Raw genomic sequence first — 115,343 nt, 5'->3', positions numbered from 1 at the left:
TTCATACCATGGAAAATCCCTTTTGTTCCAAGTGCCATTGTCGCTGCTGTTTGCTGGGTATTGACACCTTTACCGGCAGCCTCAATACCTATTAATTCAACTTCTGAATCGTCAATAAATTTAGCAAATGCACCAATCGCATTAGATCCTCCTCCAACTGCGGCGAGAACTGCATCTGGCAATCTTCCTGTCATCTCTAAGAATTGGCTTCTGGCTTCTTCACTAATAATTGATTGGAAATATTTAACCATTTCTGGAAATGGATATGGTCCAACCGCTGAACCAAGTACATAAAATGTATCATCAATTCTTTTAGTCCAATCTTGAAATGTAGCATTAACAGCATCTTTTAGAACTTGAGTTCCTGTTGTAACTGCGTGCACCTTGGCACCAAGTAATTCCATACGATAAACATTTAACGCTTGCCGTTCGGTATCTTCCTTTCCCATAAATATTTCAGCTTCCATACCAAACAAAGCGGCAGCTGTGGCTGTTGCCACACCATGTTGTCCAGCACCTGTTTCAGCAATTAATCGCGTTTTACCCATGCGTTTAGCAATTAAAGCCTGACCTAATACATTGTTAATTTTATGTGCCCCTGTATGATTCAAATCTTCTCTTTTTAAATAAATTTGCGCTCCGCCCAAATCTTTAGACATATTTTTCGCATAATATAACATTGATGGTCGATTTGCATAATTATCAAATAAATCTTTCAATTCCCTTTTAAAGGTTAAATCATCTTTATATTTATCAAATGCTTCTGTAACCTCATTAATTGCCGGCATTAACAATTCTGGAACAAATTGTCCGCCGTACTCACCATAGTATCCTTTTTTTGTCATTCTTTTTCCCCTTTTCTTTTTTAAGCAAATAAAAAACCGTCCTGAAAAATTTGCTTTTGCAAAAATTTCAGGACGGTTTCCCGCGGTGCCACCTGATTTCGTCCAAGTCAAATGGTAGCTAAAAAAAACCACTCGAATTAAAACGCGTCTCAACAGTTATCTAACAATAACCTGATCACTTACGTAGATCTCACGTTTGGCAGTACTGAAGATTTCTCTCGTTCAACCAACCCTCAACGGTCCATTTGCCATGTTGCGTTCGGCCCTACTTCCAGTAACAAGGACTCCCTGTACGTGCACACATGGTTTGATCTCCGTCTCAACGGTTTATGACGTTTTTATGTTAAACCCAGTTTAAAACATTATGATAGAAAAAGCAACATAAAATTCATAATTCTAATAAAAAAACATTGGTATTAAAATATCAATGTTTTTTATCGATTAAAAGAATCGCAAACTATACGTGCCATTGAATGTATCGCCAGCAGCCAAAACATTCGAACCAAACTTTTCTTTAAAGTTGCCTGTTGCGTCTACTGTGTCAGCCAATCCCCACCATGGTTCAAGAGCTATAAATGGTGCCTGCTTACCTGCCGGTGTCCAAACACCAATAAATTGTGCATTATCTAATGTCATACGCAATCCATGTTGGTTAGCCAAACGAGCCAATAAAAATGATGTTTTTTGTCGATCAAGCTTCAAAATAATCGCATCATCATGATAATCTTCTTGGCGTAAACGTAATGGAATGCTAGCATTAAATGGTGTCGGATGGTTAGGATTGGAGTATGGCCCAACTAAACGTACACGATCATATACCTTTTCTGGCTCAATTGATAAGTAATAATCTGAGAATTTTCCACCGTCTAATGGCAAATTAAAAGCAGGATGCCCACCAACACTGAAGAATAATGTTTCTTCTTTATCTGGATTATGAACGATATATGCAATATGCAGTGTATCGTCATCCTCTAATTCATAACTAATATCAAATTGAAATTTAAATGGATACACACGATGTGTTGATTCCGTGTCGACAATTCGAAAAACGGCTTTATTTTCACTTTGTTCCACAACATCAAATAGCATGTTACGTGCAAAACCATGCTGATTCATATAATATGTTTCGCCTGCCACTCTAAACTGATCGCCACGTAGACGTCCAACAATAGGGAACAAATTAGAAGCATGACGACCCCAATATTTAGGATCGCCTGTCCAAATATATTCTATTTCAGCTTCTTTATGCCAAACACTTGTTAGTTCAGCACCTTCTGGATTAATTTTTACGATGAGATGTTCATTTTCTAGGGTTATCATAGTCTTTATTTTACTATCTTTTTGTGGATTTGTGAAGCGCTTGATAAACTAATTTTGTAACCGGTTACTCAGTAGCACGTGGAAAAAAATTCCGATAATTTTCCTGCAAACTTTCACGAGTGACGTGTGTGTACATTTGCGTTGTAGAAAGATTAACATGGCCTAATAATTCCTGCACAGTCCGCATATCTGCGCCTCGGTTCATTAAGTGGGTAGCAAAAGTATGGCGCAACATATGAGGATAAATCTTTCCTGTTAATGTCGAACGTTTCATTAATTGATTGAGAATGTATGTAATGCCCGCAGTGGTAATTTTTTCTCCACGATGATTGACAAAAACAAATTCGTGATTCTGCTTCATAGTTAGTGAAGCCCGCAAATCATTTATATATTTTTTCATGATATCTTCAGCAAAATGTCCAAAAGGTACATAACGATCTTTATTCCCCTTACCATGAATCAAGACCAACCGCTGAGAGAAATCTAATTGGGATAATTCTAATCCCGCAATTTCAGACACTCGTGCCCCCGTTGCATACAAAAATTCTAATAAAGCTGCATTTCGTTCCCAGAAACGATCTTCTTGATTGTAAGCTACATCAAACAATTCACGTATCTCATCCTCATAAAAAAACTCTGGTAACTGATTTTGATGCTTTTTAAGCGACACATTATCAAAAGGATTATCAGCAGCAAATTTATTTGTAATTAAAAATTGATAAAACATCCGCATACTACTAATTTTCCTAGAAATAGTTGTACGAGCTAATTTCTGCTCATACAAATCACTTAAATAAACACGAACATCTAAAATTTGCACCTCACTAAATGTTGTAAACCCACCATTACTCATTAAGTAATTTTTAAATTCAGCAATGTCGGTCAAATAGGCTTTCAAAGTTTGTACCGAATATTGTCGCTCGGATTGTAAATAATCATGATAAAGTTGTTCTTCTTGTATTGCCATACTTTAATTATACTATGCATTGAAAAGATTAAGAAGAATTAAATTTGTTTGCAATCATATAAACTCACCCAATTTCGATGATAAATGTCGTATAGTAAAGCTAGTACCTAACAATTAACGTTGAAGATATGGAGATTAAATATGAAAGTACCCGTATATAGCCCAATAGAGCAATTACGTGAAAGCGTAACAAAACTACAAAACAAGGCACTACTAAGTATTGCTAATTTCCGAACAAATGTCTTAAAAAATCGCGATAATAGAAGTCATCAAATTGCTAAACCAGCAAAAACTCGTGAAATTTCTATTGTACCGTATGAGGCAACACCAAAAGCAGTTGATATGGATAGTTTTGCTTATGCTCTTGAAGCCGCCATTACGGAAAGTGACGCACCAAAAAAATCTCATTTTAGTATTTCAAATCATATCAAAAATTTTTTCTACCATCCACTCCGAATTTTAGTTGCTGTAATTATTTTAATTTTATTGACATATATAGCAATTATGTTTTCAAAGGCTATCTCGACAAATCAAACCCCAATTACTGAAACTCACGTACACCATTCTCAAAAAACACAATAAAGAAGCCGTGATAATAATCATCACGGCTTTTTTTACTAATTTTTGAATGAATGAATTGGTGCAGGAATGTGCCCTCCTCGATTGATAAAGTCGGCACTGGACTTTTCAACAACTGGCATAACAGGAGCAGTTCCTAACAAACCACCATAATCAACCATATCACCAACTTTTGTACCTAATGTTGGTAAAATACGAACAGCAGTAGTTTTGTTATTTTGAACGCCAATAGCTGCTTCATCTGCAATCATTGCGCTAATTGTTGTGGCGCTAGTGTCGCCAGGAATTGCAATCATATCAAGTCCAACAGAACATACGGCAGTCATAGCTTCTAGCTTCGATAATGTTAGCGTACCAGCTTTTGCAGCATCAATCATTCCCGCATCTTCTGATACTGGAATAAATGCACCAGATAGACCACCGACACGCTGAGAAGCCATAACACCACCTTTTTTAACAGCATCATTCAATAACATCAATGCTGCTGTTGTACCATGTGTACCGACTTGTTCAAGACCTATTTCTTCTAATACTTCAGCTACTGAGTCACCTCGAGCAGGTGTAGGAGCCAAGCTCAGATCAACTATTCCAAACTCTACACCTAGTCTCTCTGCAGCCAATGCACCAACCATTTGACCAACACGTGTAATTTTAAAAGCTGTCTTTTTAACTGTATCAGCAACAACTTGAATTGATTCACCTTTTACTTTTTCCAAAGCACGTTTCACAACGCCGGGACCTGAAACACCAACATTAATCACAACATCAGCTTCGCTAACACCATGAAAGGCACCAGCCATAAAAGGATTATCCTCAACAGCATTTGCAAAAATAACTAATTTAGCATTCGCTGTGTCTGACTTTTCAGAAATTCCTTTAACAGTTTCACCCATTAACTTAATAGCATCCAAGTTAATACCTGCTTTAGTTGATCCGATATTGACACTCGACATTACCAAATCCGTTTCTGTCAAAGCACGCGGTAATGATTTAATTAATGCAAGATCACCATTAGCAAAACCTTTTTGCACTAATGCTGAGTAACCACCAATAAAGTCCACGCCAACCGCCTTGGCTGCATCATCTAAGGCATGGGCATAGTACAGCATATCATCCGGTGTTGCATGTCCAGCAATAAGTGCAATCGGTGTCACACTAATACGCTTATTTGTAATTGGAATACCATATTCACGTTCAATTTGTTCAGCAACTTTAATCAAATTTTTAGCATAAGTTGTAACTTTATTATAAATATTTTTTGCAGTCTGCTGTGGATCCCCTGCGACTGTGTCAAGCAACGAGATACCCATCGTGATTGTACGAATATCTAAATGCTCCTCTTCGACCATATTAATTGTTTCTTGTATTTGCTTAGTTTCCATGACTTCTCCAGCTGGTTCAATAAAAGTTTTTTTACACTTTACTCATTGCATCAAAAATTTCTTCACGTTGCGTATGTATCGTAACACCGAGACTTTCCCCTAGTGTATTTAAATCATCTTGCAATGCATTAAATTGACCTTCTAGTTCTTCTAAACTAACCAGCATACTCATTGTAAAAATATCGCCCATTATTGTTTGTGAAACATCCAAGATATTGATGTTATGTTCAGCTAACGTTTTAGAAACTCCTGCAATAATGCCTGGCTTATCTTTACCAACAACTGTTACAACCGCTTTACTCATTGTCATACAATCTCTCCATTAAATTTACTGTTAACATTATACCAAATTATTGTACGAAATATTCAAAAAAACGAATAATTATCGAACAACAATGGTATTTATTCGTCCTATGAAATAATTATCACTACTCAAAACTGATTAATAAGCAAAAGCACGTCATTATTTTAGTCACTTAATTAGTTAAAATAATAACCATGCTCTTCATTTTTAAAAAATTTCACCACTAAATTCGATTCTAGGGGTATTGTCAAAATCATATGTTTCTAAGTCAGAAATTTCTGTAATATAGGCTGTTAAAGGCATTCCCATCATCAAATTCACAGGACCAGTCTTCTCTTTTACAACAATAACTGGTATATTTTTGGCTGCAGCATAACCAAATTCCCAAGCCGTCCCAGGATCAACTTCTTGCCCAACATAATCGATCACAGCAACCATGACGTCAGCCTCGTTAATTGCTTCAACATCGCCATTATATGTTGCAACACGCCATTCTGGACCAAACATTTCAAACTCTTCATGCTGATGTTTACGTGGTGAAAATACAGCGCCTAAGGTTTTATTAGCTTCTAAGGCTTTTTCAACACGCTCAACACGGTCAATTTGTTCTTCATCGAAAAATGGACTCGCAAGGTAAACTTTTTTTGTCATTTTTAACTCCAATAATATTTAATAATTTCAGTATAACATATCTTTATATAGACATAATCAGTCATCATCAAACAAAAAAGCATGTTTAACAATATAGCTCCACTAGTTATATTATTATTTATCTCTTACTTTTTTACTTGAAACGCGACTACATTTTAGATATAATATTCTTGCAAGCGCTTAACTATTATGGTGATGTGTGCCGAGACACGCTTCATCGGTTAAGTGCTTTTTCATTTATATAAATAGCGGGGGATTAAGATAATGATATTTATCTTTATAATTTTATTTCTATTGAGTATATTGCTAGTCGGATTTACTATACAAAATAAGCAACGATATGGCACTTTCATCGTACCGTTAATATTTACACTGCTATGTGTTAGTGGCACTATTATTTCTGGCCTACAATTACCAGCAGCAATACAAAAAATTCAGAAAAAAAATGTTGCAAATTCTAGTTTACAAAACAATACGAACTCAAAAAATCAATCATCCTCAAATTTAAAAAATAACAATACAACTGAAATATCAGATATTACAACCAAACAACAACAAGCCAAACTTAGTTTACAGGAAAAAGAGCTTACTCAAAAACTTGATACAGCCTATAATAAGATCGGTGATGTAAGTTTCATTTCTGATACCAAAACTTTCCAACTCAAAATATATAGTGGTTCCGAATTAGCTCAATCAATTTCTCAAATAGAAAATGACCCTAGCCTTGCCGAAGAAGCACATTGGTCTGATTTTACCAACTCGCTGATTGAAACATCAAAAAATATTAACAAATCATTTAAATCTGGCTACACTTTTGAACTTATGGGAGTTAATGACAGTAATAAAGTACTATTTTCCGCTAAGGATGGTCAAGAAATTAGTTCTATCACAAAATGAAGAGATGCCTAGGCATCTCTTCATTTTTTAGTTATATTGTCTCTCACCATTTTTCCAACCTAAAAACTCAAAATATTCTTTGTTTTTAAAATCAGAAGTAACGTTTCTATGAGAATCATAAAGTTGATCACTAAATATTTTTTCATACTCATCAACTGATACTTTGATGCGTTTAGCTAATTTTTTTTCAATAACATTTCCCAGCACATACTCATGAAAATTTTCTTGTAAAGTTATTGAATACAGCTCAGCTTCTGCACCAGATCCATAACTAAAAATCGCAAGTCGGTCGCCGCCTGCTAATTCCTGACCATAAGTTAATAGCGATAGCAAACTCAAATACACTGATCCAGTGTACAAATTACCTACATCACGACTGAATTTTTGGCTTGCTATCAAATTTTCCGACAATAATTCTTGGCGTGATTCGTTAGCCTCATTTATGATTTGGCTAAATGCTTTTTTACCCATTTTTGTATATGGCAAGTGAAAGGCAAATCCCAAAAAGTCGTCAAGCACATAACCCGTCTGTTGCTGATAACGTTTCCATAATGTCAAAAACATCTCTTTGTAAATGTCTGTCGATAGATGTCCATCGACAATAGCCTCAGAACGATCAATTGGTCGCCAAAAATCAGCAACATCTTGACTCATATACACAGAATCAGGATTGATAGCTGCTATTTTAGGATTCTTTGCAATAATCATGGCAATAGCACCACCACCTTGAGTAACTTCTCCCGGTGTTCCTAAACCATATCTTGCAATATCTGATGCGATAACTAATACACGTTTATCCGGGTGTGTTGCGACATAGTCTCTCGCCTGCATTACCCCGTAGGTTCCTGCATAACACGCCTGCTTAATTTCAATTGTTCTTGAAAATTCAGATAGTTTCAGTAATTTTTGAACATATAATGCACTAGATTTAGAATTATCTATACCAGATTCAGTTGCAAAAATAATCATGTCGATATTTTTGCGATCATCTTCTTCAACAATTTGAACGGCAGCGTTGGCACCCATGGTAACAACATCTTCATAATTCGGAATAACTGCTTGTTTATCTTGTCCAATACCAATAGTATATTTATCAGGATCATCACCACGCTTTTGCGCTAGATCAACTAAATCTAATACATATTCGGATGTATAAAATGATAATTTATCAATTCCAATAGTCATTACAATTCCTCCAACACAATATTTCAAACAGAAAAATCGAGTTAGTAAACAGCCAGTTCAAAATTCACACTATATCAGCGCGCGCTTTTGTAATAGCTCACTAAATCGATTTTTATTTTAATTGATGCTTAGTAAAGTTCATCAACTTTATTTTGAATGCTTTCATTATTAATAAATTCATCATATGTTGTGTCAACGCGATCCACAACACCTTTTGAAGAAACTTCAACAATATGGTTAGCTGTTGTTGCCAAAAACTCATGATCGTGTGATGTCATAATTATTGAACCCTTAAATGCAATAACAGCATCGTTCAATGATTGAATTGACTCAAGATCGAGATGATTTGTTGGATCATCCATCAATAGTACATTTGCTTTTAATAGCATCATCTTTGCTAATACAATACGAACCTTTTCACCACCAGACAACACATTGATTTGCTTTAATGAATCATCACCACGGAATAACATTTGCCCAAGCATACCTCGAAGACTAGTGTTGTCTTTTTGATCTTCTTCTGCAAAGTCACGTAGCCAGTCTAAAATGGTTAGATCTTGATTTTCAAAATTGTCATTCAAATCTTTCGCAATATACGATTGGGACGTTGTTACACCCCAAGTCACAGTACCTTCATCTGGTTCTAGCGTGCCAGCTATAATTTGCATCAAAGTTGTTGTTGCCAGATCTGAACGCGACAAAATAGCAATCTTATCGTTTGGACGTCCAATAAAAGATATATTGTCTAGTACTTTCTCGCCATCAATGGTTTTTGAAATATTTTCAACACGAACCATATCGTTTCCAAGCTCTCGATTAATAGGAAAACTAATAAAAGGATACTTACGTGAAGAAGGCTTAATATCATCTAATGTTATTTTATCCAACTGCTTTTTTCGAGCAGTAGCTTGTTTTGATTTAGACGCATTTGCCGAAAAACGTGCAACGAACTCTTGTAATTGCTTAATTTGTTCTTCTTTTTTAGAATTTTGCTGAGAAGCCAAACGTTGTGCTAACTCAGAAGATTCACGCCAAAAATCATAGTTACCAACAAATTGTGTGATTTTACCAAAATCGACGTCCAAAATATGTGTTGAAACAGCATTCAAGAAATGGCGATCATGTGACACAACAATTACTAAGTTTTGAAAATCAGCCAAGAAATCCTCTAACCAGTTAATTGTTTGAACGTCTAATCCGTTCGTCGGCTCATCTAAAATCAAGATATCGGGGTTACCAAACAACACCTGAGCCAATAACACCTTTACTTTGTCATTTTCAGTTAATTCGCCCATTAACGTATCATAAACATCATCATTGATACCTAATTTACTTAACAGTTGTCCCGCTTCTACTTCAGCATTCCAACCATCTAATTCTTCGAATTCGGCACCCAAATCAGCGACACGAACACCATCCTCATCATTAAAATCAGGCTTGGCATAAATTGCATCCATTTCAGTCTTAACTTCATATAGACGCTTATGACCTTGAATAACAGTGTCCAACACCGTGAATTTGTCAAAAGCAAAGTGGTCTTGTTGCAAAGACGACATTCGTTCGCCATCACCAATGGAAATTATACCTTCCGATGGCTGTAACTCTCCTTGCAATAACTTTAAAAACGTTGATTTTCCAGCACCGTTAGCGCCAATAATCCCATATGTATTACCAGGTGTTAATTTCAAGTTAACTTCCTGATAAATTTTAGGTCCAGAGAAACTAAAACCCATGTCTGAAACTGTAATCAATGTAAAATCCTCCAATTAAAAAATGTAAAATAGTATCACCATACATCAACAATTATGAAGATAAAACAGCTACTATCCAACAAATATGTAAAATACCTTATACCAGTGTAACAGAAAAAGTGCGATAAATCGCACTTTTTCTAGATAATCTCGACAATAAACACAAGTCACAGCGTCAAACTACTGTCCTGTGTTTATTTTATTAAACATTACTATTCAAATCACGAAAACCATTTTCCACAGGAATTTGATTTTCATCAGGGTCATCACGTGTATCACCAAAAAAGGTAAACAAACTCAATACAATATACATTAGTCCGAAATAAAAACCATATTGACGAGATACTAGATGCAGTGCTAATGTTGAAATACCAGAAAAAATGACAGGTAAAGCAAGCATGATAAATGGTGATAGACCACGTCTTCGTATACTATATCCTAAATACAATGTATACAACCCGTTAATCACTAAGTAAAACCATATCACTTTATGCAAACCACTCATTCCTAGTAGTCTACCAATAAATGGTAATAGTAGGCCACATATAATCGCTCCTAGCCACTGATACCCGTAGTATTTTTTGAATATCTTTAGCATCACTTCACCACCTACAATTATCTCATTTACTTATTATATTATAGCTAATTATCGCAATTCACGCAATACACTGATAGCTGACATAGTATATAGTGGGGCTGTCTCTGCACGTAATATTCGAGGCCCTAGCCCAGCTAGTGAAAAACCGTGTATTTGTAATTTATCAACCTCAGTCTCAGTCAGTCCACCTTCAGGGCCAAAGACAACCATGAATATTTCATCTGACGGCACCTCTGAAACAGCTTTAATGAGCATAGATGTTTCGCCATCGCGAGCCGATTCTTCCCAAGCAACAATGCCCGTATGTTTTGGACTTAGTAACATTTCTTGCCAAGTTAAAAATTCGATGCTTGGAATAATTAAGCGATGTGCCTGCTCAGCAGCAGCTTGGGCAATCTTTTTAAACCTTTTTAACTTTTTATCTTGTTGTTTTTGCCAATCGACCACAGTCCGTTTCATTGACGTAAAAATAATTTTGTTTACACCTAGTTCGGTCGCTTTTTGAATAAACCAATCTGAGCGATCATTTTTTAATGGTGACACTACTAAGGTTACTTGAACCGGTAATTCGACATCTGAGTGATACTGATTAATAACATTAATATTAATAGTTTCTGAATCTACAGAAACCACTTCACCGACAAAAATTTCTAACGAATCACTAACAAATTCAGCTTTGGAACCAACTTTAGCTCTCAAGACCTTACCAAAATGATTGAAAATATCATTACCAGCTTTTAATTTAATCGTATCAATTATGGGCTTATTTAAAAAATAACGTTGCATTAGTCACATTCCTTTTTTGCAATGAATGCATGCCAATCGCCCATTATAGTATGTTGAAATATTGTATAACCAGCCTGCTTTAATTGTTGTTCAATGGGTTTAGCAATCGCATCATAAATTCCTGAAACTAAAAAATAACCATTTGGTTTTAAAAGAGTCCAAGTTTGTGGAATAAGTCTCTCAATCACATCTGCCAAAATATTTGCAACAATCAAATCTACAGGTTGTTCAATAGAAACTTTGGCTAACAAATCACTGACCACAACTGAAACATCGTTGGCAATTGGATTTAAGGCCAAATTTTCTTTAGCAACACTAACTGCCATCTCGTCTATATCTGTCGCTAAAATATCAGCGACACCAAGCTGTTTTGCCGCCACTGATAGAACTCCTGACCCTGTTCCAACATCTATCATGCTTTCATTACCACGAGTAACCACTTCTAATGCTTGAATCATCAAACGAGTTGTTTCGTGAATTCCTGTACCAAATGATAATTTAGGATCCATAATAATCGGATATTCGTCTTTCTGACATGGTACAAAATTCTCCCACGAAGGTACTATTGTGAAATGCCTAGTAATTCGCGTCGTATGATAGTATGATTTCCAATTATTTTCCCAATCTGACTGTGAAACACCATTTAAGTCAATAGTAGCTGGTTGTGCATCAATATTGAACTTTGCCAACTGCTTAACTGAATTTTGAATATTTTTAACAGTTTCAGGCAACTTTGAATTATCCTCATAATAGGCTGTAACCTTTGCTGGGAAACTATCATCAATTATTGCCACACCATCAGCGCCCACTGTCATTAAGATATCTGCAACTGCTTCAATTGCTTCAACATTCGTCGAGACAGTAACAGCTTGCCAATTATTATTCGTCATACTTCACCACAACTTTTCCGATCATCCGATTCGTTTCAACATCTTTTGTAGCCGCTCGGATATTATCAACAGTCAATCCATAATATGTTTTGGTTAATGTTGTCTTTATTTTGTTATTGTCAAGAAGAAAAGCCACCTGATCTAATGCATTACCTTGAATCTGCATGTTCACACCATAGTTTCCTTTTGCAAACATGAATACCCAATTAAACTGAGCCCCTATATTTTTTAATGGCCCCATGTCAATAGGTTTAGTTGTTTCAACAATTGATGCTATTCTACCAAAAGGCTTAATAGCTGCTAACACAAGCGACCAATAATAGTTCGTATCCTGTAAAATAGCAATATTATCTACCTTTGGATGTTGAATCTTACGTAGTTGTTCACCCAAATCTTGATGATAATCTAATATAAAATCAGCACCTAGTGATTTCACCCAAGTTACAGATTCGGTACGAGAGGCAGTAGTAATAACTGTCATACCGACGTACTTCGCAAGCTGTATTAACACAGATCCAACACCACCTGCACCATTCAGAATTAAAATAGTATGCCCTACTGCGCTATTTTCTTTAAGTTCATATCCTAAGGCTTCGTTTAGAATTTCATATGCCGTAATTGATGTTAAAGGCATTGCAGCAATTTCTTCATTTTTCAGTAATGAAGGCGCATGACCTACTAACTCTTCATGGACCACCTGAAATTCTGCATCAGAACCAGCTTCTAGTTGAGAACCAGCATAATAAACTTTATCTCCTACACTAAAGCGAGATACATTTTGGCCAACCTCAATGACTACACCTACTGCATCAAATCCTAAAATACGAAACTCTCCATCATTAGCATAGTTAGCTCTCATCTTAGTGTCGACAGGATTGACTGAACTGGCTAAAACTTTAACCAATAATTCATTTTTACTCGGTTGTGGTCGTAAAATTTCTTTCTCAATAAAGACATTAGGTGTGTCAATTGTTAATGAATGTTCAAATCCAATGGCACGCATTTTATGATTTTGGCCAAAAGGCCAAATATTTTTAATTTTATCTAATAAGTTCATTCTGATAACCCACTATTCAAAATATTATTTAGCGTTTGCTTCGATACTTTATAACTTGGTCGGAAATTTTTGTGTTCATACAGCATGGGCATTGTCATTACTTTAGCAGTTGCGGTTGGTATCTTATTTTTTAAAACATTATCCCAATTATTAGCAATCATGGCATACTCTACTAAACGCAGTTGATCAGAAGATAACTTAGCAGCCTGCTCCGACTTCGTTTGTAATTGCTTTTCAACTTGTCGTTGCACCTTCTTTTGGGCAGCTGGCAAATTGACAGGTACAACACGATACCTAACTTTTGCATTATGGTATCGATCATAAGTTACCTCTAAAATTTTATAGTTACGATCATATTTTATAGTACGAAGATACCTTTGTGACAACTGGTTAATCACTGCTTTCTTTTCATACTTATGACCATCAAATGTAACTGAATCAGCAATCTGACCACCACTTTCCCAAGCTTTTTCAACGCTAGTAGCGATTTCATTTTGCCATTCATTGTTTGTCAGACTAACGATAGTTTGAGTACTTTTATAGTTTGAATGTCCAGTTAATCCAAATTGTAAGGCAACCGGAGCATCTCGATGCAAAGCCTTTACACGAGATTTTTGAGAAATACCATCAAAATTAAAAACAATTCTAGCCACAGTTATACTGATAACTATCACCATAATCAAGACTGATAAAAGCGCAAAAAAAACTATTTTATAATCTGTTTTTTTTGCTTGTGTTGACAAATTACGTGCCAATCTAGATTGCTTTTTCTTTTTATTAGTTTCCTCGAGCATATTGCGCATCGTCCTCTGTTTTAAGCACAGCCATAAAGGCTGCTTGTGGCACATCAACGGAACCGACAGATTTCATACGTGCTTTCCCTCGCTTTTGCTTATCAAGTAGCTTTGCACGTCTGTCTGGATCACCTGTATGAATTTTTGCAGTGACATCTTTTCGATAAGCTTTGATATTGGTACGAGCTAATATTTTCGAACCAATAGCCGCCTGGACAGGTATCTCAAAATTCTGACGAGGAATAATTTCCTTTAATTTAGAAGTAATTACTCGGCCACGTTCAGCCGCAAAATCACGGTGAACAATGAAACTTAAAGCATCAACTTTTTCGCTATTCAATAGAATATCAATCTTAACCAAGTCAGATTGACGATATGTAGATAGTTCATAGTCTAGTGACGCATAGCCACGCGTGCTTGATTTTAATTTATCAAAGAAATTAAATATAATTTCTGACAGTGGCATATAGTATTTAACATTAACACGTGTTTCATCCAAATATTCCATCGTATCAAACTCACCACGCTTACGTTGCGCGAGTTCCATTACCGCACCAACATAGTCATTTGGAACCATAATTTGCGCATAAACATAGGGTTCTTCAATATACTTCACTTTTGATGCTTCAGGCATTTCAGAAGGATTTTCTATTTCAACTGTTTCATCATCATTCGTCACAACACGATAAGTAACAGAAGGTGCTGTCGTTACCAAATCTAAGTCAAACTCACGTTCTAATCGTTCCTGAATAACATCCATATGAAGTAATCCAAGAAAGCCAACGCGATATCCAAATCCCAGTGCTTGAGAGGTTTCTGGCTCAAAAGTTAGCGCGGCATCATTTAACTGTAGCTTCTCCAGTGCTTCACGAAGATCCGTATATTTGGCATTGTCGGACGGATACAAACCAGAATAGACCATCGGTGTCATTGGCTTATAGCCCGGTAACGGCTCACTTGCTGGATTATTAACTAGTGTAATTGTATCTCCTGAGTGAGTAGTATGAATATCTTTAATGGCTGCAGTAAGATACCCAACATCTCCAGCCATTAAATAATCACGTTTTTGTGCATCAGGTGACATCACCCCAACTTCTGTCACCTCATATTCAGCACCAGTATTCATCATACGAACTTTATCACCAGGTTTTACAATACCTTCCCGCACACGCATATTAACAACCACACCGCGATAAGCATCATAAGCTGAATCAAAAATTAAGGCTCTTAAAGGTGCATCAATATCACCTTCTGGTGCCGGTAAATCGGTCACTATTTTCTCTAGTAGTTCAGGAATCCCTATACCTTTTTTTGCGGATGCTAATACTGCATCAGATGCATCAATTCCAATGACATCTTCAATTTCTGTCCGCACTTTTTCAGCATCAGCAGCTGGTAAATCGATTTTATTGATTACTGGTAAAATCTCTAAATCATTATCCAGCGCTAAGTACACGTTGGCTAAAGTTTGTGCTTCAACTCCTTGTGACGCATCTACAACAAGTATTGCTCCTTCAGCAGCAGCTAAAGCACGGGAAACTTCGTAAGAAAAATCAACGTGTCCAGGCGTATCAATCAAATGAAAAATATACGTTTCACCATCATGCGCATCGTAGTGTACTTCAACAGCATTCAACTTAATTGTAATACCACGCTCACGTTCCAAATCCATTGTATCGAGCAATTGATTTTGCATATCACGTTCAGCGACAGTATGTGTCTGTTCCAAAATACGGTCCGCTATAGTTGATTTCCCATGATCGATGTGTGCAACAATTGAAAAATTACGTATATGCTTTTGTCTGTTTTTTAGTTCATTTAAATCTAATTCTGTCATAAGTTGGCATTTTTTCTTTCAATTTTATCTCTATTCAATTCTACCATAAAGCCTGTGATTACTTATCATAAATGATATTTCAGTAGAAAAAATTCTGGGATATTTTACTCATTGAAAAAGGAACTCAGCTATCACTAAGTTCCTTTTTTTCTAAAATTTAATCACATGTGGTCCGTTTTCTTTCACACCAGCCGAAAGAATTTTCATAACAGAAAGCATCTGCTCATCTGATACCAGTTTAGGTGTCCCCTTAACTAGCGTATTGTAAACTGAATCATATACTCGCCCATAATCTCCCTGAATACTAGGAATAAATTTCTCAATACGATCACCACTTTGATTGTAATAAACTAAGTGTCCATAATGTTGCGGTGTGTCAACACCAAATCGCGCCTCTCCTGGCATAATACCAGTTTTCAAATCATTTTCTTGCTCATCAACTTCATATTTAACAAATGTACCATGGGTACCACGTAACTGCCATTTTGGGTACTGAATAGCAGCTAACTCTGTCGTTTGCAATGTCGCCTTAAATGCTTTCGGATAAAAAAGATTAATTTCCATTTGATCATCAACGGGACTGTTCAATATTCTCGTGGCTCGCAAGTCGTAGGTTGCAATGTTGGGCATGCCAAACAGACTAATGATTTGATCAACAAGATGCACACCATGATCAAAAAGTGAGCCTTCAACGGATGTCCCGAGTTCTTTTCCATCATTAGGCCTGTAATGATCCATATGAACCTCAAGATCAACTAATCGGCCCAGATAGCCATTTTTAATCACACGTTGCACAGTCAAAAAATCACTGTCAAAACGGCGACTTTGAAACGGCATCAAGAATAGTCCTTTATCATAAGCTAAGTTCACCAAGTCACGAGCCTCAATCTCACTAGTGGCCATTGGCTTATCAACCATAACATTTTTTCCTGCCAATAAGAGTTGTTTAGTTATCTGATAATGTTTATCAGATGGTGTAACAACCACCACCAAATCAATAGTTTGGTCTTGTATGATATCGTCAATTTCAGTTGAAAATATTGTGCCTTCAGCTTCCAAAGCTGCTTGTTCCTCGGCTCTCTTACCAAGAGTAGGTGTAACAACACGAGCTATATTGAACTTGTCTTGCCTTAATTTTAAATAAGGTAAATGGTACCGATTAGTACTCTTTCCAAAACCAATATAAGCAATATTCAACATAGTTATTTTCCTACTTTCTATTAACATTTTTCAAATTATTTAATAACAATTTGCTCCAAGTCACCTAATTTATTAATTAAACGATGAATGACGTTTAATTGTGCATAACGATTATTTTTAACATCATCATTTTCAGAGTTAACCATTGTTTCTTCAAAATATCTCGCAATTGGTTTTTGTAATTTGGCTAAGGCTTGATAAAGCTCTTCTGATCGGCCTACTAGATAGTCTACTTTAAATAAATCTGTTGCTTGATACAGTTCCGTTTCAGCGTTGTTTTCAAATAGCGCCGGATTAACCTTATCATTAGTTACTTGCTTAACTGCCAAACGATCTACACGAGTTAATGCCTCTACCACATCACGGAAATTATCATCTTCACTATGTGTTGCTAATGTTTTAATGCGGTCCACAATATAAACAATATCAACACTTCCTGCACGATTAATCCCAGCCATTACTAAGTCTTGACGGATACCAACATCTAGTGTCAACTTTCTTACACGATCTAATATAAAGTCTAGTACTACTGCAACTTCGACCTTAGCAACTGTGCCTTGTAGTTCAATAAACTGCCTTAACAAGGGTTCCAACGCAATGTGCCATTGTTTATCTTGCAATGTTCTAACAATACCTGTAGCCGCGCGACGTAAACCATAAGGATCATTTGACCCACTTGGAATTAGACCAGCAGCAAAGAAAGTGACAATAGCATCTAATTTATCAGCAATAGCTAGAACAGCACCAATATCAGATTGCGCAATCTCACCAGTTGCTGAAGTTGGCATATAATGTTCTTTGATCGCAGTAGCCACAGCATCATTTTCACCGAAAAGTTTTGCGTATTGTTCACCCATAACACCTTGTAATTCATCAAACTCACCAACCATGCCCGTCATCAAATCAAATTTATAAATATCTGACACACGTGTTACATCGGCTATCTGCTTGTCATTAAATTGCAGTAATTGAGCTAATGATTTGGCTAAAGCACCTGTTCTTTGCATGTGTTCGTAAACTGTACCAATTTTTTCATGAAAAACAAGCTTTTTAACCTTCTCCATATAATCATTAATTGATTTAGTTTGATCTTCTTTATAGAAAAATTCAGCATCCTCAAGACGAGCAACTAATACTTTTTCATTACCAGCAATAACGTTGTCCAAATGTTCTTGATTACCATTACGAACCGACAAGAAGTAGGGTAATAAATCACCCTCGTTATTTTTAACAAAGAAAAAGCGTTGATGTTCACGCATCGAAGTGATTAGTACTTCGTCAGGAATTTCCAAATATTTTTCATCAAAGCCACCTGAAAATGCAGTTGGCCATTCCACAATATTGTTAACTTCCTCTAATAAATCTTGTGCAGCGTCAGAATCTAGCGCCAACACCCAATCATGTTCTTTGGCGATAGTTGTTAATTGCGAACTAATTTCATGCTTACGCTCATCAGCATCAACAATCACGTTGGCTGACTTTAGTGTTTGTACATACTCAATTGCAGCAGGAATTTCAACATGTTCATTAGATAAGAAACGATGGCCCCGCGTAAACCGCCCTGTTTGGACATCTAACACATTAAAGTCAACGACTTCTTTGTCGAGCAAAGCAACTAACCAACGAATTGGCCTTACATATTGAAAAGAATTGTTAGCCCATTTCATGTAAGTTGAAAATTTCATTTCTGAAACAACTTCATCGCCAATCTTAGCTAAAATATCTTTGGCAGGAACGCCTTCAGTATGTTTTGTTAGCCAAACATAACCATCTCTTGTTTCAAAATCTTCTGGTGTGGCGCCTTGACCACGAGCAAAACCTAAAGCCGCTTTAGTCCATTGCCCCGCATCATCTTTTGCTCGATCAATCGAAGGTCCTCGCTTTTCTTCACTTAAACTTTTTGATTCTGCAGCAACATCCGTCAATTGAATTGCTAACCGACGAGGTGTTGAATAAGGCTTTACAGCGCCTACTGTTAGTCTGTGTTCAGTTAAAAACTTTTTAGTCCGTTCAATCAATTGACCTTCTGAACTAGTTACTAAGTGTGCAGGTACTTCTTCAAGACCAATTTCTAATAAAAATGTTGACATTATTTATTCTCCAGTAGTGATTTTAGATAGTTGTTATTAGGCATTTTCTTTGGTATATTTACCATTTTCACCCAAATACTTCTTGCGTAAATCATGGTCTTTCAGTAATGGGAATCCCAATTTTGCACGCTCTTCGATAAATACCTTGGATACTTTGCGCGCCATAGTACGAATACGATGCAGATACCCAGCACGTTCCGTCACAGAAACCGTACCACGAGCATCTAATAAGTTAAAGGTATGTGAAGACTTCAAAATATAATCATAGGCAGGATGAACTAGTCCTAAATCTAACAAACGTGTGGCTTCTGCTTCAAACTCGTCAAAATGACGTAATAGCATATGTTGATCTGACTTTTCAAAAGCATATGTTGAATGTTCATATTCTGGTTCTTTGAAAATATCACCATACAGCACGCCGTTACCCCACTCCAAATCATAAACCGTGGGAACATCTTGAATATATGAAGCCAGACGTTCAAGACCATAGGTTACTTCAGCTGTAACTGAATCAACTTCTATTCCACCTACTTGTTGGAAATAGGTAAATTGTGTCACTTCCATGCCATCAAGCCAGACTTCCCAGCCAATACCAGCAGCACCCATAGAAGGATTTTCCCAGTTATCTTCAACAAAGCGAATATCATGTTCTAATGGCTTGATTCCAAGAGCTTCTAATGAACCTAAATAAAGTTCTTGAATATTCTCCGGGGAAGGCTTCATCACAACTTGAAATTGGTGATGTTGAAATAAGCGATTGGGATTATCACCATATCGACCATCAGCTGGTCGACGTGAAGGCTGCACATAGGCGGCATTCCAAGGTTCTGGGCCATTTGCGCGCAAGAAAGTATAAGGCGATTGCGTGCCCGCACCGACCTCGTTGTCATAGGCTTGCATTAAATTGGCACCTTGCTTAGCCCAGTATTGTTGTAGCGTCAAGATGATATCTTGTAGAGACAATTTTTTATCCGTCATCGTTGTTTTTCCTTTATTTTTTCAGTAGAGATTTATATCGACACAAAAACGCATAAACGTCTCAATGCCAAAACGATTGACATCAGGACGCTTACGCGCGGTTCCACCTGATTTCCGAGTTACAAAACTCGACACTCGATTGTTTGTCCATTCCACCAACGCCACTTGGTTTCATCACGAACAAAACTCAATAATGATATTATGCACTCTCCCCAGCAAATCGTCAAGTAAAATATCACATTAGATTATTTGAAATGTTTCCGAAAAAGTTTTAATAATCAAGTTTAATAGTGCTCGCGAGGGTGAAATTAAATACATCAATCGAATATGGCCATCTGGCATGTGCCATTCTAAATAGGCCATTGATTTCATATTGTCTGATGCAACATCTCGATAAGAACCATCTATACGTGTGACTTGTATGTTCCCTAGTTGATTTAACGAAAAATGGCTTTGTCCTTCGATTTTTTTAAAATTAAAACTTGGAAAATCAACACCCCAACCCTGTCCAACCGTACTTGTCGAAATCATAACATTTTGTTGAGATTGCCACCACTGCAAAGAAGTAGTATCTTGTTTCCAAACACCACGAACTTTGAAATAACCAAAATCAGAATCACCGAGTGTATTTTCTGATAAACCTCGATACGCCGTAGTAGACGAATCATCAGAAACATTTGCGACATCTTTTTCAGGTATTGATTCTGGCTTATTTTCAGCCGAAGCAGTTGCTATATCGCTACTGGAATAACTAGATTTATTTTTTGTAATATCATATTCTGATAATTTTGCATTCTTTTGATTACTAGTATGCCGTTCATGTAACAATTGACCTATATAATTTTGAGTTGTCTGCGCAGTGTGTTTCATTGTTATAGCATAAAAACAACTCGACACAGAAAGAATAATGAAAAATCCAGCTACAAAATATAATTTTTGCATTTTATTTAAACTAGGTGTCCAATAGGCAGAGCGCCTTGAAAGTAAGAAAATAATCCACCCGATATATATTAAAGGCGCAACCGGCAGTAACACAATTAAATGAAACATGGCTATGAGACCCACACTAACGCCTAAAAGTGTAGGACTCAGGAGCACAAACATTACAGTTTGTGGTGGGAAACCTGTATCACGCAAACGCCTAACAAACAAAGACAAGTTCGGTATAGCTACTAATAGGCTAAATGTTTTTGTTAACTTACTTGCTAGTGTCCAAGAATTCAAACATACGATAGATACAAACAAAATACTTGCTAAAATAAGCGTATTGATCGCACTTACCCACCAATAATCTAATCGATATGCACCACTGTGAAAATCAAATGCTTCTCGCCAATATCTCAAGTATCTCCTCGCCAAGTTCCCTCTCCTAATTAAAAAAGACCTGGTAATTTAAACCCAAGCCCAAAAATTAATATCAACATAACATAAAAATCAAATTGTCAACAACTCTTTTTCTTTCTCAGCCGCTATTTCGTCAATTGCTTTGATATTTTCATCTGTTAACTTCTGCGTCTGATCTTCCGCCTTACGAGCATCATCTTCAGGCATTTCTTTATCTTTTTTGATGTCATCCATAATATCACGACGAACATTACGAACTGAAACTTTGGCTTTTTCAGCCTCAGCCTTCACTTCTTTAGCTAACTCTTTACGACGTTCTTCCGTCATTTGCGGAATGGCTAAGCGGACGATATTACCATCGGAAGCAGGATTTAAGCCTAAATCTGAAACATTAATAGCATGTACAATAGCTTCTAATGCACTTTTATCGAATGGTGTTATCAGCAAAATTCGTGCTTCTGGCACAGATATAGAAGCCACTTGATTAAGTGGTGTCATGGCTCCATAATACTCCACCTCTACTCGATTCAAAATATTTGGGTTTGCACGCCCTGTTCTAATGTTAGCTAATTCACGTTGAAGCGCTTCTTGCGCACCTTTCATACGATCTTTAGCATTTGTCAAATCAAAAGTCATTATTTTTCTCCTGTTACTGTTGTTCCAATTTCTTCTCCAAGAACAACACGCTTTAAATTACCTGGTGTATTAAGATTAAAGACTACCAGTGGCATATTGTTATCCATAGAAAGTGAACTAGCTGTGGAATCCATTACTTTCAAACCCTTTTTCAAAATTTCAAGGTGTGTCAATTCAGTAAATTTAACTGCATTAGCATTTTTGTTTGGATCTGAATCATAGATACCATCGACACCATTTTTACCCATCAAAATCGCGTCAGCATTAATTTCATTAGCGCGTAGCGCAGCTGTTGTATCTGTTGAGAAATATGGTGATCCTGTTCCTGCTGCAAAAATAACAATTCGTCCCTTTTCCAAATGACGAATAGCACGACCACGTATGTAAGGTTCAGCAATTTGTTGCATTGTGATAGCTGTTTGCACACGTGTTTGCACACCAGCACGTTCTAGCGAATCTTGCAATACCAATGCATTCATCGTTGTTCCAAGCATACCAGTATAATCAGCGCGAGAGCGCTCCATACCAATTTTTGAAGCAGGTTCCCCACGCCACAAATTACCGCCGCCCACAACAATAGCGATTTGTGTCCCCAAGTCGTGAACTTCTTTTAATTCCTCGGCAATGGCAGAAACTGTTTCGAGATCAATACCTTGACCCTTTTCTCCCGCCAATGCTTCACCAGAGAGCTTCATCAAAACGCGTTTATACTTAATATCAGTCATGTTTAACCTCTTTTATTTGCTTATACAAGTATATCAAAGATTTGCAAAAAATTCCGAAAAAAAAGTGCACCATGTCATGATAGTGCGCTTTAATAACTAACTGAATTTCTGATAAAATTATGATAATAATTTTATCACTCAACAAGCAACTTTAATTTTTATCCTAATTGCTTTGCAACTTCTTCTGCTAAATCAGTTACTTGCTTTTCAATACCATCACCTACTTGGTAACGAACAAATGACTTAACTGATCCATTCTGTGAAGTAATAAATTGCGCAACAGTTTGATCACCATTTTTAACGAAGGCTTGATCTAATAATGAGATCTCGGCTAAGAACTTCTTGATACGTCCTTCAACCATACGTTCCTTAATATTATCAGGCTTACCATTCAAATCTTCAGAAGCTAATTGAACTTCCTTTTCTTTGGCAATAACATCAGCAGGCACTTGATCATCAGAAACATACTGTGGTGCAATAGCAGCAACATGCATAGCAATATCTTTAGCAGCTTCTTCTGAAGCACCGTCAACCACAACCAAAGCTGAAATTGAACCTGCCAAGTGAGAATATGAACCAAAGTTTTCAGCATCTGACTTTTCAACAACAGAGAAACGACGTAAAGTAATTTTTTCACCAGTAATTTGAGTTGTACCAATGATCTTTTCGTTCAAAGTTTGACCTTCTTGAACTTCAAGCGCCAAAGCTGCTTCAACATCTACAGGAGCAAACTCAACGATTGTGTTTGCAACCGCATGAAGCAATTCATTAAATTCAGCATTGCCAGCAACGAAATCAGTTTCTGAGTTCAATTCGATAATTGCTGCACGGTTTCCTTTAATAGCAACTGCAGTCATACCTTCAGCAGCAACACGATCACCCTTCTTGGCAGCTTTTGCCATACCTTTTTCACGCAATAAATCAATCGCTTTATCTAAATCACCTTCAGCTTCGACCAAAGCTTTCTTTGCATCCATCATACCAACAGATGTCTTGTCACGTAATTCCTTTACTTGTGCAGCAGTAATTGCCATTATATTGCTCCTCTAAAATAGTTTTTAGTATTTTTATTATAACATATTAAAATACCATTCCGCGTCCCGAACAGGTCCGCTAGGAACGGTATTTATAGAATAAAATTAATTAGTTATTGCCTTCTTCAACAATGTTGGCAATTTCTTCAATTGATTCTGTGTTTTCGTCACCTTCAACGAAAGCATCTTCAGGTGCTGAATCTTGACCTTGACGGCCTTCGATAACAGCATCAGCAATCTTTGAAGTAATTAAACGCACAGCACGAATAGCATCATCATTAGCAGGGATCTTAACATCAACTACATCTGGGTTAGCATTAGTATCAATCATAGCAACAACTGGGATGTTCAACATGTTTGCTTCCTTGACGGCAATTTCTTCCTTCTTAGGATCAACAACAAATAATACGTCTGGCAAACCTGGCATATCTTGAATACCACCTAAGAACTTTTCCAACTTTTCACGTTGCTTGTTTAACAAAACAACTTCTTTCTTAGGCAATTGCTCAAATGTACCGTCTTCGGCCATTGCTTGCAAGTCCTTCAAACGTTGGATACGTGTCTTGATAGTATTCCAGTTTGTCAACGTACCACCCAACCAACGGTGGTTGATGTAATATTGACCAGCACGCGCTGCTTCTTCAGCAATAGCATCTGAAGCTTGCTTTTTTGTGCCAACAAACAATACGTTAGCACCGTCTGTAGAAGCATTACGAATGAAGTTATACGCTTCATCAACCAGCTTAACTGTTTTTTGTAAATCGATGATATGGATACCATTACGTTCTGTAAAGATATATTCATCCATCTTTGGGTCCCAACGACGTGTTTGGTGACCGAAGTGTACTCCTGCTTCGAGGAGTTCTTTCATTGAAATAACTGCCATAATATGGCCTCCTAGGTTTTTCCGCCGATAAATTCGTGGTTCACGCTGACATTTCTGCACCTACGTGTTCTCATTTATCGTGTGTATTTGCTGTTTTCACAACATATAATACTATACTACATTTATTTCTCAATGACAAGCGCTTTACCAAATTTTAGGAACGTTATGATCTAATAGATAACGCTCCTTATATGCTCGTTTTAACTTTTTAAAACTTGCTTCGGCTTTTAATGCTTCACTTTTTGTTGTAAATTTTTCCGAATAAATTAATTTTAAAGGGTGTCGAGACTTTACTCGAGTAAATTTTGCACCTTTGCCAGCTTCATGGGTTTTCAAACGCCGCTGTACATCATCAGTAAAGCCACCATAAAAATAACCATCAGCTGTGAATAACACATAAAAATAATACAGTTTCATTTTTCCCACGCTTTACCGTAAAGAATTTCCTGAACTTCTGGGGTATATTCATTAGATTCAGTATAAGCAGTAAGTGGAGGCATGATACGTACACCACCTGATTTACCACTTTTAATTGCTTCTATTAAAACCATATTGGCCTCACGGTTTGGTTTCCCATATACAAACTGTACTCTCTTAATCATCAATTTTCGCATAGCAAAAGCAGAAAAAATATCAGCCAATCTTTCTGGGCGGTGTACCATGTATACTTTGCCATTATTTTTCAGCAATTTATTTGTGATCTGTGCTAACTCTGGTAAATTAATCATCAATTCATGTCGAGCAATCTCATAATGCTCATCAATATTCGTCTTCGTGGATTCATTAATAGGAAAGTAAGGTGGATTGGTTAAAACCGTTTCAACAGAACCAGGTTTTATTTCGTCAAAAATGGCTTTCATGTCTGATTGAATCACTGTAACTCTATCAGCTAAGTCATTTAAGTTAATGCTTCTTTTTGCCATTTCAGCCAATTCGGGTTGTATTTCAACTAACTTTACTTGTCCACTAACTTTTGGTGTATAAAATAATCCCACTGCACCAGTCCCGGAACCAAGGTCAACGGTCAATCCATGTCCTTTACCTTTTACTCCAGCAAAATGTGCTAACAGAATAGCATCTAATGAATAAGAAAACATGTCTGGATTTTGGATAATATTAATATTTTGTGATGGCAAGCCATCAATACGTTCATTTGGTTTGAGAATAGGTTTTGTCATTTGCGTTTCTTTCTTTTTATCTGTAAAATTGAAATGATTTTATTTATGAGGTAAATACAGATGAAATTTTATGATTTTCTACGAAGCATTGCTGTATCAATTATTTGGGTCGTAACAGGCCGTATTAAATATATGCATCGCAGCAGATTACCACAAGAAGATAACTATGTCCTAGTGGGCCCACACCGTACATGGTGGGATCCAGTTTGGTATGCAGTAGCTGCCTATCCAAAGCATTTTATTTTCATGGCAAAAATTGAATTATTTAAATTCAAACCTTTGGCTTGGTTAATTAAGTCAGCCGGTGCTTTCCCTGTTGACCGCGAAAATGTTGGTCCTAGTGTTATAAAAATACCAGTTCGTGAGCTGAAAGAAGGTAATCGCTCACTGATTATGTTCCCTTCAGGATCTAGACACAGTGATGACTTAAAATCAGGTTCGATTTTAATTGCTCGTATGGCTGGGAAAACAATTGTTCCAGCTGTATATCAAGGACCAGTTAAGTTTAGTCAACTTTTTAAACGTAATAATACCACGGTTAACTTTGGAACTCCTATTATAATTAATCGTAAGGATCGATTAAATAAGGAAAATATTACAAAATATACAGAACAAATGCAACGTGCGTTTGAAGAATTAGATGCCGAGATTGATCCCACTTGGCAATATATAGACCCTAAGCGTTTAGAAAAAAAATAAGCCAACTGGCTTATTTTTTTTGCGAATTGGCGCTTTGTTGCTTCATTTGAGCCATCATTTGGTTCAACTTCTTTTGAGATGGCTTTTGTCCCATTGACATCATCATTGATTTCATCATTTCTTCTGAAATTGGTGGATTTTTTGCAAGATAATTCTTCATTGAATTACGTGCTAAGAAAAAGCCGCCGACCAAACCAATAACCAAAGCTAATACTGCAATTAAAATTGCTAGCCATGTGCTAATCATGCATATTCTCCTTAATAAAATGTCTGATAGTTATTATATCACAGGCAGCAACCCCCCGCTATAATAACTTGAATAGTTAACATTTTAATTCAATCAATTCAATTATTTTTGAAAAATAGATGATCAAAATTTTTATTTTTTACCTAAATTAAAATAAACATTAAAATAAATGACGAACAAACGTTTGATTTGTTCGTGTTTTTTCGTTATACTAGTGATAGTAAATTTAACACATAGGAAACCCATCATGGCAATTACACAAGAAAGCAAACAAATACAGGTGCTAAGATTTATTCACGAAGCACAATCGGCTAATGGTTATCCACCCACTGTTCGTGAAATCGGTGAAGCAGTAGGTTTGTCTTCGTCTTCAACTATTCATGGACATATTGAACGACTAGTTAAAAAAGGGTATCTCTTAAAAGATGCTTCAAAACCCAGAGCGCGTGCTATAGAAGTTACTGACGTTGGTCTTGAAATACTTGGTATATCAACAACTCCTGGAAAAATACCAGTTCTTGGTGTTGTAACAGCAGGAGCCCCAATTTTAGCTGTTGAGGAAGAAGCAACAGAGTTCTTCCCTATTCCTGATAACTTAATGCAGTTTGACGGAGATTTATTCATGCTAAATGTTCACGGCGACTCAATGATTAATATCGGTATCTTAGATGGTGACAAAGTTATTGTTCGCAAACAAGATAACGCTGATAACGGCGACGTAGTTGTGGCAATGAATGATAGTGACGAAGCCACTGTAAAACGTTTCTTCCGTGAAGCTGATCACTATAGACTACAACCAGAAAACAACAGTATGTCACCAATTATTTTGAAAAATGTATCAATTTTGGGAAAAGTTATTGGTTTGTACCGTGACGCTATTTATTAAACAAAAAACCTTATCAAATTATTGATAAGGTTTTTTGTTTATGCATGCCAAGAAGCAGGATCTTGCTTCCAATTTTGCAATGTTTCAATTTGTGATTTATCTAGATCTCCCCGTAAAACAGCGGTTTCAATTAATTGTGAATAGGTTGTCAAGGATCTGAAAGTCAAACCAGCTTTCTTAAAATTATTAACACCATCCGGTAGCTCATAGGAAAATATAGATACTACACCAACAACTTCGCCGCCTTCTTTACGTATAGCTTCAACAGCACCTAATACAGACCCACCAGTTGAAATTAGGTCATCAATCAAAACAACTTTACGATTTTTTACAAACGCACCTTCGGTTTGACGACCTGCTCCGTGATCCTTTGGTTTTGATCTAACATAAATCATCGGCTTATTTAATGCTTCAGCTACCCATGCTGCATGAGGAATTCCTGCCGTAGCAACACCACCAATGATTTCGACATCACCATATGTTTCCGTTATTAAATTAGATAATCCCTTGTAAATATTTTGACGAACATCTGGAAAACCAATTGTCATTCGATTATCAGTGTATATCGGACTTTGAATACCAGAAGCCCAAGTGAATGGGGCTGTTGGTGAAAATTTTACAGCACCAATTTCAAGTAAATCATTAGCAACTTGCTGCTTATAATCAATCATTTAATCTCTCCATTCTTTCATGACCTGTTGGTAGGCTGCCAACGGATTTTCAGCTTGAGTAATAGACCTACCTACTACTAACCCTGTAGCACCAATTATTTTAGCTTTTTGGGGCGTCGTCACACGTGTTTGGTCGCCAACTCCATCACCAGACAAACGAATGCCAGGAGTAATACGTAAAAATTGATCAGATGTATGTTTTCTAATTAAATCAGCTTCCAAAGCAGAACTTATTGTACCATCTACGCCTATTTCATAAGCTATTTTGGCCAAATGTGTGACACTTTCTGCAATTGTAGCTGATGTAAGCTGTGTTTCACGTATTTCATTTTCAGAAAGTGACGTAAGTTGGGTGACTGCTAACAATTTTAGTGATTCTCCTTTGTTAGCCACTGCCGCTGCTAGCATCTTTTCCCCACCGATTGCGTGAATTGTTAAATAGTCGACATTTAATCTTGCAATCCTAGCAACAGTGTGACCAACGGTATTTGGAATATCATAAAGTTTCAAATCTAAAAAGATGGTATAGCCAGCTCTTTTAAGCTCTAGCACAAAGTCTGGTCCCTCACTATAAAACAGCTCCATACCAACCTTTAGCGCCGGACGTTCAGTTAACTTTGAAAATGGTTTCAAAAATCCCCTTGTACTCTCTGCATCTGGAAAATCTAAAGCAATAAATACTGGCTTTTCAGTCATTATACACTCCTATGTACATAAGCCGAAGCTCATTTAAATTAATTATCTCATTTCTTTTACAGTGAAACTTCGTGATTCCAATACTTCTAAGAAGGCATTAACTGTATCTAATGCCGTAAACAAAGGTACAGCGTTCTCAATAGCTGCATTTCGTATAAGACGTCCATCACTTTCTGCACGATCATCAGCCTGAGTTGTGTTAATTAGCACTTGTACTCTTTGTTGACGTAACGCAGCGACTGCGTTGTTTTCCGATTCTGAAATTTTATCTAGTATTTCAACAGGTAAGTTATTTTCAGCTAAATAGGCTCCTGTTCCTGCTGTTGCAAATAAAGCAAATCCTAAATCGTTAAATCTTTTGGCTAACTCAAGTGCTTCATCTTTGTCATCATCAGCAACTGTAAACAATACATTACCATAGCGTGGTACTTTAATATTAGAAGCAATAAACGCTTTATACAACGCCTTTGATAGAGTGCTATCTGATCCCATGACTTCACCAGTAGATTTCATTTCTGGTCCAAGCAATGAATCAACATCAGGTAATTTTGTGAAGGAGAAAATTGGTGCTTTGACATGAACCATGTCATCATTAGGAATAAGCCCTGTTTCCAGTCCCATATCAGATAATTTCTCTCCTAGCATCACACGTGTTGCTAATTGTGCTAATGGTAAATGCGTTACCTTTGATATGAAAGGTACCGTACGGGAAGCACGTGGATTGACTTCAATAACGTATGCCGTATTTTCATGAATAACAAATTGAACGTTCATTAAACCAACAGTGTTCATAGATTTTGCTAAATTAATGGAAGCCTGCACCATCTCATCCTGTACTTTTTGAGACAAATATTGTGGTGGGTAAACAGACATGGAATCCCCTGAATGGACCCCGGCACGTTCAATATGCTCCATAATACCAGGAATCACAGCTGTTTCACCGTCAGACAGAACGTCAACTTCTGCTTCTTGACCAACCAAGTATGAATCTATCAAAACAGGATGATCATTAGAAACTTTCACAGCTCTTTGCATGTAATCTTGCAGTTCATTATCTGAAGACACGATTTCCATTGCTCGACCACCTAAAACATACGATGGCCGTATTAAGACTGGGTAACCAATTTCTTGTGCAGCAGCTAACGCACCATCAACTGTTGTGGCAGTTTTTCCTACTGGTTGTGGCAAATTAAGCTCTTTAATGACTTGATCAAACGCCTCGCGATCCTCAGCACGATTCAAATCATCAACAGTTGTGCCCAAAATTTCTACACCGTTATCAGATAGTGGTTTAGCTAAGTTAATAGCTGTCTGACCACCAAACTGAACAACCACACCAACTGGATTTTCTAAATCAACAACATTCAAAACATCTTCTAGGGTTAATGGCTCAAAATATAATTTATCAGAGATTGAAAAATCAGTAGATACAGTTTCTGGATTTGAATTCATAATAATGGCTTCATATCCAGCTCTTTGAATAGCCTTAACTGCATGGACAGTTGCATAATCAAATTCGACTCCCTGTCCAATACGGATTGGTCCAGAGCCAAGGACTAATACAGACTTTTTAGTGCTAATAACTGATTCATTTTCTTGTTCATACGTTGCGTAGTAGTATGGGGTTGATGATTTGAATTCTGCCGCAACAGTATCTACCATTTTATAAACGGGTGTAATTTGTTCATTTTGACGTATTGAACGAATTTTTTCAGCCGTTGTACCCCAAATTTTGGCAATTGTTTCGTCAGCAAAACCATTCTTTTTAGCATAAGTTAGATGTTCAATGTCATTGATATATTTTGCAAGGTCTTGTTCAATTTCAATGACATGAAGCACTTTATCTAAGAAAAATTCATCAATTAAAGTCTTTGCGTGAATTGTTTCAATTGATACTCCTCGACGTAACAGATCAGCAATCATAAACAAGCGATCATCACGAGCTGGCATCAATTCATTTAGTAGTTCCTCGTCAGAAAATTCGGCATAAGTAATATCATCTAGCCCAACAGCCCCAATTTCCAATGAGCGCACTGCCTTTAGCATTGCCTCTTCCATATTACGGCCAATAGCCATTACTTCACCAGTGGCCTTCATTTGTGTACCTAATCGGCGATCCGCAGTTGCAAACTTATCAAATGGCCAACGTGGAATTTTGAATACGACATAGTCTAAAGCTGGTTCAAATTCTGCTTTAGTTGTTCCAGTAACTGGATTAATGATTTCATCAAGTGTTAAACCAACAGCTATTTTAGCTGCCATTTTAGCAATTGGATAACCAGTAGCTTTTGAAGCCAGTGCAGAGGAACGACTTACTCTAGGGTTCACCTCAATAATGTAATACTTGTATGAACTTGGATCAAGCGCCATTTGAATATTAACGCCACCTTCAATTTTAAGTGCACGAATAATTTTCAGAGCTGCATCGCGCATCATTTGTAATTCACGATCAGAAAGGGTCTGTACTGGTGCCGTAACAATAGAATCACCGGTATGGATACCAACTGGATCAAAGTTTTCCATAGAAGCCACAACCAATGCATTATCGTTAGCATCACGCATGACTTCAAATTCAATTTCTTTATAGCCAGCAATTGAACGCTCAATAAGTACCTGTGTCACAGGAGACAGCTCTAGACCATTAGCAGTAATTTCTGAAAGTTCTTCATGTGTATTTGCAATTCCACCACCAGTTCCACCCAGTGTATAAGCAGGACGTACAATAACAGGATAACCGTGTGTATCCGCAAAATTAAGCGATTCTTCTAGCGTTGTTGCAATAATAGATTCAGGAATTGGCTCATTCAAACGTTCCATTAGTGCCTTGAATTCTTCACGATCTTCTGCCTCTTCAATTGCAGAAAGCTTTGTGCCAAGCAATTCAATATCTAATTCATCCAAAATACCGGCTTCTGAAAGATCTTTAGCCATATTTAATCCAGTTTGACCACCCAATGTTGGTAAAATTGCATCTGGACGTTCTTTACGCAATATGCGCTCAATAAAATCAATTGATAAAGGTTCAATATAAACTTTATCAGCAATCTCAGCATCCGTCATTATAGTAGCCGGATTTGAATTGACTAGAATAACATGGTATCCTTCCTCTTTTAAAGACAGCGCTGCTTGCGTACCCGAATAATCGAATTCAGCCGCTTGACCAATAACAATTGGTCCAGAACCAATCACCAATATTTTACTAATGTCTTGACGTTTAGGCATTTGTAATCTCCTTCTTTGAATCAGTAATCATGTCCAAAAATTCATCAAATAAATATTCTGCGTCATGAGGACCCGGTGCAGCATCTGGATGGAACTGAACAGAAAATGCATGATATCCCTTCAATCGTAAACCTTCAATAGTTAGATCATTAATTTCTTCATGTGTTATAACTAAATCAGTATTTGCTAAACTTTCACGACTTACTGCATAACCATGATTTTGTGACGTGAAGTCTAACCTTGACTTTGCTAACGTACGCACAGCATGATTAAAACCACGATGTCCGAACTTCATTTTGTATGTTTCAGCACCATTAGCGATAGCAAATAATTGATGTCCAAAACAAATTCCCATCAACGGTAAATGGTTTTGTAATTCTTTAATAGTTGGAATTGCGTACATAGCATCCTTCGGATCACCAGGTCCATTTGACAATAAAATTCCATCTGGATTAGCAGCAAGAACTGTTTGAGCATCCACGTCAGCTGGAAAAACCATTACATTAACGCCTCGTTTGGCTAGCGAACGCAAAATGGAGTTTTTTAACCCAAAATCAATGAGAGCAATTGACACACCATCGGTCGGATTTTGATACTGTGTTTTTGTTGTGGCGTCTTTAACCAGCGTTTTTGATGGTTCAAAATGCTGTAATGCATTCCGAACTTCATCTGTGATTTCATCAACGAGGGCCGCTTTCATTGTACCTTGCTGACGTAATTCCTTTGTTAACGCACGAGTATCTACACCTGTGATACCTGGCATACCAGTTTTTTCTGCCCATTCCGGTAAGCTCATCATTTTACGCCAATTACTTGGACGCCGTGCAATTTCATGTACAACAATTGCCGATGCAGCTGGTCGCAAACTTTCAAAGTCATCACGATTAATTCCATAATTTCCAATCAAGGGATAAGTGAAAACAATGATTTCACCTCGATAAGATAAATCTGTAATTGATTCTTGATAGCCTGACATGCCCGTGTTAAAAACTAATTCGGCCATCATATCAATGTTTGCCCCAAATGCCTCACCTTCGTATACTGAGCCATTTTCTAATAATAAGTAGCGTTTTTTCATTTTACGTTGTCCTTATATACAATTTTTCCGTCAACCCAAGTTGCTATTGTTTTACCATAAACTTTCCAACCAACAAACGGCGAATTTTTACCTTTGGAAGCAAACTCATTTGTTTCTATTTCATACTCGTTCTCTAAGTCAAACAAAGCTAAATCTGCCCTTGCGCCTTCGACAACTGCAGTTGGTGCTTCTAGTTGAAATGCTGTTGCTGGTGCATCAATCATTCTTTCAAGCAGTGTTTTAAGGGTCATAATGCCCGTCTTTACAAAATGCGTATACAGCAATTGAAAGCTTGTTTCAATACCTGTAATCCCAAATGGTGCTTCAAGAAATGATTGCTGCTTTTCTTCTTCTCCATGAGGTGCATGATCTGTTGCTACCATGTCAATCGTACCATCCAGCAGCGCAGCAACTACAGCTTCACGATCTTGTTGTGACCGTAATGGCGGATTCATTTTAAACATGGCATTATCCAACAGAATGCTTTCTTCCGACAATAGCAAGTGGTGCGGTGACACCTCTGCAGTAACATGAACACCCTCTTTTTTAGCCATACGAACTAAACTAACGGATTCTTTAGTAGAAATATGCGCCACATGATAGTGAACACCTGTCGCACGTGCTAATACTAAATCACGAGCCAACTGTGTACTTTCTGCTAATCCTGTAATGCCAGGTAATGCTAGCCTTTCAGCAATTTGGCCAGCATTCATTACACCACTATGAATTAATGTATTATCTTCTAAATGGGCGGCAAGAGGTTTATTAACATGCTTGGCAGCAATCATAGCTTGAAGCATTGTATCTGCTGTTTGTACACCCTTCCCATCATTTGTAAAAGCCTTAGCACCAGCATTTGACATGCCTTCGATATTTGTGACATGTGTAGATGTTAATCCATTTGAAAGCGCACCGTATTGTTCAATATGCACTAAACCATTTGCTTTATTCAATAAAATTTGGGCATTAATTTTTTCTTCACTATCAGGAACTGGATTTAAATTAGGCATTGCAATTACAGTAGTAAATCCACCTCTTGCTGCTGCTTGTGAACCGCTTCTAATCGTTTCCTTATATTCATACCCTGGCTCACGAAAGTGAACATGAACATCAATTAAACCAGCTGACAAAAACAAACCATTTGCTTCAAATACTTCAGCATTTGCATAATCAATATGGTCAGAAACCTTATTGATTTTTCCTTGATCAATTAATACATCTTTTGTAATTAATTGATTTTCTAATAAAATTTGGGCATTTTTAATAAGTTGCATTTGTTTACTCCGTTACGTACTCTAGAATGGCCATTCGTGCATATACACCATTGGTCATCTGCTCAAAAATTCGTGATTTTGGCGCTTCGACCAAGTGATCAGCTATTTCAACATCACGATTAACTGGCGCAGGGTGCATAATAATTGCTTGCTGCTTAAGATTTGCGTATCTCTTATCCGTTAATCCATAGCATTCATGATATTTTTTTGACGAAAAATTTTGATTTTCTGTTTGCGTAATTCTTTCATGCTGAACTCTAAGAAACATAACCACATCTTGCTCTGACCAATTTTCATCAACCTCAACATGTTCGCCAAATGTATAAAAATTACTTGGTTGCCAGTCAATTGGTCCGCTAAACGTTAATGTTGCGCCTAAACTTTTTAAAATTTCGGCATTTGACCGTGCAACTCTTGAATGTGCTAAGTCACCGATTATCCTAACTTTCAATCCTTCAAAGTGACCAAATTCTTGATATATTGTTACAAGATCTAGCAAACTCTGGGAAGGATGCTGTCCACTGCCATCACCTGCATTAACAAGCTGTGGAATGGCGTGACCTTGATGTTTCAAAACATTTTCATACCATGCATTTTGAGAGTGCCTGATTACTGCTACATCCACACCTATTGCTTTTAATGTTTTTAATGTATCAGTTAAACTTTCACCTTTAGTCATTGAACTTGTTAATGGATTAATTTGGATTTGTTTCCAATTGAGATAATTTTCCGCCATTTGAAAACTACTATGCGTTCGTGTTGAATTTTCAAAAAATAAATTTATTGCTGTTAGCGATTTTGTTTTAGGCTGATCACCTGATTTTAACGCTATTGCACGTTTTATTAAGTGTAGCACATCGTTTTTACTAATTGCATTTATATTCAAATAATTACGCATATTACCCTTCTTTATACAAAAAACCAAGCGGACAGAGTTGACCGCTTGGTTCTAGAAAATGAGGGCAAAAGTATACACTTTACCTAAAGTATCTAAATCCTTGCAGGTCTCTCTGGACCTGATTAAAGGTTTTATTTTATTGATAATCATCATAGCATTTTTTTAAAACTAATGCAACAATTTACTTGCTAAAAAAATTGTTGCTACCTTGGTTAACATTTTTCTTTGCAGTGCTATCACTGTTCCAAAACGGCACAACTACCTTACCGATGACATGATTCTTGTCAATAAATCCAAAATAACGTCCGTCATTCGATACAGATCGATGATCTCCCATTACAAAATATGTTCCTTTTGGAACCGTTGTATGATTACGATCTTTTTTTTGCCATAAAGTGCCGGAAGATAATGTTTTCAATGTCCAGGTGTTTCCAAAGGACATTTCAGTTCCTTGACTGCGTTCACTTAAACTAATGAAGCTTTGATTAACTTTTTTACCATTGACATATAGATTGGAGGATTTATACTCAACTGTGTCTCCAGGAAGACCAATGATACGTTTTACATATTTATCGTCACCGGCTCTATAGCGAGGGTCTTCATTTTTTGCATTAAAAACAATAACATCTCCACGTCTATAGGTGGCAATTTTATTCAAAATAACTTTTTCTTTGTCTTGTAAGTTCGGTTGCATCGAAGGTCCACTAACAGTCACGAAAGTAAACAAAAATGAGCGAATAAGTACGACAATAATCATTGTACTTGCAATTGGCACAACCCATTCCTTAAAAAATTTCATAAAGCACTGCCTTCCTTTACACAAAATCACCAACAGAATGTCTGTCGGTGATATTTTTTTTAGCTTTGTAACTTTGAGTAAGCTGTAGCGACAGGTTTCGTAACAATGTCATTTAATTCCGTCAACAGCGTATTCAAAGATTGTTCAGCTTCCATCAAACTAGTAATTTTAGCATTTTGTTGCACTTTCTTAGCAACGTCATCCCACGCTTTTTCTTGTTCTGGCTTTGGCTGTTGCTGATTTTGCATCATTTGTTGCACTGCCATCTGAATTTTTTGGAATGAACTAAATAATTCTTTGGATTCCGCATCATCTTGAACTTCATTAAAGGCATTTTGCCATACAGTATATTGTTGTGTTTCGGTCAACACATTTGCCATTTCATTCGCGTTATCATAAATATTTACTGTCATTTTATTTTTCCTTTTTATAATCTAAATCAACTTTTGAAGCCATCAAATTTCACAAAACATTTACTACTGAATCATATCATACATAAGTGATGAAATAAAATAAGGTTAATTACCAAATAAGCCTTTAACACTATTCCAAAGCTGTCCAGCACCATCAACTGCTTTATCAACACCAGTATTAAAGTCATCTTGAATAGTACTCCACAAGTCATTACTTTGACTATTAGTTGATGTAGTGTTGGGATTTGTCACTGTAAATTTAGTTTGATCGGTATTGGGTAAAATTTGTTCCAACGATGTCTTAACTAATGGACCCATTGTAGAAGTTAATCCCAGCGGCAAAGATCCTGTATTATTTCCTTCGAGTCCCATCCAAGTAGCTTGTACTATATCCTTTGTATAGGCCATCGCCCAAGAATCTTTTGATGATGTAGCATTATCTGTACTATTAGGATTTTCAGTTGTACCTGTTTTACCAGCTATTGTATAACCCGATGGTGCAGAGCCTACTCCTGTCCCATCTGTATAAGTACCAAGCATCATACGTGTCATATTGTTAGCAACCTTACTACTAATAACTTGTGTCTGTTTAGCTTTAGGAGTGCTAACAATTACTTTGCCGCTGGCATCGACAATCTTTGTAATATAGTGTGCGTCGCTCATCACACCGCCATTCGCAAAAGCCGTGTATGCTTGTGCCATTTGTTGCGGTGAAACCCCTTTTGTCAAACCACCTAATGCAAGAGACAAATTTTTATCCTTGGTTGACAATGGCAACCCAAACTTAATGCCACTCTTGTAGCCAACTTCAACACCCATTTTATTAAGCAAATAAACTGCCGGAATGTTATATGAATGTTCTAAAGCTGAATACATTGGCACATCTGCCGTTTCAACGTTCATTGCATTATTAGGCGTGTAATTATTAGTTCCAAAACTAGTAGACTGATTAGGTAGTTTGGAATTAATACTATACCCACGCTGTAAAGCTGGTGCATATACTACCATAGGCTTAATGGCCGATCCTGGTTGTAATTGTGATTGGTTAGCACGGTTAAACCCACGGAATGTATGCGTTGATTCACGGCCACCTACAACAGCTAAAACACCACCAGTTTTTGCATTTAAAACAATTGAGGCGGCCTGGGCGTCATTGACATAATTAAATAACGCAGAATTATTAAAGTCTGTTTGTAGGTTTGACTGGTCTTCCTGATTTAACGTAGTATAAATCTTGTATCCACGATTCATGACATCATTTTCAGTTAGACCATAGGTATTAATCGCTTCATTAATAACTGAATCAAAATACCATGGATATTTATAATTACCAGAATCATCATAAGTATCATTTAAAGTATCAGTAGTTGCTTTAGCGGTTGCTCCCTGAGCAGATGTTATTTTTTTGTTTTCAACCATCGTTGTTAAAACAAGATTGCGTCGTGCCGTGGAAGCAGCTGGATGATCAATTGGATTAAACTTAGCAGGACTTGTTAACATACCAGCTAATGTTGCCGCTTGAGAAGTTGTTAACTCACTAGCATGAACGCCAAAATACTTTTGCGATGCATCTTCAACACCCCACACACCATGACCAAACCAAGCATTATTCAAATACATTGTAAAGATTTCATTTTTTGTATAATCTTGTTCAACTTGCATAGCCAAAAATATTTCTTTGGCTTTTCTAGTAAATGTTTGTTCCTGTGATAGGTAAGCATTTTTAACTAACTGTTGCGTTAAGGTTGAACCACCACCAGAAATCGTATTGGATCCTGTTAATTTATTTTTAACTAATAATACAGCAGCTCGAGCAATTCCTTTTACTGAGAATCCATATTCATGATAAAAGTTACGATCTTCTATTGATAAAACCGCATCACGCATATTTTGCGATATCTTATTATACGAAACATAAGTCCCTTTTTGTGAATATAATTCACCAGCTTTTTCACCTTGATCATCATACACAGTTGTTGTTTGTGACAAAGTTGCCTCTAGATTTTTAACATTTGATGTTTTAGCCAAAATTACTAAATAAGCGCTTGTTACCAAAAATATCGTTAAAAATAAAATAATTAAGAGTCGCCCAAATTGCCAACGATGCCAAATTGGCCCTAATTTACTCCATATGTTTTGACTTATTGCTTTTAACCACTTCATTCATTAACCTATCAGTTCCGCCCAATGATTAGCTAGTTTTGCTGCATCAGATTCATTTTTACTGGTAACATAAATTGTATTAAAACCTGCTAAAGTGGTAATTACTTCAGGTAAATTAGCATCATCAATAATACCAGCAACTGAATTACCACTACCATCTGTTGTTTGAATAATTGTTAAAAACTCTACATGCGTCACAAATGAGGCATATTCTTTTATGGCCTCATCAACAGCATTTGTTGTTACCGTACTTTGCACAGGTTCCACTATGTTGTTTAATTGTTGGTATCTTAGTTGACCGTTATCACTTTTTTGGCGAATAATATTCATGGCTCGAATATCGCGTGAAATAGTCGTTTGAGTTGTTTCCACACCACGATTAACAAGTTGCGCAAGCAACTCTTCCTGACTAGCAATATCATTATTTTGAATAATTTCCAAAATAAGTTTTTGCCTCTCTTGTTTTGAAATCATTGATTTCTCCTTTGTGTCATGGTGCACTGACAATTTAAAAGCAGTATTCAAAATGTCATAGTTCTATGCACCATTTTAACAGTCTAGTCGTTTGTACACCACACACTACATTTCTTCGGGTGCTTTCACACCTAATAAGCGTAAACATTCTGTTAAGACAATAGATACTGATTTAACCAAAACCAGACGAGCATTCAACTGATTGTCTTCAACTAATATTTTTGAGTTAGCATAATATTTGTTAAAAGCACGCGATAAATTCAACGAATACTTAGCAATAATACTTGCTTCACGTTGTTGCCAAGCACGCTGAATAGTTGATGGAAAGTTATTTAGAATTGTAATAATATCCCAAGTTTGTGCATCACTCAAGTTCAGTTGCTCACTTGTTAATTGGATTGATGACTTACGTAATATTGATTTGGCACGAGCATTTGTATATTGCACGTATGGACCAGTGTCACCTTCAAAACGAACAACTTCTTCTAAATTGAAATCAAAATTGTTTGTACGATCATTCATCAAATCGTGAAAAACAACAGCACCAGCACCGACTTGCTCAGCCACCAAATCCTTGTTGTCCAATGACGGATTCTTTTCTTGAATTTGTTTCAAAGCTAACTCATGTGCATCATCCAAGACATCTTTGAGTAGGACAACATCACCTTTACGTGTTGACATCTTTTTGCCATTAAATGTAATTAATCCAAAGGCAATATGCTCGATATCATTGGCCCATTCAAATCCCATAAGCGACAATACGGCTTTCATCTGAACAAAATGTTCACGCTGTTCACCACCAACAACATATAGCGACTTTGCAAAATTATACTTTTCTTTTCGATAAATAGCTGCTGCCAAGTCACGAGTCATATATAGAGTAGCACCATCAGAACGTTTAATCATCGCGGGCGTTAGATTTTGATTGATATCGCTCAAATCAACAATTTGAGCACCTTGAGATGCAACTAAAAGGTTTTTCTCTTCGAGAATATCAATAACTTTCTCCATTTTATCATTATAAAAAGCTTCTCCATTAAATGAATCGAAGTCAATGTCTAAACGATCATAAATTTCTGAAAATTCTTTAAGAGATTCAGCTCGAAACCATTGCCACAATTCATGTGCTTCTCGATCACCATCTTCAAGTTTCTTAAACCAAGCTCGACCTTCATCGTTTAACGACTCATCTTCTTTGGCTTTTTCATGAAATTCAACATAGTACTTCAACAAAGTGGCTATAGGATCGGATTTAACTTCTTGTTCTGAACCCCAGGTTTTGTATGCATAAATTAACTTACCAAACTGCGTACCCCAATCTCCTAAATGATTAATTTTTACTGGCTCATAACCATTTTTAGCGGTAATATTGGCTAAAGCATTACCAATAACTGTTGAACGTAAGTGCCCCATCGACATTGGCTTGGCAATATTTGGGCTTGACATATCAATGGTAATTTTCGTTCCTTGTCCATCAAGATTATCTCCATAGGCACTCTCAAGATCAAAAACTGTCTTTAATACTTTATTTGATGTTGCTTCTTTATCTAAGAAAAAGTTAATATATGGACCCGTTGCAACTACTTTTTCAAAGCCACTTTGATCAATAGTTGCAACAATATCAGCCGCAATTTGTTGCGGTGCTTTATGCATTATTTTTGCTAACGTAAATGTTGGAAAGGCCACATCACCAAGATCTGATGATTTTGGTGCCTCTAATTTTTCAGAAATTTGTTCTACTGTTAAATCAGTCAGCACTGCTTTCAGTGCATCAACTATTTGTATATTATCTACCATCTTTTTTCCTTTTGATGTTTATATCAATTTTTAATTTTAAAATACAATAAAAATTCGATATTCTTATTATACCGTATTCGTGAAATAATATTCACTCAAAATAAATAAGCTCGCCTCTTGTTAGATAACAACAAAGAGACGAGCTATGCCCGCGGTACCACTCTAATAGCTTTCGCCACTCAAATCTATTTACTTAGGACTCAAAGTATGCGCCGTTTCAACTATGGCTTGACTTCCATCAACTCAAGCTTGCTTAATCATAGTTTAGAAACATCTTTACTTATCTTCGTCACTTATTTTTTTCTCAGGTGCTGGACCGTGTTTAATCACTTCCACTTCGTCCATACGAACTACCGCTCGGTGATTCATTTCATTCACTGCTGGTTGATCTGCTGGATCATTTTCTGTAATCTCAACTAACAATGAATTTTCATAGATTTTTTCAACTTGTCCCGTGAAAGGTTTTTCTAAATTACCATAAGCTGGTGCTAATAAAACATCTCCAAGATTAAATCCAGAGGTATTTTCTTCTACTTCTTCTGCCATGTTTGCCTCCATTTTAAGGTTAATTAACAGTTAATTCTAGCATAAAAAAAAAACTTATGCGAGTTTTTTGGCTATCTTATCCATAATACTTCTAGCAATAGCTATTTTAGGAGATAAGGAAATTATTTCAGGGTCCTCATCTCGAGATAAAATAGTTACACGATTGTTCTCGGAATCAAATCCACTATTTGTAGTACTCACATCATTAGCGACTAACATATCCGCATTTTTTTGAATTAATTTTTTACGAGCATATTCAAGAACATTTTGTGTTTCGGCAGCAAATCCTACGACTAGTTGTTTCATTGTTTTATGACGACCAACTTCAGCTAAAATATCAGGATTTTGCATCAATTTAATGGTCAAATTCTCACCAGATTTTTTCTTAATTTTATCTTTTGCCGCTTCTACAGGACGATAGTCGGAAACGGCTGCTGCACCGATAAAGACATCAGCATTATCAAATTCATGCAAAACTGCTGCATGCATATCACGTGTTGATGAAACTAAAACTTCACGCACACCATAAATTTTGTAACGGCTATTTGTTGTCACAAGAACAACGTCGGCACCTAATTCTACAGCAGCTTGGGCTAAAGCAAAGCCCATTTTACCCGATGAACGATTCGTCAAATATCTTACTGGATCAAGTGCTTCACGTGTTCCCCCAGCAGTTATGACAATCTTTCGACCAGCCAATCTACCAATACGCGCCTGCAATCGAATAGCCGCTTGGTTTATGATTTCTAAGGGTTCAGGTAAACGTCCTTGTGCATCATAACCTTCAGCTAAAAAACCTATATCCGGTTCAATAACAAGCCAGTCATCACTTTTTAACGTGTGAAGGTTACGAATCATTGCAGGGGCATTGAGCATGACATCATTCATCGCTGGGGCAATAACTTTTTCAGCAGAAGAGGCAATAATTGTTGAAGTTACAGCATCATCAATAATACCCTGAGCAAGTTTCCCTACCATGTTAGCTGTTGCTGGGACAACAAAAATAATATCAGCCCATTTAGCCCATTCAATATGCATCACCTCTGCTTCATTTGCTTGAAAAAGATCAGTTAAGACTTCATGGTGAGACAAAACAGCAAACGTTCGTGATGTAATAAATTCTTGGGCGGTTACAGTCATACCCACACGAACACGTGCCTCATTTTTAATCAATTCACGAACTAATGTTGCAGCCTTATAGGCAGCAATGCCACCAGTTACAATGACAAGTATATTTTTATTTTTATAGAAATCATTCATGTTACTAATTATATCATGTACTGTTTTTAAATCATTAAAAAAAAACGATATCGCTACCGCTTCTTACTTAATTTGTTGCACTAACATGAGTATGCCTTTGTGCTTTGATATAATCAATAGCCACAACTAAAGACACGACCACAGTTTCTAAGGACTCATCTTCAATACTAATGTCATAAGTGCTTGACATGGCTAGCCAACGTTGATTAACATACCCAATCTTACGATTATTTTTAATGATTGTAAAATTCATATCCCATACGTCACCGTCAATACGCAGTCCAAGACCTTCAATATCAAATTTCGGCCTTAAAAAAGTAAATCTTTGCACCAATTCCACTTCTTCAGAAAAATCGCTGATTGCCAAAGTGAATTTTGGTAAAAAAGAGAACACCGCATGTGATAAGTGCGCTACAACAACACCATGTGTGTTGAATATATCAAAGTATTTTGGGATGCTAAACATACTACCAGAAACATTATAAAGAACATTCTCATTATCATCAGTAATATCAAATTTTTCACTAAACGAAAATAAGTGTTGCTTCATTAATAGCTTCTTCATTTAATACCTTTTCCTAACAACTTACCAGCGACAGGTAACTGACCTAATTTATCCAATTCTTTGCCATCTACAACAACTAAGTTTGCTGGTGATTCTGCTAATGTCGAAAATGCATTAATCGATTGGTTCTGGAAATACTTGTCATCTGCACCGGCCAAACCAGATTGAACAGTATCAATTCGATATTTTTCGGCTTCTGCTCTTGTTTTTGTGGCATCGGCTTCTGCTTTAGCAGTAGCCATTAATGCATCATTTTTAGCCTTCGTTGTTAATTCAATTGAACGCGCCTCACCTTCAGCCTTAGCAATAGTAGCCACGCGCTCACGATCAGCCGTTAATTGTTTATCCATCGCTTCTTGAATTGAAACAGATGGACGCAACTCGTCAATATTAATGCGATCCACATTGATACCGTACGTATTTGTTAAATCACCAATAGCATCAGCCAATTGAACGTTTATCTTGGTAGTTGAACCCAAAGCCTCATTAAGTTCCATACGACCAATGATATCTCTTAAATGTCCCCGTACTAATTGTGCCATAGATTCAACTGAATCAGTATTTTCATACATATATTTCACAGCATTAGTTACATGATAGTTCAAAGTAACACTAGCTTTGATATCAGCATTGTCAGCCGTAATCACCGAATAATCTGGTAAGCGCAGTGGACGCATAGCCAGACTTACTTTTCGAATTCTTTGAATGAGCGGCACATAAAAATGTAACCCTGCCTCACGCCTGGCACGATATTTTCCTAAAGTCTCCACGAGACCCGCACTATTTTGTGGAACAATTGCAAAAAACAACATATTTCTCTCCCTCTAATCTTTCATGATCTGTCGTAATGTCAAAATATTCCCGTTTGCCTCAAGAATAACATAATTTCCATCACTTTTAGCAACAGCACTATTATCAATAAGATAGCGATAATAGATACCAGAAACATTAACCAGACCACTTTTAATGTCTATGTCTTTTCCCGAAATCACTTGCCCAACAAATTGACGATCCTCAAAATTACGCGGTTGATAATCAGCCATCAGTAGTTTTGTAATGTAATTGTTCAACGATCGTCCCTCCTGAGCTGCTCGTTCGGCCAAAAACTCATGTAACTCTGGATCAATCCTCAATGGTATGTTGCCTGACTTCATGTTTTTCTTTTTAACCATATCTTTATGATATCACATTTAAATCATTGTGCAATAACCAATCCCAATTGAATACAAAAAAAGAACCACATGACATAAGCAGCACGCGGTTCAAAGATTAGAGTTTTGGTTTTCATGGCAAATGAGAAATTGAAAACCATATGTACATTTTAGTTTCATTAATTTGAGAATACAATGGCAATCACTAGGCAATCGTTAGTTTTTTGTTTAATAATTGATTGAAGATACTTTATTTGCTTATATGTTTCAAAAATATTCACACTAACAGATGTATATGTTCAAACAACATAAACAGGAGGAAAACACATTAGTTTTTTACTCTAAAGTCCTAGATGGCTCTAAAAATAAAAACAACGCCTAAATCAGACGTTGTTTTTTGTTTATATAATACTCTGTAAACCTTGTCGCTCTAAAAGTGAGCTTTAATCTTATAAATTGGTTGACCCTTAGCCATAAACTTCTGTTCATACTCAGTTTCAACGCCCTTTAAATTTTTTTCAATGCTTATAAACCGTTATAACGGTATCTTAATGAATTTAATACCTTATAAAAGTCTACAAAGTTCATGGGAAGTCCCCAAATTTTCCCCAAATAAAAAAGCCAACCAGAGTTTAATCCAGTTGGCTTTTTATGACATCACTTGTGCGAGTTTAGGGCAAATAAAAAACCGGCAAAAACCGGCAGTGCTATTAAAGCACATCATTCGGAGCACAGCTCCGTCGTTCGGAAAACCGAACCAGATTCTCGCATACACGAGATAATATAAACATAATAGCATACAATTATAATAAATGCAATTTCAACTAAAAAAATCAGTGATTTTATTTTTAATCTTTGATAAAGTAATTTCGTCTAGAACACCGATAGGATGATTCGAGTCTATTCTTCTATTAGCCACAGATCTAATTTGATCAATCTTAAGTGTTGAATCGTATGTTAAAAAAGTAAAAATCTCTTTTTTGAGAATAAAATGATGGCCGAACACTGGAATTCCATCGTCCTTAATCTGAACATTCTTTGTCAATGGAACAACTACTGCCATCCCATTAGGTATTTCATTATAAGTTTCATTTGAAACAACCAAAGCTGGTCTTTGTTTGTCAATTTCATATCCTAAATTTGATCCAAAATTTACATTATAGATTGTCCCTTGATGAACCCGCTTATGATCTTGACTATATCTATGGAATTCATAATCTTTTTGTTTATTAATTTTAGTTCTGTTCCACGCTCGTATTGACTTTACTTTATCACTCTCGTTCATCAATCTATTCTCCAATTTTTATAACAGCTTTTAGGAAATATTTTATAGTTATGCCCTCTGATTGGGTGACCACCTATATACTTATTTCTGAAAGATTGAAACAGTTTTGTGCTAATATCATTTCTCAAATACCTGTGTAAAGTATATGATGATAGGTCGGCAATTTCAAGCATGAAATGCGATTTTTTCTTATCTGATGTCAATTTAGAATTAAAATAGACATGATCAATTTGATGTATTTGATCACTTATGTACGGTTCACCTTCATCTAAAAACGGTTTAATCAAATTATATAGTTTGTTATCTTCTGTTTTTCCTCTCGATTCATTGAGCACACTACTGTGTTCTTTTGGTTTCAAGGTCATACAAAATCGTTCTAAAAGAAATTGATATGCCAAAACATACGGATTATTTGGCGTAAAATATTTATCATAGTGTTTATGTTTATCTATACAAATGCTAGCTACTTCAAACTGTAATTCCGATATCACTACGCTTAAGTCGTCTATAAATGCATCTCTATCAATTACTCTTTTTGAAAACGCGCCGATCCCCTTCTTTATTTCTCTGCCATGAAAAACAACTCTTTCTCCGCGAAACATTCCATTATCCCAATATTTATTTTTTAGATTTATTATTTTCTCAATATTATATTCATTGTCAGACTGACTAAAAATAGCACCACTAATAACAATCCATCTGTTTTCTTCTGTCCGTTCGTCTTCGTTATCATATAATCTTGAGGTTCCTGATTCATCAACAGCCATCAATCTTGGAGTTTCCGACGTCCACCTTGTCATTCTCTTCATAAACTTTTTCCTAATAATTATTTTACTAATCATTATAGCGCAATAAATAAAAACCCGCCCAACCAGAAATAATCCAGTCGGGCGGGTTTTTATTATATTTAATTTTGCAACGCATTAACCTTCGCTTGTGCATCAGCTAATGCTTGTTGTGCTTTGGCTAACTCATCAGCCTTAGCTAATTCACTTTGCTGTTGAGCGGCTTGTTCTTGCGCCTTAACTTGTTCCTCTGTAATTTGAGGGTAAGTATGATCTAACTCATTAATCAATAGCGCGTATTCTTTTTCAACTGCGTTCTTGATTAAGTTGTTATCTGCGTTAGAGAAACCTAAAGCAGTTAATGATTGAGTAACAATTTTAACTGCTCCTGATTTCTTAGCTTCACCTTCTAGATAATTAGTAACACCTAATTTCTGCATAGCCACTACGGCATCTTTTGCTAACGGAGATAACACTTGAATCAGGTTAACAACCTGTTTGTTTCCTAAAATCACCTTGATGAAATATGCACCAATAATTGGAATAGCTGCAATAGCGATTGTTGTAATTAATTTAGTAATTGTATTTGTGTCCATGTGTTCTCCTTATTTGATTGTGGCAAAAGCCTTCATCATGCTAACGGGTTCACCGCCAATTTCAACATTGACTGTTGTGGCAGTTTGACTAATTACCTTGTACTTACCGTTCAAAGTGAAGTATTCCATACGTCCATTGTTACCTTGGATATATTGGTTACGCAACTTGTTGCCATATTTATCAGTCAATGTCATAGCTGAAATAGGAATATAGTTGTTGTAATCGATAGGCTTGATACTCATATCAATGTTGACACCGTACATTTTGTTATTGTACTTAGTCCAGTAATCAGCGACATATACACCACTGAATGTTGCATACTTTGTCGTTGAAGTTGTTGTTGATGTATCAGCAGTTGATTGTGTCGCCTTTGAAGCTACCTTTTCAGCTGGCGTATTGTTATCCAATGAACCAACAACCATCACGTTGCCGTCAACGCCAAAGTGGTTATCGCCATACTGCCACATCTTCACATTGCTCATATTAGGGAAGTATTGCATAGGTGGTGTTGATTGATGAGCTGTAGTTAGATACCAAGCCACCCACAAAGCATTAGGATAACGTGCATTCACTCTTGATAAGTCCACATTCGTGTTCATGTAGTAGTAACCAGAATAAAACATTGGCTTGTATCCAGAGGCGTAAATTTGATCCATGAAAGCTAGAATAGCCGTTGTATTGTTGGCTTTGTTTGCACCTGCACCCGCTTCATAATCCATTGCGATGTATGAACCTTTAGCCAGACCTGCATTTTGTGCATCCTGAACGGCTAATTGAGCTGAATAAGTAGCTTCACTGACTGAGTCACCTACTTGTGCCCAGAAGTAGCCACCCGTTTGCATGCCAACAGCATCAGCATTATGGATTTGTGCGTAAGCACTAGGGTTACTATAATGAGTACCCTCACCACCTCCTCGTCCACCTAACTTAACCATTGTAAAGTTATCGCCAACTTGCTTGAATGAGTTGAAGTAACTTGTAGTTGTGCCCTGGTAACTAGACACATCAATACCTAATGTATTAGCTGACACACCCGTAGCCATGGCAACTAAAAAGGCAACCGCTCCAATAGAAGCAATCACCCATCGTTTTAATTTATTCAATTTTAAACCTCCCATTTATCGTGTTTCCACGTTTCCAATTTAGTGAGCCGTATCTCATGATTATCTGTGATGCTATTAGATATTTTCAACTCGTTTTTTAAGCCAGCTATATCAGTTCTCAACCCATTGATTGAGTTCACAATGGTATTCTTCAATACCCACCACAAACCACCCAGAAGAATAGACCCAACTGTTAGCCAACTCAACAAATCATGTGGCATTTGCATTTATTCACCTCCTTTATAAATTAGTTACTATACTCTCGCTCACTGAAGATTTGGATTCATTCGTTACTATAGATTCTGAACTAGAAACAGAAGTCGTTTCGCTCATACTAATTGATTCAGATTCTGAAACACTCGACGAATGAAAATCACTGTCATTAATAACCGGATCAATATCTTTTTTTATGCTAGTAATGAAGTTGTTCAATGCTTCATCAAATCCATCTTTGTTAGTCAAATATTTATCAATAGTATTAAAAGATACTGCAATGTTACTAACAGTACCGTTATATTGAGCTGAAAAACTAGCTACTTGTATACCATTTTCGTCATTAAATGACTCATGATAATACGTTGTGGTACTTTTATTCATCAGTTCTCCTTATCCAATCGGGTATTGAATTGTGCCAGTAGCACCAGTCAAATTTGCGACTTCACTGTAATTCCACATACCGTAAACCACTGCACCGTGTCCTTTTGACTGAACTGTAGCCATGACAGGATATGCGTATCCCGTATTAGCATTGTAATTATGAATTGAAAAATATCTCAGATTATCACCTACTGGTTGCAATGATTCTGGAATAACTACTATCTGATTATGATTAACGTTATTAACACAATTTATATTGTAAAAACTAATCATCATCATGTTATTTTTAACACGATATTGCGCCCACCCTGAACCGCCATTAGTCCCTGTTCCAGATGGCAAACTAAGTGGTAACCAGCCTGTATCGCTAAACAAACTCTGAATATTAGTAGTTGTCGCTGTTGTTGCTGTTGAAACAAACGAAGCAATAGGTAGTTGATATATATACCCACCGTTATTCAAATCATCTTGTGTAATTGTTCCTGATGTTATTACAGATATATATGCTTGATTAACAGTAACGCTATAGCTAGAATCGCCTGCATTCCCTGACACATCATTTTGTTTTGTTAAATCAACGGTAACTACTATCTTCCCGCTCGTGTTAGAAGGTAATGTAATTGATTCTGCAGAAAGTATTTCGACTAATCGTCCTTGTATAAGCGCTTGCCCTGTATCCACTGTTGCAGTTAATCCATTTACAGTAACATTAAGCTTTTTCCCCCTATTTAAAGTACCATTCGTATCATTGACCATTGCTGAATAGAGACTTGCATCATTAGCTGGGCTAACAAAGTTTCTATCCGATTGGTACATTGTCATTGTCATATGTTGTTTCCTTTCTTAAGTTGTGCTGAATAAATCAGACTTTCCAAAGCGCAGATTTCCAAATGTTAAGTTGATTAAGTCACTACTGCTGCTCAAACTATAAGCACTCAAGACTGATTTATATTGTTTGCCGTTGTAGTAAATATTTGATTGCAACCCTAACTTTATTTTTGATAATGGTAAAAAATTATTATCAAAAGATGTCGAGAATTGAATACTATGGCTATAAGTATTTCCTGACAAATTACTTGATGCAATAGAATCATAAGTTGGATTATCAGTAGCTGTTTTATCAAATAAATATAGTTGCACCTGAGTAGGTTTTATAACATTATCATTCAATTTATTAGTAATAGTGCCATCTGCTTGTAACCAATATGTAGATAGTACAGAAGGATTTTCCATATTAGTCCCGTCCTTATCGACTATTTTTAACTCATTGTTATATCCTCTAAGATAGCGACTATCACTAACATTCCAATTGATAAAGTCATAAATATCATTTTTGATATTCCAAACATCAGTTACCTGATGAACGGTAACTTTTGGATAATAAAAAGGAATGCCATTTAACATTCCTTGTCCAATCTCTGTTACGTCAAAAATAACATTATGTAATTTAAATCCTCTGATCATATAATCAATAAAATTACTGGTCGTAATATCCGAACTAGTAACCGCAAACGGTGTGCTAGTTGTGCTAAATAGCGAGTAACTCAAAACGTTTGTAGAGGCAGTAGAAGTGAAATAGTTCTTCATCAAATTAACCAGATGACTTTCATAACTATCACCACTCTTATTTCCCACTAAAATGTCACCATTAAGAACATTCCATATATAATTAGCTGTCAACGTCATAATATCAGTAGCATCATCTGTATCAACAGTAGTTAGCTGACCATAATACATAATTGTTGCTGTATTAGGCTTTTTTACTGCAACATAGTCACCTGTTTCAATTGCAGAATTTTTGACAACTGTAAAAGTCGAAGTTGCGTTTGACAAGGCATCCATCTGTATCTCATATGATAAAAGCGGGTAAGTACCTCTAATAGTAAGGTAATCACCATTAAATACAGTTATTTGTAATGATAGGCTCATACTAATAACCTTTCTTCTTTAAAAGTAATATTAACGTCAGCTGTTTTATCTAAATAAAATAATGCAACCGACTCACCTACTGGTATACGTACAAAATTAGTTTTACTAAAATCTTGTAATTGAGAAACATCTACATATGTTCCATCTTGATTGTAAAGACGTGAGTATTGTGATTCTGGATGAGAACTAACAATTAACTTTTGCGTACTAGCTATTGTTAACAAAAACTTGTCAGTACCTACTACGTTTCCATTTTGAAATATTGTCCAACTTGGTTGTACAGAACATGGACCATTAATTGTGATAATGGAAGGACTACCATCTTGTACACCAAAATATTCCGAATTATTAATTAGTCTCATAGCCTTTTCGGTACTATTTATATTAGATTCTTTATAAACATAATAGCAAGATTGATTAGCCATTAGTCCCTCCTTTCATTGACAATCTGATAGTATTCGTAATCAAATTTAATATCAGTTGAAGATGTAATTGCTATTCTCTCTCGACTTCGCCCACGTGGATATTTAGCCATAGTATATACTTGCCTATCTGCTGTTAAGTGCTCTATCGTTGTTCGATCAACATAAAATTCAAGCCATACATCAGTCATATTCGACATAAATATCGGAAATACTCTGTCTTTACTAAAAGCGGCATTCTTCGTGAAATCACTGCAATAACGATGGACTGTACAAGTCATAGCACTAAAGTCAAAGGTAAACTCAGTGTCATACCCGTTTCCATAAAATTCCACTCCTGCCTTACCCTTATAATTGCTCATGTCTTTCAATCTTAACTTGAAATAAAAAGCATCGCCTTTAAACATCGGCAATGCTATATTAGAAGCTAGATTGTTACCTATAATGGGATTATCTAAATAATCCTGCACAATTCCTAAAATGTCATTACTAAACCAATAATTATTATCAGTTTTGTGTAACTTAATTGAACGTGTTAATGAGCCGTTTCCCATTCTTCCATCATTAGGAATCATTGTTGAGTAACCCCAGTTGCCTACCCAACCTACTGAAAGCACATGGTCATTAACATCTGATACTGAAGTATCTGCAAATACTTTAGAACCATAGAAGTCCGGTCCTCTATCAATACGTATATTTTCTTGTTCGGGTACAAATACATAGTTAGTATCTAAATGACCCACAGATGCAAATGTGCCTGTTGACGTCTCATCTCCACCGTTTCCGCCATAGAATAGTACCCATTTTTGATTATTTTTGTCTCCATCAATATTCATTACAAACAAATTAGGGCATTCAAGTAAGCTGTTTGGTGCATTATATGAACCTTTATAAGCATAACCACTAGTTGGATTGTCAGAAACATATACGCCAAACTTAGCTCCTTCAGCCATATACATGACCCATTTATTATCTATATGGAACAAAAATGGATCTCTAAAATCTGGATATGCTCCATCTGGTTGCCCGTTTTTTAATATAGGGTCAGCTTGTAAAGCTGTAAAATTATATCCGTTATCTGTCGAATAATAAGCCATGGTATTTTGACCTTTATCACCACCATAACCCGTTGCTAATGCAATTAAGGTGTTTTGACCTTTACCAAAGTAGTTCCCAACATCTTCAAATATAGTTCCGGTAGCTACATCTCCCCAATTTGTTTTGTATTTATGAATGGCTACCCCTTCGTAATTCCATTTAACCCAATCTGTAGTTGTAACATGATACCATTCTGTGCCGTTACCGCCCGTCTGATTGCCATTTGAATCTAAGCGAGAATCAGCATTGTACAAAAAATATAAATGCCACAAGCCATCCCTATAAAAAGCCGACTGAATGTCATTCATAAAACCAACATCTGGCATTTGAAAATGAAAATTGTTTGAATACTTATCAAACAAAGTATTGATAGAAGGAGCATGGATCTCTAAATTACTCGATCCATCAAAATTAGTACCGTTGATAACAATAGGTACTTCTAACTTTGTCGCTGTATCTGCGTTTCCTATAAGATCCCCTTTAGCACCTTTTGAAAAAGTTTGTTGTTCTGTAAAAGTATTAGCTTCAGTGGCAGAAATACCATTATTTGCTTCAGCAATTCCTTTTTCTATTCTGTTCAAATTTTCTGATGTAACTTCATCGCGTGGCACCCAAGTTTTTGGTATAAAAGCCATATCTACCTCCTTAATTTTCAATGTATGTTATGTCTGCTTTTGCAAAATCAGCGTATGGTTCGTTTTTATATCCAGACGAGTCACCATTCCCAAAATATCCATAATTCCATGTTGCTTTACTTTCCGAAACTGCAGGAGTCCAATCTGTGGGAACATTACCACTCTCTATCTTCCATAGTTTTAAATAAACATCTAATGGTTGGCTATCTGTGTTGAAATATAAAAGAATTGTTGAATTATCTTTTGTAACCGTTCCTGATATAGACATTCTAGACCAATCAGCGCTGATTGAACCTTTTTGTACTCTATCACTGGAATAATCACCCCAACCAAAAAAGTTAGATGGTATACCCGTTCCCTTAATATCAAAACTAAAGGAATAGATATTATTAGCTTTTAATAACTCATTCCCCATAAATATCCCCGCATAGGCGCCTGAACCTTGAGGAGCTATTATATGTAACATTTTAGTGTTTGAGTCATAGTTTTCTATAGATGGTGTTGCAGCATTAGGACCAATGTTTCCTGAAAAAGAAAATTTCTGAGAGCCTAATAGTAAATTTGGTGAAGATGTAGCTGGATTAATGTAATTAAAGTAGCCTTTACCATATGTAATAAGATTAGGGTCTGCATCATAGCTCTTGTATTCAGCAGTTTTATTGTTATACCAAGGATTGATGAAATCGATAGTGAATTGTTCAACTAATCTATCAACTTGTATAACAGTAGTTCCGCCTATTTCTGTTTTTGTTAAGCTAGATAATACTGCATCACGATACCAACCTCCCGATTTTGTCGTGTAAATCAGTGTTAACGGTTGATATGCTAGAAACCTAGAAAAATCAGAAAACGTTTGATAAGACTGGCTTTCAACCGAACCAAATAAAATATTTAACGACATTTGCCCCTGTTGAATTGTTGTTTTAGTCGGATTGAAGTAACTGTCATATTGACTATAGGAATTAGAAAAAACAGCACCTAAACCCGTAGGTGTATATCCGAATAAGTCGTCTGAATCTAAATCAACTACTTCTCCTCTTGAATTTTGTAATGTAAACATACTTACGCCGTTATTTAAATTACTATTCACTATATGTACTCCTTTCTAAAACCCGCCCCGAAGTATTGTGTATTTATTGGCGAGTTTTTGGTTTAATTAGCCGATCTAACCGCTCTAGCAATCACGGCTTTAGAAAACTTATTCATAGCAATATCATCTACTGACTGATTAGCCTCTGTAGTTTGACCTAAGATGCCTGACAATAACTCAACAACACTATTTAAAGTTTTATTAGTAGCCTCAATCATACTTGATAGGTTGCTATCTGAATTCTCAGTAACAGTTGTACTAGAACTAGTGTTTTGTGCAAAATGAGTAACTGTTTCACCTAACAATTCCATTGCTCGAGACTTTTTAGACAAATCCCAAGGGATTACCGCTTCAGTCATTCCACCCTCGGCAATATTTGCTAGATGTGGTGTGTTGGTGATAGTACCGTTTGCGTAGCCATGTCCTTGACCTAAGAATGACAAATCGTTACCGTAGGTATGCTTGGCATAGTTAAGACCCGCAAGTAATGAATCATATCCGTTGAATGGATTATTGTGACCTGGGAACTTGTAGGCATTAAATGTAGCACTAATAACCTGCATAAGCCCTTTAGCTAGGTCACCTGATGCATTGTTAACGTCACCTATGTTACCCTGTACAGCCTTTTCGTTTCCACCTGATTCAGTTTGAATCTGACGTAACACCTTATTCACCATAGATTCAGATGTGCTCAATCCGTTAGCTTTTAAGGCATCTACAACTTGTGAACGCCATCTTGTAACACCGCTACCGGATGGTGATTCTTTACTTCCACCTGCGTTACCACTTGATTCAAATCCAGATTTAAGCTTAGACAGCATCTTACCGAAACCATCTTCAATACTTGTTTTAACCATTCCACTAGATGAATTGTGGCCTGTATCACCGACTTCTAGTTTATTAACATCGAATATCTTAGATGCCATATCGGTTAATGTTTTAACTGGATTGGTTAATTTTTCAATTGCTTCACTTGTTGCATCAGAAACATCATCCCAAATATCAGAAGCACCCTTTGTCATAGAAGATAAAAATGATTCAATTGATGATGTACCCTTAGCGTATCCTGGCAATGTTTTACCTAAACCGCCTTGGAATAGCTTAGCTGTATCACTGGCATTCAAAATCTTGTCACCAGGGTTAAGGTTAACAATTTGAGCACCATTGGTACCTAGAAAATCAACTTTACCCGAGTAAGGGGAATATCTTGCTTCTATACCAGCTTCACCGACAAGTGCTTTCCCACCTGATACACCTCGAGAACCGGTAGCGAAAGCTTGCATTGTGGCAGGTTTATATCCAAAATCTCCACCGCTTTTAACATCAACACTTTTAATACCAAATCCTTTGACCAAGCCATTAAAGAAATCGCCTAATCCCTTCCAAATGCTGTGCGTTCCTTTGGCTTGCTTTGAAGCAGCTTCCATAGAACCATTGGCTTGGAGAACGGCTTTATTAACTACGCCATTTCCTTGTTTACCAGCAGCATCAAGAACGCTATCTTTTTGTTTATATGCTTTATCAACAACTTCATTCCGCTGTTGTGTTGCAGCATTGGATGTTTTATTTCTCTGACTTGTTGCCTTACCAACAATATCATCGTGTTGCTTATTCGCTGCATCAACCGTTTTATTTTTCTGATCTTTTGCAGCATTAACAACTTCATCATGTTGTTTGTTAGCAGAATCTCTAACATTTTTACGTTGGTCTTTAGCCCATTGACTATTCCCTTTAAACTGATTTTCGGATGCTTTTATCGTGTCATCGCGTTGCTTATCAGCGGCTTTTTTAGCGTCTTTATATTGATTTTTAGCAGCATTAACAACGTTATCGCGTTGCTTATCAGCAGCTTTAGTAACTTTTTTGAGTTGCTCATCAGCAGCCTTTTGTGCAGCATCTAGCTTTTTGTCAGCGTACTTTTTGACGTTGTTGTATTCTTCTCGTGACTTAGAAGTAATATCCTGTAACTGTTTATTAGTTAACCGTCCTTTATCCTTGGTTAATTTATCCATCAACTTTACTTGCTCATTGTTAGATAACTTAATTTTTCCAGTTAAAGTTGTGTGTAGTTTAGCTTCTTCAACAGTTGTTTCAGTTGCGTTTTTGACAGTTAGTTTATTAACAGCCTTTTTCTTGGCCTGATCGTCCTTAGCAAGTGCTTGCTCTTTCTTTTTATAGTCCTTTTGAACTTGTAAAGAGTTTTCTCCATACTTAGCAGCATCTTTAGCAATTAAGCTATCCCATTTATTGCTATCCTTTTGTTTTGCTTTATTGTATGAAGTTTCAAGCTTTTGACGTTGCTGTGCATAATATTTTGTTAATGCCGTTCGATCAGATTGGCTTAGCTTTTCAACAATATTAGCCTTTTTACCCTCTTCTTTGATAGTTTTTAATCTATCTTGATATTCTTGTTCAGTAAGATAACCGTTTTTCTTTAGCAGCTTAATATCTTGTAAGTCTTGCTTTTGCTTTTCAGCATAATATTTTTTAGAAGCGTTATTCAACTCTGAATAAGCGTCTTTCGCATCAACTTTCGGTGCTTTGATAGTTATTTTATTATCCGAAAAAGCTTTTTTAAGACCTTTGTTAAATTTAGCGGTAATTGACTGAGCAGTTTTTGTACTTCCAAGAGAATCACCGATACCTGCGCCGATTGCAGCACCGGCCATTGTGCCCGCACCAGGGATAACACTTCCTAGTATTGCTCCAATACCACCGCCTATTACGGCACCAGCACCCTTAGATGCAGCACTGATTTTATCACTAGACTTTTTAGAACTGATAGCAGTAGCGATGCTTCCGCCTACATCAGCAGCAGTTAGCGCTATACCTAATCCTGAAACAACTTTGCTGGCAACACTAGCGACTTTAGCTCCAGTAGATAGTGTTGCTAATCCGCCTCCTGCTCCAGCTGCTCTTGTGGTTGCTGCAGTTTCAACCATCGTAGTCGTAGCGCCAGCTTTACCACCTACTGAGCCAGTAGCGTTAGCAGCTGTATTTAATGCTGCGGTTGTTTTTAAGACACCGTTCAATTCCTTATAAGTACCAATGGCTGTTTTAATCCAACCTATTGTGTCGCTTATCTTTTTGAAAGCCCATATACCAGCAAACACTTCTGCAAATGCTTTAATTTGGCCAGTATGTTTGCCAATATACTCAACTAAGCCAACTAACTTATCACCTACCCAAGCTACGCCATCTGCTATTTTCTTTAATCCATCTTGACCTTCTTTTGAATTAAAGGCTTTAGCCATTTTAACTGCTGCCTCTGATATAACTGGTAACATTTGTTTACCAATCATGATCATAACAGCCTGTCCAGCCTGGCTAAACTGTTGCAATTCAGCTTTAACAGTAGTCATGTTCTTTTTAGCTAAGTTAGCTACATAACCCTGACCATCTGCTGATTTTTCAACTTTTTTATTTAACTCATCCAACTCTTGGTTGTTTTGAGCTAAAATAATACCCGCTTGCTGGCCAGTAGTACCAAACAAACTATTAAATACTGAGTTCTTTTGAGCGGTACCCATATTCTTAGTTTTTTCGTTAATAACTTCCATGATAGTTGTCATATCACGCAAGTTACCATTTGAATCAACTAATTGACTGCGACTAATACCCAATTTACTGAGCATGTCACCAGTTCCACCTGACTTGATGGCTTGTATTTTACCGTTCAATTTTTCAATCGCTTCTTGTTGCGTTTTAATAGCAGATGAAGCAGCTTTTGAACTCTTTGTACCAGCCTTTTCAGCAGCTTGATAATCAGCTATTTTCTTCTGATGGTCTGCAATCTTTTCATTTAACGAATCAATTGAAGCTACAGAACCTTTTTGAGCAGCATCTTGATCAGATAATGCACCGGTAATAGAGTTAATAACCTTACGTAAACCAGTACCAGCTTTATCAGCTTCAAGACCGTGGTTAGAAAGAATACCCATGGCTGCAGATGTTTCAGACAACTTAAATCCTGCTGAATGAGCAGAATCACCAACATATTCCATTCCTTTACCAAGAGATTGAAAGTCAGTAGCTGTCATATCAGCAGCATAAGCCAACTGGTTAACAACTTCTTTGGTATTTTTAGTCATCTTAGCAGCGTTATCAGTACGCATACCATACGCATCAACAACCTGAGATGTAACACTCAAAACATCGTTAAAATCATCACCAGATGCAACCGAAGCCTGCAATTCAGATTTCATAGCACCCAATGCTTCGGCAGAAGTATAGCCACGTTTGATTAGTTCTTGGTACCCATCGGCTATGGCTTGTTGTGACTTACCATATTCAACAGAATACTTGGCACCATCTTTTTGCATCTGATTAACATTTTTTTGTGCTTCGGCAGCTTTTTCACCACCAGTTGTAGCCAAGTTAAATGTTTTAACATAAGATTCTTGCAGATTAGTAGCAGCTTCAGCGCCTTTAATTGAAATAGCACCAATACCAACAATGGCAATGCTACTGCTATAAGCCATGTCTTTTATTTTTTGACCAGCTGTTTTGAATCCGTTTCCCATTTTTTCAGCAGCCCGATATGCGCCATTAGCACCACTGGCATACTTACTTAATCCATATGGGTTAGCACGGTTAACTTCAGCTTGAGTTAGTTTCAACTCGTTTTTCATGTTAGCAACATTTGTTGCCGTTTCATTCACTCGAACAGCTTGCCTTTTGTATGCATCGCTAGCCGAACCACTCGCCTGCTCAATTCTTTTCAGCTCTTCTGATTGCTTAACGTACTGTTGGGAGAGGTTTGATAGCGAAGACTTCATCGAATTAGCACTTGATATATTTGCTAATCTTTCTTTCCCTTCCGCTTTCAAACGGTTGACATACGAATCAGAAACTTGATTCATCTGCTTATATTCTTGTTGCAATTTTGCTAAACCACTGGTTTGATACTCCATTGATGACTTAGCACGTTGTTGCTGAGACTCTAAGCTAGCTAATTTTTGATTAGCCTGTTGGATGTTTCTTTCGTATTTTAAAAAGGACTCGGCACCTTCTTTTGTAGAGGTGTCTAAGCCCTTTTGACGTTGTTGTAATTCAGTTATTTTGTTTTTCTGAGCTTCCATTTCTCGGCTCAGACCATTGTATCGCTCCTGTGAAGCTTTTAAATAATCGCCTGAGGATTTAGCCGCCGCCTCTTGAGCTTTCCAAGCGTTTTTAACAGAAGTAACAGCATCGTTCAAACCACGTAAACTATTAGTCGCTTTTAAAGTATCTAAAGCAATAGACGTGGCCATCTCCGCCTGAATTCGTTCAACCATTTACTCTCCTTCCCCCGGTATGTTCAATCCCATTTGTTTAGCAATAGCTAATGGATCACCAGCACGTTTATCAGGCTCTTTTGCATTAAGCATATTCATAAACGAAAAATATTCCTGATTATCTAAATCACTTGGCAAAATACCGTATTCTTTAAAAAGTTGTTTTTTAAAGTATCGCAATTCCTCCAGTTGGTTTTTCTTGTCGAATACTAGCCTTCTTATTCGACCAAATATTCTTTTGGGTCTGTATCCTCAGCTTCGAGTTCTTTTTGTTCGCGCTTAGCTTCAGCAACTAACACATTGTAGTTCTCATCAGTAACACCGCGCATACGCAAAGTAACATATTCAAATGCTTCACCAAATTGTTCTGGATCAACATTATTCTTAATTGTTTCAACTTCTTCATCTTTCAATTCGAATGCAGATTGCACAAAAGCCATCTTTAAACGTGCTGACTTCAAACCGTTCTTACGAACATCGATATAATCCATACCTTCTGTGTCTTGCAATTCCAACAAGGTCACATCCAATTCATCTAATTTCTCTAATAGACCAAAGGTGGCGCGAATATTCACCGTCTTACGAATTCCGAACTTGTTCAACTTAATTTTTTCTGTATTAACTGCCATGATTTTGGCTCCTTTTATTTTGATATGTACGGGTAAAATCACCCTAAATTTAGTTACAAAACGACGTATTTTTTTAGTGACAAAGTTACATTTTTTTAAATTAAAAAATGTGTAAGCACAAAAAAGTTACAAAAATTGTGTAACTTTACGAAAAAAATGTAACTTCTGTATCCCTTGATAGGCATAGCCTGAATAGGAAAAAGTTACAAAGTTACATAAAATACTATATAAATATATATATATATTATTACAAGGTTTAAAGGTAACTATGAGTAACTAAAAATGTAACCCGCCCATTTTCATGTACTGTTTATTTCCAAAGCGAGTTAAAAATCAAATTATTGACCGGTTGTGCTACCTGTTGTTCCACTTGTTGTTTTTGAATAGCCAGGGAAAGTTTCTGCCATTAACGCATCAAGTGTAAATCCATCTACCAAATCAGATGATACAGAATATGGTTTACCACCAAATTGTGTAGCAACAACTGGATCCATTGTTGTTAATGTCATAACATCATTCGAATCTGTTTCGTTATTGGTATTTGTTCCCAGTGTTTTATTTCCTTCTACCATTGTTCCGTTAGCAAATGCATAATAAATTTTATGTTGCTTATCTAATGTTCTAGTAACGGCAATAGCAGCTATGTGTGATTCCTCTTCTCCATCGACAAACGCCTTGCTTGCTGTTTGAATTTTTCCGAGAATTTTTTGTTTTACCTCAAATCCTAAGTCAAGCATTGTAAATTCAGCTGTTGGATAAGAATGAGGCTTAGTTGTACGCTTAGCCTTATCATTTGAATATTGTAAAGTAGGTGCTGTTCCCAACCCTTGAATTTGAATTTGAGTAGCACCTTCAGCAGTGGCATTTTCGTGTCCGTCTGCCTCATAAACCCCTGTATCGCTTAAGCCATCAGGCCCCTTTAGTAGCTGACCTGTAGCATTGCTAATTTTTCCTAGATAAAGAGTAACAATACCTTGTGTTGCCATGAATTAATCCTCCAAAATATAATTTTTTTCAAAATAAAAGACCTTAGTGACTTGATTAGTCTTCGGGTCGTTTGTGTGTGATTTAGATTGGGTTGTTTGCCAATCATTTTTTTCTAATAGTCGTGCTAATGCTATTTCTGTATCAAGAATAGGCTTGCTGAAGTTGATTCCGTAAAATATCTGTACTTCAACACCATAATTCATGTTTCTAAAACGGTTGTTGGCTCTCCTGTCCAAGTCATTAACCGTTTCAATCACTAGAACTACTGTTGAAGTAACATTTTTAAGATATTCTTCATCAATGATCGTTACAAAAACAACATCAGCAAAACTCATTGATTCTATAATTTCTTGAACTTCAAAAATAGGTAATATCATTAATTACCACCTTTCAAAAGTCGCTGATATTCGGCATATTGAGCTGCTAACACAGCTTGTCGAGAACTACGCCTAGCGTCTTCAACGAAGTGATCACCTGGTATAAATTTAGTGCCGTCATTTAAAAAACGAGCAACACGCGCGTGATTAATACCTTTTTTGGTAAAACCAACTAATGAGGTACCATCTCGAATGTAATCGATGTTTGTTCCAGAAACTTCAATTGAATCAGCTAAATGAGTTACTTGACTAGTGTCTTTATGATTTTCATCATAATGTTTGGCTTTAGTAATATCATGGAGCCTTGTTTTGTATACTTCCGCTCCAACTAACGTAATCTTTTGTCTCTGCTTAACGTTAGGAACTAATTTGTTCACATTGCGTAGCCATTGATCTAAAGCATCATCAAGTTCCATCAAATGCCCCCAGTGGTTCTTTAGTAATGGTGATGTAGTCAAACGAAACCGGTGTATTACTTTCATCGGATGAAATATATTTGATGTCGTGAACCTTACCCGTTTTTACAAAGCGAACTTTTAAATTCTCTGTAAGGACCTCATTGTGCCGTACAGCGATTATTTTAGTTTCTTGTATACTTGTTCCAAAAATAGAATCAGATTGCGTAATCGAACGACTACGGGGCGCATATCGCATTTTGTTAGTAGAAACTACAAAAGTAGGTACTTTTTGTCCTGTGTTTTTGTTTAAAACAGATTTAACAGTTCCAAACTCAACTTTCCCAATAAAATTGCTTGGTTTTAATTTTCCACTAACCATTTGACTGCCCTGCCTTCCATCTGATTTTGTTCAGCATGTACTGATAAGACTTAGGATAAGCAATTTGCTGACCAGATAAAGCACCACGATTGTAATAATTGAAATCAACTAAAGTTCTAACAGCTTGATTGAATATTGGTAATTTGCGATATATTTCAATATCGATAGTACTGTCTATCGACCCTCGAGCATCTTCTTCAGCATATTCAATCAAACTCTTAAGAACATTATCATCGCCATCTATTGCTAAATAGTCTTGCATATCACCAACTGTGACACCTGCTGATGTTGAAGGCGCACGAGGTGAATTTGTTTCATCTGCCATAAATTACTCCTTATTTACCATCTGTAGATGCAGGTGTAGTTGTGTTAGTAATAAAGTAACCAGCTTTGTCATCAGCTTGCTTAACACCAAATCGGAAAGCAGCACCTAGGTAACGGCCATAAATTTTGCTGTCTTCCCAAGCCAAAGTAATTTCTTGACGGTTAGGCATTAGCACGCCACGCTTTATGTCGCCGATAAATGCTTTTTGGTCACCAGCATTACCAAACAATTCATCACCAATTACATAAACAGGCACACCTAACAACGTCTTTCCAGAAGTTTGTGCCAGTGATGCAGTTGATTCTTGGAGTAAGTAACGTCCGTTCTTATCTTTCAATGTGTCAACGGCATTGTAGAATGATTGGCTAGCAATAATAACACGTCCATAAGCTGGATCTAAATCAACATTTAAAATGTGCTTTACTTGGTCAGCTAATGTATCACTCGTAGTTGCCTTAGCAGTAAATGCTTGCAAAACTGGTGCAATCAAGGCGTTGTATGTGTTAACCTTCTTTTCACCAATTGATTGGCCAACCAATGCCGTCAAATCAACTTGTGTGTCAGCGATTGATTCTTCTGAAAGAGGAATTGCACCGCGATAAGTATCGACAGACCAGTCCACTTCCTTGAAAGTAGGCTCCGCCAAAGCTGGGTTTTCTGCTAATTCCTTAACAGAATTGAAACGATCAGTTGCACGTTGCAAAATAGGATACTTACCACTTGGAGTGGTAACTGGTGTCTTGTTAACCAAAGTTGATAAGTCAACAACTGAGTTAACTTCAGCAGATGGATCATAAATAATTTCCTCTGGGATTAATACACCAACTTCTGACGATGTTACCTGTGAAGCAACTGCATCAGAAATTTTTGCACCGCGAGAATGAATGAAGTCGTTGATACCTTGCTTTTTTGCGGCAAGCTCAGCGGCCTTATTGTCCAAAATATTAGTCTTTTTACCATCATTTTTAGGCTCTGGTTCAACGTCTTCAAAGCTCTTTAGTTGAGAGTTCAAAATGTCACGGCGTGTCTTAGCATCCGTTAAGTCATCTTGAGCCTTCTTGATATCCTCTACTGAAGCAGAATCATCTTGAACCATGTTATTCAATTTAGCATTCAAATCAGATGCTTTAGTGCTAGCGTCACGGAATGCCGCTTGTAGTTGTTCTTTAGTCATATTTTTCTCCTTATTTACGTAAAATAGCCAACTTAGCTTGCACGAGTTTGTCGTGTTCACTTGGTTGACTATCGGTTGCGTTAGTTTTCAATTTTTGATTTTCACCAACCAAATCTTTGATACGATTGATGATTTTGCGAGGTAGTACATCGCTAACCGAATTAATGACTGGCTCTTTTTCAAAAGTCATTACTTCGTCAACTAATCCAAGTTCTAATGCATCGTCAGCATTAATCCACGTCTCTTTATCCATCAAGGCAAGGAACTCATCAACTGGACGCTCTGTTTTTACAGAATACGCCTTAGCTATGGCCTTGTCGGTGGATTTTAGTGCGTTAGATGTTTTATCCAAGTCATTGTGGTTACCACCTGCATAAGTTGACGCATTATGTATCATTAGCTGAGCAACTGGTGAAATTTGAACTGTATCACCAGCCATGGCAATAATTGAAGCAGCACTGTAAGCAGAGCTTTCAATTTGTGTAATGACTTTACCGGGATAGTTTCGTAATGCTGTGTAAATTTCATTTGCAGCATCAACTTCTCCGCCTCCTGAATTAATTCCAACTTCTAAATCAGAACCATCAGTAGGTAAGTTACCTAAAATATCAGTTGGTGAGGTAACAGTCATTCCTAACCAATCACGATATATTTCTGCATCATCATCATTAGTGATCATGCCTTTAATATCTAACTTCATTCACTTTCTCCTTCCCCCTGCGTCGATGGAACATAGACAGGTAAATTATTAGGTAACACACCATATTGCTTTAGCATAAATTCAGCCTGTGCTTGACCCAAAGTGCCAACTTTAACCATGTCATTGATTTGACTGACACGAGTAGCGTCGTCAAGATATTGCATATCAAGCGTCAGATCTGATGCATTCATTTTCAAAGCAATCTCATCAATTTCTGGGGCTACATAACTAATTAAGTTCTCGTAGTACAAGTTCTTGATTTGTGTGCTGTTACTGTGCTGGCTTTCTGTACTATTACCACCCCCTAACATATCGACAGGTACGCCAAACGCCTTACTAATCTGATTAGCAGAATACTCTGCGTTATTGTTTAATGCTTTGAACACATCAGCTTTCATCTCAAATTGACTGAACGTAGAGTTGGAATCCAAAACCATTAACCGACCATTGTTTGAGCCATTGTTAGCTTTTTCAAACGCCTCACGCGCCGCATCAGTATCGCCCTGTTCCAATAAAGCGTTACTAATCTGTAAAACAGAAGTAGGCGTGATACGGTTTTTAATCAAGTTCAAGCTTTGGTCTGTACTTGCTGTTGAAACAGTCAGCTCTTTGGTCAAACTTTCTAACGGTGACATTCCCACAAGATATTGATAAGTTGCGTCAGGCATTAGCCTAAAGTGAAGTATCTGGTCTTGCATTAATTTGCGTTCAGGGTGGTTGTTGTACTCAGCTAATGTATAAACAGCGCCTTGATTAGCATTGTCAATATCAATACTAATAATCGAAGATGGCGGTATTTGTTCTAAGTAATCCAAATCCAACGGTACATAAGCGTTACCACTCAATAACAATTGAATAATGACACCCTGCCAAAATGAAAAACGACCAATCAACTTTGAGGGTTGATTAAGTCGCTCACTTACATATGTGTTTTCAGTTTTAAACTTGGCACTAGCAATATCGCTGGCTATTCGATTAACTACACTAAATATGTCACTGTTTTTTAGTGCGTTTGCACCACTTATATATCCAACAGGAAGACCTGCTATTTGTGAAATAACTGGATCATATCCATGCGTACTAGGATAAGTTGTGTTACTGATTTTATGTTGTCGATTTCTCGAAGTCATTAAACCCATTCATTTATTCCCTCCTTTCCATATTAAGAATTATCGCCATGGCTATAAACAGAAGTCCTGAAACGATAAAACCAATAATTGCATTAAAATAAAAAGCACCGATATCAATCAGCGCTATTCCTATAATAAATAGAATTGCCGCTAGCCAGTTATCAAAAAAATTAGATATACTTTTCATAATTTTTACTATCATCCAAACATCCTCTTAAAGTAATCTTTCTTCTCATCGCGGCTCAAATCATTAAACGGATTATAATCATCCCCTTTAAAATCTTCAAAATAGAACTGTGCTCCAGTATGTGCGTTGACCAATGCATCTGATGTATCGATGTGATCACTTGTTCTATTCAAACGGTCAATCTTAACAGCTCCACCTCTGTCTTCAATCAACACAGCATTTGTAAATCCATCAATCAAAAGTGGGTCATTCAAAATAGCAGCGTTTCCGTTGATGAATTGTGCTTGCAAATCTTTAGTTGGATTAGACAATACTTGTGAAGTTGGTCGTACGGTAGACACTGGCCATTCATCATGATAGTTTTCGATACGTTTTAATAACCAATCAGATAAATTGGGGTCTAGTGCAATCATTTTAACTTTCAGGTCATTATTTGCGATAAACTGCTCTAACCAATGATAAACTTGGTCTTTATCAATTGTTCCCTCAGGACTTCTGGTTATTTCACATAAACCTTGCTTTTCGAGTTCTCGATAATTAAGACCGTCTTGTTTTTCCTTTGCTTCAATCGTTTTAGCCTGTGAAAATGGTATGAAACTAAATTGTTTGCAAAAATAATTGTCTTTTTTAACCTCGCGGTATGGAAATATGAACCCGAATGAAGTGTTGTCATTGCTTTGACTTCCGTCAAACCCGATATAAACTTCACGGCCATATATATCAAAATCATCAATAATGTTTTTCTGAATGTTTTCAAGAGACAAATAACTATTTTGGAACTTACGGCTCCAAATATTTAATGACTTATTAACAAATGTAGCTAATTCACCACTTCTGTCAGCATCATCTCTATCTTTAATCAAACTATTGATTTCGGACTTATACTTGTCCTCGCTCATTTCGTTCAAATTAGGATTAGACTTGTGCCAAATATCCTCATTGAACACCTCATTTTCACTATCTTGAGCGTAAATAATTTGGAAAGTATTATCAGCTTCACGCAAATCATCTTGTTCGATAATCTTGCGCATCAAATCTTGGTCTTTTTTAAACTTCACTTTAGCGTTTGGGTAAGCAGTTGATATCTTGACAAACATACGGTTTTTTATACCGTTTTGACCAGACGTTATCTGTCTAAGAGTTTCATTTTTGTCCGGCTTAAGATTACCAATTTCGTCATAAACAGCAATAACGTTGTGAAACGAATCAAATCCTCCACCTTCTGATGTTCCTTTACGAATGGTATTTTTGCTTACCCGACCAATAACTTGTTGTGTTTGTGCATCTACATCATTCTCTTTAGCCCATGCTGAGAACTCCGGCATTTTTAACAACTTTTTGGCCTGAATAGAAACATCGTTAAATAGCTTAGTGGCATGTTCACTATCATAACTAGCAACAAGAAAATCTTGTGATGTTGCTTCTGCTGCAACCATAAAATAGTAGAAATTAACAAGCATGGATGCAATAAACGTTTTACCCTGTCTACGAGCAACACTTATGTTAGACGTAGTAAATCTTGTACCATTTTCTTCTGTACGCCAACCTAATAAACTATCTAATATAAATGACTGCCAATTATAAGGCTTCAACGTCACTTTAAAATTATCAGGGTTAGGAAGTATTCTCGTAAAATGTTCAATCATAGTGACGTACGCCGTGTCATAATGATACGGAAAATCACTATTACGTTGTCTACCCAAGTCTTGCATATGCCTAAAACAAGCAAGCTGAGCATCTCTACCAGTAATATACTTATCAGTGAACAAAACATCAAAAGCATACTGAGTAGCAGGATCATTATATTTATCTAAATATCTTTTGTAACGTCTTTTTTCTGATTTAACAGCACCTTTAACGTCTGTTACACCAACTAGATTAAATTTCTGCACCAAAATTCACCGCCCATAATCCACTTTTTTTATCCGATTCACTAACTACATTGTCACTCGGAACCAACTGACCTGAGCGTGAATCAAATGATAACCCTAAGTCAACAGCTAAAGATTTCAAAGTCTTGATACTATCATTCATAATTGAATAAGCAGGATTCTTCTTACTGAAATCCGTTGTTTTATTGCCCTCATCATCAAAATTATAGGCAAATATACCGTTTTCTGATATTTCTTTTTCTGCAACTATATATGTTGCGTATGATGAACAAAATGCTTCAAGATTGACTGTATCAATTTGCTTTATGGTACCTAGTTTCCGTAACTCAGGAACTATTTTTTTCCACATCGTCACCCCACTCCCTTTTAAATGATAAGGAGGGGTATCTTGTAGTTCAGTAAGTTCATTTTGTTTTTCTTGAAACTCTAAATTACGTTCTCTTCTATCAGCTCTAAGGCTTTCATCCGTTCTTGTCGTTCTTTTCCTACCAGCATTACGTTTATTTGCCAAATAAACACCCCCTTTCGTCAAAAGTTTGTGGTATACTAAAAGCATATTAACAACACGTTAAACGCTGATATAACAACGTTTTAAATTAAAAAATCATCCAATAAAAATTTTTAATTTCGTCATTTGCGGAAATTCAGGACGCCACCTTGTGACGCTCCCTCCGTTTGCCCCCACCCGGGGGTATTTTTTATTTGTACCCGAATAATAATAAGATATACTCCTGATTTAATTTATAAAATACGTACAATCAACTCAAACCGTTTTGTTTTAAAAGCGAATCTAACTCTTTACTTCCCAAGTGATAAACCGGAAGGCAACTAATGGAATTTTCTCCAAACGGAATTATTTTCTGTTTCTTTTTCTTATTCAACAATTTCAATCTAATCAATTCGTTTGTTAGTTGATTAGCTTTCGTTCTGTTCTTCATATCAATTCCTTTCGTTGATGAACAATAACTTGTAATGATGACAATAACCAATGATGATAAGTAAGTAATCATCAAATGTTAAACAACATCAATCATCTTTACTTTCATCATGACGTTTGATTGAATCAAGTATCCATTGTCTTACCTCATCCTTACCCCAAGACTTACTGGCGTCTATGTTCTCTAGGAATAAGCCGTCAGTATATACGTCGTCCTCAAGCATCCCCTTGTACCAGTGGCACCTCTTGCATATCACCCATAGATTATCCTTATTCAGTTGCTTACGCTTATCTATCTTTCTGGGGATGATATGATCTACAACTAAGTAACCTTTTGTTGTACTTGTACGTCCACAACATTCACATGTAAACATAGCCTGTTGCTTAAGTCCTGCTGATAAATGCTTCCATGTCTTGTTGTGGTAGAACTCATTGGCTTCTTTGTCACGCTTATTAGCGTTGTACTCACGTTGTTGTCGCTTACGTTCATAAGATGACTTAGGCTTGAACTCTGGCTTGGGTCGATACATTGCCTTGTGTAGTTCACAGTATGGATTGTCTTGCGCATAAGGTATGGTATTGTGACAGTCAGGCTTATGGCATATCTTTACTCTAGCCATTCACTTCACATCTGTGCGTTTTTCATAGCTATACGTCCCTGCCTAGCCATATTCAACATGTCTTTTAATTTGCTTAATTCACCAGCTGTAGACATTCTTGTGCTAACTGTAATCTCACGAACATGCATACCATCTAGAGCCTTAGGACTGCTAACAAACTTAGTGACCCAACTGCCATTAACGACAACGGTTGCTCGCGAACGAATAGCTTTCACGTTCTCGCCAAAACGCTTTTGATTGTCTGCATAATTAGTCATGCTCGCAATCACATCCATTTTATCTTTGCAAAGAAATATATTTACTACATCATTCATATTTCGTTTTCTCCTTAAATTTATGTATACAAAAAGCCCAACTCAATTTAATGAGCTGAGCTTACATCACTTGAACAAACTCCGAACGCTTTTGGTTGTCTTGTGATAAACACTATTCTTTACTGACTTGCTAGGATTAGTAATTAAACCAGTTCCTTTCTTACCATAAGCAGGATTGATAGCTGACTTAACCGCTCGCTTAGCACGTCCAGTTGTTCTAGCACTGACAGACTTTTTGATTGATGGTGTTCTCATTCCAAACTTCATATGCTCATACCTCGCTTTATGACTACATTATAGTTCTTTTGAACGGTTATAACACAGAAATTTTATCTCACCATACCTTCATGATACCCTCTCATTTGATATTGGTTAGAATCCAAGTCTAAATAATTAACATCAAATCCTTTGAACTTATCAGTCGCTGTATCTGTGTTCCAATCAACTTTAAGACTAACCAATGGCTTCTTATCTGCACCATCACCAATCAGCTCCCCATCTAGCCACACCTTTGGTACATCACGGATATCATCAAACTCAATACGTACGTGTGGTTGTTTTACAGTATGTTGACTTTTTGAAATATCAACCATTGAATTGTCACACGCAATCAAAAAAGTGGGTTGTTTCTCATCATACTTAAGAATATAAATGCCGTTGTCATCTGCACTCTCAACTTGATATCCCTGTTCAAATAGTTTGTTTAATTCTTCTACATCTAATTGATTTGTTACTTGAATTGCTTTTCTCATGATACTCTTCCTCAATTTATTCTTTTCGTTATGACTTAGTATGTGATTGAACATTAAGCATTGCATAACGTTCTCCTCATTGCTTGGTCGGCTTAGTTGGCGCACCACGGTCTAGGTTTCTTCTCGTGAATGGTATCTGTTCTGATTTTGCTGTTCCAACAATCAAACCACCTTGTTCAAAACCGACATCAGACTTGCTCCACAAATCAACAGCAATCATAATGCAAGCCAATAAGACGTTCAGCACAATAGTAATCGTGAATAACATAAATAAGTAATGGCAAATTACTTTAGCTGTACTTGCATCTATATCAATTAACGGAAACTTTTTTAATAGTGAAAACCAAATAGTAGCCCCAACACTTGAACAAAACACAATACCATCAAATGTTAGTATCAACTTCCAAATAACACGTACTAACTTTTTCATCTTTTCTCCTCATTCACTGCAAAATAAAAAGCGCTTATGCGCTTACGTTTATATCAAATATGCTCATTGACAATATAATATTTGGAAATTTCTTTTTTAATTAAACGTGCTACCATCTCGTATTTTATGCCTAACATTCTAAAATCGTTAATAAAATACTCTTTATATTCCGTATCATGGTTTTTATTGTTTTCTCCTTTTTTTATTTTATTTAGATAGAATTCTGTATTAACTTCTAATCGTTCTAAACTTTTAATCATATCTTTAATTTCATTAACCATACTACTAGAAGATCCTTTGGGCAAGGTTTCAAGAGCATTATTAAAATATTCATTATATCTTAATTGATGTTTATTTTTTTCAGAGATAGCAATATATGTTTTCGCGAAATATTCAGCATCGCCAATATCATTCTTTAAATCTTCAAATACTGTAGTCATCATCACAATTGTTAAGCGAATTTCATTGATGAGTTCATGTATTTCTCTTAAATCTTGGATATATAAATCCTCATTACGTTTCAAATGTTCATTGTGCCGTTCGGCATCAATTTGGATTTTTACCACAAAATAAGCTATTAGTCCCGATGGAATTACACCTAAATAACTGCCCCAGAAACTTAACCAATCTCCGTGACCAGTAGTTCCTTGTGGCCAATGTGTATACTGAACAAATAACGGACCACCTACAAAAATAACAACTCCCAAAACTACCATCAATAACCAAAACCATTTTTTATTCATCTCCAACCTCCAATAGCAGTAATTATACTACTAGCGAGACGTGGGTTGGATTAGAAATTATCTTGGGTAACCATGAAAGTTCCATTAATAGAGCTGTTGCCTAAGTAACAGCCCGGCTTAGCTCGAATATCGCCATCTACCACAGCGTTTAATAATATAGTTCTACCGGCGGCAATGTGATTAATTATTTCAATTTCTTCAACGGTTAGTGCCGTTCCTAGTTTATTTGTTTTCATGACATTCTCCTTAAAGGTATATACTGTTTAATAAATCGAAAGAGAGATATTATAATGACTTTACAAGACAAGATAGACCCATTTTTAAAAGACATGCAGAGTTGCATAGAAAAGGGACAATATTACGCTGCGCTAACAGTCGCCCTGACTCTCCCTGATATTTGTGCATCGTTGGATAAAAATTCTTTTGGTAACCCGGCTGGTGAGCGTTATGAGAACTGGATGAATCAATATTTCATACATCAAAACAACTATGATCAATCATTAAATGCCAAAGACTTTTACAAATTAAGATGCGCCTACATACACGCTGGTACTGATAACATTTCGAAGAAAAACAATTCAATTCTTTCCCGAGTTAGATTTACATACGGAAGCAATGCAATTCATAGAGTAGGCATACAGTATTCAACCGAAAACATTTTTGTTTTGTATCTGCCTTGTTTTTGTCAAGAAATGAGGAACTCAGTAATTGATTTTATTGGCGATTCAAACAATAACGAAACTATTTTGAATAATTCGGATAAGATAACGTTACTAATCAATACAGATAAACCATTTAGTCTTTAACCATTACACGTTGCTATCTACTCATGAAATAAGTAAATAGCATATTGATCAAAAATACGATAGCCAAAAACACTTGTGTCTTAGCAATATATCCTTCTAGGCTATTACGCCATAACATGTTCCACCTTTTCTCTTTTTTGAGCAGTTGAATGTCATCTTCAAGATTGCTAATAGTTCTTTTCTGTTCCTCTATTTCGTCACGCATTTTAACTTGCCTATCCTGAAAACGAGAGATCATACGCGTGGACTGCATTATGTTTTCAACTATCAAATCAGCATCTGATTCACGTTTAATATTTTCAATATCAATGTCTTCTCTTGCTAATGCCATATCTATTCTCCTAGAATTGTTGATACATTATAGTACGTAGTTTATCTTTCAAACTCATAACAAAAGTTTAATTCAAAACAAAAAGCGCCGAAGCGCTTTATCTTAATGAATGTATATTGTAATGACAGTGACTAATCCAAAAAGGATGCCTGGTACGTTAGAAATGATGATTGGCCAATCCTTATAAGTCTTACTCCAACCATATCCAGTCCAAAGAGAAGCATTAATCATAGCAACCAAAGGCTGTAAAAAACCTACTGGATGACCCGAAAAGTTACTAATAATCTGCGGAATATAAGATATATACATAGCAATGCACATAAATGTTGCTAATTTACTAAGTAGTTTTAATCTTCTTACTCGTTCAGGTGGTACAGCATCTTCACCTTCTGGATATTTTGATGTATCAACTCTCATTGTTTAAGCCCCTTCTTGTTTCTTATTGATGGTAAACATAATAACACTCTTTAAGAAACTTTTCCAATTAGCGAAAACTTCAATGCCTATTCAACCACTTCATGTGACTCTTGTAGTCAATCTGCCTATTCTCCATCACCTCTGACCTAATCTGAATACGTGAACGTTCATGTCGTGCAACGCTCTCCGTTTTCATCATGTCAGCGTGCTTGCGATTAACATCAGTCGCCTGTTTGATATGTCTACGTCTCTTGCGTAGTTTCTTCTCTGATTCATTCATGTTTAACTCCAATAAAAAGCACCCGTTAAGGTGCGTTATGTACGATAAAGACAGGCAAATGTCATTATCCTAAGTTGTGTTTGCGAGTGACCGCAATGTGCCAAACAGGCATCGCACCTGCACGCCCTTACTCCGATGTATCTAATCTCGTTTCAGTGATGTAACGCTTTCTAACACATAATAATGATAGATATTCCAACCTATCGTATTAATAATTTTGACTTAAAGTAGTTCAAGATTGTACAATGAATATATTTGTAAAAGAGGAGTATTATGATAAACCAAAAAGGAAACAAGCGGGAAAACTTTCTAAAGAATATAAATCCTTTAAATTTGTATAGAAATCAATTAGATATTGCCAACAAACGAAGTTTACTCGGTATTAGTCTAATGACGTTAGTTACTATACTAATGCTGTGTCTAGGTACTTTTTATATTGCAACAGATGCTTCTCTAAGCGTTAAAGAAAAAACAGAAATAATTAACAGTAAAATTCACTTTTTATCAAGCCCTCACTTTACAATTGCTTCTTTATGGGCAGTGGGAATGTTTTTTTCTGCTTCAGTTCAACTATTCTTTTATGTGCGAAACCTTATTATAAATGTAAAAATAAAAAAAATTATAGAAATAATATCGGTGTATGTCATACTTATAGTTTGTTCATTAAATTTTGACTACGAACATTTTTACTTCGTTTCTCATGACTTTACTATGTTTTTTTTGATAAGCTTTCTTTACTTGTTGATTTATTTATGGTCAGTAATAATGGTGATGTTACTAGAATTACTTTTTTTCATAGTAGATATTGTCCGCAAATTATGAACAAAAAAGCACCCAAAGGTGCTTTTTTTAATTATTCAACAATACCATTATTGCACTTTTTTTAGGTCAATTTGCGACATAAAAGCGACGTCATTTTGGTATTTTTAGTTATCCACAGCCTTGAGCCTGTTTTTGATAAGTGAAGTTATTTCAGCTAAATCATCTATCGTCGCCTCTTTCTTGATAAAATTTGTAGTTTGCTCCTTACCTTTGTCGTACCAGAAGACGTTGCCAACTTCTCTTTTAAACCAATTAACATATCGTTGCCCTTGCCTAGTGCTAATTCCAGTAACTGATTCAATTGCCAACCAGTCTTGCCCTAATCGTTTGTCAAAATGAAGTTTAACAACATTACATATATCGGGATCAAACGAGTCTTCAATTCTTTTCACCAACCTTGTTGCGTAGATTAAGTCGGCACGACATTTGTTAAGCACAACATCTTGCTCTTTTTTAATAATCATATCGTCAACAGGCCTAATATGTTTGTTCTGTGCGCGACTTCCTCCAATATTTTCATCGTTATTAGTCGGTGTTTCAATTTCTCTTATTCTGTTATTAACCTTGCTGTGTAATCGACCAGAATAATAGTCGTACAAAAGTTTGTCTATTCTATCTGCCACGCTATGCTCCTTTAACTATTCATATCCAATGTATCAGTCTAAGATTACGGTTGTTAGTCATCTCCTAATCCCACGCTCTGTAAGCTAACTATTTTCATCTCATTTCCTTTCAAATGACTTCTTCAAATCAACGACTTTTTGCATCTGCTTTTACTTGATATTTTTTATTGTTAATAACGATAACGTCGCCGTTATCATAACCTGAAACTGTAATTTCATAGCCATTGGCTAAAAATATTGAATTTATTTTCATCTCATCACACTTCCTCTAGTTTTATAGTCACAGCTTTCGACACGTTGGTGTTGAAATGTTCTACTTCTGCGTTTAACGCCTCATAGTCTTTGTCAGACACATACTCGCCGTTTTGGTATTCATAATCGTAGTATGAGTTAAATATCTCCAGGAAACGTGACGGTACAGCCGTTATTTTGTATATCGTCATACAACCACCCGACTGTTTTCAATCCTCAATCCCATTTGATAGATAACGCCACGCATTGTTGATACGCTAATAGTGAAATGTTGCGCTAGAACAGTAATACTTGTGATACCTTCTTGTAACAGCAAACGAACTCGTTGCTTTCGTTGCGCCATTTTGTGGCGTTGTACTGCCGACCTGCGTTCAAATGAATCAGTGAAACGTCCGTCAGATACCGCTTGTTTATTGTTTCTGTCTTGAACAGACTTGTTGTATTCTTCAAATGTCATAGCTTACAGTTCCTCTATTTCAATTTTCAAATAAGGCTTTTCAGTGTAAATCTTCCGCCCTCGACCGTCTACAATGAAACGATCATCTTCAATAATCAGCGCGTTCAACCTGTCTTGCGTGGATTTACATAAGTTATCCCAATCACCTAGTTGTGATGATGTTGGGTATGTCTCGTGATTAAGTGCTGATAACTTTCTTTTTTTGCTCCATGATTGTGGTGGCATGAAACCAAAAATGTAATCAACTTTTATAGGTTGTGGTCCAAATTTTTTAAATTTGATACGGTTAATCTTTGCTCTGAGTCGAACTTCTAAATCAGCGATGTACGCTTTTTCTTTAGCCCCTTTAAAAACTTGTCTCGTTTTTGGATTAAAATTTGATTGATTATGAGGTGCTGGATTAACTGTTAATTCTGTCTCGAATTTAAACATTTATCTTGTTGCCCTCTGCATAATAATTAAGTCATTTCGACTTTTTATACGTCTTTCCAATTTGTTGATTACTTCCAATGCGTATGCTCCAGTCACCAAACCTCTTGGTGTTCCATCCGGTGTTAAAAATGCTTGCTTTGCTTCTTCAAATGGACTTAGTTTTTTTCTTGTTGCCATCTCACTGCCTCCTATAACATTAAAGTCGTTGCCATATTGTGTAACATCTTTTCCTTAGCCTCTTTAACAACCTCTCGCTGTATCTCGAAGCCATAAGCACTACGGTCTAATTCAATAGCAGCTCGTAATGTTGAACCACTACCGGCTACTGGATCTATCACAACGTCGCCGTAATCTGTAAAGATATTGATTAGTTCTTTCAGTACAGGCACAGGCTTCTGTGTCGGATGTATCTTCGGATATCGTCCGTCTTGAACCCAATTAAACCAATTCAATACCATACGTCCGTCATTGTTAAACTTCGGCAACTTATCTCGGTAGAACACCAAAGCGTATTCGGTAGCGCCAACAATCTTCATGTTGGCTTTCAATACTTGAGGTGACGTGTTTTTGATAAAGACCAAAGGATAGTAATGATTAAAACCATATTTTTGTGCTTGATCTATCAACTCTTGAATTTGTTGAAATGAGCAGAAAACAATCATAGCCGGTGATTTGCCTTTGTCTTTCGGTTCCTTGATTAACATTTTTGAGCAAAAGTGCATGAACTCCGCAATTTTAAAATCAACATCTGTGTTGAAAAATGTTTTATTGGCTTTATTCGACTCGCCTTTGCTGTTGTCTCCGTCAACGTACCATTCCGTACTAGAAGCATAGGCGTTATTGCCTAAGTTATATGGAATATCAGCGATTACAAGTTGCGCTTTTGGTATGCCATATTGCTTGTAGTTTTGAAAATGGTCATTGAACAGATCGTATTTGATTTCTTTACTCATACATGTTGTTCCTTTTCATTTGCTCTCACGTCCACAGAAACAGTTACATTTGATGTTTTAAATGTTGTTTAGTGTATTTTTATACCTAAACGGTGTTTAACGTCTTAAATTACTTCTGTGACATTAATAATCTTTAACGATTAGTTTTACGTTCTCGCTTTCGTCATCTACTAACTGAAATTGAGTTATCGGCCTATCAATTCCGCCAGCGTTATGTTTAACAAACATGTCAATAGATTGTCGGTCTTCATATTTTTGAAGCATTCTGATTAACCCGCTAATTGATGTTGTGTTTTTGTTGATTCCCATATTCAATCTCCTGTATTTAATCTATGAACCTCTGCAATTCGCTCATCTATCTTGATGCCTGTCAGGTGGTGTTTCTGTAAGAATGTTTCAATTCCTAACGAATGCGCCATCTGGTGATGGGTTCTACATAATTGCACGGCTCTGTGTTTCAAATGGTTAGTCTTGCGCCTGTCCACCCCTTGACCAATTGTGTCTAAATGGTGCAGGTCACTCGGTCTCTTGCCACATATCACGCAACACTTGTTCATCAGACACTGATATTCCCAATGCGCTATTTCTTGTGGCTCTAGTTCGTTCAATGGTTTCACACTCAAGCTGATGTTATGCAAAACTGAATAATCTAATAGCATGTTGATGAATTCATTTGTGTCCGACTTATTGCCCTTGACTGCGCTTAGGCTAAATTCGCCAAAATCTAAACCGTGGTAATACTCGTACATGCCGTAAAAATGCCTTCTTGTGCTTTCTACGGTCTCTAACCACGATCCACCTACTTGTGATAGCCAAATGTCATTGAGTAACGCAAACGAAAATCTACGCTGTTTTGGCGTTGGCTCATTGTCATCACTGGCTATCACTGACAAAACTTGTTGCTGATTAGTTGCGTGATACTTCTGCAATGTGCGCAAATCATCATCGCTCAATCGCAATGTGACTAACCCTTTGTTTGGATCTAGCTTATTCACTTGTCCAAATAATTCAGTCACTATTCGTCAACTACCTTGATTGTTTCTGGTTTTATCCAAGCATTCAGAGCCTCGCGAACTGTCATATCACCTAAGTCGAGCCCATCAGTAATAAACAAATCTAAGTACTCTTGTGTGGCTATGTCTTCCATCTCATCAACAAATACGCTATGTTGTATTTTTGTCATCTCAATAGTTGGCGCATATTCTTCTTTCAACGTACTGATAATTTCACGTACAGCTGTTGGTGATATTCCATATCCACTACTAAAAGCTGATAATACGTTTATGTTTTCTGTTGCTTCATCAAATGTCATTTCCTCACTCCTCCAACAGTTCTGGGTTTTCGTGTATGTTGCCAATTACTTTAATAGCCTTATAAACTCTGCTAAGTAATATGTTTCCAAAGACAAGCTCTGCATATTCGCTATATTCAACAACACCATAATGTTTGTCGCTATCTCCATAAGACGTATCAGAAATTTCTATGATGTCATTTTCATAAATATCAACACCGTTTTTGTCTTTGAGACCTGTGTATTGTTCAACCGTTATATCTTCTGCGATAAGACAATAACTTAATGTTCTGATTACATCGGGATGAATTTTTTCTCCATCCCACGCTCTAAACTTAATTTCTCTAGCCATAATCAACTCCTCAAATTTCCTCTATACCCCAATTCCAAGGCTCACTGTCAACGCACATGCGCTTTGCTAATGCGTACTCCACATCGTCAAACTTCGTGAACACTCTTGGGTCTCGCATAATTACTCTGTCGTTTTCTGTACAAATCATTTGATAACTCATTCTCTGACATCGTCCAATCCGTCAAACACAACTGTGTTCTCTGCTTTTTTTGTAATCAGTCGGCTAACAATCTTCTTGTTGTACATGCGTTCCAAATCGCCCCTATCGTTGTTTGTGGTCACGATAGTGCTGTAACGCTTGTTGCCGTCTTTATCTTTTACTTGCCTTGCTTCAGCAACTCGAAACCAGAACTGCTGTAATCTTTCAGTGGCACTGCCTTCGTTTTTCATACCACCCGCTTCAGAACCAAAGTCATCAAGTACCAAAACATCAACCTCACGCATTGATCGCTCAATGTTTTTTATCTTGATAGCTGCTTCATTGTCATTGAAGTCATACATAATCAATTCTCGTAAGTCCATAACACTGACAAACATGCTCAACTTATTCGAGTGTTGTTTCAGCGCATCAATAATTGCTAACACCATGGCTGTTTTACCAGTACCAGCTTCACCGTAGAACAGAACGTTGAAATTACTATCAAACAATCTCTTAGTGATATCTGCTGACTTCTTCCAAATATCGTGGGCTAACTTTTGGTTAGGTTGCACTTTTGGATTCCACTTCTGAAATGTGAACGTCTGCTCACCGCTAGTTCCCCAAACGCTATCTCTTTTGTAGATACGTGCTCTGTTATTAAACAATGCTTGCCTGACTCGTTCCTGGTCTTCACGTTCTACCTTTTCACGCCATGCTTGCAATTCTTCATCGCTAACCTTATTCTTGGTAAAGCGTTCATCGTTTTCTAACACGTCCTTGAGGCTATTCATCTTGTACCGTAGCCCCCGTTTTCAAGCTTTTCTTTTTTAGTTGTATTTCCATATCCTTTGCTAAAGGTTCGCTTTTTTTCTTCTGCTTCCAGTGCTTCAATAGTGAAAATACCGCTGTTATACCAACGTTTTGTAATACCCCAAACATATGAGAATGAGTTTTTACCGTTATTAACTGCAATTTCTATTGCTTTTTGTAATAGCTTAGTTGCCTCATCAACATCTGAATTATCAGTAAAGTCTTTCAACTCATCTTGAATATTTTGTGAGGTAATACCACCCACAGAACCAAAACCGTTATTTTCAAACAGAGATACTATTTTTGAGTACGGCGTTTCTGTCTCTGTGTCTAACTCTTGTTCTAACTCTGTGTTCTTACTCTTACTCTTACTCTTACTGTCGTAACAGGTTGTTACATCACTGTTACTTTGTAACGTTTTTTGTTTTTGCCTTGCTCTAAATTTTCTAACTCTTTGTGCTGCTCCAGTTTCTGACCCAGTTAAATCAGGAGTGGCAACCAAGTAAATATCCTCAGTAAAATCAGGGTGCAATAATAACTTTTTAGCTTCTAGATAAGCAAGCAACGCTCGCACGTCTTCCACACCCTCATCTAGCATCAAAGACAATTCTTCTGCTAAATCTTGACCAGCGCCTTGGAAATAAATAGTTCCGTTTGTATCGGCGCTCTTAACTAGCATTTTTAAATAAATAATGGTGTAGGTGTCTCCACCAGCCATTCTTCTAAGTAATTTAATATAAGGGTCAGTGAAGAAGTCTTGGCGAATCTTTATCCAAAAATACCGTTTTTCTTCCTGTTTGTTATCTGCCACTGTTACCTCCTTTGGGCTTCACACCCTTTCGTGTGGTTACGCCACATCGCCATCATACGAATGAACATCAACGAATTGAGCGACTTAAACTCTTTTCACTGGTTAATCAGTTTAGTGACGATGATCAGGTCATATCGACCTTAATTTAATTGTTTGGCGATTTCGGAAAGCATCTGTTTGAAGTCTTTGCCGGTGTAAATTTCTTCATCTTGGATATCGTCCCAGACTTTAGAAAATTCATATTTAATCGCTTTCTTCGCTTCTTGAACTTCTGTTAATTTAGGCGGTTCATTTTCCATTGCTTTGGCTTGAACAAATTCTAGATTCAATAACCTTGTTAGCGCTCCGGTTGGTTTACCAGTAGCGGTAAAATTGCTAATCTTTAACCAGTCTGCCTTGATGGTTAGTGGTGTTTTAAGTTGATACGATTCGTTGCGTTCGTCAATTTCTTTTTGCAACACTGGTTGTAATTGCTTTAGACGACCGACATTCCACGTATTTTGTTCTTCCGTAATATCTTCAATAATTGAATCAGCGGTATCTTTAACAGCAAACAATCCACCATTACGTTCCGTTAATTCCTGTTCATAGTCCTTAACATTTTGCTTAACAGACTTCTTGATTAAGTCAGATACTTGCTTCATGTCCTTTTTCAAAGCAGCCATACTCTGCGCATCTACTTTGCTATCAATCGCAGTCACTTCGACACCATTCAGCGTTGCTCGCAAATCGTTCCAGTTTTGTGCCACACCGTTTTCAAAGCTAATTAACGGCATTACTGTCTTTGGTTCACTCATTTTACGTCCTCCGAAGTCTCATTCTTTTCAGCAAATGGATTAGGTGCATCACCTGTATCTACTCCAGAAAACAGGTTGTCATTATCTTCTTCTGGTTGATTATCAATAATTTCTGGTACAACGTTTTGATCGTCAGTAGTAGTGATTTCTTCTGTTTCTGGAGTAACATCACGTGCTTCACGTTCGTTCTTGTCATCTTCTGCAATAGCTTGCGCAACCTTGGTTGTCTTGGGAGCAAACTTAAGCAGGTCTTTCATCACTGTTTTAATAGCCATTGCATCAAAGTCTGTATACCATGGTGTCTGTGGTGTTTTACCGTAACGGTCTTTATGGTCTGGTCCCTTATAGGTTTGGCTGAACTTCATAGCATGATTAATCACTCTTTGGATTGGCCAATACTTGACGATGCGTTCACCATCTAAGTAATAAAATGCAAGGTATCCAGCTACTGGGCTTTCTCCATCTACGTATGGATCATAGTTTTCGTTTTCCATCGTGAATTCATCAAATACATAGTTGTAATGTGGCTTGTTTGCTTCATAAACAGCACTTCCACCCAAACGACCAACACGTCCGGTATTTTGTACAAGCTTGATAATCCCTCGATAGCCTAGTTGAAACTGAGCTTTAACATCTTTGGTTACCCACTTACCATCTACCTTTGCTCGCTTTCCATAAGGGATAACGTAGGCTTCACCAAGGTCTGGCAATACTGACAAATCAAGAATGGCTGCTCGCATTGCAGCGTTAGTTAGGTCATTCATGTTTGTTTTTGCTAAGTCTGGGTTTAATGCCACGACCGTTGACAATCCGCTTAAGAAACCGGCTGCGTTGTCTTTCAATATTTCCTCAAAATGCTTTTGCATCTTGTCACTGTTAATAATTTTTTGAACTTGTGCTACTTCATTTGCCATAATTAATCTCCTGATTCTAACTGTGTTAATTCTTGTTCGAGTTCTTCTACGTAATTTTGGCAACCTTGAATTTCGTCCAATGCTGCATCACGTTCTTTGCATAAGTATTCAATTCTGCTCTGCTTTTTTCGCCATGCTAAACTTTCAACATCTGGCTGATAATGAGCTAACGCATCTTGTACCATTTGCATTTACCTCGTTTCTTGCTATAATCGAGATATAAATTTCTTGCGAATAATTTATATCTTTGCGCTTTAACTGTTCCAGCAGTTAGGCGCTTATTTTTTTGTTCTAAATTCATCTAAGCTGACATCTAGTGCATCAGCTATTTTTTCCATGGTTTCAAACTCAACATGCTTATTGGCACCTTTTCTAATATCGTAAATAGTTGTTTTACCAATTGTTGTATGCTGAAATAACCAGTACCATGTGAGTTGCTTTTTCTTCAAAACTTCATCAATTTTATTGCTTTTAAAAGACATTTTTTGACCTTGTTCTTTCTATCTAAAATGGTATTCTTAACTTATACAAGCGTTCGGGTTATCGAACTAACGTTTGCAAATTTAATTTGAGAGTATCCGATTTTCAAATCGGTACAGAAAGAGTTTTTTTATGCCACTAATGACACCTGGTCCTACCGGAAATAGTGATTCTACTCTTAGCTTAGCTGCTAATATTCTATCTTCTGTTTATGAACATAACGCCCAGTTATATACTCATTTAGGGAGAACAGAATTAAGCCAGTCAGAACCAATTACAATTGAACAAGCAGCGAAAGATTTCCAAACTTTGGTTGAAACCGTACGGTCATCTAAATATGGAAACTGATTCATTTTAATATCACATCTAGCAACACGGCTAACTCATTTATAAGTGCCGGGTTGTTTTTTATATCTTCTGGACTTATTGATTCAGATGCCTTTAAAAACAATTTATTAGCTTCGGTTATAACATTTTCTTTTGTAGGCTCTTTAATGTGTTCTTCTACTTCCTGATCAGTTGTTTTCGTGACTTCAAATCCAAAACTCATAGTTGTTGTGTTGTCATCATTTTCTTTATTTGATCGTGTAAACTCTTTTAACTCAAATTCGCCGTCCAACAAACCTTTTATTAATCTAATTAATTGTTCCATTGCTTTTCTCCTTATTTAACACGCATGTACTTGTTGCTGCCATCTGTTCCACCCATTCGTTCCAGACGGCGCTTATTTCGTTGATGTTCACGTTCTTGTGACTCACCTTGCAAAACGCCACCTACGAAAACTATTATTAATACGACCGCTACTGCTATTACTTGTAAAAACCACATTATATTTCTCCTGTGATATATTCGTGTACCGTTGCTTCTTTATTGATTTGTCGCAAGTTATGGATCAACTCCCCTAGTTCGTATGCAGTTGTATCTAATTCAGCAACTAAGTCGTCATCTGGCGAACCTGATGCTAAATCAACTGCCACTTCTACCGATTCGTTTAACTTACCAATCAAAATCTCTAGCTTTGGTTGCTCAAATTCATTCATTACTATGTTTTTATTCATGGATCACCCCTAAAATTTCTTTACTTGGTAAGTTACATCACCATTGTTTTCAATCTTTACATCTGCGCTAGCCTGTAATGTTGCATCTACAATGGCTTGCAATTTGATTGACTCAATGTAATATTCGTAATCGATAAAACTTTCTGTTTCTGGCGAGTAACCACTTCTAGAATTTTGAAGTTCTGCGCTAGCTTCAGCTAGCAAACGAATTACTTTTTGTGCTGTTTTTTGATATTGTTCTTTGTTTGTCATTTTTTATCCTTATGCTATTTCTTCTTTTTCAATCAATGGCAAGTAGCTATTTTCTTTTAGCAGTTCATATAATCCAAGTCGTCCCTTTTGCGTCCACTTAGTATTTGGAACTAATTTCGTTGTTCCGTCTTTTTTGACAACCTCATGTGTTTCTGATTGAGTCCATCCTTTTCGTTGATGTTTTGCATATAATAGCCATGTGGTACCTTGCTTGTACTGCACGCCTAATTCATGAAGTAATTCGTTCATCTTTACACCACTCATGCCATAGTCTTTAGCAATGAATGTAATTGTTACCAATGCTTTGTTATTGAGAATGACATCTGCATAATCGGCTTTTGGTTTCAATTCGTTAACCTGTTGATTGAGCACCAAATTATTTTGTTGTAGTTCTGCCTTTGCTTGGCGTTCAGTTTTCAACTCAGTTGCTAGACGAATAATAGTATCTGGATCAGTTAGCACTTGTTCAATTTTTGCATCAGTCATATATGCGCCATGCTTACGAATGCTTGGCAGCACTTCATGATTTACCCAACGCATAAACTTTCTAGCCTCTGCTTTACGACTCGCCCCGATAAATGAATACAATCCCGCTTCACTTACGATGTTAGCTTCACCTTGACGACCTAGATTAAACCTAGACCGTTCATCATCGTCTAATCTCTTCAAAGCATCAGATGTATTTTTAATATCTAATGTTTTTGTTAAATCAATAGCAACGAACCAAGTCTCGTTATCTTTTGTTACTGTTCTTACTTGATTGCCATTAAAGTCAAACGGCATAATTTCTGTTGTCATGTTATTTGCCTTTCTAAATTTCACCTTCGTATGTTTTTCCAACGCTCATGCACGCCTTGAATTTTTCCCAAGCTAACCTAGGAATAACACCCCCACGTTGGTCGAACTTAATATACGGTGCATCTGGACGGCTTAGGAAATGTTTCCTAATTGCCGTAATGCTCATTTGTTCGTAAAGCTCTAAAATTGGAATAGTTAGTGAAGCAGGCCAACCAATTTCGTTGTAGGTCTTTATTTGTTGCTTACGCTCTTCGGTAAGTTCCCACCCTTTTGTCATCTGATCACTTCCTTTCTATGCATTTTGTTTATGTTCAGTTTTCTGAACTTTGACTGTAAAAAAATAAGTTGCTAGTTCTTCATCACTAATGCTTAACACCTTGCTGATATTCATCATCTCGTCTTGACGAAATGGAACGCCTTTTAATTTATTAGTTAGTGAGGCTGGTGAAATTCCGATTTTCCTAGCTAAAGAACTTTGGTTAAAACCCTTTGATTTCATGCGTCCATACAGACGTTCGTAGTCAAATTCAATCATTAATGTCCCTCCTTTTTATTTTGTTCAGCTTTTCTGAACACTTTTATATTACCACCCTTATTTTTATAATGCAACACTTTAATTCAGTTTTCTGAACTTTATTTTAAAAATTTGTTGAGTTTTGCTGAACTTTAGTTTATACTTAATTTGTAACATATTAAGGAGAACAAATATGGAAAGCTTTAACTCTAGACTTAAAACAGCTATGGAGTACAAAAATATAAAGCCTGCTGATTTGTCCAAAATGACAGGAATCGGAAAGTCTTCTATTAGCCAGTGGTTATCTGGAAAATATTCTGCTAAGCAAGATAAAATATTCATAGTTGCCAAAGCTTTGAATGTTAATCCCAGTTGGTTAATTGGTGCCGATGTTCCTATGAATGACGAAACTGTACTTGACAGGATATATAATGTATCCAACAAACTTAATAAGAACAGGCAGGAAAAAGTTTACGACTTTGCAAAGCAACAATATAATGAACAAAACAATATTGTTGAACTTCCTCTAATCAAAGAAGTTGAAATATCAGGAGCGGTTTCAGCAGGAACTGGTGAATATCTTGGTGACGGTCACAAAGAAATCGTTTCATATAATGGTGACGTTCCTGTTCACGACTTCGCTGTTGTTGTAAATGGTGATTCAATGCTCCCCTTGTTTGATGATAAGCAAATTATATTCGTCAAGAAAACTACAGAAGTTCGTTCAGGTCAGATTGTTATTGCTGATTACGACCAACAAGCTTTCGTTAAGAAGTATGTTAGCGATGAATCTGGTTCACGATTTGTTTCATTGAATAAAAAATACGATGACATGACTATTGATGAGAACCACGAAAGCTCTATCTTTGGTGTCGTCGTACTATAAACCGCTTTGCGGTGTACATATTATGTGCTAAGCATTCACATTAAAATGCTGGGAGGTCATTAATGATAATTGTTATTATAATTATTGCTATTACTGTATTCTTTATTTACAAATCAAAAAGTAACAACCCATCTACAGAAAATAAAACAAACAAAGAACATAGGGTCATAAAACAAATAAATAAAGAATTTAGTAATATGATACAAAATTCCAACGAACGCAGTAAACAAGAATTAATAAAGAAAACACGTTCAGTTTATTATCGTAACCCTAGCGACTTTATCATGTTTGATGATACAAAAAAAACAGTTTCTTTTAATAAAGGAACATTTAATTATAATCAAATAATGGGTTATACAATGTACGTCGATACTGATGATAAACATTTGAAAGGAGCGGGTGGCGCTTTAACCGGAGGATTACTAATGGGTCCAGTAGGAGCTGTTGTTGGTGGTTTAGCCCGTCACGGTGTAGACAAAAGCAAGTTTAAGAGTTGTGGCGTAAAAATAAAAATAGGTGGAAAAACCTATGATATACAAACTAGCAAACGTTCTGATAAAAATACAAAAGGCAAAAAAATAGCCAAATCAAAATCTATATCAACGGCAATCGAAGATGCAAAGATGATCAGTACAAAATTAGAAAATGTTTTAAAATAATCAATGCCTTAACGGGCGTACATATATGTGCTAAACAACCACATTAAAAGGTTCGGGAGAATTGTAAATTGTTTGATTATAACAGCTTTATAAAAAATATTGATTTATGGAAGAAAAAACCATTATTTTGGGTAGCGATGTTTTTTTTATGGCCCCTATTCTTACTTTGGATTTTGGGATTATGGTCAATTCGTGATATAAAAACAAATCGGGAAATTAAGCCGTGGTATAAAACACGAGGTGTTTACGGATTAATTATAGTAGTAGTGATAGTATTCAATATCCTCCATTCTGGTTTAGAAAATCATAAGTCAGCTGACCCGAACACACAGAGATATTCATCATCGTCTTCTTCTGAAAATGATGATGATGATATTTCTGAAGAAAATGATAATTCTGAATCTTCTAATAGCTCTGAAGCACAGAAATCAAGTATTGATGCGGCTGAAAAATCAAGCTCCGAAGCAGCTGAAAAAGCTAGCGCCGATGCAGAAGCTAAAGCTAGTTCTGAAGCGGCCCAATCATCTCTAATTTTTGCAAGTTCTCAGAGTTCTTCTATTGCTGAATCTCAATCACGTGCTAATTCAGTTGCTGCTCAACAAACAACAGAACAATCACAGGCAACTCCAACTACGGAAGCTGCTGATGGTAATATCAATAACACCGGGCGCAATAAGTGGGCGATCCAAGACGGATATACATGGCAAACAAGAAAAGGCCATTCAACTGTCATTGCTCCTGGACAGTCATTACCTGCTGGATACCATTGGGAAGTTCAATAAAAAAATTTGCAACACTATTTAATGCCCTTTCGGGCGTACATAATAGACAATGAAGTCTCTAAAATAAGCAAATAAAAAAGCACACCCTAATCTTTGACCGGACAAGGTGTGCTGAAAGTATACTATAAACGCACGGGGCGTTCTATCTAATTATACCAGATATGCGCCTCTTTTTAAGGAGGCTTTTTTATATGGCGAGTTTTGAAAAACGTGGCAAGAAATGGCGAGCTGTTGTTTCTGCTATTGAGGGTGCTAATCGTGTAAAAAGAACAAAAACATTTCCTACAAAACGAGAGGCAGTCGCATGGGCAGTCAAAGTAGAAAGCTCTAAAATAGATGGATATGAAATTGCACGCTCAAAAATAACCTTACCTGAATACTTTTTAGAATGGTATGAAAGATATCGCAAGCCGGATATAAGAGAATCTACGCAAGCTAGATACATAAGCGAGTATCATCGTGTTATCAATTTATTTGATGGTATAAAGTTAGACCAGTTAACCACTCCCCTTATCCAAGACAAACTTGACGAATACGGAAAAACAGTCGCTTACACCACCATCGCTAAATTCTGGGATATTGTGAAGTCATCGCTAAGAGACGCTCATATTGATGGTTTGATAAAGAAGGATATATGGTCTCGTGTCAAAGTTAGATCAACTAAAAGCGGAGCGCATAAAGGTGTTTTATCTGCCAAAGAATTTGTCAAATTGCAATCTTATCTCTATCAGCATATTGACAGTGATTCCGACCTTGGCATTTTGATTGCTCTAGAGACTGGTGCTAGGCTTGGAGAAATAGCGGCTATAACTATTAATGATATAGATTTTAAAAAGAGCACAATATCTATATCAAAGTCCTATTCGGTCGCAGTTCAAAAAGTAACAGAAACCAAAAATGAACAGTCTCATCGCATAATATCAATCACTAATGATTTAAAAAATGTTTTACATGAACATCAAAGTAATCTCCCTCTTTATAGTCATTATTACAATAGACAGTTTTCCAGAAGACTAAATTATATTTTAGAAAATCTTGATATACCGAGAATAAGATTTCACGATTTGCGACATTCACACGCTAGCTTTTTACTATACAATGACGTATCAATTGATTATGTTTCAAAAAGGCTTGGCCATAAAAATACTCGCATCACTTTAGATGTTTATGCTCACATGTTGAAAGAAAAAGAACAGGAACAAGACCAGATAGCATTATCCTTTTTATCTTCAAGTCCCCAAATGTCCCCAGATAGCAAAAACAACGCCTAAATCAGACGTTGTTTTTTGTTTATATAATACTCTGTAAACCTTGTCGCTCTAGAAGTGAGCTTTAATCTTATAAATTGGTTGCCCCTTAGCCATAAACTTCTGTTCATACTCAGTTTCTATATTGCCCAACACTTTTTCTTCATCTGCATGCAAATCAAGCGTGTAATCTTCAGCGGTCCAACGCATACCATAATCAATAAAACTAACCATTGAATATTCAAACAAATGACGGTTATCCGTCTTAAATTCCACTTCACCATGTTCAGGCAAAACAGCCTCATAAGAGTTCAAAAATGACTTATAAGTTAAACGCCGTGATTCATGACGCTTTTTCGGCCAAGGATCGGAGAAATTTAAGTAAATTTTATCTACCTCACCTTTTTCGAAATAGGTTTCAACACCGTTTCCATTGCCATAAATATAACGTAAGTTTGGCAATGTACCAACTTGATCAAAGCTCTTACGAGCCGCAATAGCAATTGCTGTTTCTTGAATTTCCATACCGATATAGTTGATCTCTGGGTGCGCCAAAGCCATGCCAAGGATAAACTGTCCTTTTCCTGAACCTATTTCAAGATGAATTGGTTGTTTCTGATCAAACAAAGATTGCCATTGACCAATTTGCGCTGTCGCACGATCTTGATCAATTACAATATTCGAATGTTCTGCTAGCCAATCGCCAGCCCAAGGTTTTGAGCGTAAATGCATAAAAAATCTCCATTATTTTTTAATTTTTTTAATCATGTATGGAATATAACTCTTTTGCAGTCCAATAATAACTACAGATAACACTATCAATAACAATATTATTCGCTGCATTGAAAAGTTGGTTACCGCAACTGTAATAATGCATAGTGTACATACAAAATAATTCATTGTCCTATGTAATCGAATAAACATTTGTTGTTTGTTTGAATTAGGTATGGGCATCAATCTTGTCCAAAGTTTCTTTTGCGTATCTGAAAAAAGGGGTAACAACTGAAAATTGACAAGATACACTATTATAATGGCAATACCGATAATTAACCAATCTGGAGCTGACTTAAGCACACCAATAATAATCATACCTATTATTATTAATCGAGTAATTAGGGGTAATATTTCAGTATCTCTAGCTAATCGTGTCCAATATAACTTTAGCATTGCAGGCTTGCTTTTAATCAGACGATACAAAAAAATATCTAAATAAAATCGTCTTTTAATTATTTTCGGCTGATTAGGAATTTCAGCAAACATCGAAAAAAAATGCAACACATGCTGCTGTTGGTTTTGCGCTTGTTGAATAGCACTATTCCAATTCATTGCAAATGAATTTGCTTTGAAACGATTAATATAAAAGTAACGATACGCAACTACCGTTAAAACAGACCAAGCAACTACTAAAATGTATATTGGCGAACTAGTTAATGTAAGAATCAATTCCAGAAAAATACTTGGTACTAAAATTTGAAACAATAATTTTTCAGCCATTGAATTTGGTTCAAAAACTTTAATCGTCTGCCTGCGTTGCTTTAAAAAAAGTTTATCTCGTTCGTATAACAGTAAAATCAATTTGTATGTGATTATAAATACTACTATAGCAACAACTCTTGCCATGCTACTAACATAAATACGAAGTAATAATGGCACTACAACACCAATAAATATTAGTTGCCAAATGCTAGCATATATTATACTAATTCTAATAGCAGACGAAAGATATTTTTTTATAATGTCTGAATCATTACCTAAAAGATATAGTCGATCTGCTGGTCTAAAATAAGTCAACAAATCACCAATGTGTAAACCAATTAACAACCAAATAATGATAACTACTTGCCACCAATTGGAACGCCAAAACATAATTGGATACGATGTATTTAATAGTTCACGATATCCAAGGACAAATGCACCAAACAGTATCACTAAAAATAGTACAAAATGATCATTAAACAATAACCGGAAATACTTAACATTAGTTCGTTGCGTTCGCCGGAATCTTTGCCAAAATAACTTGTTACCCTTCATTAGCTAACTCCCGCTGCATTAAATCAAAGAGTTCATCCAGATTGTTAACTGATAATTGATTTTCTTCAGCTAATTCTGAGGGAGAGCCAACAAATCGTACTTTACCTTCATACAACACCACAAATTGATCCACAAACGATGCCGCTGAGGCTAGCAAATGCGTTGTAATCAAAATACTGTTACCGAGTCTAGCTTGTTCTTGTATTAGCTGTATAACATCTCTTTGCGCTAGTGTGTCTAACCCCAAAAATGGTTCATCAACAATCAAAAGTGGTGCATTTAACATAAATGCAGATACTAACATAACTTTTTGACGCATACCTTTAGAAAAATGAATTGGTAACCAATTTAATTTGTTTTCTAATCTAAAAAGAGTCAGTAACGATGCCACACGAGTCCAAGATGTTTCATTATCGATATCATGCGCCGCTAACATTAGATGTAAGTGCTCGCCTAAAGTCAATTCATCATATAAAATTGGCTGCTCCGGAATATAAGCAATCTGCGATTTAAACATTGTTGGCTCAGACACAATGTTAGTACCATTCAAACAGATTGAACCCATTTGCGGCTGTAACTCACCGATAACATGGTTAACCGTTGTTGATTTACCAGCACCGTTCAATCCAATCAATGCAACTATTTTACCATCGGGCACATCAAATGTAATATTTTTTAAAACATTGTTACCAGCATACCCACCAGATAGATTGTTAATTTTTAATCCCATACATTTTATTATACCAAGCATGCAATAACATTTGTACGAAAACGGTAAAAATCACAGACGAATTTATCTATTCATCTATAAAAAATGTATGTTTTAGTTATAACGCTATATTTGTTATAATAGTAATGAATAAATTGAAATGGAGATTAAGGTATTGGATATTTTTGATAAAATTATTGCGGGTGAAATACCAAGTTACAAAATTTATGAAGATGACGACGTAATTGCATTTTTAGATATTTCACAAGTTACTCCTGGGCACACTTTGGTTGTACCAAAACAAAATGTTGATGATATTTTTGGCTATACAGATGATATAGCAACCAAAGTATTGTTAAAATTACCAAAAATCGCAAAAGCCATCAAAAATAGTGATAGCCGTATCACCGGTCTTAATATTCAATCTAATAATGGTGTTTCTGCCGGTCAAACTGTTATACACTCCCACTGGCACTTGATTCCTCGTTATGACGGTGATAATCTAAGTGGCATATTAGCTCCTACCATTGACAACAGCGCTGATTTTTCACCAGAACGTTATCAGGCAATCGCTGACCATATTTCTGCTCAATTTTAACTAAATACTCCACACGATATCGGAATGAGAGGCATTATATGAAATTATTCGATAACATTAAAAGTCTCGTAACAGATATGAAAGAAATTTCTCTTTTGCTAAAAGAGCTGCAATCTCAACAGCGTGAATTAACTGAACAAATGGACAAGCTACAACGTATTTCCGAAGATATACAGTTAGACATTGAAAAAATGAACTTTAAAAATAAGCCTCATCTTGCTCGTATTGATGAAGCCACCGAACATATCAATGCTGAATTAGCGAAGTTTAAAGCGCGCTAGTTGCATTTGTGGTAAAATATTTAATATTGTATCTAGGAAAAGGAAAGTATTATCACATGCGAAAATTTATTTGGGGACTACTCGTCGTTATTTTTATCGGTGGACTAGTCTTTCTTGGTTTCAACTCGTCAAAAACATTAATGACTTCAAAAGTTGGTAAAATTACGGAAAAACAGTTTTATGAAGATGTCAAGACCTCATCAGCTGGGCAACAAGAATTTGCTAACATGGTCATCAACAAAGTCTTAGCAGCCAAATACGGTGATCAAGTCTCAGACTCAGATGTTCAAAATGCATATGATGCGCAAAAAGCGCAATATGGCTCATCATTTAAAAGTGTCTTAGCTTCTAACAACACAACTGATGCACAATTCAAAAAGAATATCAAAAATAATTTAATTATTAACGCTGCGATTAAAGCAAATTACAAGGTTACAGATAAGCAACTCAATACAGCTTACAAAAACTATCACTCTGACACGACTATCTCAATGATTACAGCTAAAGATGAATCTAAAGCTAAAGAAGCTATTGCCGCATTAAAGAACGGTGATAAGTGGAACACTGTTTATAAGAAATATTCTACAGATAATACTTATAAGTCAACAAATGGTAAAATGCCAGCCTTTAATTCAACAAATACTAGCATTGATTCAGCTGTCCAAACTGCAGCATTCAAGTTAGACAATGTTGGCGACTATTCAGCGGATCCAGTTACTGGTACCAGTGGTAGCTATTATGTTATTCAATTGAATAAAAAGACAACAAAACCTTCAATAAGCAAATTACGTAGTACATTATCTACTCAAATCGTCACTGACTTTATCAATAATTCTAATAACACAAGTAAAATACAAGCCATTGTTGGCAAAATTTTACGTCAAAACAATGTTAGCATCAAAGACAGTGATTTAAAAACTGCTTTGAATACGTATTTAACTGCCGGTCTTTCTTCTTCAAAATAACCGAGTAAATAATTGCTAGCAATTATTTTAAAACGTAAAAGACGCATTCTCTAAAAGAATGCGTCTTTTTATTGTCACCTAAAATGAGTGTTTAAACACGTTCTCATTTTTACCCTCAGTGTCCCAAAGTCCACCCACCGTCAATAGGAATCACCGCACCGTTAATATAGTCAGACTGTTGACTAGTTAAAAACACTGTCAAATCTGCTACTTCCTGTGGCGTTGCCCACCGTTTTGCTGGCGTTTGACTCGCCACTTGTGCAGCCATCTCACCTTTTCCTTCAAAATCTTTTGCAGTCATTGCAGTTTTTACTGCACCAGGAGCAATTGCATTAACATGAATACCTTTATCAGCATAGTCGAATGCAAGTTGTTTGGTATAGCCAATAATTGCATGCTTGCTAGTAGTATACGCTGCACCCCCACCTCCAGCACTGAAACCTGCAATTGAAGCCATATTAATAATATAACCATGACCGCGACTAATCATTTTAGGCAGTACACAATTTGTTAAAATGAACATTGGCGTGAGATTAACATTTAATATGTGTTGCCAAATAGCATAATCAATATTTAATGAAGGTTCATAGTTATCTAAAATACCAGCCGTATTTAATAAAATATCAATCGATTTTTTACTCACTATAGTAGTAACCAACTGTTCTAGCTCCGCATGTTGTGATATATCAATTTGATAAGCATGTAGTTTCGGATGAATGTATTTTATTTTTTGTCTATCTAAAGCATAGACTGTCGCACCTTGATTTAAATATGTTTTTAACTGACAAAAACCGATACCTGATGCGGCACCGGTCAATAGAATATTTTTGTTTTTAAAACTTTGCTCTGTCATTTTTCTAACTTCACTACTTTGTTCAAAGTAAAAATCAAGACACCACCTACAATCAAAGAAACAAGTTCCCCTGGAACAACACTAATATAATATGCAAACCACTGAGCAAAAATTCCACCTGAAGAGCCAGATGCAAATGAACCACTAGCACCTATATTAAAGGCAAAAGTAAATTCTGCTGCTAAAATAGCCATTCCTAGAGTAGATACTACTGTTGAACTTATAATTATTTTCCACACAGCATAATGTACTTTTCGAGTTAAAAGATATGTTACGGACGTCATAATTAATGTTCCTGCTGTGCCGAATACCCAGTCAATCCAACCTAACGGTGAAATTAAATTAGCAATGAAGACACCAAGCCCTAATGCGATAATATACCGCTTATTCCATGCGGTTAGATGATTCAGCCCTTCCGATAAACGAAGTTGGACTGGCCCAAAACCAATCGGGGCAATGACTAAAGTAATAGCTGCATATAATGCAGCGACTAATGCGGTCAAAGTAATATTACGTGTACGATTGCTCTGTAGTGTATTGACTGTTTTTTGCATAAACATGTCTCCTAGTTTTTTTAAGCGGGATGGTTGATGAACCGCTGTTATGATTTAAGTTTAAAGAATTTTTAATATCAAATTATTAATTTGTGCTTTCATCCATAAAATCTTTTAATTGTTTAGAACGACTTGGATGGCGTAATTTGCGTAAGGCTTTAGCTTCAATTTGACGAATACGTTCACGTGTAACACCAAATACGCGCCCAACTTCTTCCAAAGTACGTGTGCGGCCATCTTCCAATCCAAAACGCAAACGCAAAACATTTTCTTCGCGATCCGTCAACGTATCCAAAACAGACTCTAATTGTTCTCTTAACATTTCGTACGCTGCAGAATCAGCTGGAGAAATAGCTTCGTTATCTTCAATAAAATCACCTAGATGAGAATCATCTTCTTCACCAATTGGTGTTTCAAGAGATACTGGCTCCTGAGCGATTTTAAGAATTTCACGGACCTTATCGGCAGTTAAGTCCATTTCGGCCCCAATTTCTTCAGGAAGTGGTTCACGTCCCAAATCTTGCAATAATTGACGTTGTATACGAATTAATTTGTTAATTGTCTCAACCATATGCACTGGAATACGAATAGTTCTTGCCTGATCAGCAATAGCACGTGTAATTGCTTGACGAATCCACCACGTTGCATAAGTTGAAAACTTAAATCCTTTTGTATAATCGAACTTATCAACAGCTTTCATCAAGCCCATGTTTCCTTCTTGAATCAGATCCAAGAACTGCATTCCACGGCCAACATAACGCTTAGCAATAGAAACAACTAATCGTAAGTTAGCTTCAGCTAATTCTTGTTTAGCTTCAACATCCCCGTCTTCAATTCGCTTGGCAATTTCAATTTCCTCATCGCCTTTAAGTAAATTGACACGACCAATCTCTTTAAGATACATACGAACAGGATCATTAATTTTAATACCCGCTGGTGTTTCTTCCGCTTCAGCAAGTTCTTGATCTGACGGCTTATTTTGTTTTGCTTTCAGCACTTCAGGTGCTGGGTCACCATTATCATCAACAATAGCAATACCTGCATCTTCAACTTTTTCCATCAAACGTTCAATGTTTTCTTCATCTAAGTTGAATGGTTCTGCTAAACGCTTTGATAAAGCAACGTATGTAATGGCCTTAGCTGCCTTATATTCAGCAATCAATGCCTTTGTAGCCTTATCATATTCAGGATTCTTAAGCGGCCCTGACTTTTTAACTGTTTTTGGTTTCGAAGCTTTACCAGCGGCGGCAGCTTGCTCAGGCGTTTTTCCTTGAGCTAATGCTAACAATTCAGCTTTTTTGGCACGACTATTATAAACAATATTTTGTTCATCGAGGTAGTCTTTGATCTCTGAAATTTTACTTGAACTTGAAATAGATGTCATATTTACTCCTATAATTTATACTACGACTATGGTAAGTTTACTTCAATAAACAAAACTAATTTTGTTTTTTCTTTATATCTATTAACTCAGTAGACAATTGAATTAATTTAGCATCGTCATGCTGTTGTTTAGCAATTTCTATTAACCGTTTCAACTCTGCGACACGGTTTGATATTGGCGCCTCTTTCATAATTATCCGTAAGTAATCCTGAATGGCATCGTGTTCAATTATTAGTTCCCCGAAAGCACGATCAATAGCCATAATTTTTTGATTTAAATTAGGTTTCTGAATAAAATCCATAAATTGAGCAATATCAAACGGTCCTAAGTTATCCTGTTGATATATATCTGCTAACATCATTAATAGTTGATATTCTGAATGAACAAAAGCAAATCCTGAAGTGGACTTAACATACTCCATGGTTCGTCGGTCTTTAATCATTGCCATAATTAACGCTCGTTCTGCCAACTCAACTTTTGATACTTTTTCGTATCGATCAACCTCGTTATGAAAACTAACTTGATGATAATTCTCTGTTTCATTGAAAGATTTCTGCTGATATGACGGCTGAGTAGGTAAATGACTTGGATGAATATTTATCTGCCGTAATTGATCTTGTAAGGCTTGCTTCGATGTACCAAATTCTTTAGTAATTCTTGTCAGCTGAATATCTTGTTCAACAGGCGTCGCTGTTTTTAAAATTTGCATCACTTCATGTAAAAATGTGAGATACTGTGACTGATTATTTAGGTTTTTCCCAATTCTAGCCTCATTAACCAAAAATTCTATTGGCGTCAAAATACTTTGATTGAGTGACTTCTTCAGCACCTCTAGCCCACGTTGAGTGCGAACCTCATCGGGGTCTAATTGGTCTGGTAAATGAACGACACCAATCTCCACGTGTTTCGGACTATTTTCAATTAATTCAATCGAACGCTTCGTGGCATTTTGTCCAGCTTCATCACTATCGTATACAAGTAAGATTCTTTTCGCGAGGCGTGTCAATTGTCGAACATGTTCAGATGTTAAAGCCGTACCCATCGTGGCAACACCAATTTTTTCATCAGCCATATGTGCCGAAATAACATCCATAAAACCTTCAAAAATCATTACAGTGCCGGTCTGCCGAATCACATTTTTAGCACGATCCAAATTATATAAAATACGACCTTTAGTGAAAAATGGACTTTCGGGACTATTCATATATTTAATTGAATTATCCGAATCTAATGCGCGACCCGAAAAGCCGACTACTTGGCCCGCATCCGTCCTTATTGGCCAAACAATGCGCCCTGAAAATCGATCACGCATCTCTCCATTCATATCATTAGTAATAAATAGTTGAGAGGCAGTTAATAGTTCATGTGATAAATTCTGTTCCTTGGCATAATTACATAGCAGGTCATCATTCGGGACAAACCCAATTCCAAAAGTTTTAATTACTTCATCACTCAATTGTCTGACATTGTGTAGATAAGAGAGAGCTTTTTCTCCGGATGTCGTATTAAGCAATGTGTGTTGGTATAGTCTTTGAGCATCAGTATGTAGCTGATAAATCGCTTGTGTTGTACCATCAAGTTGACTACCATTATTTACTGAAAGACTACTATCAACAGGAATGTTAGCACTTTCCGCTAATCTAAGAATAGCTTCCGGATAACTACATCCTTCTTTTTCCATCACAAAAGAAAAAACTGACCCTGAACGACCACACGAAAAACAATTAAAGACCTGCTTATTTTCTTCAACAAACAAAGACGGGTGTCTATCATCATGAAAAGGACATGAACCAGTCCACTGTCGACCTTTCTTAACTAATTGCGTATACTGTCCTATAATGTCAACAATATTTACTTTTGATCGTACGTTATCAATAAATTCCTGAGGGATACGATTTGCCAAAGGGACCACCTTTCAAATAATAAAAGTCGCAAACTATGTGGCTTGCGACTGAAATCATTCAACTACGTTTAATTATAAAGTTTAACAATTATTTTGTCAACCCCCTCTCTAAACGTTAAAACACGTTTAAATCAGCGTTTTAAAGGATTATATTTAGCAAAAAATAGATATTATGTTAACTAAAAAGCACTTCACACAATCAAAGTGAGAAATACTTTTTAATTAACTATTCATCTGTTTTGAGCATTAATTGATATTGATTCTCGATTTTGTCAACATTTTTTTGACCTTTGTATATGGCATAACCTATAGTGAATACAATCATAACGTTAACAACGCATAAAACTATTCCAGTAGTAACTAGCCAAATGTTTTGATGAATAAAGAAATATATCAAAAGAATACTCAGACCAACAAACATTGAAAATAAGGATTGCCAATGTCGCAGATTTTTAATCATTTTTTTTTGGTAAGCTATTTCATTTTCATAGCCACTTTCAAAATTTTGAATATTCTTTGTCTTTGACATCGTATCATTCCCTCAACTTTAATAACTAAGACCTGGGTTAAAGAATCCAACCAATACGCCAGCTAATGCAATCACAACTAAAATAAGCATAACTTTTATTGGAGAAATATTCTTTTTAGCCATTAACCACCAGCACAATACAACAAACAAAGCAGTTAATAGACCAGGATACACTGAATTCAACTTATCTTGTAAAACTAAATACGCCTTACCTGAAGAGTTCTTCAGCGTAAATGATGTATTAACAGTCACCCACGTAGCGGCGACACCGCCAACAACCATACCACCCACCGTGGCAATTGCTTTACGAATTGCTTTACCTTGAGCACCGACTAAGATTCCTACAGCTTTATCGCCCAATTCATAACCTTTGAAGTAGGCAAAACGCATACCGAAGTATCCTAATAAATTCCAGACGATGATATAAAATATAGCACCTAGAGGTGAGCCACCATCTGACATACCCAATGCGATACCCAGAATAACTGGGATCAATGTTCCTACAACCAATGAATCGCCAATTCCTGCAATGGGTCCCATCAAACCAGCTCGAAGACCATTGATAGTCGTATCATCCACGTTACCATGATTGGCTCTTGCTTCTTCTAGACTGGCCGTCACACCAACAATGACTGTGCCTAATTGCGGTTCTGTGTTAAAGAATGCCGTATATGTTTTCATTGCTTTCTCTTGGTCAGCTTTGTTATCATACAACTCTTCAACAATAGGAAGCATTGATGTTAAGTAACCAAAAGTTTGCATATGCTCTTGAGAAAATGCCGTTAAATGACCGTAAAACCAATAATGAAATGATTTGTTCAGTGTCTTACGAGAAATTTTCTTTTTTTCTAAGTTGTCCATGTTAAATGTCCTCGTCTTCCTCATCATCATCGACCACGTCAGCGGTTACTCCCACTGCCGCAGCTTGCTTATTGGTACTAATTGCCATATCTAATTTATAAGAAATCATGGCGAAAATTAATGACACAACTGTCACTGAAACCAAATTCAACTTTAGTGATGCAGCAAATGTGAAGCCCACAAAGAACGGAATAAAATCAACAGGGCTATCAACTATTTGTTTCAACAAAATTGCAATACCCACACAAGGTAATAACGCACCAACAGTAAACAATGTTTTCATTGGAATACCGTCCATTGGTAACGCGGTTTTCAAAGCGGTAACCGCACTTGATCCAAAATGCGTCATCAAAAGTGTTGGAATAAATGAGAAGAAGAAATGGGAAATCCAAGGTAGACCCCAATCAACCACATATAATTTTTTAAATTGTCCTTTTTCAACAGCTCGCCACCCAATATGCTGCCAAACCAAGTTCATCGTTGCAGTACCATAAAATAGTACAGTTCCAACAGTTCCAACCAAAGTACCCATTGACTTGGCCAAATCAGCTGCATTTCCCGAGGTAGCGGCTAATCCTTGTGCATGGATGGCAACCATGGCCAAGGGTATACCGATATACGAAACCGCACGTAAATCAGCAGAAACCGTACCTCCAGGAGTAACTAACGCTATATAAACCAATTGCATCGCCACACCAGCTGCAATACCGGTTTTAAGGTCTCCCAAAACTAAACCACAGACCAAGCCACCTACTAACGGACGACCTAAAGTATAGTTACCAATTGTAGAACCCGCCATACCTGGCATAGAAGATAAACTGGCAAAGATACCTAAAATACTTGCTTGCACCCAACTAATTGTCATATTTCTAACCTCTTTTTATGTTAGACTACAGATCAAACTTACCACGGAAACTATCCCAATAACCGATTGAAACATCCGGTAATAGTTGGAACTTAACTTGATATCCTTTTTCTTGAATCTGATCAAAAGCTTTAGCTTCATCTAGCGTTATTGACTGATTGTTCCCAAGTTTAATTGCATCAGGACGATCATTAGCTGGTCCAATAATAATTGTTTTAACTTGGTCAGGTTTAAAATCAAAATCAACTAAAATTGTCTTCATATCTTGTGGTGTTTTCGTAATCAAAAAATATCGACGCTCAGAATCCAAAACTTGTTGTGCTTTTTCTTTAAAATGTTCCAATGTCCAAACAAACGTCTTTTTCTCAGAGGCACTTTTAAATGCATCTTTTAAAATGGGGTTCGCTGCTGCTGCATCATTAACTGCAATCAACCCATCACATGGGTATTCTTTCGCCCAACGTGTTACAGTCTGCCCATGAATAATTCTGTCATCAACACGTACAAATGAAATGCTCATAGTTATTTATCCTTTCAAATCTCATCGTCATCTTCTGTTTCGCGAGTAATTTCAAACTGCTTCAACGCCGTAGCACCTTCACGTAAAACATTAGTGATTAATTCTTCTTTAGTAGCATTATCTTTTAAAATAGCTGTGTTTAGTGCCATTGGAAAATTCATACCACCAAGAACAACCGCACTCTCTAGCAAATTTTCTTGATTTAAGACATCTATTGCTGTTGTTAAAGGACTGCCACCAATAATGTCTCCTAGTACAAATAATTCTGCTCCCTTTCCAACCTCTGAAAGTAATGCTTTAAATCGATTTTGAAACTGATCCGTAGACTCACCTGATTGTAGCCCTATCGCTTTAACTGTCTTAATATCATCGCCGATAAACATACCTAGGGCATCTTTTAAACCTTCAGCAAATTGACCGTGACTAATTAGAATAAGATAGCTCATATTTTTCCCCTATCCTTGCACAAATATTCTGTTATTTTAAGTCCATATGAAACTTTATTTTCGGTTTAATGTAAGCGCTTGCATAACCTAATTTTTATTTTACACTTACTACCTGAAAAATACAATCATAAATTTAGTAATTAATTCTTAAGAGTTTTTTATCATACTAACATGGCGCTATAAATAATACCTAACCATCTACATTATTAACTCAAACCATTTGATAATTCAAGTATCTTTTTCCTAATATCTTCGACAAAAGTAAGTGTTTCTGTATCAATACCGTTTTCAAATGTCCAATCCAATGTATCAAACACCATACTTGCACCAAACTTTGCGACCAATTTTTTATGTTTTACATTCGATTCTTCAGAAAGATATTTTAGCCAATGAGTATATAATATTTTTTCAAATTTTGGCTTTAAATTATATGCTTGTTCGTCAATAGAAAATAAAACTTCAATAATTAATCGCCTTTCAATTAATTCATCATAGAATTGTACAATCGTTTTCTCAAATTGACCAGTAATCAAATCTTCAACTCGTTTCGAAACATTTTTTTCAAAAACATGTAACTGTTTTTCAACTATTTGATTCAACAAATCATATTTATCCAAATAATGTAAATAGAAAGTTGATCTACTTGTTAATGCCTGTTTACAAATATTATCAACAGTAATGGATTTAAAAGATTTTTCGTTTAACAAATAGGCCAAAGCATTTTCGATACTTTGTTTTGTCTTAAATTTTCTAATATCTGCCATACAAATTATTCCATTCTTGTCTCTTAGTGGACATTACACACTCATAATGTCCATATATGGACATTATCATACACAATTAACAATGGTTAGTCATTATGCTGTTCATTATAATGAATTTAACAAATAAGAAAAGAGGTTTTTTATGTTTTATGAATATGTTAAAGGCAATCTGCAATGGAACTTACAAATTAACCGTCAATTAGAGGGATTAAAAGAAAATAAAAACGTCAAAGAAGAATTAAAAACAGCAATTCCAAAATTAACAAATAAGGAAACGTGGTATCAAACATGGTTTTCCTTAGGAGAAATAGCAGAGCATAATAAAAATTATAAACTTGCCTGCGCTTATTTTGGTTTAGCACAATTTTATCTTAGCACTGATGATCAGAAAAAAATGCCAGTTGTGCATCGGTACCTGGATAATTTTTATCAATCACATCAAGAAATTAATTACGAAAGTTACCAAGTGCCATACCAGAATAGTTTTTTACCAGCAATTAAAGTTAATATCAATCCCAAGGCCACCAAAACACTAATTATAATCAATGGTTTTGATAGTTTTATGGAAGAGCTTTTAGTTGCAGTGAACTTTTTCAATGGTACAGCGTACAACATTATTCTATTTGACGGGCCTGGACAAGGCCGTGCATTAATTGACAATAAGATTAAATTCACACCGTACTTTGAAAAACCTATTAGCGCTATTATTGATTACTTTGGTTTGGATCAAGTTGATGCTATGGGCGTTTCGTGGGGAGGATATTTTGTTATTCGTGCAGCGGCTTATGAAAAAAGAATCAAAAATGTTGTTTGCTTTGACTTCTTTTATGATGGATTGCATACTTTTTTGAAAGACTTGTCTGAACCAAACCAAAAAGAAATTCAACAACAACTCAAGATAAATAACGTTGACGCTATCAACAAATTATTATCACCACTCATCAAAAATAATACCAATGTGAATTTCCTCTTTACCAAAGGATACGAGAATACTGGTACAAGTACGCCTTACACCCTATTAAAAGAAATTGAAAAACATACCATTAGAGGAATCGGTCATCTAGTTGAACAACATGTGCTTCTACTGGCTGGTAAAGAGGATCAATATGTGCCATTCAAGGACCTGGTTCTAGAACAACAAGAACTCACCAATGTAAAATCGCTAGACATAAAAATCTTTACAAAAGAAACGGGTGGTGAACAGCATTGTCAAGCCGGACGCTATGATTTAGCGTTAGACGCTATTCGAAATTTTTTATCAAAACATACTGAATAACTTACAATAATCTGGCTTAACTACTCTCAAAACTTAACTTATGTTATAATTAAAACTTCAAAGGGAGTTTAATTATGGGACGTTATCAAATTGATTTTAAACAAAAGCAAGCTAATGCTAAATACAAGTCTAGTCAACAGACACAAAATACTAAAGCAGAAATATTGGCTGCAATCAAGGCAAATTCTTTAAAACAGATAAAAAAACAAGATAAGTAGTTATCTTGTTTTTTTGTAGGAATAATCTGATTTACTTATAAATCTGTATACATGCCATAATTTCTTTCGAGCTACTGATAAGTTTTGCCCCCAACTGTAATAATTCATTGGTTCCTTGTGAATTACCAGAAAATATAGAACCTGGCACTGCTAATACTTCCCGATTACTCTGTAACGCGTAATTAGCAGTGATTAGGCTTCCAGATTTTCTTTGTGCTTCAACGACTAAAGTCGCCGACGACAATCCTGCAATAATACGGTTCCTAGCTGGGAAGTGTGATCGATGTGGTTGTACATCGTTTGGATATTCACTTAAAACAAGACCACGTTGCGCAATCTGTCGCTGAAGTGTCTTATTTTTCGCGGGATAAGCCACATTCAATCCTGTACCTATAACAGCAATTGGTACCCCTTGATTTGCGAATGTAATCTGATGAGCCATGACATCAATTCCTTTGGCTAAGCCGGACACAATAGCTGTTCCCTCTCTTAATACATCGGGTAATAGTAGTCGCAAACAATCCAATCCATAAGATGTAGCAGTACGTGTACCAACTACAGATAAACTTGGTAACGATAAAGCCTCTAAATTGCTATCATAAAATAAGATCAAGGGTGGATCAAATATTTCTCTTAACTGCATAGGATAAGCATCATCAAAATAGGTTAAATAATTTGCTCGCATCTCTTCAGCTTTCTGACATGCTGTCAAATAAGTTGCCCGAATACGCTGTTCATGCTGTGGTAAAGCACCAACTACCTCCACAACTGTTTCAATAGGCCAAGGATAATGCAATGATACCTTTTGACTGATGACGGAATGAATAATCTTTCTTTCACCAGAAAAACCAATGCCACTTGTCAAATGTATAGCTAGTGCAAATTGTTTTAATTTCATATTGATTTCCTCTTTAATTATTGTACGAAATCAAAAATAAAAAAGCCCATGATTACCCATCAGCCTTCTACAATTTCACTCAAATATGCCCATCGATTCATTTTTTCATCTAATTGTTCATTTAAAGTGTCTAATTCTCTTTGTAAATCCCCTAGTAAGACATAATTGGTGCCATTATTAGCCATTTCATTAGGAATTTCTGCAATTCTTTCCTCAAGTAAATCTATATCCGTTTCAATTGTTCCCCATTCACGCTTTTCATTATAAGTTAATTTTTTCTTCTGTGGCTTATCTTCACGAACAACAGCTTTTTCTTTAATCACTTTCGATTCAGTAGGCTTAGTTAGTTCTGATGCTAAATAATCACTAAAAAGACCGTCAAATCGCTGAATTACACTATTGCCTTCAAACATGTACAATTGATTCGCAACTTTATCTAAAAAGTATCGATCGTGGGAAACAGTAATTACAGCCCCTGCAAAACCAGATAAAAAGTCCTCCAAGACAGTTAACGTTCCAATATCTAAATCATTAGTTGGTTCGTCCAACAATAGTACATTAGGCTGTTGCAACAATAATTTCAACAAATAGAGCCTTCTTTTTTCACCACCAGATAATTGTCTGATTAATGTGCCATGCATAAATGGCGGGAATAAAAATTGCTCTAGTAAATCTGAAACACTAATTTTATTTCCATCTTTATCCTGCACTGTAGTGGCTACATCAGACAAATAAGCAATGACACGCTTGTCCTCAGGAATATCTTCAGTAACTTGCGTATAGTAGGCCATCCTAACAGTTTCACCAAGTTCAATCGTGCCACTAGTTAATGGTACTTTACCAGCAATTGCATTCAAAAAACTAGACTTTCCTGCACCATTGGAACCCGTGATTCCAATACGATCACCTGAAGATACACGCAAATTAAACTTATCAAGAATTTTCTTATGATCGAATTGAATTGTCGCATCTTCAATAACAATGACTTTCTTACCAAGACGTTGCTGACCTAGATTAACAGACACGTCTTCATCCAGTTGCAACGTACCCATATTAGCCTCTAATTCAGCAAAAGCATTCTCTCTACCTTTTTGTTTTGTGGTCCTAGCACGTGCAGATTTGCGCATCCAAGCTAATTCTTGTTTGTATAATTGCTGCTGCTTGTGTTCAAAAGCTTTCCCTTGCTCAATTCGGTTAGCTTTCCCCTGCATATAGTCTTGATAATTACCCTTATATTCGTATAAGTTACCAAATGATAGCTCAAAAATCCTTGTAGTTACTTCATCCAAAAAATAACGGTCATGGGTAACAACTAGCACTGCACCTTTATAGGTTGACAGGTATTTTTCTAACCAAGCAATGGAATCAAAATCTAAATGGTTTGTTGGCTCATCTAAAATTAATAAATCTGGCTCTTGAATCAAAACTTGTGCCAAACCGACACGTTTACGTTGCCCACCGGATAATTCACGAACTTTTTTATGCAGTTCTGGCATGTGCAACTGCGTTAAAATTGTTTTTATTTGTGCTTCAGTAGTCCAAGCATCATTACGATCCATAGCATCCTGTGCGTGTTCAAAGTTCTGAGCGATTTTAGTTTGTGTTGGATTTTCACTGAACTGACGAAGAGAATATTCATATTGTCTAATTGTTTTAAATACAGGCTGTTCACCCGATAAAATAGCATCCATCAATAAAGCCTCATCATTTAAATCCGGATTTTGTGCTAAATAACCAATTGAATAATCATTCTGTTTTGTAATTGTCCCAGAATCGGCTGGCTTTTTACCTGCTATAGCGTTTAATAGCGTTGTTTTACCACTGCCATTAACACCAATTAAACCAATGCGATCACCTTCGGTTATCAAAAATGAAATGTCATTGAAAAGAACCTTTTCACCGTATGTACTTTTTAAATTGTCTACTCTAAATTGTTTCATATTACTATTATAACCATTATTGGGGGTTTATATATTAATAAGTTTTAGATATAATAAGATAACCATTTTTTAGGTAACAGAAAGGATTATTTTCATGAACTTAACTGCTAATATCGCTGGTTTAAATTTTAACCATATTCTGCTCAATGCTGCAGGTGTTATGTGCCAAACTAGTGAAGAATTAGATCGTGTTTTAGCATCTGAATATACTGGATCAGTTGTGACAAAATCATCAACTCCTAGTCTTCGCCCTGGTAACGTTTCTCCACGATATTACGAATTGAGCAATGGATTGGGTACAATTAATTCAATGGGTCTACCAAATGAAGGCTTTGATTATTATATGGACTATGTTACCAAACAACAGACTGATAAGCCTATATTCTTCTCAGTAGCTGGTTTATCAAAACAAGATAATTTGGACATGTTACACCAATTAGAACAATCAGATTTTGACGGGCTAATTGAATTAAATCTCTCTTGCCCTAATGTACCTGGAAAGCCCCAAACAGCCTATGACTTTGAAACAACTCACGAAATTTTGACAGAGGTATTCTCATTTTTCACAAAACCTCTTGGTGTGAAATTGCCACCATATTTTGATATTGTTCATTTTGATCAAATCGCTAAAATTTTAAATCAATTCCCATTAGCTTTTGTTAACGCTATTAATTCAATTGGTAACGGTTTGGTTATCGATGAGGCAACCGATACGGTTGTTATTAAACCCAAAGGTGGCTTTGGTGGTGTGGGTGGTCCGCTCGTTAAAGCTACTGCATTAGCAAATGTCAGAGCATTGCGTCAACGCCTAAATCCAAATATTAAGATGATTGGTACCGGTGGTGTGACAACCGGACGCGACGTTTATGAACATATATTATGTGGCGCTGATTTAGTTGAAGTCGGTTCACAGTTAGCTATTGAAGGTGTTGGTGTATTTGAACGTTTAGAAAACGAATTAATCACTATTTTAACCGAAAAGGGATATTCATCTCTTGATGAAGTTCGTGGACAATTAAAAATAATTGAGTAAATAAAAAAGTTGGCAAATGCCAACTTTTTTTATTTTGTATTTTGCAATGCAACAACGTCACGTGCAATCATTAACTCCTCATTTGTCGGAATTAATAATCCTGTAACCTTTGAATCTGGAGTAGTAAGAATTGTCTCCTTACCACGAACATTGTTCGCCCCTTCATCTAACTCGACACCAGCAAATTGCAGTGATTTCAATACCTTAGCACGAGTAACTGCATCATTTTCACCTATACCCGCTGTAAAAATAATAGCATCTACTCGACCTAGTTCAGCAAAGTACTGCCCTGCATAGCGAATGACACGATCATAAAACATATCTAATGCTAATTTAGCATGTGTATTTGTTTCTTGTACATTTTCTAAATCACGCATATCGCTAGAAATCGTCGAAATACCTAGCAAACCTGATTTTTTATTCAAAACGTTCAGCATTTCTTCATTAGAAAGGCCCTCACGTTCTTGAATATAATAAATCAATGATGGATCAACATCTCCAGAGCGTGTGGCCATTGTCAAACCGGCTAAAGGTGTGAACCCCATTGATGTGTCATATGACTTACCATTTTTAATTGCTGTTACTGATGCACCAGCACCTAAATGGAACGAAATAGCGTTGAATTCATCTAAAGGTATGCCCAACTTATCTGCAGCACGTTCCGTAACGTAGCGATGTGATGTTCCATGTGCACCATATTTACGAGCACCATACCGTGCGTAGTATTCATATGGTAAGCTATACAGATAGTTTTTTTCCGGCATCGTTTGATGGAATGACGTATCAAACACTGCAACAGAGGTTGCATGGGGTAACAATTTTTGAAAAGCTCGAATTCCCATCGCATTGGCTGGATTATGCAATGGCGCATAATCAGCTAAGCGATCAATCTTTGATAAAACATCTTCATCAACAATTACTGATTGATTAAACCATTCACCACCTGCAACAACTCGATGACCAACACCTTCAATTTCCTGGAAATCTTTGATAATCCCTAAATCTGAAAGTTTTTGTAACATTAAGTCAATCGCTTCATCATGATTTTTAATTGATAGTTCCGCTTCAAATTTTTGATCACCACTTTTGGTTAGTGAAATTGTACCTTCATCAGCACCAACCAAGCGTACAGGTTCAATTCCTGCGCCATATTTAATGGTAATCACTGCATCATCCATGCCGATTCTTTCAATCATACCTTGTGTGATGACTTCTTCTTGTGGCATTTCTAACAATTGAAACTTAAGTGAAGAACTTCCGGCGTTTACTGCCATTATTTTTGACATCTGCGTCTACTCTTTTAATCCTTTTCTTTTCTAAAGTTATATTATACAGGAAATTTTAAATAATAACGATAATTATTTCTCGAAAAGGAAGCGTTTTCATAAATATAAATATGATAAACTACTAGTATAAATAAAATTGTGTGCAAGGATATTATGATTAAAAAATGGCTTCTAAGTAATATAATAGGTATAATCATTACGGTCACGATACTCACCACAGTATCAGGTTTAATTTTCTCACTCATTTCAAAAGAAGAAATTGTCACACATCCTAATAATGTTCAGTTTCGAAGTGGCCCTGGAAGGCAATATAAGTCTTTAGCAACACTTAAAAGTGGTACCAGATTAATTGTTGTGAAAAAAGCGCATGGTTGGTGGCAAGTACGTAGATCAGATAATGAAAAAATTGGTTGGGTTGCTAGCTGGGTCGCTAATTCAACAACACTAAAAGTAGCTACAGCTATTAGTGAAGCTACGATTGTCTTAGATCCAGGACATGGTGGTTCTGACACCGGCGCCCTATCATCCAACAATAAGTATATGGAAAAAACATATACTTTACGTACTGCTAAACATGTCCGTGCAGCTCTAAAGCCAACCGGTGCGCGAATCATAATGACAAGAGATAGTGACCATATTGTCCCTTTGCTAAAAATTCCAATCCCTGGTGAAAAAAATAAGGCTGATGCTCAAATCTCTTTCCACTTTGATTCTTCTGCTGAAGGTACAAAAGCAACTGGTATTTCACAATATTATTATCACAAAAACTCTAAATCACTTGCAGAAACTATTAGTTCTTCATTAAATAATATGCCACTAAATAATCGTGGCGTGGACACAGCACCATATATTGCTATTAAAAATACTACGCAGCCAGCCATTTTACTGGAAAATGGTTTTATCAACAACAATGCTGATTTAAAGTATATACGTAAAGCTAGTTATCAAAAGAAAATTGCTGAAAATCTTGTAGTCGCCTTAAAAAAATATTTTAATCAGAACACGGAGATGAAATAATGTCGCTATTTAAAAAAGCAAAAGCAACCCTTGAAGAAAGTGCAGCTACTCAAGCTACCGAAACTGTTGCGAATCATTTAAACGGTATGATTGTTCAGCCGTTTGCCTATAAAAAACTCTTAATTATTTATCGTATCGAACAATATCCTAGTACAAGTAATCATATTGAAAATAAAATATTATCATTTGACCGCAAAGAACCGCTGTCTGAAAAACGTTATAACGAAATTATCAACCGTTTGAAAAATGATGACAGTGATCGAATTGCAATTGTAAATATCTTGCCATTGGTTGATTAGATATAAAACGCCTCTTACTGAGAAATCAGATAAGAGACGTTTTTTATTAACCATATAATTACTGTGGTGGTAACATAGTTAATCCTATGCGATTTCTTTTTTCATCCACCTCAACAACCCACACTTCAACAATATCACCAACTGAGACTATTTCCGACGGATGCTTAACACGACGTTTACTCATACGTGAAATATGGACCAATCCATCATGCTTAACACCTAAATCAACAAATGCACCAAAATCGACCACATTGCGAACAGTTCCTTGTAGTTTCATATCAGCTTGCAAATCTTCAATATGCAATACGTCTGATTTTAGCAAAGCTCCAACCATCTCTGAACGACCATCCCGACCAGGTTTTTGGAGACTCTTTACAATGTCATGTAATGTTTGAACACCGATATTTAACTGATTAGCAGTCTTTTCATTATCCAATGTATTCAATATTAAATTAGCACCTTCTGTCGCTAATTCTTTAGAGTCAACACCAGCCAATACTAACAACTGCTTGGCAGCTGCATAGCTTTCTGGATGAATATCAGTATTATCCAAAATATTTTTGCCGTCAACAATACGTAAAAATCCCGCGGCCTGTTCATAAGATTTTGGTCCCAATCGTGGTACTTTTTTAATTTGCGAACGTGCTGTAAATTCACCTATCTCATTTCGATAGTTAACAATATTTTTTGCTAAATTACTATTTAATCCAGCAATATGAGCAAGCAAAGCCGGTGAAGCAGTATTTAAATTAACACCAACTTGGTTAACAGCTGTCTCAATCACCGTATCAACCTGTTCATCTAATGCTTTAGCATTTAGATCATGCTGATACTGACCAACACCAACTGCTTTCGGATCTATTTTAATCAATTCAGCCAAAGGATCTTGAATTCTACGACCAATAGAAATAGCACTTCTTTCCTCTACATGTAGCTCTGGAAACTCTTTTCTAGCCTCTTCCGATGCTGAATAAACTGATGCACCAGCCTCGTTAACAATCGTATATTTGACATCATCAGGTAAGTTATTCGACACAAACTCCTCTGATTCTCTAGATGCCGTACCATTTCCAATGGCTACAAGTTCAACATTATATTGCGTAACTAATCGTTTAAACTCAGCACCAGCTTCAGCCCTTTTATCTGCATTGGCCGGTTTATGAGGGTAAATCACCTGTTTTGCTAAAAATTTACCATTTTTATCAATAATCGCTAATTTTGAACCCGTACGAAAACCAGGGTCAAATCCCATCACAATTTTATCTTTCAAAGGTGCTTGCATTAAAAGATGGTATAAATTATCGCCGAATACGTTAATCGCCTGATTTTGTGCTTGTGTTGTCAGCTCCTGCCTAATCTCTCGTTCGACTGCTGGACCAATAAAACGTTTATAAGCATCCTCAATTGCGCGACGTAAAATCTTAAACCCTTCACCCATTGGCTTTTGCCCATTTAGTTCTTGGGTCTGGATAAAATGAATTATTCTTGCTTCAGCAAAGTCAATTTTAACAGAGAGTACGCCCTCTTTTTCACCTCTATTGATGGCCAAAATACGAAATTTATTGTTTACTAATGATTTGATAGTTTCATTAAAATCATAATACTGTTCGTAAACTTTTTGTTCATCTTTATCTGCCGCACCACGTTTTATTTTAGCAACAAGTAAACCATCAATGCCCATTCTCACACGAAGCCATTGACGGTAATTAGCATTTTCTCCAATTTTTTCTGCTAATATTTCATGTATACCTGCATAAACATCTGCGAGGGTTGGCACAGACTCATTGATATAATTTAAGAATGCTGAATCAACTGTATCATTAAGATGTGACATTAGCCAATCGGCTAATGGCTGTAACCCATTTTCTCGTGCAATCATGGCCTTTGTTCGTCGTTTTTGTTTATATGGTAAGTAAACATCCTCCAATTCTTGCATTGTTTGAACGTTTTGGATATTTTCTTGTAAATCAGCAGTAAGCTTATTTTGCTCCGAAATTGCTTTAAGCACTGTATTTTTTCGTTCAGCTAATTCTTTTGACTTTCTAGCAACTGATTGAATATCACGAATTTGTACTTCATCAAGTTCCCCAGTCATTTCTTTTCTATATCGAGCAATAAAGGGTACAGTAGCCCCTTCGTTAAGTAACTTCAAAGTTGCACCAATTTGTTTTTTTGTAATACCCTCTAACTTATCCGCAACATTTTGAACAATCATGTTCTGCGTTAGATCATATTGTATTAATTCTGTCATATCTAGCGTGTCTCCTCTACAGAAACCATTATACTAGATTATCTCATCAATTTATTCTGAATTATTATACAAAAAATCACTTAACCAGTAGGACACTCGCATCAGCATGCTCAGAAACATATCTTGCAGTAGATCCCATAAAGACACGCATCACAATGTTTGTACCAGTTTTACCTAGCACAAGCAAATCCGGATTCAATTGTTCAGGAACTTGATCAGCCAGAACAAACCGTGCATCCCCCTGAAAAACATGCGTATCAACAGCTATCTCAGCATCTTTCACGACAGCAGCAGCTTCGTCTAACTTGGCAGAGGCTGAGTCAGTCATTCTCTTCATCAAAGAATCATAAAATGATTGATCAGAATCATAATAAGTTATCGTTGGATATTGGATAACTGTAACAATGTCTATTTTAGCATCCATTTTTTTTGCCAATTCAACACCAAAATCAACAGCTCTCTTAGCAGCCTCACTGCCATCTATAGCAATAACTATTCTACTAATCATAAGATATTCCTTTCTGAGATAGTCATACTTACTATGCTGTCTCACTAACAAACTGTAGCTTTAAGTAACAAAAAACAACCCGCTCCACAATAACCTTTCCAAGAGTATAACTCAATGAAAACCATTATTTTTCGTCTATGCAATACGTACTTATACATATCTTTGCACCGGCAATGAGCAAGTTGTCTTGGAAGATTAGCTAACTTCCTTGTTTTGAATAATAATATACTGTAATAGTTCTAACAGTCATTAAGAAATCATCTAATCTTTAAATTAATTATAGCCCTTCATTCAACTTTGTGCAAACGCTTTCATATACCCCTATATCACCTTTTATTTATTGCCTTGAGATTCGTTCAAAATTTTTTCTTGCAAGTTCACTGACCTTTTAAGTAAATCATTTGTTTGTTTTTGTATTTCAATTAATTTTTTCGTCTCCTCTAACTGCGCATTATACCCCAATGCTTCTGAAGCCTCTTTAATTAAAAACTTATTGATTAATTTAACAAAAAAGAAAACACACGCAGCCACAGCACACAGTGTCATAGAACTTTCGAACACTGAACGTAATGGATTGAGAATTAAACTAACTTTTGCCGTATGGGCATTTGAAAATAGTATTAGTGATAAAAAATAAAATAGGTTAGAGGCAAAGCTAATCACACTTTTTATTAAATCAGTTAAACTACCACCTACAATCACACCAATAGATAACTGAATAATAGCTGGTGAAGTAATAAATTTCCTGAATTGATCTACCTGTTCTGTAGCTATATTATCTGTTATTGGTAATTTTATTTTCTGCATACTTTCGTCCCTTTTAATACATAAATTAAGCATTTTTTCATAATACTTGTTTATTATTCCATGTTAAACAATAATTTTCAACTAAACATTTCAATCAAAAAACCGTTTAGTATAAACGGTTTTTAGTCAATAAAAATTAGAATAGGTTAGTATTTTTTGTGGATATATATTTTTTTCTAAGTCCTGCTAACAAACCAAATTCTAACAATATTGCTACTATACTAGCAAATACGCTGGAATTAGTCGTCCCTGTTTTTGGTAATGTCGATGTTGATGAAATAATTGTTTTTTTATCATCAGTTGCGTTGGTTTTATTAACAGACGATTGCTGATTTTCATCAGTCGCTAAAGACGCTTTATTTAACGTAACAACATAATTTTCTGGTTCAAAACTGTTAGTTTTTGCAGCAGAATCATAATTTATTTTATTATCAGGATCGTCTGCTGTAAGCTTTGGTTCCATTGAAATTGAACCATTATCTTGCATAGTGTTAGCTGATATGGTCGTATTTTGACTTATATTTTCTGTAGAATTTGACGTATTAGTTATTGATTTTATTAAATTATTTTGTCGTATTGATGACATTTCACCACTTGTAAGAATGCCATCATTAGGTGGAAATGCCCCTTGCCCAAATTGCCCATCTGGTGGCGTGCCCATAGGACCCATACCACCTTCTGCAGTCATACCAGAGCCACCCCCTTGTCCAGCAACAATATTTGATGAAACACCGTTAATTGTTACCTGATAAGTTTCGCCAGCTACAATGCCAGGTACAGAAATATTCAAATAAGTTGTAATGTCTGGAATGATGGTATTAACAAATTCCTCGCCATTCTTTGTAATCGAAATTATTGAACCAGCGGAAACAGAACCAATAGCTACATAACTTTGCGTTGATGTACTTTCTTCAGGTGTTCCTTCAGTACCTGAACCGCCCCAAATAATCATACCACCTGTAAATGTAATGGTACCATCAGAATCAAGTGCACCATTATCTGGTGTTGAATCAATTAAGTCAATAATAGTACCGCCCGTAATGTTAATATCTCCGTTTGAATCTAATCCATCTCCATTTCCTCGAATGGTTAAGGTACCCCCGTTAATATTAATAGCTTGTTCATCAGTTGATCCAGAATCGTATTTTGTTTGATCAAGCTGTGCATTAATAATATCATCACTAGAATTCAAATTGATAATACCACCGTTTATAGTTATAATCTCGCCTTCTAGTGCTTCATAAGACTTTGTAATATTTAAAGTCCCCGAGTTGATAGTGAGCGTACCATCAGCGGATATGCCGTTCATCGTAGAACTAATATTTAATGTACCACTGCCTTCAATTGTTAAATCACCGTCAGCATATATTGCACCATTAGGGTTAATAATATCCAAAGTATCTTCATCATCAATAACCACGGATGATGTAATATTATTTGTTCCCACGTTTTCAACAACTAAACTACCAAATTGTTTACCATTAATTACAGCACCAATTTGGTTTGCCAAATCAACATTATTAAATACTAACTTAATCACTGCAGTAACTGGAGCATCAATGATTATTTGCGCATTCGTAGATGATCCCTCAACATAATAGGTTCCAGACTCATTGATTGTTACTGTGTTGCCAATATTGGTAGCACCATTACCCGTAATTATTGTAGAAGATTCGCTAAATGCTATATTACTGGTATTCGTTATAGATGCATCATCTTCACTGTTTGTTGTAGCGCTTGCACTTCCATCTGTTGTCGTTGTACTATCACTACTTGTTGTAGCGCTTGTACTTTCATCTGTTGTCGTTGTACTATCACTGCTTGTTGTAGCGCTTGTACT

137 protein-coding genes, 1 pseudogene and 1 riboswitch (1 of these 139 only partly in view) are annotated in these 115,343 nt (G+C 36.3%); of the genes and pseudogenes, 19 read left to right on the top strand and 119 right to left on the bottom strand.

Translation table 11 applies throughout. From position 1 onward, the window contains the following. From trpB to xerC, 3 genes are all read right to left on the bottom strand, one after another. Nucleotides 1–845, bottom strand: partial view of a tryptophan synthase subunit beta gene (gene trpB, locus ESZ47_RS01940; protein ID WP_148604274.1) — the 5' portion only. Its footprint begins 343 nt before the window's first position; the window shows 845 of its 1,188 coding nt (coding positions 1–845); the start codon lies at nt 843–845; its stop codon lies off the left edge, out of view. A 441-nt stretch (nt 846–1,286) separates the two neighbouring features. After that, nucleotides 1,287–2,165, bottom strand: coding sequence for an aldose 1-epimerase family protein (locus tag ESZ47_RS01935; protein WP_148604273.1), 879 nt, complete (start codon nt 2,163–2,165; stop codon nt 1,287–1,289). Between the two features lie 64 nt (nt 2,166–2,229). Then, nucleotides 2,230–3,132, bottom strand: a complete 903-nt coding sequence (xerC, locus tag ESZ47_RS01930) for a tyrosine recombinase XerC (protein WP_148604271.1) — start codon at nt 3,130–3,132, stop codon at nt 2,230–2,232. A 141-nt stretch (nt 3,133–3,273) separates the two neighbouring features. Here xerC and ESZ47_RS01925 point away from each other — a divergent pair, with 141 nt between their 5' ends. Further along, nucleotides 3,274–3,714 (top strand): hypothetical protein, encoded by a 441-nt coding sequence (locus ESZ47_RS01925; protein WP_148604269.1) that lies wholly within the window; start codon nt 3,274–3,276, stop codon nt 3,712–3,714. Between the two features lie 35 nt (nt 3,715–3,749). Here the strand turns inward: ESZ47_RS01925 and ESZ47_RS01920 are convergent, their stop codons facing one another. From ESZ47_RS01920 to ESZ47_RS01910, 3 genes are all read right to left on the bottom strand, one after another. Then, complete coding sequence (locus ESZ47_RS01920) at nt 3,750–5,093, bottom strand: PFL family protein (protein ID WP_148604267.1); 1,344 nt, start codon at nt 5,091–5,093, stop codon at nt 3,750–3,752. Nucleotides 5,094–5,124: 31 nt separating this feature from the next. Continuing rightward, nucleotides 5,125–5,397 (bottom strand): ACT domain-containing protein, encoded by a 273-nt coding sequence (locus tag ESZ47_RS01915; protein WP_148605701.1) that lies wholly within the window; start codon nt 5,395–5,397, stop codon nt 5,125–5,127. A 207-nt stretch (nt 5,398–5,604) separates the two neighbouring features. After that, entirely contained in the window at nt 5,605–6,048 is a 444-nt protein-coding gene (locus tag ESZ47_RS01910) for a nucleoside 2-deoxyribosyltransferase (RefSeq protein ID WP_148604266.1), read from the bottom strand. Nucleotides 6,049–6,312: 264 nt separating this feature from the next. Between ESZ47_RS01910 and ESZ47_RS01905 the strand changes: the two genes are divergently transcribed. Beyond that, on the top strand, nt 6,313–6,945 hold the full coding sequence (locus ESZ47_RS01905; protein WP_148604264.1) for a hypothetical protein: 633 nt from the start codon (nt 6,313–6,315) through the stop codon (nt 6,943–6,945). 27 nt (nt 6,946–6,972) lie between these two features. Here the strand turns inward: ESZ47_RS01905 and ESZ47_RS01900 are convergent, their stop codons facing one another. The 18 genes from ESZ47_RS01900 to ESZ47_RS01815 form a co-directional block, all read right to left on the bottom strand. Continuing rightward, nucleotides 6,973–8,130, bottom strand: coding sequence for a hydroxymethylglutaryl-CoA synthase (locus tag ESZ47_RS01900; RefSeq protein WP_148604262.1), 1,158 nt, complete (start codon nt 8,128–8,130; stop codon nt 6,973–6,975). Between the two features lie 128 nt (nt 8,131–8,258). Beyond that, nucleotides 8,259–9,881 (bottom strand): ABC-F family ATP-binding cassette domain-containing protein, encoded by a 1,623-nt coding sequence (locus tag ESZ47_RS01895; RefSeq protein ID WP_148604260.1) that lies wholly within the window; start codon nt 9,879–9,881, stop codon nt 8,259–8,261. 202 nt (nt 9,882–10,083) lie between these two features. Next, nucleotides 10,084–10,479, bottom strand: coding sequence for a hypothetical protein (locus ESZ47_RS01890; protein WP_148604259.1), 396 nt, complete (start codon nt 10,477–10,479; stop codon nt 10,084–10,086). 48 nt (nt 10,480–10,527) lie between these two features. Next, complete coding sequence (locus ESZ47_RS01885; RefSeq protein ID WP_148604257.1) at nt 10,528–11,265, bottom strand: RsmE family RNA methyltransferase; 738 nt, start codon at nt 11,263–11,265, stop codon at nt 10,528–10,530. Continuing rightward, nucleotides 11,265–12,155: a 50S ribosomal protein L11 methyltransferase gene (gene prmA, locus ESZ47_RS01880; RefSeq protein WP_148604256.1), complete on the bottom strand. Its 891-nt coding sequence runs from the start codon at nt 12,153–12,155 to the stop codon at nt 11,265–11,267. Before prmA ends, ESZ47_RS01885 begins: the two co-directional genes overlap by 1 nt. After that, complete coding sequence (locus ESZ47_RS01875; RefSeq protein ID WP_148604254.1) at nt 12,145–13,212, bottom strand: zinc-binding alcohol dehydrogenase family protein; 1,068 nt, start codon at nt 13,210–13,212, stop codon at nt 12,145–12,147. The genes prmA and ESZ47_RS01875 overlap by 11 nt, the downstream gene beginning before the upstream one ends. Then, entirely contained in the window at nt 13,209–14,006 is a 798-nt protein-coding gene (locus ESZ47_RS01870; RefSeq protein WP_148604252.1) for a GTP-binding protein, read from the bottom strand. The genes ESZ47_RS01875 and ESZ47_RS01870 overlap by 4 nt, the downstream gene beginning before the upstream one ends. After that, nucleotides 13,990–15,843, bottom strand: a complete 1,854-nt coding sequence (gene lepA, locus ESZ47_RS01865; protein WP_148604250.1) for a translation elongation factor 4 — start codon at nt 15,841–15,843, stop codon at nt 13,990–13,992. The genes ESZ47_RS01870 and lepA overlap by 17 nt, the downstream gene beginning before the upstream one ends. A 150-nt stretch (nt 15,844–15,993) precedes the next feature. After that, complete coding sequence (locus tag ESZ47_RS01860; RefSeq protein ID WP_148604248.1) at nt 15,994–17,043, bottom strand: Gfo/Idh/MocA family oxidoreductase; 1,050 nt, start codon at nt 17,041–17,043, stop codon at nt 15,994–15,996. A 35-nt stretch (nt 17,044–17,078) separates the two neighbouring features. Further along, complete coding sequence (gene glyS, locus ESZ47_RS01855; RefSeq protein ID WP_148604246.1) at nt 17,079–19,133, bottom strand: glycine--tRNA ligase subunit beta; 2,055 nt, start codon at nt 19,131–19,133, stop codon at nt 17,079–17,081. Nucleotides 19,134–19,169: 36 nt separating this feature from the next. Further along, entirely contained in the window at nt 19,170–20,111 is a 942-nt protein-coding gene (gene glyQ / locus ESZ47_RS01850) for a glycine--tRNA ligase subunit alpha (protein ID WP_148604245.1), read from the bottom strand. A gap of 240 nt (nt 20,112–20,351) precedes the next feature. Then, nucleotides 20,352–21,455 (bottom strand): DUF805 domain-containing protein, encoded by a 1,104-nt coding sequence (locus ESZ47_RS01845; protein ID WP_148604242.1) that lies wholly within the window; start codon nt 21,453–21,455, stop codon nt 20,352–20,354. A 90-nt stretch (nt 21,456–21,545) separates the two neighbouring features. Beyond that, on the bottom strand, nt 21,546–22,091 hold the full coding sequence (gene frr, locus ESZ47_RS01840; RefSeq protein ID WP_148604240.1) for a ribosome recycling factor: 546 nt from the start codon (nt 22,089–22,091) through the stop codon (nt 21,546–21,548). Next, nucleotides 22,091–22,816, bottom strand: coding sequence for a UMP kinase (pyrH, locus tag ESZ47_RS01835; RefSeq protein WP_148604238.1), 726 nt, complete (start codon nt 22,814–22,816; stop codon nt 22,091–22,093). Before pyrH ends, frr begins: the two co-directional genes overlap by 1 nt. A gap of 158 nt (nt 22,817–22,974) precedes the next feature. Further along, complete coding sequence (tsf, locus tag ESZ47_RS01830; RefSeq protein WP_148604236.1) at nt 22,975–23,850, bottom strand: translation elongation factor Ts; 876 nt, start codon at nt 23,848–23,850, stop codon at nt 22,975–22,977. 109 nt (nt 23,851–23,959) lie between these two features. Continuing rightward, nucleotides 23,960–24,736 (bottom strand): 30S ribosomal protein S2, encoded by a 777-nt coding sequence (gene rpsB, locus ESZ47_RS01825; RefSeq protein ID WP_148604235.1) that lies wholly within the window; start codon nt 24,734–24,736, stop codon nt 23,960–23,962. Nucleotides 24,737–24,880: 144 nt separating this feature from the next. Next, nucleotides 24,881–25,153: a GIY-YIG nuclease family protein gene (locus ESZ47_RS01820; protein WP_148604233.1), complete on the bottom strand. Its 273-nt coding sequence runs from the start codon at nt 25,151–25,153 to the stop codon at nt 24,881–24,883. Continuing rightward, a complete protein-coding gene (locus tag ESZ47_RS01815; protein ID WP_148604231.1) occupies nt 25,150–25,914 on the bottom strand; it encodes a tRNA1(Val) (adenine(37)-N6)-methyltransferase in 765 nt (254 codons plus the stop codon). The genes ESZ47_RS01820 and ESZ47_RS01815 overlap by 4 nt, the downstream gene beginning before the upstream one ends. A 60-nt stretch (nt 25,915–25,974) precedes the next feature. On the opposite strand from ESZ47_RS01815, the gene ESZ47_RS01810 reads away from it, so the two are divergent. Next, nucleotides 25,975–26,613 (top strand): lysophospholipid acyltransferase family protein, encoded by a 639-nt coding sequence (locus ESZ47_RS01810; RefSeq protein WP_148604230.1) that lies wholly within the window; start codon nt 25,975–25,977, stop codon nt 26,611–26,613. 10 nt (nt 26,614–26,623) lie between these two features. On the opposite strand, the gene ESZ47_RS01805 is transcribed toward ESZ47_RS01810, so the two are convergent. Further along, complete coding sequence (locus ESZ47_RS01805) at nt 26,624–26,860, bottom strand: YneF family protein (RefSeq protein WP_148604228.1); 237 nt, start codon at nt 26,858–26,860, stop codon at nt 26,624–26,626. Between the two features lie 247 nt (nt 26,861–27,107). Here ESZ47_RS01805 and lexA point away from each other — a divergent pair, with 247 nt between their 5' ends. After that, complete coding sequence (lexA, locus tag ESZ47_RS01800) at nt 27,108–27,746, top strand: transcriptional repressor LexA (RefSeq protein ID WP_148604227.1); 639 nt, start codon at nt 27,108–27,110, stop codon at nt 27,744–27,746. 38 nt (nt 27,747–27,784) lie between these two features. On the opposite strand, the gene pyrE is transcribed toward lexA, so the two are convergent. From pyrE to ESZ47_RS01555, 49 genes and pseudogenes are all read right to left on the bottom strand, one after another. Continuing rightward, nucleotides 27,785–28,417: an orotate phosphoribosyltransferase gene (pyrE, locus tag ESZ47_RS01795; protein WP_148604225.1), complete on the bottom strand. Its 633-nt coding sequence runs from the start codon at nt 28,415–28,417 to the stop codon at nt 27,785–27,787. Next, nucleotides 28,418–29,113 carry an orotidine-5'-phosphate decarboxylase gene (gene pyrF / locus ESZ47_RS01790; protein ID WP_148604223.1) on the bottom strand — a complete coding sequence of 232 codons (696 nt, stop codon included), beginning with the start codon at nt 29,111–29,113 and terminating at the stop codon, nt 28,418–28,420. Nucleotides 29,114–29,155: 42 nt separating this feature from the next. Next, on the bottom strand, nt 29,156–32,335 hold the full coding sequence (gene carB, locus ESZ47_RS01785; RefSeq protein ID WP_148604221.1) for a carbamoyl-phosphate synthase large subunit: 3,180 nt from the start codon (nt 32,333–32,335) through the stop codon (nt 29,156–29,158). Beyond that, on the bottom strand, nt 32,328–33,413 hold the full coding sequence (locus tag ESZ47_RS01780; RefSeq protein ID WP_148604219.1) for a carbamoyl phosphate synthase small subunit: 1,086 nt from the start codon (nt 33,411–33,413) through the stop codon (nt 32,328–32,330). The genes carB and ESZ47_RS01780 overlap by 8 nt, the downstream gene beginning before the upstream one ends. After that, entirely contained in the window at nt 33,410–34,687 is a 1,278-nt protein-coding gene (locus ESZ47_RS01775) for a dihydroorotase (RefSeq protein WP_148604217.1), read from the bottom strand. Before ESZ47_RS01775 ends, ESZ47_RS01780 begins: the two co-directional genes overlap by 4 nt. Before the next feature lie 4 nt (nt 34,688–34,691). Continuing rightward, a complete protein-coding gene (locus ESZ47_RS01770; RefSeq protein ID WP_148604215.1) occupies nt 34,692–35,585 on the bottom strand; it encodes an aspartate carbamoyltransferase catalytic subunit in 894 nt (297 codons plus the stop codon). A gap of 181 nt (nt 35,586–35,766) precedes the next feature. Next, the gene (lepB, locus tag ESZ47_RS01765; RefSeq protein ID WP_148604213.1) at nt 35,767–36,384 is read right to left on the bottom strand and encodes a signal peptidase I; all 618 of its coding nucleotides are present in this window, start codon (nt 36,382–36,384) and stop codon (nt 35,767–35,769) included. Nucleotides 36,385–36,443: 59 nt separating this feature from the next. Further along, nucleotides 36,444–36,797 (bottom strand): YlbF family regulator, encoded by a 354-nt coding sequence (locus ESZ47_RS01760; protein ID WP_148604211.1) that lies wholly within the window; start codon nt 36,795–36,797, stop codon nt 36,444–36,446. A gap of 105 nt (nt 36,798–36,902) precedes the next feature. Beyond that, nucleotides 36,903–38,960 (bottom strand): PBP1A family penicillin-binding protein, encoded by a 2,058-nt coding sequence (locus ESZ47_RS01755; protein WP_148604209.1) that lies wholly within the window; start codon nt 38,958–38,960, stop codon nt 36,903–36,905. Between the two features lie 3 nt (nt 38,961–38,963). Further along, on the bottom strand, nt 38,964–39,434 hold the full coding sequence (locus ESZ47_RS01750; RefSeq protein ID WP_148604208.1) for an arginine repressor: 471 nt from the start codon (nt 39,432–39,434) through the stop codon (nt 38,964–38,966). A 105-nt stretch (nt 39,435–39,539) separates the two neighbouring features. Then, on the bottom strand, nt 39,540–41,231 hold the full coding sequence (argS, locus tag ESZ47_RS01745) for an arginine--tRNA ligase (RefSeq protein ID WP_148604206.1): 1,692 nt from the start codon (nt 41,229–41,231) through the stop codon (nt 39,540–39,542). A 276-nt stretch (nt 41,232–41,507) separates the two neighbouring features. Further along, complete coding sequence (locus ESZ47_RS01740) at nt 41,508–41,777, bottom strand: hypothetical protein (RefSeq protein WP_148604204.1); 270 nt, start codon at nt 41,775–41,777, stop codon at nt 41,508–41,510. Nucleotides 41,778–41,831: 54 nt separating this feature from the next. After that, nucleotides 41,832–43,037: a bifunctional phosphopantothenoylcysteine decarboxylase/phosphopantothenate--cysteine ligase CoaBC gene (coaBC, locus tag ESZ47_RS01735; protein ID WP_148604202.1), complete on the bottom strand. Its 1,206-nt coding sequence runs from the start codon at nt 43,035–43,037 to the stop codon at nt 41,832–41,834. A 67-nt stretch (nt 43,038–43,104) separates the two neighbouring features. Beyond that, on the bottom strand, nt 43,105–43,602 hold the full coding sequence (locus tag ESZ47_RS01730) for an LURP-one-related/scramblase family protein (RefSeq protein WP_148604200.1): 498 nt from the start codon (nt 43,600–43,602) through the stop codon (nt 43,105–43,107). Further along, nucleotides 43,599–44,414: an SPFH domain-containing protein gene (locus ESZ47_RS01725; RefSeq protein ID WP_148604199.1), complete on the bottom strand. Its 816-nt coding sequence runs from the start codon at nt 44,412–44,414 to the stop codon at nt 43,599–43,601. The genes ESZ47_RS01730 and ESZ47_RS01725 overlap by 4 nt, the downstream gene beginning before the upstream one ends. 12 nt (nt 44,415–44,426) lie before the next feature. Continuing rightward, entirely contained in the window at nt 44,427–44,774 is a 348-nt protein-coding gene (locus tag ESZ47_RS01720; RefSeq protein ID WP_148604198.1) for a toxin-antitoxin system HicB family antitoxin, read from the bottom strand. 409 nt (nt 44,775–45,183) lie between these two features. Next, nucleotides 45,184–45,273, bottom strand: a pseudogene (locus ESZ47_RS09455) (tRNA (guanosine(46)-N7)-methyltransferase TrmB); the annotation flags it as partial. 300 nt (nt 45,274–45,573) lie between these two features. After that, on the bottom strand, nt 45,574–46,038 hold the full coding sequence (locus ESZ47_RS01710) for a type II toxin-antitoxin system PemK/MazF family toxin (protein ID WP_148604196.1): 465 nt from the start codon (nt 46,036–46,038) through the stop codon (nt 45,574–45,576). Continuing rightward, on the bottom strand, nt 46,038–46,805 hold the full coding sequence (locus ESZ47_RS01705; protein WP_161595276.1) for a DUF3800 domain-containing protein: 768 nt from the start codon (nt 46,803–46,805) through the stop codon (nt 46,038–46,040). Before ESZ47_RS01705 ends, ESZ47_RS01710 begins: the two co-directional genes overlap by 1 nt. A 140-nt stretch (nt 46,806–46,945) precedes the next feature. After that, nucleotides 46,946–47,419: a holin gene (locus tag ESZ47_RS01700; RefSeq protein ID WP_148604193.1), complete on the bottom strand. Its 474-nt coding sequence runs from the start codon at nt 47,417–47,419 to the stop codon at nt 46,946–46,948. Between the two features lie 9 nt (nt 47,420–47,428). Continuing rightward, entirely contained in the window at nt 47,429–48,523 is a 1,095-nt protein-coding gene (locus ESZ47_RS01695) for a GH25 family lysozyme (RefSeq protein WP_148604191.1), read from the bottom strand. Between the two features lie 2 nt (nt 48,524–48,525). After that, on the bottom strand, nt 48,526–48,750 hold the full coding sequence (locus ESZ47_RS01690) for a hypothetical protein (RefSeq protein ID WP_148604189.1): 225 nt from the start codon (nt 48,748–48,750) through the stop codon (nt 48,526–48,528). Between the two features lie 13 nt (nt 48,751–48,763). Beyond that, on the bottom strand, nt 48,764–49,120 hold the full coding sequence (locus ESZ47_RS01685) for a hypothetical protein (RefSeq protein WP_148604187.1): 357 nt from the start codon (nt 49,118–49,120) through the stop codon (nt 48,764–48,766). Nucleotides 49,121–49,129: 9 nt separating this feature from the next. Continuing rightward, nucleotides 49,130–49,948, bottom strand: a complete 819-nt coding sequence (locus ESZ47_RS01680; RefSeq protein WP_148604186.1) for a hypothetical protein — start codon at nt 49,946–49,948, stop codon at nt 49,130–49,132. Between the two features lie 15 nt (nt 49,949–49,963). Further along, on the bottom strand, nt 49,964–51,049 hold the full coding sequence (locus ESZ47_RS01675) for a hypothetical protein (protein ID WP_148604184.1): 1,086 nt from the start codon (nt 51,047–51,049) through the stop codon (nt 49,964–49,966). After that, nucleotides 51,046–51,474, bottom strand: coding sequence for a hypothetical protein (locus ESZ47_RS01670; protein WP_148604182.1), 429 nt, complete (start codon nt 51,472–51,474; stop codon nt 51,046–51,048). Before ESZ47_RS01670 ends, ESZ47_RS01675 begins: the two co-directional genes overlap by 4 nt. Further along, nucleotides 51,474–53,204 (bottom strand): glycoside hydrolase family 32 protein, encoded by a 1,731-nt coding sequence (locus ESZ47_RS01665; protein ID WP_148604180.1) that lies wholly within the window; start codon nt 53,202–53,204, stop codon nt 51,474–51,476. Before ESZ47_RS01665 ends, ESZ47_RS01670 begins: the two co-directional genes overlap by 1 nt. A gap of 10 nt (nt 53,205–53,214) precedes the next feature. Beyond that, nucleotides 53,215–54,294 carry a phage distal tail protein domain-containing protein gene (locus ESZ47_RS01660; protein ID WP_244307535.1) on the bottom strand — a complete coding sequence of 360 codons (1,080 nt, stop codon included), beginning with the start codon at nt 54,292–54,294 and terminating at the stop codon, nt 53,215–53,217. 62 nt (nt 54,295–54,356) lie between these two features. Next, complete coding sequence (locus ESZ47_RS01655) at nt 54,357–59,570, bottom strand: phage tail tape measure protein (protein WP_148604178.1); 5,214 nt, start codon at nt 59,568–59,570, stop codon at nt 54,357–54,359. Further along, nucleotides 59,571–59,750 carry a hypothetical protein gene (locus ESZ47_RS01650; protein WP_025268398.1) on the bottom strand — a complete coding sequence of 60 codons (180 nt, stop codon included), beginning with the start codon at nt 59,748–59,750 and terminating at the stop codon, nt 59,571–59,573. It abuts the gene before it with no gap. A 38-nt stretch (nt 59,751–59,788) separates the two neighbouring features. Continuing rightward, nucleotides 59,789–60,199: a phage tail tube assembly chaperone gene (locus tag ESZ47_RS01645; protein WP_148604176.1), complete on the bottom strand. Its 411-nt coding sequence runs from the start codon at nt 60,197–60,199 to the stop codon at nt 59,789–59,791. Between the two features lie 338 nt (nt 60,200–60,537). Further along, a complete protein-coding gene (locus ESZ47_RS01640; protein ID WP_148604174.1) occupies nt 60,538–61,185 on the bottom strand; it encodes a phage tail protein in 648 nt (215 codons plus the stop codon). A 3-nt stretch (nt 61,186–61,188) separates the two neighbouring features. Then, entirely contained in the window at nt 61,189–61,563 is a 375-nt protein-coding gene (locus tag ESZ47_RS01635; protein ID WP_148604173.1) for a DUF806 family protein, read from the bottom strand. After that, nucleotides 61,563–61,979, bottom strand: a complete 417-nt coding sequence (locus ESZ47_RS01630) for an HK97 gp10 family phage protein (RefSeq protein WP_148604171.1) — start codon at nt 61,977–61,979, stop codon at nt 61,563–61,565. Before ESZ47_RS01630 ends, ESZ47_RS01635 begins: the two co-directional genes overlap by 1 nt. Beyond that, nucleotides 61,969–62,340, bottom strand: a complete 372-nt coding sequence (locus tag ESZ47_RS01625; protein WP_148604169.1) for a phage head closure protein — start codon at nt 62,338–62,340, stop codon at nt 61,969–61,971. Before ESZ47_RS01625 ends, ESZ47_RS01630 begins: the two co-directional genes overlap by 11 nt. Continuing rightward, nucleotides 62,333–62,665 carry a head-tail connector protein gene (locus tag ESZ47_RS01620; RefSeq protein ID WP_148604167.1) on the bottom strand — a complete coding sequence of 111 codons (333 nt, stop codon included), beginning with the start codon at nt 62,663–62,665 and terminating at the stop codon, nt 62,333–62,335. Before ESZ47_RS01620 ends, ESZ47_RS01625 begins: the two co-directional genes overlap by 8 nt. A gap of 10 nt (nt 62,666–62,675) precedes the next feature. Then, nucleotides 62,676–63,839, bottom strand: coding sequence for a phage major capsid protein (locus ESZ47_RS01615; RefSeq protein WP_148604165.1), 1,164 nt, complete (start codon nt 63,837–63,839; stop codon nt 62,676–62,678). Nucleotides 63,840–63,849: 10 nt separating this feature from the next. Then, nucleotides 63,850–64,539 carry a head maturation protease, ClpP-related gene (locus ESZ47_RS01610; RefSeq protein ID WP_148604163.1) on the bottom strand — a complete coding sequence of 230 codons (690 nt, stop codon included), beginning with the start codon at nt 64,537–64,539 and terminating at the stop codon, nt 63,850–63,852. Continuing rightward, nucleotides 64,536–65,678 carry a phage portal protein gene (locus ESZ47_RS01605; RefSeq protein WP_148604161.1) on the bottom strand — a complete coding sequence of 381 codons (1,143 nt, stop codon included), beginning with the start codon at nt 65,676–65,678 and terminating at the stop codon, nt 64,536–64,538. Before ESZ47_RS01605 ends, ESZ47_RS01610 begins: the two co-directional genes overlap by 4 nt. Nucleotides 65,679–65,682: 4 nt before the next feature. Further along, on the bottom strand, nt 65,683–65,871 hold the full coding sequence (locus ESZ47_RS01600; protein ID WP_114668851.1) for a hypothetical protein: 189 nt from the start codon (nt 65,869–65,871) through the stop codon (nt 65,683–65,685). Then, entirely contained in the window at nt 65,868–67,748 is a 1,881-nt protein-coding gene (locus tag ESZ47_RS01595; RefSeq protein WP_148604160.1) for a terminase large subunit, read from the bottom strand. Before ESZ47_RS01595 ends, ESZ47_RS01600 begins: the two co-directional genes overlap by 4 nt. Continuing rightward, nucleotides 67,735–68,259, bottom strand: coding sequence for a phage terminase small subunit P27 family (locus tag ESZ47_RS01590; RefSeq protein WP_167497038.1), 525 nt, complete (start codon nt 68,257–68,259; stop codon nt 67,735–67,737). Before ESZ47_RS01590 ends, ESZ47_RS01595 begins: the two co-directional genes overlap by 14 nt. 515 nt (nt 68,260–68,774) lie before the next feature. Further along, a complete protein-coding gene (locus tag ESZ47_RS01585; protein ID WP_148604156.1) occupies nt 68,775–69,305 on the bottom strand; it encodes an HNH endonuclease in 531 nt (176 codons plus the stop codon). 5 nt (nt 69,306–69,310) lie between these two features. Next, the gene (locus tag ESZ47_RS01580; RefSeq protein WP_148604155.1) at nt 69,311–69,619 is read right to left on the bottom strand and encodes a hypothetical protein; all 309 of its coding nucleotides are present in this window, start codon (nt 69,617–69,619) and stop codon (nt 69,311–69,313) included. A gap of 66 nt (nt 69,620–69,685) precedes the next feature. Beyond that, nucleotides 69,686–69,886, bottom strand: coding sequence for a hypothetical protein (locus ESZ47_RS01575; protein WP_148604153.1), 201 nt, complete (start codon nt 69,884–69,886; stop codon nt 69,686–69,688). Between the two features lie 62 nt (nt 69,887–69,948). Then, entirely contained in the window at nt 69,949–70,371 is a 423-nt protein-coding gene (locus tag ESZ47_RS01570) for a hypothetical protein (protein ID WP_148604151.1), read from the bottom strand. Between the two features lie 76 nt (nt 70,372–70,447). After that, the gene (locus tag ESZ47_RS01565; protein ID WP_148604149.1) at nt 70,448–70,801 is read right to left on the bottom strand and encodes a hypothetical protein; all 354 of its coding nucleotides are present in this window, start codon (nt 70,799–70,801) and stop codon (nt 70,448–70,450) included. Nucleotides 70,802–70,854: 53 nt separating this feature from the next. Beyond that, complete coding sequence (locus tag ESZ47_RS01560; RefSeq protein ID WP_148604147.1) at nt 70,855–71,544, bottom strand: hypothetical protein; 690 nt, start codon at nt 71,542–71,544, stop codon at nt 70,855–70,857. A 50-nt stretch (nt 71,545–71,594) separates the two neighbouring features. After that, nucleotides 71,595–71,780, bottom strand: coding sequence for a hypothetical protein (locus ESZ47_RS01555; RefSeq protein WP_148604145.1), 186 nt, complete (start codon nt 71,778–71,780; stop codon nt 71,595–71,597). A gap of 54 nt (nt 71,781–71,834) precedes the next feature. Here ESZ47_RS01555 and ESZ47_RS01550 point away from each other — a divergent pair, with 54 nt between their 5' ends. Continuing rightward, nucleotides 71,835–72,350 carry a hypothetical protein gene (locus tag ESZ47_RS01550; protein ID WP_148604143.1) on the top strand — a complete coding sequence of 172 codons (516 nt, stop codon included), beginning with the start codon at nt 71,835–71,837 and terminating at the stop codon, nt 72,348–72,350. Nucleotides 72,351–72,363: 13 nt separating this feature from the next. On the opposite strand, the gene ESZ47_RS01545 is transcribed toward ESZ47_RS01550, so the two are convergent. After that, nucleotides 72,364–72,681 carry a hypothetical protein gene (locus ESZ47_RS01545; protein ID WP_148604141.1) on the bottom strand — a complete coding sequence of 106 codons (318 nt, stop codon included), beginning with the start codon at nt 72,679–72,681 and terminating at the stop codon, nt 72,364–72,366. A gap of 102 nt (nt 72,682–72,783) precedes the next feature. Continuing rightward, nucleotides 72,784–73,098 (bottom strand): SemiSWEET family transporter, encoded by a 315-nt coding sequence (locus ESZ47_RS01540; protein WP_148604139.1) that lies wholly within the window; start codon nt 73,096–73,098, stop codon nt 72,784–72,786. A 553-nt stretch (nt 73,099–73,651) separates the two neighbouring features. Here ESZ47_RS01540 and ESZ47_RS01530 point away from each other — a divergent pair. Then, a complete protein-coding gene (locus ESZ47_RS01530; RefSeq protein ID WP_148604136.1) occupies nt 73,652–74,200 on the top strand; it encodes a hypothetical protein in 549 nt (182 codons plus the stop codon). Between the two features lie 104 nt (nt 74,201–74,304). Here ESZ47_RS01530 and ESZ47_RS01525 read toward each other — a convergent pair whose 3' ends face one another. The 16 genes from ESZ47_RS01525 to ESZ47_RS01460 all read right to left on the bottom strand — a co-directional run bounded on the left by ESZ47_RS01525 (nt 74,305) and on the right by ESZ47_RS01460 (nt 82,513). Beyond that, nucleotides 74,305–74,823, bottom strand: coding sequence for a DUF722 domain-containing protein (locus tag ESZ47_RS01525; protein WP_148604134.1), 519 nt, complete (start codon nt 74,821–74,823; stop codon nt 74,305–74,307). A 127-nt stretch (nt 74,824–74,950) separates the two neighbouring features. Continuing rightward, nucleotides 74,951–75,076 carry a hypothetical protein gene (locus ESZ47_RS09555; RefSeq protein WP_280114204.1) on the bottom strand — a complete coding sequence of 42 codons (126 nt, stop codon included), beginning with the start codon at nt 75,074–75,076 and terminating at the stop codon, nt 74,951–74,953. Nucleotides 75,077–75,262: 186 nt separating this feature from the next. Then, the gene (locus ESZ47_RS01520; RefSeq protein WP_148604132.1) at nt 75,263–75,532 is read right to left on the bottom strand and encodes a hypothetical protein; all 270 of its coding nucleotides are present in this window, start codon (nt 75,530–75,532) and stop codon (nt 75,263–75,265) included. A 3-nt stretch (nt 75,533–75,535) separates the two neighbouring features. Beyond that, nucleotides 75,536–75,964 carry a RusA family crossover junction endodeoxyribonuclease gene (locus ESZ47_RS01515; protein ID WP_148604131.1) on the bottom strand — a complete coding sequence of 143 codons (429 nt, stop codon included), beginning with the start codon at nt 75,962–75,964 and terminating at the stop codon, nt 75,536–75,538. Beyond that, a complete protein-coding gene (locus tag ESZ47_RS09305) occupies nt 75,965–76,141 on the bottom strand; it encodes a hypothetical protein (protein WP_161595275.1) in 177 nt (58 codons plus the stop codon). Nucleotides 76,142–76,152: 11 nt separating this feature from the next. Continuing rightward, nucleotides 76,153–76,917, bottom strand: a complete 765-nt coding sequence (locus tag ESZ47_RS01510) for a DNA-methyltransferase (protein WP_208797465.1) — start codon at nt 76,915–76,917, stop codon at nt 76,153–76,155. 123 nt (nt 76,918–77,040) lie between these two features. Then, nucleotides 77,041–77,226 (bottom strand): hypothetical protein, encoded by a 186-nt coding sequence (locus ESZ47_RS01505; protein ID WP_059442640.1) that lies wholly within the window; start codon nt 77,224–77,226, stop codon nt 77,041–77,043. 2 nt (nt 77,227–77,228) lie between these two features. Next, entirely contained in the window at nt 77,229–77,933 is a 705-nt protein-coding gene (locus tag ESZ47_RS01500) for a putative HNHc nuclease (protein WP_148604129.1), read from the bottom strand. Further along, entirely contained in the window at nt 77,933–78,229 is a 297-nt protein-coding gene (locus ESZ47_RS01495) for a hypothetical protein (protein ID WP_148604126.1), read from the bottom strand. The genes ESZ47_RS01500 and ESZ47_RS01495 overlap by 1 nt, the downstream gene beginning before the upstream one ends. Nucleotides 78,230–78,233: 4 nt before the next feature. Then, on the bottom strand, nt 78,234–78,560 hold the full coding sequence (locus ESZ47_RS01490) for a YopX family protein (RefSeq protein WP_148604124.1): 327 nt from the start codon (nt 78,558–78,560) through the stop codon (nt 78,234–78,236). Nucleotides 78,561–78,716: 156 nt separating this feature from the next. Next, entirely contained in the window at nt 78,717–79,490 is a 774-nt protein-coding gene (locus ESZ47_RS01485) for an AAA family ATPase (protein ID WP_148604122.1), read from the bottom strand. Next, complete coding sequence (locus tag ESZ47_RS01480) at nt 79,487–80,320, bottom strand: phage replisome organizer N-terminal domain-containing protein (protein WP_148604120.1); 834 nt, start codon at nt 80,318–80,320, stop codon at nt 79,487–79,489. The genes ESZ47_RS01485 and ESZ47_RS01480 overlap by 4 nt, the downstream gene beginning before the upstream one ends. A 140-nt stretch (nt 80,321–80,460) precedes the next feature. Beyond that, a complete protein-coding gene (locus ESZ47_RS01475) occupies nt 80,461–81,117 on the bottom strand; it encodes a hypothetical protein (protein WP_148604118.1) in 657 nt (218 codons plus the stop codon). Continuing rightward, nucleotides 81,114–82,031, bottom strand: coding sequence for a recombinase RecT (locus ESZ47_RS01470; protein WP_148604117.1), 918 nt, complete (start codon nt 82,029–82,031; stop codon nt 81,114–81,116). The genes ESZ47_RS01475 and ESZ47_RS01470 overlap by 4 nt, the downstream gene beginning before the upstream one ends. 2 nt (nt 82,032–82,033) lie before the next feature. Beyond that, on the bottom strand, nt 82,034–82,216 hold the full coding sequence (locus ESZ47_RS01465; RefSeq protein WP_148604115.1) for a TrwK protein: 183 nt from the start codon (nt 82,214–82,216) through the stop codon (nt 82,034–82,036). Between the two features lie 93 nt (nt 82,217–82,309). Continuing rightward, nucleotides 82,310–82,513, bottom strand: a complete 204-nt coding sequence (locus ESZ47_RS01460) for a helix-turn-helix domain-containing protein (protein WP_148604113.1) — start codon at nt 82,511–82,513, stop codon at nt 82,310–82,312. Nucleotides 82,514–82,643: 130 nt separating this feature from the next. Between ESZ47_RS01460 and ESZ47_RS01455 the strand changes: the two genes are divergently transcribed. Continuing rightward, on the top strand, nt 82,644–82,859 hold the full coding sequence (locus ESZ47_RS01455) for a hypothetical protein (protein WP_084033699.1): 216 nt from the start codon (nt 82,644–82,646) through the stop codon (nt 82,857–82,859). A gap of 1 nt (nt 82,860) precedes the next feature. On the opposite strand, the gene ESZ47_RS01450 is transcribed toward ESZ47_RS01455, so the two are convergent. The 7 genes from ESZ47_RS01450 to ESZ47_RS01425 are packed head-to-tail and all read right to left on the bottom strand — an operon-like array spanning nt 82,861 to nt 85,154. Then, complete coding sequence (locus ESZ47_RS01450) at nt 82,861–83,163, bottom strand: hypothetical protein (RefSeq protein WP_148604111.1); 303 nt, start codon at nt 83,161–83,163, stop codon at nt 82,861–82,863. Nucleotides 83,164–83,174: 11 nt separating this feature from the next. Continuing rightward, nucleotides 83,175–83,339 (bottom strand): hypothetical protein, encoded by a 165-nt coding sequence (locus ESZ47_RS09340; protein ID WP_167497037.1) that lies wholly within the window; start codon nt 83,337–83,339, stop codon nt 83,175–83,177. Continuing rightward, nucleotides 83,339–83,569, bottom strand: coding sequence for a hypothetical protein (locus ESZ47_RS01445; RefSeq protein ID WP_148604109.1), 231 nt, complete (start codon nt 83,567–83,569; stop codon nt 83,339–83,341). The genes ESZ47_RS09340 and ESZ47_RS01445 overlap by 1 nt, the downstream gene beginning before the upstream one ends. Before the next feature lie 9 nt (nt 83,570–83,578). Continuing rightward, on the bottom strand, nt 83,579–83,821 hold the full coding sequence (locus ESZ47_RS01440) for a hypothetical protein (protein ID WP_148604108.1): 243 nt from the start codon (nt 83,819–83,821) through the stop codon (nt 83,579–83,581). A 9-nt stretch (nt 83,822–83,830) separates the two neighbouring features. Beyond that, nucleotides 83,831–84,619, bottom strand: a complete 789-nt coding sequence (locus ESZ47_RS01435; protein WP_148604106.1) for a phage antirepressor — start codon at nt 84,617–84,619, stop codon at nt 83,831–83,833. A gap of 13 nt (nt 84,620–84,632) precedes the next feature. Further along, entirely contained in the window at nt 84,633–84,896 is a 264-nt protein-coding gene (locus tag ESZ47_RS01430; protein ID WP_036091285.1) for a hypothetical protein, read from the bottom strand. A 15-nt stretch (nt 84,897–84,911) separates the two neighbouring features. Next, complete coding sequence (locus tag ESZ47_RS01425) at nt 84,912–85,154, bottom strand: DUF739 family protein (RefSeq protein ID WP_148604104.1); 243 nt, start codon at nt 85,152–85,154, stop codon at nt 84,912–84,914. Nucleotides 85,155–85,326: 172 nt separating this feature from the next. On the opposite strand from ESZ47_RS01425, the gene ESZ47_RS01420 reads away from it, so the two are divergent. The 4 genes from ESZ47_RS01420 (at nt 85,327) to ESZ47_RS01405 (ending at nt 88,731) form a co-directional block, all read left to right on the top strand. Next, the gene (locus ESZ47_RS01420; RefSeq protein WP_148604102.1) at nt 85,327–86,019 is read left to right on the top strand and encodes a S24 family peptidase; all 693 of its coding nucleotides are present in this window, start codon (nt 85,327–85,329) and stop codon (nt 86,017–86,019) included. 62 nt (nt 86,020–86,081) lie between these two features. Continuing rightward, nucleotides 86,082–86,678 carry a hypothetical protein gene (locus tag ESZ47_RS01415; RefSeq protein ID WP_148604100.1) on the top strand — a complete coding sequence of 199 codons (597 nt, stop codon included), beginning with the start codon at nt 86,082–86,084 and terminating at the stop codon, nt 86,676–86,678. 68 nt (nt 86,679–86,746) lie between these two features. Continuing rightward, nucleotides 86,747–87,460, top strand: coding sequence for a hypothetical protein (locus ESZ47_RS01410; RefSeq protein ID WP_148604098.1), 714 nt, complete (start codon nt 86,747–86,749; stop codon nt 87,458–87,460). Between the two features lie 191 nt (nt 87,461–87,651). Then, nucleotides 87,652–88,731, top strand: coding sequence for a site-specific integrase (locus tag ESZ47_RS01405; RefSeq protein ID WP_161595274.1), 1,080 nt, complete (start codon nt 87,652–87,654; stop codon nt 88,729–88,731). A gap of 48 nt (nt 88,732–88,779) precedes the next feature. On the opposite strand, the gene trmB is transcribed toward ESZ47_RS01405, so the two are convergent. Genes trmB through ESZ47_RS01390 form a run of 3 tightly spaced genes read right to left on the bottom strand, consistent with a single transcriptional unit; the run spans nt 88,780 to nt 91,468 of the window. Continuing rightward, on the bottom strand, nt 88,780–89,439 hold the full coding sequence (trmB, locus tag ESZ47_RS01400; RefSeq protein WP_148604094.1) for a tRNA (guanosine(46)-N7)-methyltransferase TrmB: 660 nt from the start codon (nt 89,437–89,439) through the stop codon (nt 88,780–88,782). Nucleotides 89,440–89,451: 12 nt separating this feature from the next. Further along, nucleotides 89,452–90,738, bottom strand: coding sequence for an ABC transporter permease (locus ESZ47_RS01395; RefSeq protein WP_148604092.1), 1,287 nt, complete (start codon nt 90,736–90,738; stop codon nt 89,452–89,454). Beyond that, nucleotides 90,728–91,468, bottom strand: a complete 741-nt coding sequence (locus tag ESZ47_RS01390; RefSeq protein WP_148604091.1) for an ABC transporter ATP-binding protein — start codon at nt 91,466–91,468, stop codon at nt 90,728–90,730. Before ESZ47_RS01390 ends, ESZ47_RS01395 begins: the two co-directional genes overlap by 11 nt. A 154-nt stretch (nt 91,469–91,622) precedes the next feature. Between ESZ47_RS01390 and ESZ47_RS01385 the strand changes: the two genes are divergently transcribed. From ESZ47_RS01385 to ESZ47_RS01375, 3 genes are read left to right on the top strand one after another with little or no spacing between them, the layout of a single operon-like run. Then, nucleotides 91,623–92,045 (top strand): HIT family protein, encoded by a 423-nt coding sequence (locus ESZ47_RS01385; protein WP_148605695.1) that lies wholly within the window; start codon nt 91,623–91,625, stop codon nt 92,043–92,045. A gap of 38 nt (nt 92,046–92,083) precedes the next feature. Further along, a complete protein-coding gene (locus tag ESZ47_RS01380; protein ID WP_148604089.1) occupies nt 92,084–92,326 on the top strand; it encodes a hypothetical protein in 243 nt (80 codons plus the stop codon). Nucleotides 92,327–92,382: 56 nt separating this feature from the next. After that, nucleotides 92,383–93,291, top strand: coding sequence for a peptidylprolyl isomerase (locus ESZ47_RS01375; RefSeq protein ID WP_148604087.1), 909 nt, complete (start codon nt 92,383–92,385; stop codon nt 93,289–93,291). Nucleotides 93,292–93,406: 115 nt separating this feature from the next. Here the strand turns inward: ESZ47_RS01375 and ESZ47_RS01370 are convergent, their stop codons facing one another. The 10 genes from ESZ47_RS01370 to ESZ47_RS01325 form a co-directional block, all read right to left on the bottom strand. Beyond that, on the bottom strand, nt 93,407–94,144 hold the full coding sequence (locus tag ESZ47_RS01370) for a 3-oxoacyl-ACP reductase (RefSeq protein ID WP_148604085.1): 738 nt from the start codon (nt 94,142–94,144) through the stop codon (nt 93,407–93,409). Beyond that, nucleotides 94,141–94,698 (bottom strand): QueT transporter family protein, encoded by a 558-nt coding sequence (locus ESZ47_RS01365; protein WP_148604083.1) that lies wholly within the window; start codon nt 94,696–94,698, stop codon nt 94,141–94,143. Before ESZ47_RS01365 ends, ESZ47_RS01370 begins: the two co-directional genes overlap by 4 nt. 5 nt (nt 94,699–94,703) lie before the next feature. Next, a riboswitch (PreQ1 riboswitch) is annotated at nt 94,704–94,749 on the bottom strand. 34 nt (nt 94,750–94,783) lie between these two features. Continuing rightward, nucleotides 94,784–96,082, bottom strand: a complete 1,299-nt coding sequence (gene rpoD, locus ESZ47_RS01360; protein WP_148604081.1) for an RNA polymerase sigma factor RpoD — start codon at nt 96,080–96,082, stop codon at nt 94,784–94,786. A 55-nt stretch (nt 96,083–96,137) separates the two neighbouring features. Next, nucleotides 96,138–97,985: a DNA primase gene (gene dnaG, locus ESZ47_RS01355; protein ID WP_148604079.1), complete on the bottom strand. Its 1,848-nt coding sequence runs from the start codon at nt 97,983–97,985 to the stop codon at nt 96,138–96,140. A 226-nt stretch (nt 97,986–98,211) separates the two neighbouring features. Continuing rightward, a complete protein-coding gene (locus tag ESZ47_RS01350) occupies nt 98,212–98,514 on the bottom strand; it encodes a PTS sugar transporter (RefSeq protein WP_148604077.1) in 303 nt (100 codons plus the stop codon). An 18-nt stretch (nt 98,515–98,532) separates the two neighbouring features. Further along, complete coding sequence (locus ESZ47_RS01345; protein ID WP_148604075.1) at nt 98,533–99,375, bottom strand: PTS system mannose/fructose/sorbose family transporter subunit IID; 843 nt, start codon at nt 99,373–99,375, stop codon at nt 98,533–98,535. 1 nt (nt 99,376) lies between these two features. Further along, nucleotides 99,377–100,240 (bottom strand): PTS mannose/fructose/sorbose/N-acetylgalactosamine transporter subunit IIC, encoded by an 864-nt coding sequence (locus ESZ47_RS01340; protein ID WP_148604074.1) that lies wholly within the window; start codon nt 100,238–100,240, stop codon nt 99,377–99,379. Nucleotides 100,241–100,265: 25 nt separating this feature from the next. Then, nucleotides 100,266–100,760: a PTS sugar transporter subunit IIB gene (locus tag ESZ47_RS01335; protein WP_148604072.1), complete on the bottom strand. Its 495-nt coding sequence runs from the start codon at nt 100,758–100,760 to the stop codon at nt 100,266–100,268. A gap of 14 nt (nt 100,761–100,774) precedes the next feature. After that, nucleotides 100,775–101,206, bottom strand: a complete 432-nt coding sequence (locus tag ESZ47_RS01330) for a PTS sugar transporter subunit IIA (RefSeq protein WP_148604070.1) — start codon at nt 101,204–101,206, stop codon at nt 100,775–100,777. A gap of 206 nt (nt 101,207–101,412) precedes the next feature. Then, a complete protein-coding gene (locus ESZ47_RS01325; protein WP_148604068.1) occupies nt 101,413–101,970 on the bottom strand; it encodes a TetR/AcrR family transcriptional regulator in 558 nt (185 codons plus the stop codon). Between the two features lie 142 nt (nt 101,971–102,112). On the opposite strand from ESZ47_RS01325, the gene ESZ47_RS01320 reads away from it, so the two are divergent. Both ESZ47_RS01320 and ESZ47_RS09335 read left to right on the top strand, forming a co-directional pair. Further along, nucleotides 102,113–103,246, top strand: a complete 1,134-nt coding sequence (locus ESZ47_RS01320) for an alpha/beta fold hydrolase (protein ID WP_148604066.1) — start codon at nt 102,113–102,115, stop codon at nt 103,244–103,246. Nucleotides 103,247–103,320: 74 nt separating this feature from the next. Next, a complete protein-coding gene (locus ESZ47_RS09335; protein ID WP_167497036.1) occupies nt 103,321–103,464 on the top strand; it encodes a hypothetical protein in 144 nt (47 codons plus the stop codon). 31 nt (nt 103,465–103,495) lie between these two features. Here the strand turns inward: ESZ47_RS09335 and dprA are convergent, their stop codons facing one another. Continuing rightward, nucleotides 103,496–104,362 (bottom strand): DNA-processing protein DprA, encoded by an 867-nt coding sequence (gene dprA / locus ESZ47_RS01315; protein WP_148604064.1) that lies wholly within the window; start codon nt 104,360–104,362, stop codon nt 103,496–103,498. Between the two features lie 59 nt (nt 104,363–104,421). Continuing rightward, nucleotides 104,422–106,302 carry an ABC-F family ATP-binding cassette domain-containing protein gene (locus ESZ47_RS01310; protein ID WP_148604062.1) on the bottom strand — a complete coding sequence of 627 codons (1,881 nt, stop codon included), beginning with the start codon at nt 106,300–106,302 and terminating at the stop codon, nt 104,422–104,424. Nucleotides 106,303–106,396: 94 nt separating this feature from the next. Between ESZ47_RS01310 and ESZ47_RS01305 the strand changes: the two genes are divergently transcribed. After that, nucleotides 106,397–107,335 (top strand): dihydroorotate oxidase, encoded by a 939-nt coding sequence (locus ESZ47_RS01305; RefSeq protein ID WP_148604060.1) that lies wholly within the window; start codon nt 106,397–106,399, stop codon nt 107,333–107,335. Nucleotides 107,336–107,364: 29 nt separating this feature from the next. Here the strand turns inward: ESZ47_RS01305 and ESZ47_RS01300 are convergent, their stop codons facing one another. After that, on the bottom strand, nt 107,365–108,621 hold the full coding sequence (locus tag ESZ47_RS01300; RefSeq protein ID WP_148604059.1) for an acetate/propionate family kinase: 1,257 nt from the start codon (nt 108,619–108,621) through the stop codon (nt 107,365–107,367). Nucleotides 108,622–108,774: 153 nt separating this feature from the next. On the opposite strand from ESZ47_RS01300, the gene ESZ47_RS01295 reads away from it, so the two are divergent. Together ESZ47_RS01295 and ESZ47_RS01290 are read left to right on the top strand one after the other, a co-directional pair. Next, nucleotides 108,775–109,638, top strand: coding sequence for an N-acetylmuramoyl-L-alanine amidase family protein (locus ESZ47_RS01295; RefSeq protein ID WP_148604057.1), 864 nt, complete (start codon nt 108,775–108,777; stop codon nt 109,636–109,638). Continuing rightward, entirely contained in the window at nt 109,638–109,937 is a 300-nt protein-coding gene (locus ESZ47_RS01290) for a hypothetical protein (RefSeq protein WP_148604055.1), read from the top strand. Before ESZ47_RS01295 ends, ESZ47_RS01290 begins: the two co-directional genes overlap by 1 nt. Nucleotides 109,938–109,995: 58 nt before the next feature. Here ESZ47_RS01290 and ESZ47_RS01285 read toward each other — a convergent pair whose 3' ends face one another. From ESZ47_RS01285 to ESZ47_RS01270, 4 genes are all read right to left on the bottom strand, one after another. Further along, on the bottom strand, nt 109,996–112,188 hold the full coding sequence (locus tag ESZ47_RS01285; protein WP_148604053.1) for a Tex family protein: 2,193 nt from the start codon (nt 112,186–112,188) through the stop codon (nt 109,996–109,998). 76 nt (nt 112,189–112,264) lie between these two features. Continuing rightward, the gene (locus ESZ47_RS01280; protein WP_148604052.1) at nt 112,265–112,696 is read right to left on the bottom strand and encodes a universal stress protein; all 432 of its coding nucleotides are present in this window, start codon (nt 112,694–112,696) and stop codon (nt 112,265–112,267) included. 333 nt (nt 112,697–113,029) lie between these two features. Then, a complete protein-coding gene (locus ESZ47_RS01275) occupies nt 113,030–113,503 on the bottom strand; it encodes an MscL family protein (protein ID WP_148604050.1) in 474 nt (157 codons plus the stop codon). Nucleotides 113,504–113,639: 136 nt separating this feature from the next. Continuing rightward, nucleotides 113,640–115,343 (bottom strand): carbohydrate-binding domain-containing protein (locus ESZ47_RS01270; protein ID WP_244307534.1); only part of this gene is annotated, 1,704 nt, incomplete at its 5' end.

It is taken from the genome of Leuconostoc litchii (assembly GCF_008107645.1).
In the GTDB taxonomy this organism is placed as follows: domain Bacteria; phylum Bacillota; class Bacilli; order Lactobacillales; family Lactobacillaceae; genus Leuconostoc; species Leuconostoc litchii.
Note: the sequence above shows the minus strand (reverse complement) of the source record. Positions and strands in the feature narration are given on the sequence as shown.

Coding starts and splice junctions, on each gene's coding strand:
- ESZ47_RS01935 (WP_148604273.1), bottom strand. CDS start 2,165: ATGATAACCCTAGAAAATGAACATCTCATCGTAAAAATTAATCCAGAA.
- xerC (WP_148604271.1), bottom strand. CDS start 3,132: ATGGCAATACAAGAAGAACAACTTTATCATGATTATTTACAATCCGAG.
- ESZ47_RS01925 (WP_148604269.1), top strand. CDS start 3,274: ATGAAAGTACCCGTATATAGCCCAATAGAGCAATTACGTGAAAGCGTA.
- ESZ47_RS01920 (WP_148604267.1), bottom strand. CDS start 5,093: ATGGAAACTAAGCAAATACAAGAAACAATTAATATGGTCGAAGAGGAG.
- ESZ47_RS01915 (WP_148605701.1), bottom strand. CDS start 5,397: ATGAGTAAAGCGGTTGTAACAGTTGTTGGTAAAGATAAGCCAGGCATT.
- ESZ47_RS01910 (WP_148604266.1), bottom strand. CDS start 6,048: ATGACAAAAAAAGTTTACCTTGCGAGTCCATTTTTCGATGAAGAACAA.
- ESZ47_RS01905 (WP_148604264.1), top strand. CDS start 6,313: ATGATATTTATCTTTATAATTTTATTTCTATTGAGTATATTGCTAGTC.
- ESZ47_RS01900 (WP_148604262.1), bottom strand. CDS start 8,130: ATGACTATTGGAATTGATAAATTATCATTTTATACATCCGAATATGTA.
- ESZ47_RS01890 (WP_148604259.1), bottom strand. CDS start 10,479: ATGCTAAAGATATTCAAAAAATACTACGGGTATCAGTGGCTAGGAGCG.
- ESZ47_RS01885 (WP_148604257.1), bottom strand. CDS start 11,265: ATGCAACGTTATTTTTTAAATAAGCCCATAATTGATACGATTAAATTA.
- prmA (WP_148604256.1), bottom strand. CDS start 12,155: ATGACGAATAATAATTGGCAAGCTGTTACTGTCTCGACGAATGTTGAA.
- ESZ47_RS01875 (WP_148604254.1), bottom strand. CDS start 13,212: ATGAACTTATTAGATAAAATTAAAAATATTTGGCCTTTTGGCCAAAAT.
- ESZ47_RS01870 (WP_148604252.1), bottom strand. CDS start 14,006: ATGCTCGAGGAAACTAATAAAAAGAAAAAGCAATCTAGATTGGCACGT.
- lepA (WP_148604250.1), bottom strand. CDS start 15,843: ATGACAGAATTAGATTTAAATGAACTAAAAAACAGACAAAAGCATATA.
- ESZ47_RS01860 (WP_148604248.1), bottom strand. CDS start 17,043: ATGTTGAATATTGCTTATATTGGTTTTGGAAAGAGTACTAATCGGTAC.
- glyS (WP_148604246.1), bottom strand. CDS start 19,133: ATGTCAACATTTTTATTAGAAATTGGTCTTGAAGAAGTACCTGCACAC.
- glyQ (WP_148604245.1), bottom strand. CDS start 20,111: ATGACGGATAAAAAATTGTCTCTACAAGATATCATCTTGACGCTACAA.
- frr (WP_148604240.1), bottom strand. CDS start 22,091: ATGACTTTTGATTTGACAAATGCTAAAGATCGTATGAAAGGTGCGCAA.
- pyrH (WP_148604238.1), bottom strand. CDS start 22,816: ATGACTGATATTAAGTATAAACGCGTTTTGATGAAGCTCTCTGGTGAA.
- tsf (WP_148604236.1), bottom strand. CDS start 23,850: ATGGCAATTACTGCTGCACAAGTAAAGGAATTACGTGACAAGACATCT.
- rpsB (WP_148604235.1), bottom strand. CDS start 24,736: ATGGCAGTTATTTCAATGAAAGAACTCCTCGAAGCAGGAGTACACTTC.
- ESZ47_RS01820 (WP_148604233.1), bottom strand. CDS start 25,153: ATGAAACTGTATTATTTTTATGTGTTATTCACAGCTGATGGTTATTTT.
- ESZ47_RS01815 (WP_148604231.1), bottom strand. CDS start 25,914: ATGACAAAACCTATTCTCAAACCAAATGAACGTATTGATGGCTTGCCA.
- ESZ47_RS01810 (WP_148604230.1), top strand. CDS start 25,975: ATGAAATTTTATGATTTTCTACGAAGCATTGCTGTATCAATTATTTGG.
- ESZ47_RS01805 (WP_148604228.1), bottom strand. CDS start 26,860: ATGATTAGCACATGGCTAGCAATTTTAATTGCAGTATTAGCTTTGGTT.
- lexA (WP_148604227.1), top strand. CDS start 27,108: ATGGCAATTACACAAGAAAGCAAACAAATACAGGTGCTAAGATTTATT.
- pyrE (WP_148604225.1), bottom strand. CDS start 28,417: ATGATTGATTATAAGCAGCAAGTTGCTAATGATTTACTTGAAATTGGT.
- pyrF (WP_148604223.1), bottom strand. CDS start 29,113: ATGACTGAAAAGCCAGTATTTATTGCTTTAGATTTTCCAGATGCAGAG.
- carB (WP_148604221.1), bottom strand. CDS start 32,335: ATGCCTAAACGTCAAGACATTAGTAAAATATTGGTGATTGGTTCTGGA.
- ESZ47_RS01780 (WP_148604219.1), bottom strand. CDS start 33,413: ATGAAAAAACGCTACTTATTATTAGAAAATGGCTCAGTATACGAAGGT.
- ESZ47_RS01775 (WP_148604217.1), bottom strand. CDS start 34,687: ATGCAACTTATTAAAAATGCCCAAATTTTATTAGAAAATCAATTAATT.
- ESZ47_RS01770 (WP_148604215.1), bottom strand. CDS start 35,585: ATGCGTAATTATTTGAATATAAATGCAATTAGTAAAAACGATGTGCTA.
- lepB (WP_148604213.1), bottom strand. CDS start 36,384: ATGAAATTTTTTAAGGAATGGGTTGTGCCAATTGCAAGTACAATGATT.
- ESZ47_RS01760 (WP_148604211.1), bottom strand. CDS start 36,797: ATGACAGTAAATATTTATGATAACGCGAATGAAATGGCAAATGTGTTG.
- ESZ47_RS01755 (WP_148604209.1), bottom strand. CDS start 38,960: ATGAAGTGGTTAAAAGCAATAAGTCAAAACATATGGAGTAAATTAGGG.
- ESZ47_RS01750 (WP_148604208.1), bottom strand. CDS start 39,434: ATGATTTCAAAACAAGAGAGGCAAAAACTTATTTTGGAAATTATTCAA.
- argS (WP_148604206.1), bottom strand. CDS start 41,231: ATGGTAGATAATATACAAATAGTTGATGCACTGAAAGCAGTGCTGACT.
- ESZ47_RS01740 (WP_148604204.1), bottom strand. CDS start 41,777: ATGGCAGAAGAAGTAGAAGAAAATACCTCTGGATTTAATCTTGGAGAT.
- coaBC (WP_148604202.1), bottom strand. CDS start 43,037: ATGAATGATTTCTATAAAAATAAAAATATACTTGTCATTGTAACTGGT.
- ESZ47_RS01730 (WP_148604200.1), bottom strand. CDS start 43,602: ATGAAGAAGCTATTAATGAAGCAACACTTATTTTCGTTTAGTGAAAAA.
- ESZ47_RS01725 (WP_148604199.1), bottom strand. CDS start 44,414: ATGTTGTTTTTTGCAATTGTTCCACAAAATAGTGCGGGTCTCGTGGAG.
- ESZ47_RS01720 (WP_148604198.1), bottom strand. CDS start 44,774: ATGGTTAAAAAGAAAAACATGAAGTCAGGCAACATACCATTGAGGATT.
- ESZ47_RS01710 (WP_148604196.1), bottom strand. CDS start 46,038: ATGAACGAGAGTGATAAAGTAAAGTCAATACGAGCGTGGAACAGAACT.
- ESZ47_RS01705 (WP_161595276.1), bottom strand. CDS start 46,805: ATGGCTGTTGATGAATCAGGAACCTCAAGATTATATGATAACGAAGAC.
- ESZ47_RS01700 (WP_148604193.1), bottom strand. CDS start 47,419: ATGGACACAAATACAATTACTAAATTAATTACAACAATCGCTATTGCA.
- ESZ47_RS01690 (WP_148604189.1), bottom strand. CDS start 48,750: ATGCAAATGCCACATGATTTGTTGAGTTGGCTAACAGTTGGGTCTATT.
- ESZ47_RS01685 (WP_148604187.1), bottom strand. CDS start 49,120: ATGAATAAAAGTACCACAACGTATTATCATGAGTCATTTAATGACGAA.
- ESZ47_RS01680 (WP_148604186.1), bottom strand. CDS start 49,948: ATGACAATGACAATGTACCAATCGGATAGAAACTTTGTTAGCCCAGCT.
- ESZ47_RS01675 (WP_148604184.1), bottom strand. CDS start 51,049: ATGAGCCTATCATTACAAATAACTGTATTTAATGGTGATTACCTTACT.
- ESZ47_RS01670 (WP_148604182.1), bottom strand. CDS start 51,474: ATGGCTAATCAATCTTGCTATTATGTTTATAAAGAATCTAATATAAAT.
- ESZ47_RS01665 (WP_148604180.1), bottom strand. CDS start 53,204: ATGGCTTTTATACCAAAAACTTGGGTGCCACGCGATGAAGTTACATCA.
- ESZ47_RS01655 (WP_148604178.1), bottom strand. CDS start 59,570: ATGGTTGAACGAATTCAGGCGGAGATGGCCACGTCTATTGCTTTAGAT.
- ESZ47_RS01645 (WP_148604176.1), bottom strand. CDS start 60,199: ATGGCAGTTAATACAGAAAAAATTAAGTTGAACAAGTTCGGAATTCGT.
- ESZ47_RS01640 (WP_148604174.1), bottom strand. CDS start 61,185: ATGGCAACACAAGGTATTGTTACTCTTTATCTAGGAAAAATTAGCAAT.
- ESZ47_RS01635 (WP_148604173.1), bottom strand. CDS start 61,563: ATGATATTACCTATTTTTGAAGTTCAAGAAATTATAGAATCAATGAGT.
- ESZ47_RS01630 (WP_148604171.1), bottom strand. CDS start 61,979: ATGGAACTTGATGATGCTTTAGATCAATGGCTACGCAATGTGAACAAA.
- ESZ47_RS01625 (WP_148604169.1), bottom strand. CDS start 62,340: ATGGTTAGTGGAAAATTAAAACCAAGCAATTTTATTGGGAAAGTTGAG.
- ESZ47_RS01620 (WP_148604167.1), bottom strand. CDS start 62,665: ATGGCAGATGAAACAAATTCACCTCGTGCGCCTTCAACATCAGCAGGT.
- ESZ47_RS01615 (WP_148604165.1), bottom strand. CDS start 63,839: ATGACTAAAGAACAACTACAAGCGGCATTCCGTGACGCTAGCACTAAA.
- ESZ47_RS01610 (WP_148604163.1), bottom strand. CDS start 64,539: ATGAAGTTAGATATTAAAGGCATGATCACTAATGATGATGATGCAGAA.
- ESZ47_RS01605 (WP_148604161.1), bottom strand. CDS start 65,678: ATGGGTTTAATGACTTCGAGAAATCGACAACATAAAATCAGTAACACA.
- ESZ47_RS01600 (WP_114668851.1), bottom strand. CDS start 65,871: ATGATAGTAAAAATTATGAAAAGTATATCTAATTTTTTTGATAACTGG.
- ESZ47_RS01585 (WP_148604156.1), bottom strand. CDS start 69,305: ATGGCTAGAGTAAAGATATGCCATAAGCCTGACTGTCACAATACCATA.
- ESZ47_RS01580 (WP_148604155.1), bottom strand. CDS start 69,619: ATGAATGATGTAGTAAATATATTTCTTTGCAAAGATAAAATGGATGTG.
- ESZ47_RS01575 (WP_148604153.1), bottom strand. CDS start 69,886: ATGAAGTTTGGAATGAGAACACCATCAATCAAAAAGTCTGTCAGTGCT.
- ESZ47_RS01570 (WP_148604151.1), bottom strand. CDS start 70,371: ATGAGAAAAGCAATTCAAGTAACAAATCAATTAGATGTAGAAGAATTA.
- ESZ47_RS01565 (WP_148604149.1), bottom strand. CDS start 70,801: ATGAAAAAGTTAGTACGTGTTATTTGGAAGTTGATACTAACATTTGAT.
- ESZ47_RS01560 (WP_148604147.1), bottom strand. CDS start 71,544: ATGAATAAAAAATGGTTTTGGTTATTGATGGTAGTTTTGGGAGTTGTT.
- ESZ47_RS01555 (WP_148604145.1), bottom strand. CDS start 71,780: ATGAAAACAAATAAACTAGGAACGGCACTAACCGTTGAAGAAATTGAA.
- ESZ47_RS01550 (WP_148604143.1), top strand. CDS start 71,835: ATGACTTTACAAGACAAGATAGACCCATTTTTAAAAGACATGCAGAGT.
- ESZ47_RS01545 (WP_148604141.1), bottom strand. CDS start 72,681: ATGGCATTAGCAAGAGAAGACATTGATATTGAAAATATTAAACGTGAA.
- ESZ47_RS01540 (WP_148604139.1), bottom strand. CDS start 73,098: ATGAGAGTTGATACATCAAAATATCCAGAAGGTGAAGATGCTGTACCA.
- ESZ47_RS01530 (WP_148604136.1), top strand. CDS start 73,652: ATGATAAACCAAAAAGGAAACAAGCGGGAAAACTTTCTAAAGAATATA.
- ESZ47_RS09555 (WP_280114204.1), bottom strand. CDS start 75,076: ATGAAAATAAATTCAATATTTTTAGCCAATGGCTATGAAATTACAGTT.
- ESZ47_RS01520 (WP_148604132.1), bottom strand. CDS start 75,532: ATGACATTTGAAGAATACAACAAGTCTGTTCAAGACAGAAACAATAAA.
- ESZ47_RS01515 (WP_148604131.1), bottom strand. CDS start 75,964: ATGTTTAAATTCGAGACAGAATTAACAGTTAATCCAGCACCTCATAAT.
- ESZ47_RS09305 (WP_161595275.1), bottom strand. CDS start 76,141: ATGGCAACAAGAAAAAAACTAAGTCCATTTGAAGAAGCAAAGCAAGCA.
- ESZ47_RS01510 (WP_208797465.1), bottom strand. CDS start 76,917: ATGAGTAAAGAAATCAAATACGATCTGTTCAATGACCATTTTCAAAAC.
- ESZ47_RS01505 (WP_059442640.1), bottom strand. CDS start 77,226: ATGGGAATCAACAAAAACACAACATCAATTAGCGGGTTAATCAGAATG.
- ESZ47_RS01495 (WP_148604126.1), bottom strand. CDS start 78,229: ATGACATTTGATGAAGCAACAGAAAACATAAACGTATTATCAGCTTTT.
- ESZ47_RS01490 (WP_148604124.1), bottom strand. CDS start 78,560: ATGGCTAGAGAAATTAAGTTTAGAGCGTGGGATGGAGAAAAAATTCAT.
- ESZ47_RS01485 (WP_148604122.1), bottom strand. CDS start 79,490: ATGAATAGCCTCAAGGACGTGTTAGAAAACGATGAACGCTTTACCAAG.
- ESZ47_RS01475 (WP_148604118.1), bottom strand. CDS start 81,117: ATGAGTGAACCAAAGACAGTAATGCCGTTAATTAGCTTTGAAAACGGT.
- ESZ47_RS01470 (WP_148604117.1), bottom strand. CDS start 82,031: ATGGCAAATGAAGTAGCACAAGTTCAAAAAATTATTAACAGTGACAAG.
- ESZ47_RS01465 (WP_148604115.1), bottom strand. CDS start 82,216: ATGGTACAAGATGCGTTAGCTCATTATCAGCCAGATGTTGAAAGTTTA.
- ESZ47_RS01460 (WP_148604113.1), bottom strand. CDS start 82,513: ATGTCTTTTAAAAGCAATAAAATTGATGAAGTTTTGAAGAAAAAGCAA.
- ESZ47_RS01455 (WP_084033699.1), top strand. CDS start 82,644: ATGCCACTAATGACACCTGGTCCTACCGGAAATAGTGATTCTACTCTT.
- ESZ47_RS01450 (WP_148604111.1), bottom strand. CDS start 83,163: ATGGAACAATTAATTAGATTAATAAAAGGTTTGTTGGACGGCGAATTT.
- ESZ47_RS09340 (WP_167497037.1), bottom strand. CDS start 83,339: ATGTGGTTTTTACAAGTAATAGCAGTAGCGGTCGTATTAATAATAGTT.
- ESZ47_RS01445 (WP_148604109.1), bottom strand. CDS start 83,569: ATGAATAAAAACATAGTAATGAATGAATTTGAGCAACCAAAGCTAGAG.
- ESZ47_RS01440 (WP_148604108.1), bottom strand. CDS start 83,821: ATGACAAACAAAGAACAATATCAAAAAACAGCACAAAAAGTAATTCGT.
- ESZ47_RS01435 (WP_148604106.1), bottom strand. CDS start 84,619: ATGACAACAGAAATTATGCCGTTTGACTTTAATGGCAATCAAGTAAGA.
- ESZ47_RS01430 (WP_036091285.1), bottom strand. CDS start 84,896: ATGACAAAAGGGTGGGAACTTACCGAAGAGCGTAAGCAACAAATAAAG.
- ESZ47_RS01425 (WP_148604104.1), bottom strand. CDS start 85,154: ATGATTGAATTTGACTACGAACGTCTGTATGGACGCATGAAATCAAAG.
- ESZ47_RS01420 (WP_148604102.1), top strand. CDS start 85,327: ATGGAAAGCTTTAACTCTAGACTTAAAACAGCTATGGAGTACAAAAAT.
- ESZ47_RS01415 (WP_148604100.1), top strand. CDS start 86,082: ATGATAATTGTTATTATAATTATTGCTATTACTGTATTCTTTATTTAC.
- ESZ47_RS01405 (WP_161595274.1), top strand. CDS start 87,652: ATGGCGAGTTTTGAAAAACGTGGCAAGAAATGGCGAGCTGTTGTTTCT.
- trmB (WP_148604094.1), bottom strand. CDS start 89,439: ATGCATTTACGCTCAAAACCTTGGGCTGGCGATTGGCTAGCAGAACAT.
- ESZ47_RS01395 (WP_148604092.1), bottom strand. CDS start 90,738: ATGAAGGGTAACAAGTTATTTTGGCAAAGATTCCGGCGAACGCAACGA.
- ESZ47_RS01390 (WP_148604091.1), bottom strand. CDS start 91,468: ATGGGATTAAAAATTAACAATCTATCTGGTGGGTATGCTGGTAACAAT.
- ESZ47_RS01380 (WP_148604089.1), top strand. CDS start 92,084: ATGAAATTATTCGATAACATTAAAAGTCTCGTAACAGATATGAAAGAA.
- ESZ47_RS01375 (WP_148604087.1), top strand. CDS start 92,383: ATGCGAAAATTTATTTGGGGACTACTCGTCGTTATTTTTATCGGTGGA.
- ESZ47_RS01370 (WP_148604085.1), bottom strand. CDS start 94,144: ATGACAGAGCAAAGTTTTAAAAACAAAAATATTCTATTGACCGGTGCC.
- ESZ47_RS01365 (WP_148604083.1), bottom strand. CDS start 94,698: ATGCAAAAAACAGTCAATACACTACAGAGCAATCGTACACGTAATATT.
- rpoD (WP_148604081.1), bottom strand. CDS start 96,082: ATGACATCTATTTCAAGTTCAAGTAAAATTTCAGAGATCAAAGACTAC.
- ESZ47_RS01350 (WP_148604077.1), bottom strand. CDS start 98,514: ATGTCAAAGACAAAGAATATTCAAAATTTTGAAAGTGGCTATGAAAAT.
- ESZ47_RS01345 (WP_148604075.1), bottom strand. CDS start 99,375: ATGGACAACTTAGAAAAAAAGAAAATTTCTCGTAAGACACTGAACAAA.
- ESZ47_RS01340 (WP_148604074.1), bottom strand. CDS start 100,240: ATGACAATTAGTTGGGTGCAAGCAAGTATTTTAGGTATCTTTGCCAGT.
- ESZ47_RS01335 (WP_148604072.1), bottom strand. CDS start 100,760: ATGAGCATTTCATTTGTACGTGTTGATGACAGAATTATTCATGGGCAG.
- ESZ47_RS01330 (WP_148604070.1), bottom strand. CDS start 101,206: ATGAGCTATCTTATTCTAATTAGTCACGGTCAATTTGCTGAAGGTTTA.
- ESZ47_RS01325 (WP_148604068.1), bottom strand. CDS start 101,970: ATGGCAGATATTAGAAAATTTAAGACAAAACAAAGTATCGAAAATGCT.
- ESZ47_RS01320 (WP_148604066.1), top strand. CDS start 102,113: ATGTTTTATGAATATGTTAAAGGCAATCTGCAATGGAACTTACAAATT.
- ESZ47_RS09335 (WP_167497036.1), top strand. CDS start 103,321: ATGGGACGTTATCAAATTGATTTTAAACAAAAGCAAGCTAATGCTAAA.
- dprA (WP_148604064.1), bottom strand. CDS start 104,362: ATGAAATTAAAACAATTTGCACTAGCTATACATTTGACAAGTGGCATT.
- ESZ47_RS01310 (WP_148604062.1), bottom strand. CDS start 106,302: ATGAAACAATTTAGAGTAGACAATTTAAAAAGTACATACGGTGAAAAG.
- ESZ47_RS01305 (WP_148604060.1), top strand. CDS start 106,397: ATGAACTTAACTGCTAATATCGCTGGTTTAAATTTTAACCATATTCTG.
- ESZ47_RS01300 (WP_148604059.1), bottom strand. CDS start 108,621: ATGTCAAAAATAATGGCAGTAAACGCCGGAAGTTCTTCACTTAAGTTT.
- ESZ47_RS01295 (WP_148604057.1), top strand. CDS start 108,775: ATGATTAAAAAATGGCTTCTAAGTAATATAATAGGTATAATCATTACG.
- ESZ47_RS01290 (WP_148604055.1), top strand. CDS start 109,638: ATGTCGCTATTTAAAAAAGCAAAAGCAACCCTTGAAGAAAGTGCAGCT.
- ESZ47_RS01285 (WP_148604053.1), bottom strand. CDS start 112,188: ATGACAGAATTAATACAATATGATCTAACGCAGAACATGATTGTTCAA.
- ESZ47_RS01280 (WP_148604052.1), bottom strand. CDS start 112,696: ATGATTAGTAGAATAGTTATTGCTATAGATGGCAGTGAGGCTGCTAAG.
- ESZ47_RS01275 (WP_148604050.1), bottom strand. CDS start 113,503: ATGCAGAAAATAAAATTACCAATAACAGATAATATAGCTACAGAACAG.